Source organism: Trujillonella endophytica (assembly GCF_900110555.1).
GTDB lineage: Bacteria > Actinomycetota > Actinomycetes > Mycobacteriales > Geodermatophilaceae > Trujillonella > Trujillonella endophytica.
In genome coordinates this window covers 449,349-562,171 of record NZ_FOEE01000001.1, presented here as the reverse complement: position 1 = coordinate 562,171, position 112,823 = coordinate 449,349, and the positions used below count along the sequence as shown (strand labels likewise).

The following is a 112,823-nucleotide window of genomic DNA, read 5'->3' as shown; positions in this document are numbered from 1 at the left end:
CTCGGCGGGTTCTGGGTCGAGGCCCTCGACGAGACCGTGCTGCACCTGCTGCCGGCTCCCGTGGCGGAGGTCGCCGCCGGGCTCGCGTCCTCGCGCGTGGGGCGCCTCCTGCGGGGCTACCGCGGCATCCCGCCCACGGACCTGACCCGTCTCGCCGAGGTCGCCGTGGGCATCGGGGAGGCGGCCGCGGCGTGCGGCCCCGACCTGGCCGCGCTGGAGGTCAACCCGCTGTTCGTCCGCGGCGACCGGATCGAGGCGCTCGACGCGCTGACGACCTGGGGCGCGGCCGGCTGACGGTCCGGGCAGGCCTCATCGTCAAACAACGCCGGCTGGGGCATCTCCGAGCACGGCCAGGAGCTGGTGTTCGGCGCGAAGAACACCGCCGTGGTCGACCTGGCCCGCAGCGCCTACCACGTGGTCGCGCAGGGCCTGGGCTGCGCCGGCGTCGTGGTCACCCGCGTCGAGGAGATCGCCATCCCCTACTACGAGAACATCCCGCTCCGCAGGAGCAACCGCTGACCGAGCGCGAGACCATCGACAGCATGGGGCGGGACGCCGTCGTCTCCGGCGCCCGCCGGGGCCGGGCGCTCGCGCTCGCCCGGCACGCGGCTCCCGGGGGCTCCGGCCCGCATCGGACGTCGCGTCAGCGGCCTGCGCCCGCGCGGAGCAACCGGCCCGGCCGCGCGCCGGTGTCGGCGTCGTCGCGGCGCGTCGTCGTGCCGGCCACGAGCGTGGCGAGGTAGCCCGTCGAGCCCTGCAGCATCCGCGAGCTGCCACTGGGCAGGTCGCCGACCATGCGCGGCCAGTCCAGCTGCAGCCGGTCGTAGTCGATCACGTTGAGGTCGGCACGCCTGCCGACCTCGACGGTGCCGCGGTCGTCCAGCCCGTACAGCGCCGCCCCCGCGCCGGTGAGCTTGTGCACGGCCAACTCCAGCGGCAGGAGCGGTCCACGGGTGCGGTCGCGCGTCCAGAACGCGAGCTGGAACGTGGGTTGGGAGGCGTCGCACATGACCTTCATGTGGGCGCCGCCGTCGGCCAGGCTGCTCAGCACGACCGGCTTCTCCAGCAGGCCGTGCACGTGGTCCAGGTTCCCGTTGGCGTAGTTCAGCGCGAAGATCACGTTGAAGTTCCCGCCGTCGTCGGTGGCGGTGTAGTGGTCGTAGATGAACTCCTCGGGCGTCGTGCCCGCGGCGGCGGCCAGCATCCCCACGGTCCGGTCGGGACCGGGCTCGTAGTCCAGCGGCGAGGACAGGACGTAGGTCAGCGGGAGGCGGACCTGCATGCGCCGCAGCATCGGCCCGACGATCGGCTGGTCGGCGTACTCCCCCTCGACGTGCTCCTCGTCGAGGATCGCCCGCCGCCGCGCCGGCTCCCGCATGGCCGCGATGCGCTCCCGCACGGGCAGATGGGCGATCTCCCGGTACGACGGCTTCATCAGGAAGACGTGGTAGCCGTCGAGCAGGCTGATCAGTCCGGTGCCGCGGGTCGCGATCTGCGGCCGGAGCTCCAGCCCGGCCGACGCCGCCTTCTCACTCTCCGCGACCATCAGCCAGATGTCCTCGGGGTCGCTGCCCACCTCGGTGATCGAGTAGGTCACCGGCCGGCCGGCAGCGGTCGCGATGCGCTCGTAGAGCCGGTGCTCGGCCAGGCGCTCGTCCCGCCCGTCAGCCTCGGCGATGACCGCACCGATCGCTCCCTTGGGCACGATCTGGAACACGCCCCGACCGCTCTCCCCCAGCGCCTCGGCGAGCGCGATCAGCTCGACCTCCTCGGCGAACGTGCCGGGGATCTTGGCTCCGCTGCTGGAGATGTGCTCGACCAGGCGGCCGGTCGAGAAGCCGAGCGCCCCGGCGTCCATGGCCTGGCGCAGCAGGTCGGCCATCTGCCGGATGTCCTCGGCGGTCGCGGCCTGGTGCTCCAGCGCCCGCTCCCCCATGACGAACACCCGCAGCGGCGCGTGGGTGAGGTGGCTGGCCACGTCCATCGAGTACCGGCGCGCCGCGATCCGGTCGAGGTAGTCGGGAAAGCTGCGCCAGTCCCAGTCGAGGCCTTCGTCCAGCACGAGTCCCGGGATGTCCTCGACGCCCTCCATCACCTCGATGAGCTGCTGCCGGTGCTCCGGGACCACCGGAGCGAAGCCGACGCCGCAGTTGCCGGCGATCGCCGTGGTCACCCCGTGCGAGAAGCTCGGGTCGATCGTGTCGTCCCACAGGAACTGGCCGTCGTAGTGGGTGTGCAGATCGATGAAGCCGGGCGTCACGAGCGCGCCGTCGGCGTCGATCGACTCACGAGCGGGCGAGGTCACGCGGCCGATCTCGACGATCACGCCGTCCTGCACGGCGACGTCGGCTCGGTACGCGGCGGCGCCGGTCCCGTCGACGACGGTTCCGCCTCGGATCACGGTGTCGTACATGGTTGCCTCCAGCGCGCGGCGTCGCGTTTCCGGTCGACAGGACCATACAGATTCGCGTAGATGTCTGAACAGCCCTCGGGGCGGGCGCGCGGGTCGATCAGGGGGTGACGACGGCCCGGACGAAGTACTGCTCGACCGCCAGGGCCCGCTCGCTGAGCGACCGGGTGCGCCACGGGGACCCGAGCAGCGTCAGGGAGACGGCGATCATCCACCGGACCGTCTCGCGCACGTCCAGATCGGGGCGTAGCTGCCCGTCGGCCCGCCAGGCGTCCAGCAGCGGCCGCAGTCTCGCGAGGTAGGCGTCCACGACCCTCTCCGAGCCCAGCTCGAGCTCGGCCACGAGGCCATGGCTCCGCTCGGAGAACAGCGCGGCGTTCAGCGGGCTGGGCGCCACCGAACTGATGGACCGGACGATGATCTCCTGCAGGGACCGCGCCGCGTCCCGCGGATCCAGCAGCGACTCGACGACCTCCGCCGTGGCCGCATCGATACGGGACACGACCAGCTCGACGAGGAGCTCGTCACGGCTCGCGAAGTAGCGGTACAGCGTCGAGCGGTTGACCCCCGCCTCGTCGGCCACCTGCGCCATGGACACCCGGGCGGTGCCGCGCGCGACGATGCAGCGCTCGGCGGCCGCCATCAGCCGGCGGCGGGCCTCGTCGTCGTCGAGGAGCGCGCTGGCCGTGCCCCACCGCCGGGGCGGGGCACTCCTCTCCTCCTGCGTCACGACGGACGATGCTAGGCGAACGAGGTGCCTGCCGACGCGCGCCGGCCCCCGGATGCGACGAGCCGGAGAGGTTGTCTGCTCCGCCGGGCCGCTCGGCGCGTCGGGCCGTCAGGACGACGGCGCGGTGACGAATCGCAGGAAGCGCTCGGCGAGGATATCGGGGACCAGGTCGTCGACGGCGACGCCCGAGTTCAGTGCCGCGTGGTTGCTCTGGTCGAGGATCTCGTACAGCAGCAGCCAGGCCTCGATCCACCGCCGGCGCTGCGTCGGCTCGTCGGGGTCGAGCGCGAACGCCGGGATGGACCGGCCGAGCTCCCGGATCAGGTCCCCCATGAGCTGCTGGGCGCGCTCGGTGAACCCGTCGGGGTCCGACCGCGCCTGGGTGAACACCTGCAGCAGGAGCCGGTCGGCCCGGTCGGCGGCGAACAGCGCCTGGATCCACACGAGGACGGCGTCGCGGTCGGTGTGGTCGACCGACGTGATGGCCAGGTAGCGCGGCGTCGACTCCGCGGCGGCGACGCGGAACAGCTCCGCGGCGACGTCGGCGCGGTTGCGGAAGTGCCGGTAGAAGGTCATCCGGCTGACGCCGGCGGCCGCGGCGATGTCCTCCACGGACGTGGCCAGGTAGCCCCGCTCGCAGAAGGTGCCCATCGCCGCGGCCAGCAGGCGGTCCCGGCTGCCCGGGTTGCGCCGCATCGAGCCGGACGTGTCCGGGGCGCCGTCGCGCGACGGCGCCCCGGATGTCATGACTGCATCCTGCCCGGTCGGGTCAGCGGGCGCCCATGACCGTCGGCTGCGTGGCGCCGGGGCCCACGAAGTCGCCGGCGAAGCGGCCGGTGAACACGCCGTTGTCGAACGTCGGCACACCGTTGGCCAGGGTCAGCCGCATAGGGGCGGCGTCGCGGGTGTAGCGGTAGGTCCGGCCGCCCGTGCCGTCCGGCACGTCCCAGATCTTGACCTCCTTGCGGCGCTCGATCTCCTCGAGCGCGAACACGGCGATGTCGGCGGCGAAGCCCTCGCGGATCTCGCCGCGCTCGCGGAGGCTGAAGAAGTTCGCGAGCTTGCCGGTCAGCGCGTGGATGCCCTCCTCGATGGTGAGCATCCCCCGGTCGCGGACGTACTCCGTCAGCAGCCAGATGTTGTCGCCGGTGCCGCAGAACATCTTTCCGTGGGCGCCGCCGTCGGACAGGTTGCCGACGGTCTGCGGGTCGCGGACGAGCCGCATGAGCAGCTCCTCGTCGCGCTGCCACGAGCGCTTGTGCACCACGGACTCGGCGCCGTTCTTGAAGACCCAGTCGGCCAGCGCGTCCGAGGGGTGGGCGAAGCCGCCCTGCGCGATGTAGTCGGCCAGCGTGCAGTCGATGGGGCCCCAGCCGGTCTCGCTGTCGAGGAAGGTCAGCGCCGAGGGGTCGTGCAGCAGGGAGTGCGAGTACGTCTCGTCCCAGCCCTTGCGGGCGCGCTCCAGCCAGCCCTCGTCGAGGAGCATGGCGCTCTTCTCCTCCCACGTCCTGGCGTTGATGACCTCCTGCCAGACGGGGTTGCCGTTCTGCGCGAACACCAGCGAGCTGACGAAGTTGATGACCGACGTCGGCGACACGTGGTGGTAGCCGGTCCAGGCGTCGACGCCCTCGGCCTTGAACTGCTCGTGCAGCTCGAGGGACTTCTTGCCGACCTCGGCCTGGAAGGTCAGCGTGGGCACGCCGGCCCACTGCACCCGGACGCCGGTCTCCTTCGAGAGGCGGCCGAAGCGCTCCGCCTGCGCCGGGCCGGTCATGCGCATGAAGTGGTCGACGATGACCTGCAGGGTCGCGCCCTCGTGGCGGCCGATGACCTCCATGAGCGCCCGGTACTCGGCGTCGTCGGCCTGCTGGGACGGCAGCGGGCGCTCGTACTTGTCGTGGTCGAGCTGATTGGAGGCCAGGCCCATGGCCCCGGCCGACAGCGCGTCCTCCAGCACCTCGCACATGCGCTCGATCTCCGCCGGCGTGGCCGCGCGCTCCCAGGCCTCCTGGCCCATGACGTACAGGCGCAGCGGCTGGTGGCCGATGAAGGCGGCGAAGTTGACCGGCAGCTTGATGTGGCGGACGACGGAGTCCTTGTACTCGCTCCACGTCGACCAGTCCCACGGCACGAGGTTGCGCATCGGCGCCTCGGGGATGTCCTCGAAGAAGTTGAACATGTCGATGAGGCCCTGCTGCGCCTCCGGGCTCTGCGGCGCCGGCGCCATCGAGAACCCGCAGTTGCCGTTGATCGACGTCGTGATGCCGTAGGCGGGGAGCGGCTCCATGTTCGGCGACCACCAGACGCCGCCGTCCCAGTGGTTGTGCGTCTCGATCATGCCGGGGGTCACGTAGCAGCCGGAGGCGTCGACGACCCGCTCGCCCACCCCGGCCGCCAGATCCGGGCCCACCTCGGTGATGCGGCCCTCGGCCACCCGCACGTCCGCGGCGAAGGCCGGCGCGCCCGTCCCGTCGACGACCGTGCCGCCCTTGATGAGCAGTCGGATTTCCATGGACCATCCCCTCCGTCGTTGTGACATCGACGTCGAGGAAGCCGCGACGTCGTGTGACACGGTGTCACATCTGTGAGGGGGCCCACAAGGGGCGGCGAGCCTTCAGCGGAGCGCCCATCCGGCGCGCCCTATCCGGCGAGGTGCTCCTCGAACGACGCGCGGCCGTAGGCCGGCCCGGGCACGAGGTGGTGCCCGGCGCGGTAGCCGGCGAAGACCCTCCCCGGCAGCCGCACGGGTACGACCCGACGCCGCAGCGCCCGGGCCCCGGCCCACACCTGGGCCAGCTCGGGCAGCGGCCGGACGGCGGGACCGCCGATGTCCGGAACCCGGCCGGCCGGTGCGGACGACGCCAGGTCGACGAGGCGGTCGGCGACCTCCGCCGGCGCGATCGGCTGCACGGCGACCGACGGCGCGAGCAGGACCGGCAGCCGGCGCTGGGCGGCGAACAGTTGCTCGACCAGCGTGTGGAACTGCGTCGCGCGCAGGATCGTGTGGGGCACCTCGGACTCGGTGACGAGGCGCTCGATCTCCACCTTGTCGCGGTAGTAGCCGAGCGGGATGGCGTCGATCCCGACGATCGAGACGAGCACGAGGTGCCCGACCCCGGCCCGCCGCGCCGCGTCGAGCAGGGTGCGGGCGATGTCGGGGTCCTTACGGCGGAGCCCCGTGGCGAGGTGCACGACCGTGTCCACGCCGACCACTGCCTCGTCGACGCCCGCTCCGGTGAGCAGGTCGCCGGTCACCAGACCGGGCCCCGTGCGGCGGCTCAGCGCCCGCACGTCGAGGCCGCGCTCCCGGAGTCGATCGACCGTCGGCCTGCCCAGCGTGCCGGTCGCCCCGGTCACCAGAACTGTCGTCGTCACGGTCGGAGCCTGCCAGTGGCACCGCGCCGGCCCCCCGCCGCCTCGCGCTCCGAACCGGTTGCCGACGTCCGGCATGCCGGGCTCGTCGTGACAGGGGGCCGGAGCGGTCCGGCTGCCGGCGACCGGCAGGGACGACGCCCCGAATCGTCCGGCCCCGACCCTGGAACCGGGCGCCGTCGCGAGCCACGCTGGAGGTGCACCCGAGAGCACCCGCCACGACCCGACGGAGGACCGCCGTGCCCCTCACCCTCGCTCCCCCACGCCCCCGGACGCCGGCCCGCGACGCGGCCTCCGCCCCCCGGCCCCGACCGGCCCCGGCCCCCGCGGCCGAGGTCCTCGACCGGGTGGACGAGTGGGGCATGCAGTCGTTCCCGGCCAGCGACCCGCCGCCGACCTGGTGAGCCGCCCCCGGCCCCTCCCCGCGAACGAAGGAGCACCATGCCCGCGCTGACCGCGCCCGCGCCGACCGTCCCCGCCCCGAGCGCCGGGCCCGCGTGCGGCGCCTGCCCGCACCCCCTGGCCGCCCACGACGCCGTCGGCCTGCGCTACTGCCGCGCGACCGCGATCTCGGAGCTCGACCGGGGATGCGTCTGCCGGACCGCCTGAGCGCGACGGCCCCGACCGACTACGCCGGGACCGCCAGCGCGTCGGTCAGGAGGGCGACCAGCGCCTCGAGCTGCACGTCGGAGGACGACGCGATCTCCTCGTCCGAGCCGTCGAGCGCCCGGGCGGCGAGCCCCGCCTTGCTGTCGATCAGCTCGGCGATCCGGGCGTCGATCGTCTGCGCGGCGATGATCCGCCACGCGGTCACCGGCTCGGTCTGGCCGATGCGGTGGCTGCGGTCGATGGCCTGGGTCTGCTCCGCGTCGGTCCAGGACAGCTCCGCCAGCACGATGTTCGACGCGACCTGCAGGTTCAGTCCCACGCCGGCCGCGGTGAGCGAGCAGACGGCGACGGCGACCTCGGCGTCCTTCACGAAGGCGTCGATGTTCTTCTGCCGCGCCGACGACGTCTGGTCACCGCGGATGGAGGAGTAGCGGATGCCCAGCTTGTCGAACGTCTCCTCCGCGGCGTCCATGACGTCGACGTGCTTGGCGAAGAAGACGACCTTGCCGGCGCTACGGGCCAGCTGGGCCGCGTAGTCGGCGGCGAGGCCGGCCTTGGCCCGGCCGATCCGCCGCATCATGCTGAAGACGTTCTCGCCGGTCGACGTGGCGGCGTCCTTCAGCTCCGCCCGGGCCACCCGGCGCACCAGGTCCGGGTCGATGCCGTCGGCGTCGTCGACCGTCGAGCGCGCGGCGAGCGCGGTCTCGTACCGCTTCACCATCCGGCGGGCGAGATCCCGCTCGGCGGCGCGGATCGAGCGGCCGGCCGCGCCGTCGAGCTCGACGGGGAGGTCGGCGATGCGGCGCGCCGGGATGTCGGCGGCCACGTCGACCTTGCGCCGCCGGACGATGCCCAGGTCGATGACCGCCGTCCGGGCCGCGGCATAGAAACCCGGGTCGGCCGGCGTCAGGCCGGTGTCCTCCAGGGCCGCCATGAGCTCGCCGAGCGGCTTGGCGTCGTCCATCCAGCCGAGGAACTGCCAGATGGCGCGGAAGTCGTCGATGTCGTTGATCAGCGGGGTCCCGGTGAGCGCCATCAGCAGCGGGCGCGGGGTCCGGGACCGGATGCGCTCGGAGAGCTCCAGGACGTGCTGGGAGCGCTGCGAGGACTTGTTCTTGATGAAGTGGGCCTCGTCCACCACCATGCCGCGGAAGCCGAAGTCGCCGATCCACCCGACGTGCCGGTCGAGCACCTCGTAGTTGACGACGACGATGTCGGCGAAGCCGTCGATCGTCTCGCCGTTGCCGTGGATGACGGTGGCCGCGCGCTGCGGGGTCCACAGCTGCGCCTCGCGGGCCCAGTTGGTCTTGACGACGTTCGGCACGACCGCCAGCAGCGGATAGGCGCCGGCCGCCTCGGCAGCGAGCAGTGCCTGGGCCGTCTTGCCCAGACCCGGCTCGTCGGCGAGCAGGAACGTGCGGTGCCCGGCGGCGGCCGCGGCCACCAGTTGCGCCTGGTGCGGCATCAGCTCGGCGCCGCGCGGGGTGAAGCGGGTCGACGGCGCGGGGAGGGGCATGCACGCCGGCTCGCCGCTGCCGGCCCGCTCGAACGAGCTCAGCAGCGGGCCGAGCAGCTCCCAACCCGCCAGGCGCCCCGCCCGGGTGCTCCGCTGCGGGGCCGCGGCCGAGAAGTCGGGGGCCAGGAACGGGTTCGCCAGCTGCCGGGAGATGACCGACTGCGGCACCACCCGGTGCTCGTTGGCCGTCGTCGAGGACAGGAAGGGGGAGGTCGGCGGGGCGGGCTCCGGTTCGGGCTCGATGCCGGCCTGGCGCAGCATCTCCCGGCGCAGCGACCTGGCCGAGTCGGTGACGACGGCGTCCTCGGCGAGCAGCGCGAGCAGCCCGGCCTCCCGGACGGCGGTCGTGGCGAGGATCGTCGCGATCCCCTCGAGGCGCTTGAGCTGCTCGGTCCGGCGGGCGTCGCCGAGGGTCGCGTCCGCCTGCACCCGGGCCCGCTCCTCGCGCAGCAGCAGCGCCACCACCTGGAACGTCGTGCGCGTGGCCGGCGTGATCCGGCCCCGCTGGGCGGCCGCCTCGACCTCGCGCACGGCGCGGGCCAGCACCGAGATGACGTCCGCGCGGTCGCGTCGCTGGGCGCGCGGGGCGGGGCGGCGAGTGCCGCGCTGGCCTGGTCGAGCCAAGAAGTTCTCCTCTGAATGCCGGGCACGGTCCCCCGGCCGGACGCTGCGCACCGCCCGGCGATCGCCGGACGGCACCGGGAGCACCCGGGACGCCCCGGGCCGCGCTCCCCGCCGGTTCCACCGAGGCACTGCCTCGCGGACCGTCGATCCGTCTCCGGCGCCGAACCCGGGCCGCCGGTCGCGGCCGGCCCCGCCCCGGGCACCGGCGTCGCCGGCCCCGCGGTGTCCACCTGATGGACGGCGCCGAGCCCATCCTAGCCGCCGGGAGGTCATCCGGCCCGATCGCCGGACCCGCGCCGCGCTGGTTGACTCGACGGATGGTGTCCCCCCTGCCCGAGCCGGGTCCCGAGATCGATCCGGACCAGCCCGTGCCCGACGATCCGGCCGAACTGCTCCCCGACGCTCCGCAGCCGCTCCCGCCGCCCCCGATCGAGGCGACCCCCGACGACCCCGGCGGCGACCCGGGCGGGGTGCCCGAGCCCGCTTGACCGGAGCTGAGGCGTGGATCACGCTGCCGTGACACGGCGCACCCCCGTGCGGCGAAAGCGCACGTGGGCAAGCACACTCGTGGTGTTTGCAACCACACGAGTCCGGAGTCGCGTGCAGTGAGATTGACCCGTAGCTCCATCATCCTGGCCGTCGTCGGCGTGCTGCTCATCGTCGCCGCCGCCGTCGTCCGCTTCGTCGTCGTCCCGAGCGTGACCAAGCTCCCCGAGGACCTGGACGTCACCCTCCGCTTCGAGGGGACCTACAACGGCATCAACCCGGCGGCGCTCTCGGGCGGTGGCGGCGACCTGCTCGCGTCGGACGTGCCCATCCAGGCCACCCGCCAGGTGGAGGCCGAGGACGTCGACGGAGACACCGAGCTGGTCCGCCGCACCGACGTGCGCACCGTCGGCGACGGGGAGCCGGCCGTCACCGAGGTCGTCTTCAACGTCGACCGCGAGACCGCCGAGGCGGGCCCCGCACCGGACGGCGCCGAGGACGTCACCGACGCCGAGGGCCTGGTCTTCACGTTCCCGGTGGACCCCGAGCCCGAGAGCGGCGTCTACACCTACTGGGACCAGTACACGCTGCAGCACGAGGACGTGACCTACCTGGGCGAGGACACCCTGGGCGGCCGCGACGTCTACCTCTACGAGTCCGTCGCCGACGGCGAGCTGGCCGACCCGGACGCGCTCGGCCTGCCGGCGTCGCTGCCGAAGTCGCTGGCCGCGCTCGCGCCCGGGCTCGCGGAGTCGGTGGACCCAGAGCTGACTGCCAACCTGGACGCCATCGTCGCGGCGCTGCCCGAGGAGGTCCCGATCGCCTGGACCTCGCAGACCACCACGCGCGTCGCGGCCGACCAGGAGCTGGGCGCCACGATCGCCGGCGGCAGCACCCAGGTGATCACCGGGACGCTGGACTTCGGCGGCTACCCCGTCGTCGTGACGTTCGCGACGATCGAGGTCGACTCGACGGAGGATTCGATCGAGGAGCGGGGCGGGGACGTCGGTGACGACTCCAGCCTGCTGAACCTCATCGGCACGATCCTGCCGATCGTCGCCCTGGTGCTCGGCCTGCTGCTGCTGATCGCGGCGATCCTGCTGGCCGTACGCGCGGCCCGGCGGACCGGCGGCAGCCCGCGGGACCGCTCCGGCGCGGGCTCGACCGCGGCGGCCTGACCGCCGCGCCCCGCGAGGGCGCAACCGCACGACCGGCGGCCCCGGGGAAGCTTCCCCGGGGCCGCCGCCCGTTCCCACGACTCAGGCACGGACGGCGTCGAGCAGCTGCAGCAGGTCGTGGGCGGCCAGCTCGACCTCCTTGTGGCCCCATTCCGCCGCCCGGTAGTGGCAGGCGACGATGCCCATCCGGTGCACGCGGCGGAAGTCGCCGTAGACGAAGGCGTACCGCCCCTTGGTCTCCTCGCCCGCCCCGTCGGTCAGCGCGAGATGCCAGGCGCCGTACTCCGCCCACGTGTGCCGCGCGAGGTAGCGGTTCTCCTCCTCGGCGGAGGGCTGCACGCGCCCCCACTCGCTGCGCAGCACGTAGCGGCGCGCCTCGATCAGCTCCCGGGCGTGCGCGAGGCCGGCCGGGTTCACGACGTAGCTCGCCATCACCCCAGTGCAGCACCGGGCCGGCGCGGCGTCGATCCCCGGGCCGCTCAGCCGGCGGTCCGGGCCACCCGCTCCTCGGACCCCGGGGCCGCGTCGTCCGCCCGGCGGGACCGGCCGTCCAGCCAGGCCTCCCAGTCGGCGCGCTCCCCGCGGCCGGCCCGGGACGCACCGAGCACCACGACGGCCGCGACCAGCACGAGCAGCAGCACCAACCCGCCCGCGACGAGCTCCCAGCCCGTCAGGAGCGGCACGGTGAGGTCGCCGGGGACCGCCGAGACGTCTGTCATGGGGCGAGCGTGCCCGACGGCGGGGCCGTTCGAACCCCGCGGGCCGGCACCTCACCCGCCCGAGCGAGTCACGCTCTGCGACCACCCGGGAGGCGGCGCACCGGACGAGGCGACGCCTCTGCCCCGGCGGAGTGATCCCCGTACCGGAACGGGACGGACCGGCCCCTCGGCGCCGTAACTTCCGCGGTTCGAGGCCGAACTGTGGAGGAGATCCCGATGAGCGTCCAGCTCGACGATCCGGCGCGAGCCGTGCCGGCACCCGGCGAGGAGGTGCGCACGGAGCGGCTGCGGCCCAACGTCGCCGGCGACCTGCCGTCGGTGCTCGGCGCCGGGCCGATGTTCGGCCGGGCCGTGGCCGGCTACGACCGCTTCCAGGTCGACACCTACGTCCAGTGGGCCGAGGGCGAGCTGACCGCGGCCGAGCGCGAGCTCGACTCCCTCATGGCCCGGCACCTCAGCACCCGCGCCGCGCTCGACGAGGCCCGGCAGCTGCTGAGCCACTCCGCCGGGGGCGGCGAGCTGCTGTCGGCCTCGCGGCGGATCGGCGACCTGCTCGCCACCGCGGCCGACGAGGCGGAGGACATCCGGGCCGAGGCCCGCGCCGAGGCCGCCGCCGCGGCCGCCCGGTCGCAGCGACTGCTCGCGCGGGCGGACGAGACCGTCCTCGCCGCACAGACCGGCGCCACCCGACTGGTCGCCGATGCCACCGCGACGGCGACCGCGGTGACCGCGGAGGCCGACCGGATCCTCGTCGAGGCCGAGACGACGCTCAGCGGCGCGCACCGGGCGGCGGCCGACCTCCGGGAGGAGGCGCTCCGCGTCGAGCAGCGCGCCCTCGCCCGGGCCGGGGAGCTCCACGAGGCGGCCGTGGCGGACGCCGCCGCCGTTCTCCTCCGGGCGCGCGCCGAGGCGGTCGCCATGCTCGACACCGCGCGGGCGCAGCGGCGGCGGGCCGACGACGCGGCGGCCGCCGAGCGGGCGCACCTGGACCGGACGGCCGCCGAGCGCCGCGCCGCCCTGCTGGCGGAGCTGGACCGGCTCGACCAGCAGCGGGCCGCGCTCACCGCCGAGATCGGCCGGCTGGCCGAGGGGGCCCCGTCCACCCCCGCGCCGGCGCCGCATCCGCTGCGCCGCGTGCTGGGCGGGCTGCGGCACCGGTCGGGCGCCCTCCCCGTGGCCTGACCTGCGCGCTCTCCGGACGAGGTGCAGGATCCGCCAATCGGACGGCGTTGTTTCGTTGACTTCCGCGGTGCCCGCACGGGTCTCGGTTCCGTAACGTCACGGAAAGCAGCCAGGGCGTACCCCTCCGTCACACGGAGAGCGCCTCAGACATCCGCCCGAGGAGCTTCCCCGTGTCCACCTTCACGCGTTCCCACCTGAGCCTGATCACCGAGGGCTTCCCCGCCGACCACGGCGACCCGACCTCCGCCTGGACCTTCGCACCGGCCTACGACGGTTACGCCGCCGACTCCGCGCCGTCGGTCTTCGCCGCCGAGCTCCCCGCGGGAGCGTGGACGGACGCCGACGCCGACGCCGGCGAGGAGGCGTGGCGGCTGGACGCCCTGTGCGCCGAGACCGACCCCGAGGCCTTCTTCCCGGAGAAGGGCGGCTCGACCCGCGAGGCCAAGCGCGTGTGCACGGGCTGCACCGTGCGGGCCGAGTGCCTGGAGTTCGCCCTCGCCAGCGACGAGCGCTTCGGCATCTGGGGCGGCCTGTCCGAGCGCGAGCGGCGCCGCGTGCGGCTGCAGCGCCGCGACGTCCTCACCGCCTGACGGCCCCGCCGGGCGCGTCAGCGCTCGACGACGTTGCGCAACGCCTCCCCGGCGAGCAGCGCCGCGAGGTTCGCCTCGATCAGCGCGTCGGCCCCCACCGGCCGCCCGCCGGCCGCGTGCGGTGTGAGCAGCAGCCCCGGCGCCTCCCACAGCGCGGACTCCGGCGGCAGCGGTTCGGTCCCGGTGACGTCCAGCGCGGCCCCCGCGAGACGGCCCGCCGCGAGCGCGGCGACCAGCGCCTCCTCGTCCACCGTCGTCCCCCGGCCGACGTTCACCACGTAGGCGTGCGCGGGCAGCGCGGCCAGCCGGCCGGCGTCCAGCGCGTGCCGCGTCGCGTCGGTGGCCGGCAGCAGCATCACCAGGACGTCGGTGCGCGCCAGCTCGCCGTCGAGATCGGCCTCCGCGACCACGGGGAAGCCCGCCCGCTCCCCGGCGCTGCGGGCCACCCCCGCGACCGAGGCGCCCAGCGCGCCCAGCACCGGCGCCAGCGTCGACGCGATCGCGCCGAAGCCCCAGACGAGCACCCGCGCGCCCAGCAGCGTGGTCACCGGCCCCTCGGGGTGCAGCGGCTGCAGGCCGCCCAGCTCGCGGGCCCAGCGGTGCCCGGCCTGCGCCCGCGCGGCCGCCGGCAGCCGGCGCACCAGCGCGAGGACCAGCGCCAGCGCGTGCTCGGTCACGGTCGCGTCGTGCAGGCCCGCGCCCGACGTGACGACGACGCCGCCCGGGAAGCCCGCCGCGAGGACGGCGTCGGGACCGGCAGCCAGCGACTGCACCCACCGCAGCCGCGGCATCCGGCCGGCCACGGCCGACAGCTCCGGCGTCCCGCTCCCCCACACCACCAGCGCCTCGGCGTCGAGGTGCTCGTCGGGCACGGGCGCGGCGGCGGCGTAGGTCACCGCGGTCACGCCGCCGGGCAGCGCCGGGGCCAGCGGCAGCGAGTCGGGCAGCAGCAGCTTCACCGGGCCATCGTGCGCCAGGATGGCACCGGCCGCGGACACGAGGAGGGCCGGTGCGGGTCGGGGACATCCGGGTGGACGCGGTGAGCGACGGGACCTTCGTCGCGCGGCCGGGCTATTTCGGGGCGGGGCCGGGCGAGCGTCCCGAGCTCTTCGACCGGGACGGCGCCGCGTGGCTGCCGATCGGCTGCTTCGTCGTCCGCACCGCCGACCGCGTCGTCCTGGTCGACGCCGGGCTCGGCCCCGAGGCCCAGGAGCTGCCCGGCGGGATGCTGCTGGCCGGCGGTCAGCTGCCGACCGGACTGCGGGCGCTCGGCGTGGCGCCGGACGAGGTGACCGACGTCGTCTGCACCCACCTGCACGCCGACCACGTCGGCTGGTTGTTCGACCTCGACGGCGCCCCGGTCTTCGCGCAGGCGACCGTCTGGTTCGGCGAGGGCGACCGGCAGCACTTCGTCGAGGGGCCCGGGGAGATGGCAGCCCACGTCCGCGCAGGCTTCCGCGCGCCGGCCGGCTCGCCGCGGCTGCGGCCCCTCGCCGCCGACGCCACGGTGACCCCCGGCGTGACGGCCGTGCTGACGCCCGGGCACACCCCGGGCTCCCTGTGCGTCGCCGTGGCCTCGGGCGGCGACCGGCTCCTGCTGCTCGGTGACACCGTCACCTGCCCGGTGCAGCACGCCGAGCCGGGCTGGCGGTCCTTCTCCGACGTCGACCCCGCGCTCGCCGCCCGCACCCGGCAGCGGCTGTGGCGGGAGCTGGCCGACGGGCGCACGACCGGCGTCGGCGCCCACTTCCCGCTGCTCGCGCCCGGACGGGTGACCGGGACGCCGGCCCCGCGCTGGCAGCAGCTCCCCTGACCGCCCCCGGACGGAAGGACGCCGACCATGACCGCCGCGCTCCCCTTCGCGGACGACTTCGACGGCCCGGACCTCGATCCCGGCGTCTGGGTGCCGCACTACCTGCCGCAGTGGAGCTCCCGGGCCGCGTCGGCCGCGGCGTACGAGGTCAGCGGCTCCTGCCTGCGCCTGTACCTCCCCGAGGACCACCCCCTCTGGTGCCCCGACGACCATCCGCCGCTGCGGGTGTCGGGCGTCCAGTCCGGCGTCTTCTCCGGTCCGCCGGGCAGCACCGTGGGTCAGCAGCCGGTCCGGCCGGGCGCCGTCGTCCGCGAGGAGCAGCCGGCGCACTGGGGCTGGACGCCGCGGTACGGCCGCCTGGAGATGCGGGCGCGGGCGACGCTGACCCCGCGGTCGATGGCCGCGTGGTGGCTGGTGGGCCTGGAGGACCGGCCCGAGCGGTGCGCCGAGTTGTGCGTGATGGAGGTCTTCGGCGACGCCCTGGACCGGGCGCCGGGCGCGCCGAGCGCCGCGGTCGGCATGGGCACCCACCCGTTCCGCGACCCGCGGATGGTCGAGGACTTCGCCGCACCGCGTCTGGACCTCGACGTCGCCGAGTTCCACACGTACGCCGTCGACTGGCGGCCCGACCGCGCGGACCTGCTCGTGGACGGCGACGTCGTCCGCACCGTGCACCGGACGCCGGACTACCCGATGCAGACGATGCTCGCGGTCTTCGACTTCCCCGACCGGGCGGAGCCCGGCGAGCCCTACGCCGTGCCGGAGCTCGTCGTCGACCGGATCGGCGGCGAGCCCCTCGGCTGAGCTCCGGCGCTCAGTCGAACAGCGGCCGGACGTTCTCCGTCCACACGTCGGCGCCGACCCGCAGGATCAGCGCGGAGACGACGACGAGGAACGCGATCCGGATGAAGCGGCTGCCCCGGGCCGTTGCCGTCCGGGAGCCCAGATAGCCGCCGAGCACGTTGGCCGCCCCCATCAGCAGCCCGAGACCCCAGAGGACCGCCCCGGCCGGCACGAAGACCAGCAGCGCCCCCAGGTTGGTCGCGACGTTGACGATCTTGGCCTTGGCGCTGGCGTTGAGGAAGTCGTAGCCCAGCAGCGAGACCATCGCGAACACCAGGAACGACCCCGTGCCCGGCCCGAGGATGCCGTCGTAGAAGCCGATGGCCGCGCCGATCCCCACCGCGGTGCCGTGGTGACGGCGGCCGCTGTACCGCAGCGCCGTCTCCTCGCCCAGCGCCGGCCGCAGCAGCGTGAAGGCGCCGATGCCGATCAGCGCCACCACGATGACCGGCTTGAACACCGCGGCCGGCAGCAGGGCGGCCACCGACGCCCCGGCGGCGCTGCTGACCAGGGCGACCGCGGCCATGGGCAGCGCGGTGCGCAGATCGGGATGCACCCGGCGGGCGTAGGTGACCGCGCTGGTCGTGGTGCCGAAGACCGAGGAGAGCTTGTTGGTGGCCAGCGCCTCCACCGGGCTCAGGCCGGGCACCAGCAGGAGCGCCGGAAGCTGCAGCAGCCCACCCCCACCGACCACGGCGTCGATCCAGCCGGCGGCCAGCGCGGCCAGCAGCAGCAGGACCAATGTCGAGGTGGCGAGGTCGCCGGGGAGCAGCGCGGCGGGCAGCGCGTCCGTCATCCCCCGCCCCTCACACGACATGTCACGGCCCCGGCGCGGGGGTTTGGACGACCACGCCGGGGCCGGTGCCGGGGGGCTACCCCGCTCACCGCCGCCGAACACCCCGGCGCGCGTAACGTGGAGGTGTCGATCCTCCTCGCGCGCCGCCTCGACGTGGCGCCGGATCCGACGATCGAGCAACTCGCCGGTCCGGCGGAGTCAGGGCGTCCCCATGGCCCAGAGCACGTTCCCCTCGTCCTACGTCGTCCCGCAGGCCGCGACGCCGTCGACGACGCCCACCGAGGACGACGGCACCTGCGCCGCCTGTCCCCACCCGCTGTCCGCGCACGACAGGATCGGGCTGCGGTTCTGCTCCGCGACCACCGCCGGCACGAGCGACCGCGGCTGCGTCTGCCGGCTCTGAGGCGGGGGCGCGCCGCGCCTGCGGGGGCCCGGGGCGCCGAACGGGCTGGACGCGGGGCCTAGGCTGGTCGCGCACGGGCATGGACCGGGTCGTTCCGGTGTTGAGCCCGTGGAGGTCCGCGCACCGATGCGCGTCGATCTCCACGCATCGTGCACCCGACTTCCCCGCCGCTAAGGACCCTGCCTGCCCGTGAGTTCTCCCCAGTCCGACACCGCCCGTCGCCGGGACCGTTCCGATCGCGAGTCGCAGACCCGCGACTCCGCCCGCACCGCGGCGCGCGAGGAGCGGCTGGCCCAGCAGAGCTGGGTGGAGGGCGCGGCGCCCACGCTGCCGGTCCGCACCACCCGGCCCGAAGAGGTCGTCTTCCACCTCGGCCCCACCAACTCCGGCAAGACCTACGAGTCGCTGCAGGCCCTGGGCGCGAACGGCCGGGGCGTCTACGCCGCGCCGCTGCGCCAGCTGGCGCACGAGGCCTACGCGAAGCTCTCCGCGGCCCTCCCGGCGGGCATGGTCGGCCTCTCCACCGGTGAGGAGGAGATCGACCCGCTCGCGCCGATCGTCTGTTGCACGGTCGAGAAGGCACCGATGCGCGGCGACCTGCTCGTCCTCGACGAGTCGCACTGGGTCGCCGACCCCGACCGCGGCCACCACTGGGCCCGCCTGCTGCTCACCGGCGAGTACCGCGAGATGCACCTCATCTCCGCCGCCGAGGCCTACCTGCTGCTCAAGCCCCTGGTGTCCGACGCCGAGCACGTGACGGTCGTCAACCACAAGCGGCTGTCCCGCCTCGACGTGCTGCGCGCGCCCGTGCGTCCCGAGACGGTCCGCCCGCAGACGCTGGTCGTGGCCTTCTCCCGCAAGAACGTCTACGCCGTGGCCGCCGCCCTCAACGAGCACCGGCCGGGCCGGGTCGGCGTCCTCTACGGCGCGCTGCCGCCCGCCACCCGCCGCGAGGTCATCGAGCAGTTCACCGCCGGCGAGTTCGACGTCCTGGTCACCACCGACGTCATCGGCCACGGCATCAACGTGCCGGCCACCACGGTGCTGTTCGCCGAGACCACCAAGTTCGACGGCGAGCGGGTCCGCCCGCTGCGCTCGTGGGAGACCGCCCAGATCGCCGGGCGCGCCGGCCGCTACGGCCTCACCGGGCACGGGCAGGTGGGCGTGCTCACCGGCGTGACCGGGCTGCGCCCCGACCCGGCGCTGCTGGCCACTGGTGCCGCCGTCGCCCGCGGGGACGCGATGAGCGACCTGCCCAAGCGGGCCCCCCGGCTGCGGCCGGAGCTCGAGGACCTCGGCGCCTTCGAGGCCGTCGACCTGCCCGAGGCCCTCACCCGCTGGATGGCATGGGCGCGGGCGGCCACCCGCGACGAGGCGATGACCGCCGACGACGTCGGCACCATGGTGATGCGCGTGCAGGCGCTCCTCCCCCTGCTGCGCGGTCCCCTGGGTGCCGCAGGCGACCTGGACACGGTCTGGCGTCTGGTCCAGCTGGCGATCGACTACGACCCGCCGCGCCGCACCCGGTGGCTCACGCTGGCCCGCGCCGCCCTCGAGCACGCCGTCGGCCTGCCGGTGCTCCCGGAGACGGTGCTGCCCGACGTCCCCCGGGACGGTTCGGTCGAGGACTTCGAGCAGGCCGCCGCGGCCGCCCGCGACGCGCAGACGCTGCTGCGCCGCTTCCCCGGCGTCGCGGGGCTCACCAGCGACGACGCGGCGTGGGTCGAGGAGGAGTGCGCGGAGAGCATCTCGGTGCTGCTGCCGGGCGCGATCTCGACGGTCCGCACGGCCACGTGCACCGTCTGCGGCACCGCCGTCTCGCCCCGCTTCACCACCTGCCGCCCGTGCAGCGCCCCGGCCGGCCGCGGGGGGAACGACGCCGACCGCCGTCCCACCGCGGGGGGCCGCCGGACGGCCGGCCGCGCCACCGGCCGCGCGCCGGGCGGCCGCCAGGGCGGACCCCGAGGGCGCTCGCGCCGCGGATGACCGCTCGCGCCCCGGCTCCATAGGACGCCGGGGCGCGTCCCGGCACCGACCGGCGCCCGTGGCCGCCGCACACGACGAGGGCCGGCCCGACCGCGAGAGCGGTCGGACCGGCCCTCGTCGGTCGTCCGGGGAGGTGCGGATCAGTCGTAGTTCACGTGCACGTGATCGAAGTGGTTGGCCGTGGCGCTGCCGCGGTCGGCCATGGTCGACCAGGAGCCGCCCGGCGACTGCAGGATGCGCTGGCGGTAGATGAGGTACTCGACGCCGAGCTCGTCCCAGTGCGCGATGTGGTACTGGACGATGGCGTTCCCCAGCGACTGGTCGGACAGCACCATGTAGTCCAGGGCCTTGCCCGACGGGTGGCCGCCCGGATCCGCCGCGCTGGGCCGGGTGCCGCCCAGGGTGATCGAGCCGGCGCCGGCCACGTTGCTGACGACGGCGTTCGCGGCGGCCTGCACGCTGGAGGCGATCGGTCCGGCGCTGTTGCTGATCCGGGCCACGGCGCTGACCGCCGTTCCCCCGGAGGCCGGGGCGGGGGCCGCCGGCGACGAGGACCCGCCGGCGGGCCGTGCGGGCGGCGCGGCGGCGGCCTCCGCCTCGGCCCGGGCTACCGCCGCGGCGGCGGCGGCCTCGGCCTCTGCCTGGGCGGCGGCGGCTGCCGCGGCGGCGGCCTCGGCTGCGGCGCGCTGCTGGTCGAGGACGGCCTGGTCGGCGGCGGCCTGGACCTGCTGCGCCTCGACCGCGGCCGCGTCCCGGCTGCCCCGGCTGGCCGCCAGGTCCGAGAGGGCCTGCAGGTCGGGCTCGACGGCGGTCGGGGCGCTCTGCGCGCTCAGGCCCAGGGCCTGGGCGACGCTGACGGACTCGGCGACGTCGGCCTCGGCCTGCGCGGCCGGGTCGACGCCGATGACGAGGTTCACCAGCACGGCGCCGGCCGCGGCGACGCCGAGGTAGACGCCGGGCCGCCGGCGCAGGGCCGGTGCCCGCCGGCGGGGAGCGCGGCCGGGAGCCGCGGACGAGCGGCGGGACGCCCGCGTGGCGCCGGCGTCCGTCGAGGTCGGCGTCGCGACGGTGAGGGGTGCGGTCTCCGCGCCGGCGCCGGTGCCGGCGCGGTCGCGGGGCGAGGTGGTGGTGCGGTGCTGCATGGGTGGGGGTGCTCCAGGGATACGGGTGCAGCAGCGGCTGCAGAGCAGGGGCAGCGAGGAGCGGGCGGAGCCGGGCTCCCGGGGCACGCCGGGGGAAGCGGCGGGAAGCCGCGCGAGCGCAGGTGCTCGACGGAGGGTGCCCAGGAGCGGCGTCGGCTGCCGACGGCCGCGGTTCCTCAGCTGCGGGGGCGCGTCCGGATCGCGGAGGACCGGGTCCAGCGGGGTCGTGCGGGGGTGCACAAGCGCGCCATCCGGCGGCACTCCGTTTCTTCCGTGAGCCGCCTACCGAGTTAGCTGACGGGTTCGGGCGGGAAGCAGCCCTACACGCCCGGACGGATCTCCGGACGCCGATTCACCCCAGTACTGCGGTGGGTCCCCGGCTCGCCCCGGGGGGCGACTCGGCGGCGTCCACCCGGGCTCCCCGGACGGGGACGTGATGACCGGACGGACGCGGCCACGCTAACCGCGTTATCGAGTCGTGACAATCCGACCGGTGTCGTTCCGTCGCTTTCTGCGGCGCGTCCCGGTCCGGCGCCGGCGACCCGCGCGCCGCCGGCGGCGACCGGAAGGCGCGGCGACCTGCTCGTCCGCCGATGAGCGGCCCGGGGGCTCCCGACACGCGGCGCGCCTGGTCCGGACACCGTGCCGTTGATCACATGTGGTGCCCGCGCGACCCCGGGGGCCGCCCGCGGCGCCGCTCGTGCGGGTGACCGCGGACGGCTGCGGCGCCCGCCGCGCGGGGTCACAACGGGTGACAAGCGGGCCACTGCCGTCAACCGGCCGCGCGGCGGTCGGTAAGTTGCCGACCCAGCGGGCCGCAGCGCGCACGTCGGGTGGCGCGGTGAAGAGATGCTCCGCGAAGGAGAGGGTGAGTCGTGGCAGCCATTGACGCCGTGCTCGACGCAGCAGGGGTGAAGAACAGTCGCGTCCGCGACTTCGTCCGGCAGTGGGCAGAGCACACCGGCGCCGCCCGGGTCGAGGTGGTCAACGCCTCCGACGACGCCCGGCTGATCGCGGAGGCGGTGGAGGCCGGCGAGCTCTTGCCCGCGGGCGAGGGCCGCTACTACTCCCGTAGTCACCCGAAGGACACCGCGCGCTCCGAGGAGCGCACCGTCGTCGCGACGAACAACGAGTCCGACAAGGGTGTCTACAACAACTGGAAGCCGGCGTCGGAGATGCGTCCGATGCTGACCGAGCGCATGAAGGGCGCCTCGGCCGGCAAGACGATGTACGTCGTCCCGTACGTGATGGCGCCGCCCGGCTCCCCGCTGCAGCCCTACGCCACCGGCGTGGAGCTCACCGACACGCGCACCGTCGTGCTGCACATGATCCGCATGGCGCGGGTCGGCGTGGAGCACGTCAACGAGCTCGCCGACCCGGACTACTTCGTCCGCGGCGTGCACGTCACCGGCGACCTGGACAACCTGGGCCAGGGCACCCCCGACGACCAGCGCTACTTCGTCACCATCGCCGACGAGCGCACGATCCTGCACTACGGCTCCTCCTACGGCGGCAACGCGCTGCTGGGCAAGATCGCCCACGGCCTGCGCCAGGCGACCTACGACGGCTGGGCCTCGGGCAAGTTCCTCGCCGAGCAGTTCCTGCTCCTCGGCATCACCGACAAGCAGACCGGCCGCACGTACCACGTCTGCGGTGGCATGCCGAGCGCGTCGGGCAAGACGAACCTCGCCATGATCCTGTCCCCCGACGCCCTCGGTGACCGCTACCAGGTGCACTTCTACGGCGACGACATCGCCTGGCTGTGGGTGGACCCCGAGGACGGCCGCGTCTACGCGATCAACCCCGAGTTCGGTGCCTTCGGCGTCGCCAAGGACACCAACGAGGCCACCAACCCCACGGCGGTCGAGGCGATCGCCGAGGGCACCGGGACGATCTTCACCAACGTCGCCTACAACGAGCAGACGCAGGACGTCTGGTGGGAGGGCAGGACCAAGACCCCGCCCGCCGACGCCACCGGCTGGCGCGACTGGAAGGGCGAGCTGATCTCGGAGCGGTCCGAGGCGGAGAAGGACGCGCCCTGGGCCCACCCGAACAGCCGGTTCACCACGACGCTGGCCAACATCCCGAACATCGCGCCGGACTACACGAACCCGAAGGGCGTGCCGGTCGACGCGATCATCTTCGGCGGGCGCACCCGCGACCGCGAGCCGCTGATCCGCGCGATCACCGACCTCGCCGAGGGCGTCTACGACGGCCTCACCCTGGGCGCGGAGGCGACCTTCGCCGCCGAGGGCACCGAGGGCGTCCTGCGCTACGACCCGATGTCGATGCGGCCGTTCATGGCCTACTCCGAGGGCGCGTACGCCGCGCACTGGCTGAAGATCATCGGTGCCGCGAAGGACCAGCCGATCTTCGCCCACGTGAACTGGTTCCAGCGGGGCGAGGACGGCCGCTTCCTGTGGCCGGGGTACCGGGACAACCTCCGCCCGCTGCTGTGGCTCATGCAGCTGCGCAACGGAGAGGTCACCGGCCGGCAGACCCCCGTCGGCATCGTGCCGACCAAGGAGGAGCTGCAGCTCGAGGGCATGGACGATCTCCGCGCCGACGACCTGGAGACGATCCTGTCGATCGACACCCACCGCTGGCGGCAGGAGATGGGCCACCGCGAGGAGCACCTGAAGCTCTTCCCGGGCATGCCCGAGGAGATCTGGGAGGCGCACCGCCGCGTCGCCGCCGGCCTGGAGGCCGAGCAGGGGAAGTGACCCCTCCGCACTGAACGACCCGGGACCCCCGCAGCCATCCGGCTGCGGGGGTCCCGCCGTTCCGGGCGCCCTCAGCCCGCGTCGGCCCAGGAGCGGACGACGGCCACGTCGAGCGGGAAGTCGACGCCGAACGTGCCGAACAGCAACCGGCCGGCGACGCCCGCGGACCGGTGCACCTCCTCGACCACGGCCCCGGCCAGCTCCTCCGGGGTGTCGACCACGACCTCGTCGTGCAGGAAGAACACCAGGTGCGGCCGCTGCTCCAGCGGTCCCTCCCCCAGCCGCCACAACCGGTTGCGCAGGTCCGCCAGCCAGCACAGCGCCCACTCCGCACCCGTGCCCTGGACGACGAAGTTGCGGGTGAACCGGCCCCACGCGCGACGGTCGCGGTCCCGGTCCGCCCGCGGGCCCGTCTCCTCCGGCGCCTCGCCGAGGTCGAGCGGGCGCTGGGCCCACGCGCCGGTCGGCGGCGGCGACCCGCGGCCCAGCAGGGTGGACACCACCTCCCCCCGCTCCCCCGCCCGCGCCGCCTCCTCGACGAGGCTGATGGCGCGCGGATAGCGGCGGGCCAGCCGCGGCAGCATCCGGCCGCTCTCCCCGCGGGTGCCGCCGTACATGGCGCCGAGGATGCCGAGCTTGGCCTCGGCCCGGGTCGCGACCGCGCCGCCGGCGACCATCCCCTCGTACAGGTCGGCGGCGCGGGCGGCCTCGGCCATCGCCGTGTCCCCGCTCATGCCGGCCAGCACCCGGGGTTCCAGCTGGGCGACGTCGGCCACCACCAGCCGCCGGCCCTCGTCGGCCACGGCCGCCGGGCGCACCAGCGTGGGCACCGAGAGCGCGCCGCCGCCGGAGGAGGCCCAGCGGCCGGTGACGACGCCACCCGGCAGGAAGGTGGGGCGGAAGCGCCCGTCGCGGGCCCAGGTGTCCAGCCAGGCCCAGCCGTTGGCCGACAGCAGCCGCGCCAGCCGCTTGTACTCCAGCAGCGGGGGGACGGCGGGGTGGTCTATCCGCTCCAGCGTCCACGAGCGGGTGTCGGCCACCGCCAGCCCCGCGGCCTGCAGCGCGCGCAGCACCTCGGCCGGCGAGTCCGGATTGAGGTCGGGCGCGGCCAGCTCGGCCCGCACCTCCCCCGCGAGCCGCTCCAGCTCCCGCGGCCGCAGCCCCGGCGCCGGCCGTGGGCCCAGCAGTTCGGTGAGCAGCCGCTCGTGGACGTCGGCCCGCCACGGCAGCCCGGTCGCGGTCATCTCGGCGGCGGCCAGGGCGCCGGAGGACTCGGCGGCCAGGAGCAGCGCCAGCCGGCCCCGCTGCGGCGAGGCCGCCACCGCGGCGCGCTGCCGGTCCTCCTCCGCGCCCGGGTCGAGGGCGTCGGCGGGGTCGGTCAGCGGGAACAGGGCCGCGTCGCCCGGCTCGGCCGGCGCCAGCGCGTCCCAGCCCGGGGTGTCGGGACCGGTCAGCAACGCCCGGTCGAGGAACGGCGACCGGCGCAGGACGGCGTGGCCCAGCCGCAGGTCGGTGCAGCGCTCGACCCGCACCCCGGACGCCAGCAGCGCCGGGTACCAGCGGGTGGTGTCGTCCCACACCCAGCGGACGCCGGCGCGCTCGCGCTCCGCGACGTAGCCGGCGAGCTCGCCCGGCCCGAGCCGGGCGACCCCGGCAGGAGCGCCGTCGTCGGTCCGGTCCCGGGCCTCGACGTGCCCGCCCTCCAGCCGCCGGAGCAGGACGCGGTGCACGGTCGCAGTCTCGCCGACCCCACCGACACCGGCGGCGACGGCCCGTCCACCCCTGGTGCGCGGGCCGGACACGATCCGGCTAAATGCTGCGCCGGACGGCCTGACCCCGAGGCGCGCGGGGGTAGCGTCGACGGCGAACCCGAAGGGGGCTCCCATCACGAATCACCGTGGACTCTGCGCCGACGCCCAGCTGGGGTGCCCCTGCCGGGGCGACTCCGCCAGGCACCAGGAGCGCGCCCAGCAGATCGCCGACGCCCGCGCCCGCGAGGGCGAGCCCGCCGAGTGCCCCGAGTGCTCCGGCCCGACCACCCCGCTGGCGCTCGCCACCTGGGGCAACTGCCGGGTCTGCCGCACCGCCCACACGCGCCTGACGCACCCGCTCCGCTGGTGACGAGCACCTCCCCGGCGATGTCTGTGGGGCCCGGGCATCGACCTGCGGCGCTCCATCGCCTACAGTGGGTGTCGGTCGCTGTTGTACCTCTGCTTCGTTCTCGGACGTCCGCAGTCGTCTCTGCCTGACGTTCCACTCGGTCCTGCGGGTCGGTGCGGCGACCCCGGCCCGGTGCCATACCGGTCCGGACACCTCCCAGCACGGAATGAGAACAGCATGGCCACCGGCACAGTGAAGTGGTTCAACGCGGAGAAGGGCTTCGGCTTCATCGCCCAGGACGGCGGCGGCGCCGACGTCTTCTGCCACTACTCCGCCATCAGCGGCAGCGGCTACAAGTCCCTCGACGAGGGCCAGCAGGTCGAGTTCGACGTCACGCAGGGCCAGAAGGGCCCGCAGGCGGAGAACGTTCGCGCCGTCTGATCTCAGACGTACGGAAGGGCCACGGCGCACTGCGCCGTGGCCCTTCTCGCGTTCCCGGCCCCGGCGTCCGCGCGTGCGGACCCCTGCCCGGTGCGCGCGCAGGCACCTGGGGTTCCTCGCAGGCGCCCCGTGCCCTGCGTCTCCCCGTACGCAGAGCACCGGGGCCCGGACCCTCGGGTCCGGCGACCCCCGCAGGAAGCCGGGTCTCAGCCCCGCAGCAGCGACCGCACGCCGGCGAGGCCGCGGGAAGCGCCGTCGGCCACGAGGCGGACCGCGCAGACACCCAGCCGGGTGCCCAGGTGCAGCAGGTCGCCCCACTCGGCGGGGCGGGGAGCGACGGGCGACGCCGCGGCGACCGGGCCCTCGATGGGCGGCGCGGCCGGGACCTCGACGGGCGGCGCGGCCGGGACCGGGGTCGCGACCTCGACCGGAACATCCTCGACCCGCGTCTCGACCGGCGGTTCCGTCGGGATCTCCAGGGGCGACAGGAGCAGGTCGATCGCCGACCGCCGTCGCGGCGCGCGCAGCGACTCGAACGAGGGAATCGGCGGCGCGACCGGCCCGCCGTCCTCGGTCGGGCCGGACTCCCGCTCCACCACGTGGCTCCCCTCGTCGTCCCCCGCGGGACGGCTCGATGTCGGTGGTCGACCCTAACCCCGGCCCCGGGGCGCCCGTTCCCGGCCCCTAGGGTCGGTGCGTGGAGGTCTGGTTCAACCCCTCGTGCTCCAAGTGCCGCATCGCCCGGTCGCAGCTGGACGAGGCCGGCGTCGACTACACGCTGCGGCGCTACCTCGACGAGCCGCCGACCGAGGCCGAGCTGCGGGCCGCCCTCGCCGCGCTCGGGCTGCAGCCGTGGGACATCACGCGGATGTCCGAGCCACTGGCCAAGGAGCTGGGCCTGAAGGACGCGCCGCGCGACGCCGACGCCTGGATCCGGGTGCTCGCCGAGAACCCCCGGCTGATCCAGCGCCCGATCGTGCTGGGCGACGACGGCCGCGCCTGGGTGGCCCGCGACGACCGGACCCGCACCGAGGTCGTGGCCGCCGCCCGCAGCTGACCGGTCCCTCCCGCGAGGCCGAGATCGGCGATCTCGGCGGTATCAGCGGCGGGCAGCGTCGAGATCGCCGATCTCGACGCGGGCCGACCCCTCGCCGGCCCCTCCCCCACCCCTCCTCGGCTCAGGCGAAGCGGGGGTCGGGGGGCAGCCGCGGGTTGAGCAGGTGCGCGACCAGCGCCGTCCAGCCGGTCTGGTGCGTGGCGCCCAGGCCCTCGCCGGTGTCGCCGTCGAAGAACTCGCTGAACGTCGGGTGTTCCTGCCACAGCGGCGACTCGCTCGCCTCGATCCGCTTGCCGTCGGCCGGGCGCTTGCCGTCGACGGGCCGGAACAGCCCGGTCAGGCTGGAGTCGATCAGGTCGGCGGCCTCCACCAGCGTGCAGTGGTTGCCCGAGCGGGTCGGGATCTCGATGGTGAACGAGTCGCCGTAGAAGCGGCCCAGGGTCCGCAGCTTGTCGGCCAGCAGCACGTTGACCGGGAACCAGACCGGGCCGCGCCAGTTGGAGTTGCCACCGAACAGCTTGGTCCGCGACTCCCCCGGCTCGTACTCGATGGAGACGTCGCGGCCGCCGACCTGCGCGACGACCTGACCGGTGGCCTTGGACAGCGAGCGGATGCCGTACGGGGAGAGGAACTCCTCGGTGTCGAACATCCGGCGCAGGATGCGCTCGAGCCGGTCGCGGTCGACCAGCGACAGGATCATCTTGCGGCCCTCGGGCGCGGACCGGCTGCGCAGCGGCCCGACCAGCTCGGGACGGCGGCGCTGCAGCCAGCGGAGCTGGTTGGCGACGTCGGGACACTCGGACTGGATCCACCCCGGCACCTCGGTGGCGCCCAGGATCGGCAGCAGGCCGACCATCGAGCGCACCCGCAGCGGCTCGGCGGTGCCGTCCGGGGAGACGAGGACGTCGTAGAAGAAGCCGTCCTCCTCGTTCCACAGCGACTCCTCGTGCGAGCCGAAGTTGTTCATCGCCTGCGCGATGGACAGGAAGTGCTCGAGGAACTTCGTCGCGGTCGAGTCCCACGCCTGGTCGAACCGGGAGAGCTCGAGGGCGATCTTGAACATCTGCTGGCAGTAGAACGCCATCCAGCTGGTGGCGTCGGACTGCTCGAGCCGGTAGCCCGGCGGCAGCGGCGCGGACCGGTCGAACAGCGCGATGTTGTCCATGCCGAGGAAGCCGCCCTCGAACAGGCCCGACCCGGTGGAGTCCTTGCGGTTGACCCACCAGGAGAAGTTCAGCAGCAGCTTGGTGAACACCCGGATGAGGAACTGCCGGTCCCGGTAGCCGTCGATCCGGTAGACGTGCCAGGCGGCCCAGGCGTGCACCGGCGGGTTGACGTCACCGAAGGCCCACTCGTAGGCCGGCAGCTGCCCGTTGGGGTGCATGGCCCACTCGCGGCACATGAGGACCAGCTGCTCCTTGGCGAAGTCCGGGTCCACGTGCGCGAGGGGGATGCAGTGGAAGGCGGTGTCCCACGCGGCGAACCACGGGTACTCCCACTCGTCGGGCATCGAGATGACGTCGGCCAGCGCCAGGTGCCGCCAGCCGGAGTTCCGCCGGCCCCGCTTGCGCCGCGACTCCGGCGCCGGGGACTCCGGGTCGCCGTCCAGCCACTGGGAGACGTCGAAGCGGTACAGCTGCTTGGTCCACAGCAGCCCGGCGTAGGCGCGGCGGGCGACGTGCCGGTCCTCCTCGGCGAGGCCGGGGTGGATGACGGTGCCGTAGAACTCGTCCGCCTCGGCCCGCCGGGTGGCCAGGACGGCGTCGAACTCCTCGCCGAACACCGCGTCGTCGGGGTCGGCCTGCCGCAGCCGCAGCCGCACGGTGACCGTCTCCCCCGGCGCGACGGCCTCCCACCGGTACCAGAACGCGGCCTTGGTGCCGGTGTCGGCCGGGTTGACCGCGCTCCGGTCGCCCTCGACGACCCGGCGGCCGATGCCGTCCTTGGGGTACTTCGTGGTGTTGCGTTCCGCACCGAACAGGGTGACGGCGTTGGTCTCGTTGTCGCAGTGCAGGACCGTCGGCGACCCCTCCGCGGCGAGCACGTAACGGCCCAGGTAGCCGTGCTCGGCCTCGACGGCCTCCAACCCGGACACCGTCAGGGTGGGCGCCAACAGCTGGCGGATCACGCCCTGGCGCTTGTCCCCGCCCCAGGACCAGGTGTTGCGGAACCACACCTGCGGCAGCAGGTGCAGCGGCGCGGACTCGGGCCCGTGGTTGGTGGCGGTGACGACGATGCAGACGTCCTCCGGCCCCGACTTGGCGTAGCTGACCTGCACGTCGAAGAAGCGGTCCTGGTCCAGCACGCCGGTGTCGGCGAGCTCGAACTCGCGCTCGAGCCGGCTGCGGCGGGCGTTCTCCTCGCGCAACTGCTCGTAGGGGTACTCGGCCTGCGGGTAGCGGTAGAGCCACTGCATCCAGGAGTGGGTGGGGGTGCCGTCGACGGCCCACCAGTGCTCCTTGGCGTCCTCGCCGTGGTTGCCCTCCTCGTTGGTGAGGCCGAACAGCCGCTCCTTGAGGATCGGGTCCCTGCCGTTCCACATCGCGACGGAGAAGTTGAGGAAGCCGAAGCGGTCGCAGATGCCGCCCAGCCCGTCCTCGCCCCAGCGGTAGGCGCGGGCGTGCGCGTGGTCGAAGGGGAACGAGGCCCAGGCGTCGCCGTCCTCGGAGTAGTCCTCGCGGACCGTTCCCCACTGCCGGCCGGCGAGGTACGGACCCCAGGTGCGCCAGGGCGCCGTCATGCTGCCCGATTCCGCGAGGCGGGCGTGTTCGGCGGTGCGCGGTGCTGCGGACTCCGGCGCGGGAGCGTCCGGAGGACCGGGCACGGCGAGGCGCGGGTCGTCGGGGACGCCCGGTGCTGCTGCGACGGTCACCGACCAACAGTGACACGGCGACGTTGCCTCTCGGTGACGAGTGGGGTGCAGCGCGTGTCACATGTGATCCAGGGGACCAACGTCACTGACGGGTCGGTGCCGTCACGCCGCGGACGGCGGCGTCGGGTCGAAGCGGGCCACCTCCGCCAGCGCCTCGCCCAGGTAGGTCACGGCCTCCTCGGCCCTGCGCGCGCCGGCCTCGGCGGTGGCCGCGCGGGCGTCGCCGATCACGCCCGCGGGGCCGAAGTCGTCCGACGACCAGCCGAAGCTCACCGAGCCGCCGAACCGCACGTGCCGGTAGGCGGCCAGGTGCTCGGGCACCCACCGGTCGGCCCGGGTCATGTCCACCAGGTCGGGGCGCAGGTGCAGCATCAGCGCCGTCTCCTCGAAGCCGCCGTGCACGCCCATGCCGAGCTCGTCCGCGGGGCTCGTTCCGCCCTGGTCGGCCGGCAGGCGGGGGTGGAGGGTGAAGGTGCGCAGCCCGGTCTCCAGCCGGATGTCGCGGGCGGCCACCTGGAGCAGCGCCGAGTTGCCGCCGTGCCCGTTGAGGAAGGCCAGCCGCCGGGCCGGGGTGCGCGCGACGCTGCGGCCGAGGTCGGCCAGCACCGCGGTGAGGGTGGCCGCCGACAGCCAGAAGGTGCCCGACGACCAGGCGTGCTCGTTGGACTTCGTGTACGCCAGCGGCGGCAGCAGCCACAGGTCGAGCTCGTCGCCGAACCGCTCGACCGCCCGCTCCGCCATGGCCTGCGCGATCAGCAGGTCGGTCGCCACCGGCAGGTGCGGCCCGTGCTGCTCGATCGCGCCGGTGGGCAGGACGAGCACGCTGTCGGGGCCGAGGGCCGCGTCGATCGCGGGGGCGGAGAGCTCGGTGAGCAGGCGGACGGGCATGCCCCGGACGGTAGGGACGGCGCGTTGCCGGGGGATGTCGGGCGACGACCGCCGCGTCACCTGGCCGGAACACCGCGCTGCGAGGGTCTCCCCCGTGCTGATCGTGCGCGACGCCCTGACGGTGTGGACGGGGACCGGGGAGGAAGCGGCCGCCGCCGACGTGGTGTGCGGGGACGACGGCCGGATCGCCGCCGTGGGGCCGGCCGCCGAGCCCGGCGAGGTGCTCGACGCCTCCGGCTGCGTCGTCACCCCGGGCCTGGTCAACGCCCACCACCACCTGCTGCAGACCGCCTTCCGGACCCTTCCGGGCACCCGCGGCGTGCCGATGGCGCAGTGGCTGCCGACCATGGCCACCGCCTACGGCGCGGTCGGGGTGGACGACGAACTGGCCGCCGTCGCCGCGTCCGCGGGGCTGGCCGAGGCGCTGCTGTGCGGCGTGACCACCGTGGCCGACCACCACCTGACCTGGCCGCGCGACGCTCCGGACGACGGGGTGGGCATCGCGAGGGCGGTGGCCGGCGCGGCCCGCGAGCTCGGCGCGCGGCTGGCCTTCGTGCGCGGCAGCGCCGGTGACGACCCGCAGGCGGCGGCCGCCTCCGCCGACGCGATCGCCGCCGCGCTGGTGCCGCCCGGCGGGGTGACCGCGGACGGCGGGCTGCAGGTCGCGGTCGGGCCGGCGGGGGTGCACAGCGACCGGCCGGAGACGTTCGCGCTGCTCGCCGAGGTGGCCGCCCGCCGCGGGCTTCGGCGGCGCACCCAGGCCAACGAGCAGGTCGACGTCGACATCGCGGCGCAGCGCTACGGGCGCCGCCCGCTGGACCTGCTCGACGAGTGGGGCTGGCTGGCGCCGGACGTGACGCTCGCGCACCTGTGCGGCGTCACGCCGGGCGAGGTCGCGCGGCTGGCCGCCGCCGGGGTCACCGCCACCCACGCCCCCGGCTGCGACCTGCCGATGGGGTGGGGCGTGGCGCCGATGGCCGCGCTGTCCGACGCCGGCCTGCCGGTGGGGCTGGGCACCAGCGGCGGCGGGTCCAACGACGCCGGCCACCTGCTCGCCGACGCCCGGCTCGCCCTGCAGGTCGCGCCGCTGGCGGGCCGGCCGGTCGCGGCGCGGGAGGTGCTGACGTGGGCGACCCGGGGCTCGGCCGACGGGCTGGGGCGTCCCGACCTCGGGCGGCTGTCGGTCGGGGCGCGGGCGGACCTCGTCTGCTGGGACGTCACCGGCGTGGCCGACGCGGGGGTGGCGGATCCGGTGGCGGGGCTGCTGTGGGCCTCGCCCGGCCGGCGCCCGCGGCACGTCGTCGTCGGCGGGCGGGTCGTCGTCCGGGACGGTGAGCTGGTCGCCGTCCCCGCCGCGGAGGTGTCCGCCCGGCTGCGCGGCCTCCTGACCGCCCGGGAACGTGCGCGTCACCGCGCCGCAACCTGAGCCGGTCAGGGTCGGGGGCGTGATCCATCTCCTCGTGCGCGACGCCGTCCTGCTGACCATGGACCCCGACCGTCCCGATCCGTTCCGGGGCTGGTTCTCGGTGGACGACGACGGCCGGATCGCCGCGGTGGAGGCCGGGGACCCGCCGCCGTCCGTGCTGGCCGGCCTGCCCGCGGACCGGGTGCTCGACGCCGCGGGGAAGCTGGTCGGCCCCGGCTTCGTCTCCTCGCACAGCCACCTGTTCACCTCGGCCTCGCGGGGGCTGGGCATGGACCAGTCGCTGTACGGCTGGATCGAGGCGATGACCCGGTACACCGACGCGGGCGACGCCGACGACGTCTACTGGTTCACCCGGCACGGCGCCCAGGACTTCCTGCGCAACGGGATCACCAGCGCCTACGACTTCACCTCCGCCGGCCTGCCGTTCACCGCCGGCGCCGCCCGGTACGAGGCCGCGCTGCCCGAGACCGCGTTCACCCACGCGCAGCTGCGCGCCAAGGCCGACGCCGGGCTGCGGCACGTGCACAGCGTGATGCTGGGCCAGGGCGACGTCTCCGCCGCCGACGCGCTGGCCCAGCTCGACGAGGTGGTCGACGCGGCCGGCGACGTCGACCCCGCGCTGCACCTCGGGCTCGCGGTGAGCGGCACGGTGCAGTGGGCGGAGAGCCGGGACGCCGCGACGCTCGAGGTCTCGGCCATGCGCCGGCACGGGCTGCTCAACCAGCCGCACTTCCTGGAGACGCCGCACGACGTGGAGGCCCAGCAGTCCCGCTTCGCCTGGTACGCCGACGCGGGGGCGCTGGGCCCGGACCTGGTGTTCGGCCACTTCATCCAGACCACCGACGAGATCATCGCCGCCGCGGCGGCCGCCGGCTGCGGGATGAGCTGGCAGCCGATGAGCAACGGCCGCCTGGCCTCGGGGGTGGCGCGCATCCCGCGGATCCGCGAGCTGGGGATGCGGGTCGGCATCGGGTTGGACGACCAGTCGTGCACGGACGTCAGCGACCCGTTCGGCAACATGCGGACGGCGCTGGCGCTGGTCCGGGCCACCACCCACGACCCGGGCGCCCTGCCGGTCCGCGACGTGCTCGACCTGCACACGCGGGGGTCGGCGGAGGTGCTGGGCGTCGACGACCGGGTGGGCACGCTCCGGGTCGGCCGCTTCGCCGACTTCCTCGTCGTCGACCCGCGCGATCCCGACACCGGACCCGTCTGGGACGCCTACGGCACCTACGTGCTGGCCTGCTCGCTGCGCAACCTGCACCAGGTGTGGGTGGGCGGCCGGCTGGTGGCCGACGGCACCCGGCTGACCGATCCGGACGCCGCGACGGTCGTCGACGAGGTGCACGACCGCCTGGAGAAGCTGGCCGCGCAGGTGGACGCCCCGCGCTGAGCGACCGGCCGCCGGCCGTGATCATCGGCGGGTGGCTGGGCGACACGCCGAGAGGGGCAGCCGGCTGCCGATGATCAACACCGGGAGGGGCCACCACACGCGACCGCGCCGGCGGCCCCCCAGGGAGGTCGCCGGCGCGGCCGGTGGTGGATCGGCTACCGGGTCAGGCGTCCGCCCCGATCGAGGGGTCGATGAACTCGTTGGTCACGACGTCCTCGGGGGTGAGGCCCTCCGCCACCGGGGTGCCCTGCTCGGCGAAGATCGGCGTCGTCTGCTCGATGAGCCGCTGCATCCGCTCCATGTCGAAGTCGCCGTGGGTCTCGTTGGCCCCGTTGCCGGAGATGCCGAGCTCGGCCATGGTCTCCGCCGAGTAGTCGGCGACGCCCTCGCTGTACTGCCAGCCGGTGTCGTACTCCTCCACCAGCTCGACGATCAGCTCGTTCGCACCGCTCGGGTCGGCCAGGTAGTCGACGTCGGCCTGCTGCATCACCGGCACCAGCTCGGTGAGGCAGCCCGTCAGCGGCTCCAGCTGGTCGGCGCGCACCGACAGCGACGAGGCGTAGACCTCGAAGCCTGCGTCGTGGACGAGCTGGTACTCGACCGGCTTGCCCCAGGCGTCCACCTCGTTCTCGTAGATGTAGGGCTCGGCGCTGGCGTAGCCCTGCTGGGCGTCCGCGCCGCCGGAGGAGACGAACGCCGCGGGGGTGCCGTCGTAGCTGCCGTCGAGCTGGTCCTCGCGGAGGATGCCGGCCCCCACGAGGTAGTCCATGTAGGCCGACCCCTCGAAGTAGCGCACCGTGGCGTCGGTGGCGGCGAGGTCGGCGATCTCGTCGACGTCCGGGTAGGTCTCCGGGTCCCACATGATCATCTGCGGCGACTTCTCGAGCTGGGCGAGCACGCCGACCGTCGCCTCCGAGGCCGACAGCTGGATGGCCTCGTCGGTGTCGACGTAGCCGAGCGTGATGTCGTCGTCGGTGTACATCTGCGCGCTCACCGCCTGGAAGCCGATCGCCGGCCCACCGGCGCGGACCTCGACCATGACGCCGGTGCTGTCCCCGGCGGTGTCGACGAGAGTGGCGCGCACCGACTTGGCCCCGGAGTCGATGGAGACGTCGTCGCCCAGCAGCTGGTAGACGCCGCCGTGCTCGGCCTCGGGGTTCCAGTCGGTCTGGATGACGACGGTCTCGGGGCACCCGGCGGCGGCCAGGTCGATGCTGCCGATCTCGCCGGTGGGTCCGGACGACTCCGAGGAGCTGTCGTCGTCGTCACCGCAGGCGGAGAGCACGAGGGCGAGGCTCGCGGCAGCGGCGAGACCGATGGAGGTACGGGTCCTGCGCACGGGACTCCTTCAGGGGTGGGGTGGAACGGCGTCCCCGGAACCGGGGCGCCGTACAGGCGGGGACCTCCGGGCGGAGGCCTGCGGGGGGGGGGGGGGTAGCGGGCAGGGAGGTCCGTGCTCAGGCGCCGTCGCGGCTGGTGTCGTACCAGCGGCCGACGGCGAGCTTTCCCAGCCAGCCGAAGACGAGGAAGGTCGCGAAGCCGAGCAGGGCGGCGACGATGATCGTGGCGAACAGCTCCGGGCCCTGGATCCGGGAGCGGAAGTTGTCCAGCACGATGCCCAGGCCGGGCTCGCCCTGGCGGAAGAAGACGTCACCGACGATGGCGCCGACCACCGACAGCCCCGCCGAGATGCGGAACCCGGCGAAGATCGCCGGCATCGCGGCCGGGAACTGCAGCTTCATCAGCCGGGTGAGCCGGCCGGCGCCGTGCAGGTCGAACAGCTCGTGCTGGCCCCGGTCCACCGACTGCAGGCCGAACAGCGTGTTCGACACGATCGGGAACAGCGCGATGAGCACGCACACGATCACCCGGGCCGGGAAGTCGTAGCCGAACCAGAAGCCGATGAGCGGCACCAGCGCGAGGATCGGGATGCACTGCAGGGCCACCGCGTAGGGGAACAGCGACCGCTCGGCCACCTTCGCCTGGCTCATCGCCACCGCCCACGCCATCCCGATGACGATCGCGAAGGCGAGCCCGGTGAACGTCACCTCGATGGTGTTCCAGAGCGCGTCGCCGATCTTCTCCATGGCCTGCTCGTCGAGGAACCCCTCGGTGATGACCTCCTGCGGCGGCGGCATGAGGAACCGGCGGCCCGGCTCGAGGACGAGGTAGGTGATCGCGTACCAGGCGCCGATCAGGACGCCGAAGACGGCCAGCGGCGCGGCGATGTTCAGCAGCCGGCTCCCCCGGCGCCGGCGCCGGACCAGCGGCGCGGTGCCCGCGGCGATCAGCTCGCCCTCGGCCTGGACGGTGGGCTCGACGCCCTGCTCGGTCGCCGTCACGGTGTTCCCCTCGATGCTGGACGGGCGGACGCGGGACGGCGCGCTCATGAGTGGCCCTCCCGCAGGGCGTGCGAGACCTCGCCGGCCAGCGCCGCGAACTCGGGGGTGAACCGCAGCTCCGGCGTGCGGTCGGTGCCGAAGGGGACGTCGAAGGAGCCCACGATGTGCCCGGGCCGGCCGCTCATCACCAGCACGCGGGTCGACATGTAGACCGCCTCGCTGACCGAGTGCGTGATGAACAGCGCCCCGAACCGCTTGGTCCGGAACATGCTCAGCAGCTCGTCGTTCAGCCGCTCGCGGGTGATCTCGTCGAGGGCGCCGAAGGGCTCGTCGAACAGGAACAGGTCCGGGTCGAGGGTCAGCGACCGCGCCAGGGAGGCGCGCATCCGCATGCCGCCGGACAGCTCCCGGGGCAGCTTCTTCTCGTGCCCCGTGAGCCCGACGAGGTCGATGGCGTCCCGCGTCGCCTGGTTGAGCGACGACCTGCCCATGCCGTGCAGCTCGCCGAGGAGCTGCACGTTCTTGAGCACCGACCGCCAGGGCAGCAGCGTCGCGTCCTGGAAGACGTAGCCGATCCGCTGCGCGTCCACCTGCACGTCGCCCGACGTCGCCGGGGAGAGGTCGGACGCGATCCGCAGCAGCGTGGACTTGCCGCAGCCGGACGGGCCGACCACGGTCACGAACTCGCCGCGGCGGATGTCCAGGTCGACGCCCTCGAGCGCGACGGTGCCGTCGGGGAACGTCTTGGCGACGTCCCGGAAGTGCAGCACCCGGGTGTCGCTCGACGGGATGGACCCGGCGGTGTCGGGCCTGCTCCTGGCAGGTGCGCTCACGGGCGGCTCCGGAGGTCGGGGACCGGTCGGGACCGGTCCGGCGTGCGGGTGCTCCCACCCTCCGTGCTGCCTGTTTCGTCGGTGTGTTCCATCGGTGAACGCCGCTCGCGGCACGTCACGAGATGGCCACACCCGCGCCGACGACGACGGCCGGGCCGGTCGCCCCGACCGAGCGGTGCACGCGCGTCGTGGCCGGCACCCGCTCGCCCGAGATCGCGACGCGGGCCGTCCCGGCCCCGGCCACGGCGGCGTCCAGGCTCTCCGCGGCGATCGCGACGAACTCCGCGACCGCCCCCTCGGCGACCTCCGGCACCGGCAGTCCCATGCACCGGCGGGCGCCCGCGCTGACGGCCAGCCACGCCTCCCGGGTGGACAGGTGCCCCGCGGTGACCAGCAGCGACGCGGCCTCGCAGGCGTCCGCGCGGCCCATCGGGTTGAACGGGTCGCGGAGGTTGTCCCCGCCGGCGCCGACCGTCGCGCCGGCGTCGAGCAGCGCCCGGACGGCGGTCAGCCCGCGCGGCGGCGCCACCACGTGGTCGCGGCCCTGGAGGAAGAGGTTGGTCTGCGGCAGCGCGACGACGCCGATGCCCGCCGCGGCCACCGCGCGCGCCGTGGACCGGGCCACCTCCAGCGGATGGACGCCCAGGCTCACGCAGTGGCTCGCGGTCACACCGCGGTCGAAGCCGGTGGCGGCGACCCGGCGGGCCAGGTCGAGCAGGCCCTGCGCGGTGGGGTCCAGGGTCTCGTCGGTGTGCAGGTCCAGCGGCAGCCCGGCGCGGACGGCGGCCCCGAACGACAGCGCCTGCCCGGCGTCCCGGTCGGCCCACAGGTGCGGCGCCCCGCCGACGACGTCCGCGCCCAGGTCGATCGCCTCCGCGAGCAGCCGCGGCCCCGCCTCGGCCTCCTCGGCCGTGAACGGCGCCGACACCAGCGCCACCACCTGCACGCGCACCAGCCCGGCCAGCGCGTCGCGGACCTGCAGCAGCGCCCGCAGGTGCCGGGTGCCGGCGTGCACCCCGACGTCGGCGTGCGTGCGGATCGCCGTCGTCCCGTTGGCCAGGTACTCGTGCGCGGCGCGGGTCGCCCGGTCGACCAGGTCGTCGTGGGTGAAGTCGGCGGCGATGGCGCGGATCGCCGTGATCGCGCCGGCCAGGTCCCCGGTGCGGTTGGGCACCCGGTGGCTGGTGAGGGCCTTGTCCAGGTGGGCGTGCGGCTCGGCCGGCGCCGGCAGCAGGAGCGAGCCGGTCAGGTCGAGGACGTCCTCGCCGGGCACCGGCGGCAACGACGGCGCGACCGCCGCCACCCGCGGGCCCTCGATCCGGACGTCGACCCGGCGGCCGTGGAGGTCGGTGGCGCCCTGCAGCAGGAGCGTCACAGGTCGAGCACCAGCCGCGGCCCGGCGGCGCGGGAGACGCAGACCATCATGACCGCGCCGTCGGCCTGCTCGGCCGGCGTGAGCACCGAGTCGCGGTGCTCCACCTCCCCCTCCAGGACCGGGGTCTCGCAGGTGCCGCAGGTTCCGGCCCGGCAGGAGGACAGGACGACGGCGCCGCCCGCGGTCACCGCCTCCAGCACCGTCTGCCCGGGCTCGACGGTGACGGTGCTGCCGGTCAGCGCCAGCTCCACCTCGAAGGGCCCGGGCCACACCGGGTCGCCGAACTCCTTGGCCTCGAAGCGCTCGGCGTGCAGCGCCGGAGCGGGCCAGCCGGCCATCGCGGCGGTGACGGCGTCGATCAGCCGGGCCGGGCCGCAGACGTAGACGGCGGTGTCGGTCCGCGGCGGGCCGAGCAGCGCGGCCACGTCCAGCCGCGCCCCCTCGTCGGCGGCGTGCAGCCGCACCCGGTCGGGGTGCGCGACGGCCAGCTCCGCGGCGAACGCCATGGTGGCCCGGGAACGGCCGGCGAAGTCGAGCGTCCAGTCGGCCCCGGCCGCGGCCGCCTCGGCGACCATGGCCCGCAGCGGGGTGATGCCGATGCCGCCGGCGACGAACCGGTAGCGGGTGCCGGGGGTGACCTCGAAGGCGAAGTGGTTGCGCGGCCCGCGGACCCGCAGCGTCGCGCCGACGGCGACGTCGTCGTGCAGCGCCAGCGACCCGCCGCCGCCCTTCTCCTCCCGGAGGACGGCGATCCGCCACCGCGACCGGTCGGCCCGGTCGCCGCACAGCGAGTACTGCCGCTCGAGGCGCTCTCCCGGGGCACCCGGTCGCAGCACGACGTCGATGTGCGAGCCCGGTGTCCACGCGGGCAGGTCGCGGCCGTTGTGGGACACCAGGTCGAGGGCGACGACGCCGTCGGCCAGGTCGGTGCGGGCGTCGACGACCAGGTCCCGCTCGACGTCGGAGAAGAAGCTCACGGAACCGATCCGAACAGAGCCGCGTGCCGATCGTGTCCCAGAGAGGTCACACGGAGGTGACACGGGCGGAACCGCGGGCGGTTCTCCTGAGGGGGTGACCGTCTCGCTCGCGCATGACCCGGCCCCCCTGCCCGCCGCCGCCCTCGCCGCCCTGGAGGCCGAGCTCGTCGCCCTGCTGGGCGGCCGCAACGTGACCAGCGACCTGCGCGCCCGCGAGCGGGCCTCGGTGGACGGCGCGCGGATGAGCCCGATCATCACCGAGCTGCTCCCGCTGGGCGTCGCGGACCTGGTCGCCTGGCCGACGACGGCCGAGGACATCGGGCGGGTGGTCGCGGCGGCGGTCCGGCACGGCGTCCCGGTCACCCCCCGCGGCAAGGGCACCGGGAACTACGGCCAGGCGATCCCCATGGCCGGCGGGCTGGTGCTCGACACCTCCCGAGCGCGGGCCGTCGTCGAGGTCGGGGACGGCTGGATCACCGCGGAGGCCGGCGCGCCGATGGTGGCCCTGGAGCGCGCCGCGGCCGAGACGGGCCAGCAGCTGTGGATGTACCCCTCGACGGCCCAGTCCTCGCTCGGCGGCTTCCTCGGCGGCGGCTCCGGCGGCACCGGGACGATCGCCCACGGCTCCAACGACATGGGCTTCGTGCTCGCCCTCGACGTCGTCCACGCGACCGGCTCCCCCGACCTCGTGCACGTCGAGGGGGACGACGCGCAGCGCTTCGTGCACAACTACGGCACGGCCGGGGTGATCGCCCGGGCCACCGTGGCGCTGGAGCCGCTGCAGGAGTGGCGCGGGGTGTACGCGAGCTTCCCCGACTTCCCCGGCGCCCTGTCGGTGCTGCGCGAGCTGGGCCGGCTCGACCCGCTCCCCCGGCTGGTCTCCGCCGACACCCCGGAGGTCACCGCCGCCCTGCCCCCGGACCCGGCCTTCCCCGCCGGGCGGGCCGGCCTGCGGATGATCGCCGACGAGCGCACCGTCGCGGCGGCGACCGCGCTGATCGAAGGAGCCGGCGGGCGGGTCGAGGACGTCCGGACCGGCCCGCAGGTCGTGCTCTCGCTGAGCATGCTCAGCTACAACCACCCCATCGAATGGCTGCAGAAGTCCCAGCCGGGCGTGTGGTTCCACGTCGAGGTCTCCGGCGACGCCCTGGTCGAGCGGATCGACGAGGTGCACGCCGTCTACGAGGGCGGCCTGCTGCACATCGAGGCCGGGCACACGGTGCCGATCGGGATGCTCGCCGGGATCTACCGCAGCCCCGAGCAGGTGCTCGACGGGATCGCCGCGCTGAACGCCCTCGGCGTGGGCGTGCACAACCCGCACCAGTGGAACGTCGACTTCGAGCTCGGCCGCACGATCGCCACGGCCCGCGACACCGACCCGCAGGGCCTGCTCAACCCGGGCAAGCTCAACCCCGACTACGACGGCCCCACCAAGGGCGCGATCCGGTGACGGAGGTCCTGCCCGGCGCCGAGGTGCACGCCGACGGCGCTCCCCCGGCCGACCCGTTCGCGCTCGCCCGCGCCTGGCTGCCGCCCGACGAGGACCCCGAGCGCCCCCGGGTGACGCTGTCGACGATCGGCGAGGACGGCTATCCCGACGCCCGCACCGTGCTGCTCAGCGCGTTCGACGAGTCCGGGTTCGCCTTCCACACCGCCCGCGACAGCCGGAAGGTGGCCGAGCTGGCCGCGCTCCCGCGGGCGGGCATCGTCGTCCTGTGGCCCGACTTCGGCCGCCAGCTGCTGGTCCGCGGCGACGTCGTCCGCGACGACGACGGCCCGGCCGCCGCTGCGTGGGCCGCCCGCTCGGACTACCTGCGGCGGCTGGCCCGGCTGAACACCGGTGAGCTCGCCGCGCTGCCGCTGGCCGAGCGGGTGTCCCGGTGGGCCGCCTGGACCGAGGACCCGGCGGCCGGGCCGGCCGGCTCGTGGGTCGGGTTCCGGCTGCGCCCGCGCGAGATGACCTTCTGGGCCGCCTCGGCCCGGACCGCCAGCCGCCGGCTCCAGTACGTGCGCACCGGCGGCGGATGGCGGTGCCGGCCGCTGCCCGGCTGACCTACCTCGCGTAGTTGGCGCGGATCCGCTCCTGCACGAAGTCCCCGGCGGTGATCGGGGGGTAGGTGCCGCCGGGGCTCTCGATGACGACGTCGGCGTTGGCCTGCGCGAAGAAGGCGATGCTGTACCGCGGTCCGAGGTCGTCGCCGGGGCCCGGCGCCTTCACCCGGTGGAAGTTCGACGGGAGGACGCCGTCGCTCCACCGGGTCAGCATGTCGCCGATGTTGCAGGTGATCGCGTCGCCGGCGGGGTCGACCGGCGTCCAGGCCTGCCCCTCGGCCTCGGCGCCGGGCAGCACCTGCAGGCCGCCCTGGCCGGGCCGCTGGAACAGCAGGGTGAGGCAGTCGAAGTCGGTGTGCGCGCCGGCCCGCCACAGGTCGGTCCGGGCCGCGGCCTCCGGCGAGACGGGGAAGTAGTGCAGCAGCCGCAGCGCGCTCCGGTAGTCCGGCGCGGCCGGGTCGTGCGCCCGGGCGAAGAAGTCCGGGTCGAAGCCCAGCTCGACCGCGAAGCAGGAGAGCACGTCCAGAGCGACCTGCCGGCAGCGCGCCTCGAAGCCGAGCATGGTCGCGCGGAAGCCGGCCAGCTCCTCGTCGGTCGGCCAGCGCCCGGCCATGTGCGGGAGGGTGACCTGGAAGGACTCCTTCTCGTCGGGGGTGCCGATCGAGGGGCGCACCTGTGACTTGGACTCCCAGCCGGCGTTGAGCGCCCGGTCCAGCGGGCGCCGGGCCTTGACCTCGGCCGGCAGGGCGAAGAAGGCCTGCGCCGCGGCGAAGGCGACGTCGATCTCCTCGGCGGTGATCCCGTGGTCGACGACCTGGAAGAAGCCGATGTCGGTGGCCGCCGCCCACAGCTGCGCGGCGATCTCGGCGCGGCGGCCGGGGAGGCCGGCGAGGCTGATCCGGCGCACCTCGCGGTCGCTGGTCTCGGTGCCGAGGGCTCCCATGCGGGCCTCGCGCTCGAGCTCGGTGAGTCGGCTGCTCATGGGTCCTCCGGAACGGCGGGGCGGTCGGGGACAAGGCAACCAGCGGGCTGTTTCGCCGGCGTGACGGCGGAGGAACGGGCGGCCGCACCGGGCGGGTCCCGGTGCGGCCGCCCCGCGTCAGCGGCCGGGCAGCGCCCGCGCGACCTGCTCGGCGATCGCCTGCTCCCCCAGCGCGTTCGGGTGCACGATCACCGGGTTGGTGCCGACCAGCACAGGCTCGACCCACCGGACGCCGATCGGCCGGCAGGCGTCGCGCCCCTCGGAGACGCGGGACATGTCGACGTAGGTCGCACCGGTCCGACGGGCGGCGCGCTCGATGGCGCCGTTGAGGGTGGCCTGCAGGTTCCGCAGGTAGGGGACGTCGCCGCGGGCCACCGGCATGAGCGGGAAGCAGCCGCCCGCGGCCGGAAGGATCCAGGGGTAGCCCACGATCACGACGCGGGCGTGCGGCGCGGCCGCCCGGACGTCGCGCAACGCCTGCACCAGGGCCGGGTAGGTGGTGCCCTCGACGGTGTCGGTGAACGAGGAGCCGTACTGGTCCGCGCAGGGGCTGCCCAGCCCGAGGCTGGCGGTCCCGGCGACCCCGCACGCGAGGATCGCGCCGATGAACACGCTGCTGTCGTTGCCGCCGATCGTCATGGTGACCAGGTCGGTCCCCGCGTCGAGCGCGTCCAGCTGCGGGGCCACGCCCGGGTACTGCGCCGTCCGGAAGTGGGTGGTCTCGGCGGCACCGCAGGTCACGTCGGTGAGCCGGGCCCCCAGGCGCGCGGCCAGGACGTGCGGGTAGTTCCGCGTGGAGCGCAAACACAGCGGCGACGCGGTCGGGTCCAGCGGCAGGACACCGGAGGCCGCGCTGTAGGAGTCGCCGAGGGCGACGTACTCCAGCGGCTCGGGCGGCTGCGGGGTCGCCGAGGCGGGGACGGCGAGGCCGAGGACGACGGCGATCGCGGCGAGGGCGGGGACGACGAGACGACGCACGGGCGCTTGCTCCAGGGGCCGGGGGCAGGTCGCCCCGTACAACGGCCGGCCGACCCGGAGGTGACGGCCGCTCCCCCGCCGTCCCGCGCGCCGCCGGGGGGTCAGAGCCGGGCCACCGCCGGCCACTCCCGGGCGATCGCCTCCACGTGGCGGGTGTCGGTGCCGCAGCAACCGCCCGCCACCGCGAGCCGCGGCAGCAGCAGGGACAGCTCGCCGTACCGGCGGCCCAGGTCCGCCGGATCGCCGTCGTCGAGGGTCTCGGCCTCGTCGAGTTCGGCGTGACTGCGGGTCGAGGCGTTGGCCCGGATCCCCCGGATCCGCCCGGTCCACGCGGCGCCGGGTTCCAGGGCGCCGGCGAAGTGGGACGGGTGGGCGCAGTTGACCATCAGGTGGGCCGCCGCGCCGTCGGTGGCGTCGTCGAGCGCGGTCACCGCCTCGCCGAGGGCCCGGCCGCTGGGCAGCCGGCCGTCGGTCTCGACCGTGAAGGAGACGACGGCGGGCACGCCGGCGGCGACGGCGGCCCGGACGATCCCGACCGCCTCCTCGACGTAGGTGATCGTCAGCGCGGTCACGAGGTCGACGCCGGCGTCGGCGAAGGTGTCGATCTGCGGCGCGTGGTAGGCCTGCGCCCGCTCGGCGGTCAGCATCGTGTCCGGGGCGTAGGCGTCGGCCTGCGGGCCGATGTTGCCGCTCAGCAGCGCCGGCAGGTCCCGGCCGGCCTCCCGGTCGCGCAGCCCGGCGAGCAGCGCGACGGCGAGCCGGTTCACCCGGTCCAGGCCGGCCGCGTCGTACCCGAGGCGCTCCCCCCATCCCGAGCTCGCCCGCCACGTCGGCGTCTCCAGGACGAACCCGGTGTCGTGCTCGCGGGCGATGGCGAGGTAGCCCTCGTAGTAGTCGCGCAGCCGGGCGGTGCCGTCGGCGGTCTCCAGGAGGGGGAAGGCGGCGAACTCGGGCAGGTCGACGCCCTGCAGGAAGATCAGGTCGGTCTCGAGGCCGCCGTCGGTGAGGAAGGGCCTGTCGTCGAGGAGCGGGAGCCGGGGTGCGGAGGTCATGCCGCCGAGCCTGGCCGCGCCCGGGGTCCGGTCTCATCGCCCGAACCGGCCATCCGGGGGGTGGTGAGGGCCCGCTCCCCGGGTCTACGGTCGCCCGCGTGGACGGCCGTCCGCTCCGGCAGCAGATCGGGTTCTGCCCGACGCCGCTGGGGCGCGTCGCCTACGCGGAGGTCGGCTCCGGGCCGCCCCTGGTGCTCCCGCCGCCCTGGATCGGGCATGTCGAGCGGGAGTGGGCGTTCCCCGAGGTCCGCGCCTTCGTCGGCGCCCTGGCCCGCGACCACCGCGTCGTCCGCTACGACCGGCCCGGCACGGGTCTGTCCGACCGCCTCCCGGCGGGGGCACCGCCGCCCTCGCTCGACGACGACGTCGAGGTGGTCGGCGCCCTCCTGGACTCCCTGCAGATCCCCGCCGCGGCGGTGCTCGGCTTCTCCACCGGCGGGTGCGTCGCGGTGGCGCTCGCCGCGCGCCGCCCCGGGGTCGTGACCCGGCTGGTGCTCGTCGGCGCCTTCGCCGACGGTTCCGCCATCGCCCCGCCCGGCCTCGGCGAGGCGCTGGTGGCCACGGTCCGGGCGCACTGGGGCGCCGGCTCCCGGGCGCTGGCCGACGTGTGGGTCCCGGGGACGAACCGCGCGACCCGGCAGGCGTTCGCCGACCTGCAGCGCGCCTCGGCCGATGCGCAGGACGCCGCCCGCGCGCTCGAGGCCGTCTACGCCACCGACGTCCGGCAGGAGGCGCCGCGGGTCCGGGCGCCGACGCTCGTCCTGCACCGCCGCGGCGACCGGGCCATCCCGGTGCAGCTCGGCCGGGAACTGGCGGCGCTGATCCCCGGCGCGCGGCTGACGCTGCTGCCCGGGGAGCTGCACCCGCCCTGGCTGGGCGACCGGGACGCCGTCGTCCGCGAGGTCCGGGCGTTCCTCGCGGACGACCCGGCCGACCCCGCCGACCACCCCGTTGACCCGGCCGACCCCGCCGACCACCCCGACGGCCCCCCGGCGGCCCCGCCTCCCCGCGAGCGCCCCGGCGCCGGCACCCTCAGCGAGCGGGAGCGCGAGGTGCTCCGGCTGGTCGCCGCCGGGCTGACCGACGAGCGGATCGCGGCGACGCTGGTGCTCTCGCCGCACACCGTGCACCGGCACGTCTCCAACATCCGGATCAAGCTCGACGCCCCCTCGCGGGCCGCGGCCGCCGCCGCCGCGGCCCGCTCCGGCCTGATCTGACCGCGCGGATGGCCCGTCCGGGCCGGAGACCGGCGGCATGGCCCGTTCCGGGGAAGCGAGTCCTGCCGCGGCACCGGTGGGCTGTGCCCATGACGATCCTGCGCAGCACGTACGCCGCCTTCACCGCCGCCGTCTACGACCCGTTCCTCGCCCTGGGCGAGCGCCGCGGCATGGCCGCCCACCGACGGGCCCTGCTCGCCGGCGCCACCGGGTCGGTCCTCGAGATCGGCGCCGGGACCGGCCTGAACCTCGAGGCCCATCCGCCGGGACAGCACCCGCTGGTGCTCACCGAGCCCGATCCGGCCATGGCCCGCCGCCTGGAACGGACGGCGGCGCGGCAGCGCCCGGACGCGGTGGTCGTGCGCGCCGGCGCCGAGGACCTGCCCTTCGCCGACGGCACGTTCGACGTGGTGGTGTCCACCCTCGTGCTGTGCACGGTCCCCGACCCCGACGCGGCCGTCGCCGAGCTCCGGCGGGTGCTGCGGCCCGAGGGGCGGCTGCTGTACCTGGAGCACGTCCGCTCCGCCGACCCCCGGCTGGCGCGCCGACAGGACCGGCTCGCCCCGGCCTGGCGCCGGTTCGCCGCCGGGTGCGTCTGCAACCGGCCCACCCTGGAGCTGCTGGCCGGCGCCTTCACGCTGGCGCCGCCGGCCCGCGCGACCTGGGCGGGCATGCCGTCGATCGTGCATCCGCTCGCCATCGGCACCGCCGTACCGCGCTCGGCCGGCGCCGGCCGCGCGCGCGAGGTCGCCGCGGTCAGCGGGCGCCCAGCCCCGCCCAGTACTCGTTGAGCGCGCGGTTGGTGCGGACGAACCAGATGAACGGCCCGACCAGGATCAGCGCACCGGGGAAGAACCACAGGCCGGTCAGCACGGTGACCGGTGGCTGGCGGCCGCTGCGCTCGTAGAGCTGGCCGACCTCGTGGCTGAGCAGGAACGGGTTGACGAGGCCGAAGATGATCGCGATCACCACGGCGAAGACCCCACCGAGGCCCTCTCCGCTGTGCCGCTTCATCTCCTCGTGCACCAGGTAGTAGTAGACGAAGGCCCAGATCCCGAGGGTCACGAAGAACAGCAGGATCATCATGCCGGTCGACCGGATGCGCCCCACCGGCCCGGCCGGGCGGGCGAACTGGTCGGCCACGGGCGGGGCCGGCATCGGCTGCCCGTAGCCGGGAGGGGGCGGCGGGGCCGGGGCCGCGCCGGACCACGGCGGGCTCGCCGCTGCGGGGGGCGGGGTTCCGCGGGGTGCCGGGTTCTCGGACGTGGTCATGGCGCGCCTCCTGAGGTCGCCGTCGGCGCGGATCGGCGGCGCGCCCGACGCTAGCGGCCCGGCACCGCCCGCGGGCGGGTACGAGGGCCCTGCCCCGGGGTAGGGGTCGGCCATGGATGCGATCGCAGTGGGCAAGGCAGGTCTGCAGGGCTGGCGCGCGAAGGTGGCCGACGGTGTGGCCGCGCCCGTGGCCCGCCGCGCGGGTCTGGACGACGAGAAGATCCGCGCGGCGATCGGGGCGCTGTTCTTCGTGCTGTCGGTGGTCTACGTCGTCCAGACCGTGCGCCAGGTCGCGGCGCGCAGCTGATCAGCGCTTGCGCGTACCCGAGAGCGCGCCGTTGACGCTGGTGTGCAGCCGCTCCACCACCGGGTCCAGGGGGGCCGGGCGGGCCCCGGCCGGCAATGGCTCGACGGGCAGGACCACCCACAGCAGCGGGTAGATCAGCAGGCCCGCGCCGGTGAGGGCGAGGGCGAGGAAGCCGACCCGCCACAGGACGACGTCCACCCCGGTGGCGTCGGCCAGCCCGCGGCAGACGCCGCCGAGCATCGTGTCGGTGCGGCCGCGCCGCAGGGTCGGGCGGGGAGCGGGGGGAGGCACTGGCGAGGTCATGCCACGAGCCTGGCCGCCGGCAGGCCCCCTGCCCATCGGGGAACCCCCTGAGCCGACCCGGGTTCCGCGCTGCGGGGGAACCCGGGTCGGGGACACTTCCGGGGTGGCTCCCCGACGCTGTCCCTGCGGCACCGGCCTGACCTACGCCGAGTGCTGCGGCCGGCTGCACGAGGGGGGCGGGGCGGCCACCGCCGAGCAGCTGATGCGCTCGCGGTACAGCGCCTTCGCCGTCGGCGACGCCGCCCACCTCCTCGCGACCTGGCACCCCGACACGCGACCCGGGTCGCTCGACCTCGACCCGGCCGTGCGCTGGACGGGCCTGGAGGTGCTGGCCACCACCGGCGGGGCGATGCTCGCCACCGAGGGCACCGTCGAGTTCCGCGCCTCCTACGTGGACGGTGGCGGCCGGCGCGGCGCCCAGCACGAGGACAGCCGGTTCGTCCGCGTCGGCGGCCGCTGGCTCTACCTCGACGGGGTCGCGCTGCCCTGACCCCGCTCGGCCTACGGGCGGACCTCGTAGATCAGGTTGAACGGGGTCTGGGCCGCCCGCCGGAAGCGGGTGAAGCCGGCCTCCGCGGTCACCTGCCGGATGGCGGCCTCCCCGGCCTGCGCGCCGAGGGCGTGCCCGCCGGCCTGGGAGAGGGCGTTGGGCACGCACAGGAACAGCGAGCCGGCGTAGTAGAGCCGGCCGACCGGCGTGAAGGTGTCGGCGACGTCGTCGGGCGCGTAGGGCTCGACGAGCAGCCACGTGCCGTCCGGTGCCAGCGACTCCCGCACCCGCCGGGCGGCACCCACCGGGTCGCCCATGTCGTGCAGCGCGTCGAAGGTGGTCACCAGGTCGTACCCGGAGCCGGGGAAGCCGTCCGCGGGGGCGACCTCGAACGAGATCCGGTCGGCGACCCCGGCGTCGGCGGCCTGCTTGCGCGCCCGCTCGATGGACTCGGCGTGGTAGTCCGAGGCGGAGACGGTCGACCGCGGGAACGCGCGCGCCATGAGGACCGAGGTGGTGCCCAGCCCGCAGCCGACGTCGGCCACCCGCCCGCCGGCGGTGAGCTTCGCCTCGACGTCCTCCAGCGCCGGGATCCAGGTCTGGACGAGCTCGGTGACGTAGCCGGCCCGGTAGAAGGCGTCGGTCCCCACGAAGACGTCGTCGCCGTGCTCGTGCCAGCCGATGCCCTCGCCCGTGCGGAACGCCTCGGTGAGCCGCGGCTCGTCGCGCAGGTACCCCAGCACGACGAGGAACGCCGCCGGCAGGTTCGGGCCGTCCGGGTCGGCCAGGCAGAACGCCTGCTCCTCGGTCAGGAAGAAGCGGCCCGTCGCCCCGTCGTAGGTCGCGTAGCCGCCGGCGGCCTGCCCGCGCAGCCACTCGGTGAGGTACCGCGGGGCACACCCGGTGCGGCTCGCGAACTCCTCCGGCGTGGCCGGCCCCTCGGCGAGCGCCCGGTACAGGCCCAGCCGGTGGCCGACCACCACCCCGCCGGCCGCGCCCACCGCGCCGGCGTCGAGCACGAACTGCCCCAGGAACGCGCCGATCTTCTCGTGGTCCATGTCGCTCTCCTCTGTGCGTCCGCCCGGTCCGTCGCCGGGACGACGCAGACCCTCGGCCCGCCCGCTGTCACGGCACTCGCACCCGCTGGCAGCGCGCTCACGGCTTCCGCCGGCCCCGCGACGGCGGCAGGCTGTCCGCCGGAGGTGGCGCATGGCGGAGGGGCGGGTGTCGCAGCGGCGGGTGCCGACGGCGGTCGGCGTCGAGGTCCTGGGTCCGCTGCGCCTGGCCGTGGACGGGGTTCCCGTCGACGTCCGGGGGGCCAAGCGGCGGGCGGCGCTGGGGCTGCTCGCGCTGGCGGAGGGCCGCACGGTCGCCGTCGACGCGCTCGTCGACGCGCTGTGGCCCGACGACGTGCCCGACTCGGGCCGGCAGGCGCTGCACAGCGTCGTCTCCCGGCTGCGCTCCGACCTCGGCCCGGCCGCCGTCCGGCTGGAGACGGGCCCCGCCGGGTACCGGCTCGCCCTGGCACCGGACGAGCTGGACCTGACCCGCGCCCGCCGGCTGCTGACGACGGCGCGCGGGCTCGCCGGCCGCGACCCGGCGGCCGCCGCCGCCCTGCTGCGGGAGGCGTGCGACCTGTGGCACGGGCCGGTGCTCCCGGACCTGACCGTCGTGCCCCCCATCGCCACCGCGGCGCAGGCGTGCGCGTCGCTGCGCCGGGAGGTCGTCGACGCCCTGGTGTCGGCGGCGGTCGCGGCCGGTGCCGCGGAGGAGGTCGGCGGCCTCGCCGAGGCCGCGGTGGCCGAGGACCCGCTGCGCGAACCGGCGGTCCTGGGCCTCGTGCGGGCACTGGCGGCGACCGGCCGGGCACCGGCGGCCCTCCGGGTGGCGCGGGAGTTCCGGGCCCGCCTGGCCGAGGAGACCGGCCTGGACCCGACGCCCGCGCTGGCCGAGCTGGAGCGCGCCGTCGCGAGCGGGGGCGCCGGCCCGGCACCCACCCGGCCCGCCGCGATCCCTGCCTTCCCGTTCCCCGCCACCTCGCTGCTCGGGCGGGCGCCGGAGGTGGCGGCGCTGCACGGGCTGCTGGCCGCCGAGCGGCTGGTCACGGTCGTCGGGCCCGGCGGGGTGGGCAAGACGCGCCTGGCGCTGGAGGTGGCTCGGCCGGTCGCGGACGCGACGGTGCTGCTACTGGCGCCGGTGACCGACGCCGCGGCCGTGCCGCACGCGCTCGCCGGGGCCCTCGGGCTGACCGCCGTCCGCGGCGACGTCCTGGCGACCTGCCTGGCGGTGCTCGGCGACCGGAACGGGCTGCTCGTCGTCGACAACTGCGAGCACCTGCTCGGCGCCGCGCGCGACCTGGTCGCCGCGGTGCTGGCCGGCTGCCCGCGGCTGGCGGTGCTCGCGACCAGCCGGGAGCGGCTGGGGCTGGCCGCCGAGCACGCCCACCGGCTGGCCCCGCTCGATCTCCCCGCTCCCGGCCAGGACCCTGCCGCGGCCGCCTCCGTCGCCCTGTTCGCCGATCGGGCGCGCCGGGTGCGGCCCGTTCCGCCGGAGCAGTGGGACACGGTCGCCGACGTCGTCCGGCGGCTCGACGGCATGCCGCTGGCCATCGAGCTGGCGGCCGGCCGGCTGTCCAGCCTGTCCCTGCCCGACCTGCGCGACCGCCTCGACCGCGCGCTCGACCTCCTCGGCGGCGGCGCCGGCCCCAGCGGCGACGCGCGCCACCGGACCCTGCGGGCGACCGTCGCGTGGTCCTACGAGCTCCTGGGACCCGACGAGCAGCGCCTGTTCCGCCACCTCTCGGTGTTCGCCGACGGCGTCGACCTCCCGACCGCGGAGCGGCTGGCGGCGGACCTGGGGCTGTCGGGCGATCCGGGCAGCCTCCTGGCCCACCTGGTCGATGCCTCGGTCCTGGACGCCGACCTGGGCGACGGCACCCGCTACCGGATGCTCGAGACGCTGCGCGCCTTCGGCCGCGACCGGCTGGCCGCCGCCGGTGAGGCCGCCGACGCCGACGAGCGCCTGCTCCGGTGGGCCGGACGGCTCGCGGCGGAGGCCGGCACCGCGCTGGGCTCGGCGGACGAGCCCGCGGCCGACCGCGTCCTGCGCCGGGAGGTCGCCAACCTGCGGGCGGCCTGGCACCTGGCCCGCGGGAGCGGCCGGCTCGACGCCACCGTCGCGCTGATCACCCCGCTGTACGACGCGATCGCCTACCGCGACCTGCTGGAGCTGCGTACCTGGGCCGAGGACCTCGCCGAGGACCCCGCGCTGGGCCGGTCCCCCCGGGCGGTGCTCGTCCTCGCCGCGGCCGCGGAGGCGGCCTACCACCGCGGGGACCGGGCGACGGCGCGGCGGCGCGCAGAGGCCGGGCTGGCGACTCCCGACGTCGACGAGGCCGGCCACTGGCTCTGCCGGTGCGTGCTGTCGGTCGTGGCGCTGGCGGCCGGCGCCCACGGCGAGGCGACCGGGCACGCCCTGGCCGCGGACCGGACGGCGCCCCGCGGGCGGGAGTGCCTCGGGCTGGCGGCGCTCGCGACCGCCTACGGCGGGGACCTCGACGCCGCGCGCGCCTGGAACGACCGCGGTGCCGCCGACGCGGTCGCCCCGACGATGCGCTCGTGGGCCGCCTACGTCGCCGGCGAGATCGACGTCCTGGCCGGGGACGGCGCAGCGGCCGAGGCGCAGTACCTGCGCGCCGTCGACCTCGCCCGCGCCTCGGGCGCCACCTTCCTCGTCGGGGTCGCGACCGTCGGGCTGCTCACCGTGCGGGCCTCCTCCGGCCGGGTTCCCGAGGCGCTGACCGGCTACCGGGAGGTCGTCGACTACTTCGCCCGCACCGGGAACTGGACGCACCAGTGGGCGACGCTGCGCGACCTGGCGCGGCTGCTGCGGAGGCTGGGGGACGAGGTCGCGGCGGGGGCGATCGAGGCCGCCGCCGACGCCGCTCCCGACGCCCCCGCCGACGGCCGGCCCCACGCCACCGGTCCGCGGCCCGAGGTCCCGCCCGGCCGCGCCGCCGTCCTGGACCTGGCGCGGCGGGCGATCGACGAGGCCCTCACCCGGCGGTGAGGGCCGCGCCGGCGCCGGCCGGAGCCGGTGCCTGCAGCCGCCGCCGCGGGCGCTCGACGAAGGTCTCCTCGGCGACCCAGTCGGCGTAGACGTCGGGCCCCATGGCGTCGATCAGGCCCGCGGTCTGCGTCGCCTGCGCGCGCAGGGCGGCCACCTTGCGCGCGGTGTACCGCTCGTCCAGCGCCAGGTCGACGGCCAGCCGGTCCTCGGGCACGACGACGGGGAAGCCGGGCAGGTAGACGCCGAGCTCCGCGTCCAGCGCGCTCCACCGCCGGACCCGCCGGGCCGGGAACGCTGCCTGCAGCAGCCGCGTGCCGGCCGGGGCGGCCCGCTCGACGGCGGCGGCCGTCCAGCGGCCGACGGCGCGGTGGTCGGGGTGCCCGGTGAGCCCGTCCGGGCCGAAGGTCAGCACGGTGTCCGGGCGGACCGCCTCCAGCGCGGCGCACAGGGTGGCCACCGCCTCCTCCGCCGGCACCGCGTCGCAGCCGCCGTCGGCGTACCCCAGCCAGGCGTGCTCGACGACCCCGAGGACCTCCAGGCTGCGGTCCAGCTCGCGGGTGCGCTCCGCGGCGAGCGCGTCGGGCGGCCACGCGACCGGGTCCGCCGTCCCCTGCTCGCCGCGGGTGGCCGTCACGCACACCACCCGCGACCCGGCGTCGCGCGCGGCGGCCATGAGGCCCGCGGACAGGTACGCCTCGTCGTCGGGATGGGCCCACACCCCCAGCAGGGTGCCGAGCGCGCGGACGTCGGTCAGGGAGGTGGTCACGGTCGGCTCCTGGCGTGCGGTCGGGCGCCGTCGGACGGACAGCGGCTCGTGCCGAGGATCGGTCCGGGGGCTCGCAGCGGGCTCGCACGCCGCTGGCACTCCGCCCGGCGGCGGGCCTCATGGGCGGCCGGCCGACCTCAGCCGCCGGCGCCCTCGAGGATCCGGTGCGGATCGGTGGCGGCCGACAGCGCGGCCAGCCGCGCGCGCACGGCGGGGGCGTGGTCGCGGGCCAGCACGTCGGGGGATGCCGCCCGGTCGTGGGCCGGTGCCCGCCCCCCGGTGGCCTGCCCCAGCGCCCCGGCGAGCTCGTCGGCGCACACCCGGGTGGCGGCGCGCTCCTCGGGCCGGCCGCCCCCGATCACCCGCACGGCCAGGGCGGCGTCCCGGGGGCCGACGGCGCTGGGCACGGCGGGCGCCCAGCCGACCGCCCCGCCGAGCAGCCGCACCTCCACCCACCGGGGCAGGCCCCCGCCGAGCGCTCGCAGGGCCGCGTCGGCGCCGGCGGCGGGCAGCCGGTCCAGCAGCAGCGAGGACTCCCGCCCCGACGGGCGGCCGACCGCGGCGGGCCGCAGGTCACCCCGGCCCCGCACCCCGACGGCCGAGGCCCGGGGGCGCACGGCGTCGCGCAGCGGGGCGATCACCCCCGCGCCGTCCTCGGGCTCACCGGTCCAGACCACCGACACCGCGACGGTCGGCTCGCCGGCCCGCGGCCGGGCCAGCACCAGCGTCGTCCCCACGTGCGGCGGCAGCGCCGGCGCCCACTCCCGCCACGCCCGCAGGACCGCAGCGGCCTCGCCGCCCGGGTAGCGCAGCAGCGCGGTGCCCAGCGGCGCCCCGGGCAGCAGGTCCAGCTCGACGGCGGTGACGACGCCGAGGCCGGACCCCCCGCCCCGGATGCCCCAGAAGAGCTCGGCGTCCTCGGTAGGGGTCGCCCGCCGCAGCACCCCGTCGCCGGTGACGACCTCCACGGCGCGGACGTGGTCCGAGGCCAGCCCGTAGGTGCGGGCCACCGGGCCGACGCCGCCCCCGGTCACCGAGTCCACCACCCGCTCGGCGGCCGAGGCGCCCGTGACCGCGACCAGCCCCGCGCCGGCGGCGGCGTCGAGCACCTGCGTCCAGACCGCGCCCGCCCCGATCCGCGCCCAGCCGGCCGGGGACACCGTCGTCCCGGCGAGGGCGGTCGTGTCGACGACGACGGCCCGCGGCAGCGGCGCCGTGCCCTCGCGGACCGCGATCCCGTGCCGGCCCGCCAGGCGCAGCACGGCGACGACGTCGGCGGCCGTCGCGGCCCGGACGACGGACCCGTCGACGAGCGCCGCGCCGGGGGACAGCCGCGAGCGCAGCCGCGCGGCGAGGTCGGGCGGCAGGGCGGGCCGGTCTGCCGGCGGCACGGCGGTGGGCACGGCGGGGGGCACGGGTGACACGGACACTCCTGGGTGGTGCGGGCGGGTCGGATGCACCCTCGACTCACCCGCTTGGCTGGTCCTTGCCGGTCGCTTGCGCGCCGGGTGACGGCCGATGTCGCCCCCCGGCCCTAGGCTGCGCGCCGATGAGCGGCACGACGTTCCGGGTCCTGGGGCCCGTCGAGATCCGGCGGGACGACCGCCTCCTCCCCGGGCAGACCGCCCGGCACCGGGCGACCCTGGCGGCGTTGCTGGTGGACGTCGGCCGCACGGTGCCCGTCGACGTGCTGGCCGACCGCGTGTGGAGCGGGGAGCCCCCCGCGTCGGCGTCGGGCACGCTGCAGGCCCTGATCTCCCGGCTGCGCCGCGAGCTCGAGCCCGAGACGCCGCCCGGCGGCTGGCACCTTCTGCTCACCCGGGACCCGGGCTACGTGCTCGCCGCCGATCCCGAGGACGTCGACGCGGTCCGGTTCGTGCGCTCCCTGCGGACCGCCCGCGACCTGGTCGCCCGGCACGACGTCGAGGGCGCGCGGGCCGCGGTCGCCGAGGGGCTGTCGCTGTGGCGCGGGCCGGCCTACGCCGACGTCTCCGCGGCCTTCGCCGTCGAGGAGTCCGAGCGGCTGGAGGAGCTGCGGCTGGACGCCCGGGAGCTGGCCGCGGAGCTGGACCTGCGGCTGGGCCGGCACGCCGAGATCGTCGACGACCTGCGCGAGCTGGTCCGGGCCAAGCCGCTGCGGGAGGGGCTGCGGGCCTCGCTGATGCTGGCGCTGTACCGCTCGGGTCGGCAGGCCGAGGCCCTGGAGACCTACGCCGAGGGCCGCGCGCTGCTCGCCGACGAGCTGGGCGTGGACCCCGGCCCCCCGCTGAAGGACCTGCACGGGCGGATCCTGCGCCAGGACGCCGGCCTGGCCGCGCCGGTCCGCGAGCCGACCGCGCCGCCGGCTCCTGCCCCGGTCCCCACCCCGGTCCGGCCCGCCCCGCCGGCGGCGCTGCCCGTCGCGCCGCTGCCCGTACCGCTGACGAGCTTCGTCGGCCGCGCGGCGGAGCTGGACGCGGTGACCGCGGCCCTCGCGGGCGGGCGGCTCGTGACGCTCGTCGGGCCCGGGGGCAGCGGCAAGACCCGGCTCGCGCTGGAGGCGGCGCGGCGGCGGCCCGCGGACGCGCCGCCCGCGGCGCTCGCCGAGCTGGCCGGCGTCGAGGACCCCGAACTGGTCGCCGCCGAGGTCGCCACCGTGCTCGGCGTCAGCCTGACCGCCGGAGATCCGGTGGGCGCGGTCGCCACCGCCGTGCAGGGGCGGCGGCTGCTGCTCGTGCTGGACAACTGCGAGCACGTCGTCGAGGCGGCCGCCGAGCTCTGCGCGGCGCTGCTGGCCCGCTGCGCCGACCTGCAGGTGCTCGCCACCTCCCGCGAGCCGCTCGGCGTGCCCGGGGAGGCGGTGCTCGCCTGCGGGCCGATGCCCACTGGCGCGCCCGGCAGCGACGCGGAGCAGCTGTTCCTCGACCGCGCCCGGCTGGCCGCGCCGCACCTGGCCGGCCCCTCGGACGACGAGCTGGAGCAGGTGCGGGAGCTGTGCGCGGCCCTGGACGGCCTGCCGCTCGCCGTCGAACTCGCCGCCGCGTGCCTGACGACGATGCCGCTGGCCGAGGTCGCCGCCCGCGTCGACGACCGCTTCGCGCTGCTGTCCGACGGCCGGCGCACCGCCGCCCCGCACCAGCGCACCCTCGCTGCCACCGTGCAGTGGAGCGTGGACATGCTCGCCCCGGCCGAGCTGGCGGTGTTCCGCGCGGTGTCGGTGCTGCCCGGCACGTTCGGCCCCGACGCCGTCGCCGCGGTGGCCGCGCCCGAGGTGGACGGCGCCACCCTGCCCCTGCTCCGGGTGCTGGTGGCCAAGTCCCTCGTCGAGCTCGACCACGGCACGGGCCGCTACCGGATGCTGGAGACGCTCCGGCAGTACGGGGAGCAGGGGCTGGCGCCGGAGGAGGAGCAACGGTTCCGCGGCCGGCACGCGAGCTTCGTACTCGCGCTGACCGAGGAGCTCGAGCCCACCCTCCGGCGTGCCGAGTGGACGGCGAGCGCCCGCCGGCTGGACGCCGAGCAGCCCGGCCTGCGCGCCGCGCTGTCCCACGCCCTGGCCACCGGGCAGGGCGAGGTGGCGCTGCGCATCGGCTCGGCGGTCGCCTGGTGGTGGTACCGGCGCGGGCACGTGCAGGAGGGCCGCCGCTGGCTGGCCTCCGCGCTGGCGGCCACCCCCGACGCGCCGCCGGCCGTGCGCAGCGGGGCGCTGCTGGGCGACGCCCTGCTGGCCTACCTCTCCGGCGACGTCGCCTCGATCTGGGCGCGCACCAACGAGATCGTCTCCTCCGCCGGCGACGAGGACGACGGGGTGCTCCCGCTGGCCCTCGTGCTGCGCGCGTTCGTCGGCGCGCTGATGGGCCAGGCCGATCCCGACGGGGACACCGGCCGCGACATCGCGCGGGGCGTGGAGCTGGCCCGGGCCTCGGGCATCGAGTGGGTGCAGGCCGAGATCGCCATGACCCTGGGCCAGTTCGCCCGGGTGGCCGGCGACGCCGAGGGCGCGCTGGAGCACCTCGCGCGGGCGGCGGACCTGGCGATCGGCCTCGGCCACTCCTGGGCGCACTCCTCGGTGCTGTGGATCCGGACCAAGGTGCTGATCGACCTGGGCCGCGCCCCCGAGGCGCTGGGAACGCTGCGGGAGATGGTCGAGCTCACCCACCGGGAGGGCGACGCCACCGGCACGCTGGCCGGGCTGCTCACCGCGGTCGGGGCGGTCACCGTCGCGGGCCGCCCGCGGGAGGCCGCCCTGCTCCTCGGCGCGGTGCAGGCCGGCACCCGCCTCGTCGGCTACGACCCGCTGCGGATGGACCCGGTCGACGGCCGGCGCTACGTCGCGGCCGCCGAGGCGGCGCTGCCCGCCGAGGAGTACGCCGCCGCCCTCGCCGAGGGGGCGCTGCTCGACCTCGGCGGCGCGGTCGCGCTGGTGGGGCGGCTGACCGTCGGCTGACGCATCCGCGCGTGGCGGCCCGCGCGTGCGGGAACCTGTCCGACATGGCGGAGTCCTCGGGCGGCGCTCCCCCGCCGCCTCCCCCCTCCCGGGCCCGCGAGGTGAGCGGGCCGCACCGGCTGAGCGCCCGGGAGTGGCGACGGGTGCTGCGCCGGACCGCCCGGCACGTGCTGGGCGACCGGCTGCAGGTGCTCAGCGCCGGCATCTCCTTCTTCGCGATCCTGTCCATCGCGCCCGTGCTGGTCACGGCGCTGTCGGTGTACGGCGCCCTCAACACCCCGGAGCAGGCCCTCGCGCAGCTGTCGGACCTGGCCCGGACGCTGCCCGACGACCTGGAGCCGATCGTCGAGGACCAGCTGACGACGATCACCACCGCCTCCGGGGAGGTGCTCACCTGGCAGGGCATCAGCGGCCTGCTCGTCGCGCTGTGGACGGCGACGACCGCGGCCACCTTCCTGGTCGACGCCCTGACGCTGGCCTACTCCGAGACCGAGACCCGCGGTCTGCTGCGCCGCAGCGGCATCGGCCTGGCCCTGGTGGTCGGGATCGCGCTGCTCGTCGGTGCCGTCATCGCGGCCGGCGGGCTCGCCTCCCGGGCGGTGGACGGCGCTCCGGACGCGGTGCGGACGGCGTGGCGGCTCCTGGTCTGGCCGGGCCTGGCGGCGGTCATGGCGTGCGGGCTCGCCGTCCTCTACCGCTACGCCCCCGACCGGCACGACGCCCGCTGGCGGTGGATCACGCCGGGCGCCGGGCTCGCCACCCTGCTCTGGCTGGCCTCGTCGATGATCCTGTTCGCCTACGTGCAGAGCCTGGGCAACTACGAGGCGACGTACGGATCCCTGGCCGGGGTGGCGATCAGCATGTTCTGGCTGTGGCTCAGCGTCTTCCTGGTCATCGTCGGCGCGGCCGTGAACGCCGAGGCGGAGCGGGAGACCCTCCGCGACACCACGGTGGGCCCGGAGCGGCCGATGGGCGAGCGCGGCGCCGTCGTCGCCGACAGCACGCCGCCGTAGCCGAGGGGCCACGACGGGACACGGCACGGCCGGGTTGCCGCTCTCCGCGGTTACCACCCGGTAGGAACGGGCACGCCACCTCGTCGACGGGGCCATCCGCCGGCACCCGGCCACCGCCGCACCCGCGGCTGCAGCGCAGCCGCACCCACGACAGGAGACGGGCACCGCATGCTGTACCGGGCCTATGAACTGCACCGACGCGCGGCCACGCCGCTCCGGACGGCCTCGGCGCTCACCGCCCGGGCCCTGGCCGCGCTGCCACCGGCCGTCGGGGACCGGCGACCGGTCCGGCGGGTCGGTGCCGCCTGCGACCTGCTGGCGCACGCCGGAGCCACCCACGCGCGGCCCGACTGGGGCATCGACACGGTCGTGACGGGCGGGCGCGAGGTGCGGGTGGAGCGCCGGGCCGCGCTCGAGACCCCCTTCGCGACCCTCCAGCACTTCGCCCGCCCGGAGGCGACCGGCCAGCCGCGCGTGCTGCTCGTGGGGCCGATGTCGGGCCACTTCACCACGCTGCTGCGCCCCACCGTCCGCACGCTGCTGGCCGACCACGACGTCTACGCCCTCGACTGGGCGAACGCCCGCGACGTCCCCGTCGAGCACGGGCCGTTCGGGCTGGACGAGTACGTCGACCACGTGCTCGCAGCCCTGCGCCACCTGGGGCCCGACACGCACGTCGTGGCGGTCTGCCAGCCGGCCGTGGCCGTCCTGGCCGCGGTCGCCGTCCTCGCCGCCGACGACGACCCCGCCCAGCCCGCCACGCTGACCCTGATGGCCGGCCCCGTCGACACCCGGGTGAACCCCGGACCGGTCAACGAGCTCGCCGCCAAGCGCCCCCTGTCGTTCTTCGAGCGCTGGGTCGTCGACACGGTGCCGGCACCGCTGGCCGGCGCCGGCCGGCGCGTCTACCCCGGCGTCACCCAGCTGACCGCCTTCATGTCGCTGGACCCGAAGCGCCACCTGCGCGCCCACCGGGCGATGTACCGCGCGCTCGTCGACGGCGACACGGCCGCCGCCGCCCGGACGCGGGCGTTCTACGACGAGTACGGCGCGGTCATGGACGTGCCGGCGGAGTTCTACCTGGAGACGCTCGAGCGCGTCTTCATGGACCAGCACCTGGCGACCGGCCGCTACACCTGGCGCGGCCGGCCCGTCGACCCCGCCGCCATCACCCGGACGGCGCTGCTCACCGTCGAGGGCGCTCAGGACGAGATGTGCCCGCCCGGCCAGACGCAGGCGGCGCACGACCTCTGCGGCGGGATCCCGGCCGAGCACCGGCGCCACCACCTCCAGGAGGGTGTCGGGCACTACGGCGTGTTCAGCGGCTCTCGCTGGGAGACCGGCATCTATCCGGTGCTGCGCTCCTTCGTCGCCGACCACCGACCAGCCGGCGCCCGCGCCGGCTGACGCACCCGGCCCCCGGACCGCGGGCCGGCGCCGCCGCGACCGTCGTACCCCGCTGCCAGGATGGGCGCCGTGCTGTTCGCCGAGGTCGTCGCCGCCTCCGCCGAGGTCGCGGCCACCCGTTCCCGCACCGCCAAGACGGCGGCGCTCGCGCGGGTGCTGCGCGCGGCCGACCCCGGCGAGGTGACGGCGGTGGCGGCCTGGCTGGCCGGTGAGCCGCGGCAGGGGCGGCTCGGCCTGGGCTGGCGCACACTCACCCGGGCCGCGCACGCGCCGGCGCCCGGGCCGGGGCTCTCCGTCGGCGCGGTCGACGAGGCGCTGACCGAGCTGGCCGCGACCGCCGGGCCGGGGTCGGTGGCCCGCCGGGACGCGGTCCTCGCCGGCCTCCTGGGCGCGGCGACCGCCGAGGAGCAGCGCTTCCTGATCCGCCTGCTCGCCGGCGAGCTGCGGCAGGGGGCGCTGGAGGGCGTGCTGGCCGACGCCGTGGCGGCCGCCGCCGAGGTGCCGCCCGCCGCGGTGCGGCGGGCCGCGATGCTCGCCGGGAGCGTGCCGGCCACGGCGGCCACGGCCCTGGCCGGCGGGCTCGCCGCGCTGGAGGCCGAGAGGCTGCGGGTCGGCCGGCCGGTGCGGCCCATGCTCGCGGCCCCGGGCTCCTCGCTGGACGCGGCGCTGGCCGACCTCGGCAGCGGGGTGACGGTCGAGTACAAGCTCGACGGCGCGCGGATCCAGGTGCACCGCGACGGCGACGAGGTGCGGGTGTGGACCCGGACCCTGCGCGAGGTCACCGACGGCGTGCCCGAGCTGGTCGAGCTGATCCGGGCACTGCCGTGCCGCACCGCCGTGCTGGACGGGGAGACCCTCGCCCTGGACGACGACGGCCGGCCGCGGGCCTTCCAGGACACGATGAGCCGCTTCGGCAGCGACGGGGCGGGCGAGGACACCGCCGCCGTGCTGCTCTCGCCGTTCCTGTTCGACGTGCTGCACCTGGACGGGCGCGACCTGCTCGACGAGCCTCTGACGGTCCGGCTCGACGCGCTGGCGGGGCTCCTGTCCGGCGAGGAGCACGCACCGCTGCGCATGCCGGGCGTCCGCTCGCCCACCCCGGAGCAGGCCGCCGCCGCGCTCGACGCGGCGCTCGCGGCCGGGCACGAGGGCGTCGTGGTCAAGGCGCTGGACGCGCCCTACGCGGCCGGGCGGCGCGGCCGGTCCTGGCAGAAGGTCAAGCCGGTGCACACCCTGGACCTGGTGGTGGTCGGCGCCGAGTGGGGCTACGGCCGGCGGACGGGCTCCCTGTCGAACATCCACCTGGCCGCCCGCGACCCGGCCGGCGGCGAGCCGGTGATGGTGGGCAAGACGTTCAAGGGCATGACCGACGAGCTGCTCGCCTGGCAGACCGCGACCTTCCCCGCGTACGCGGCGGACCGGCCCGACTGGGGGGTGCGGCTGCGGCCGGAGCTGGTGGTCGAGGTCGCCGTCGACGGCGTGCAGCGCAGCACCCGCTACCGCGGCGGCGTCGCGCTGCGGTTCGCCCGGGTGCTGCGCTACCGGCCGGACAAGACGGCCGCCGAGGCCGACACCCTCGACGCGATCCGGGCGCTGCTGCCCGGCGGATGACGGCCGAGGGCCCCGGCTCAGCGGGGCAGCGGGCTCCGGTCGCCGGCCGGCCGCCGGTGTCGCGCCCGGCTCCGGCGCCGGACGACCCGGCGCGGATGCTCCTCCGACTCCCGCTCCCAGCGCGCGGTCGACGCCCGGGCCAGGGCGATCACGACCGCCGTGGCGGCCAGGAAGCCCATGCCGGCCAGGCCCACCCATTCCATGACGCCCACCCCCGGTCCGGTTGCGGCGCCCGGGCGTCGTCGGCAACCGGAAGGGCAACGGTCCCCTCCCCCGCGCCGGCGCGGCAGGGGCTGCGGGCCGGGTGACCGAACCGTTACCGGACACGCCGGGCGGGCGGCGCCCCGGGGCGATCGGCCCTACAGCAGCTCGGCCAGCAGCGCCGCCGCCCGCGCGGCGCCGTCGGTCTCCACCGGCCGGTAGCGGACGTCGCGGCCGAGCTCGCCGACCAGCGCGGCGGCCAGGGCGTCGGGATCGGCCGCCTCCTCGTAGGGCAGGCACCGCCCGGCCCCGTACTGCTCCAGCCGCCGGCGCACGTGCAGGTTCTGCTCGAAGTGCCGGCGCAGCGGCACGTACACGAACGGCTTGTTCAGCGCGGTGAGCTCCATGCAGGTGGTCAGCCCGCCCTGGACGACGGCGACGTCGCAGGCGGCCAGGTACCGGTGCAGCTCGGGCAGGTAGCCGACCGTCCGCACGCCGGGGAGCTCCGGCAGGGACCGGGGGTCGATCCGCGGCCCCGTGACGACGGCGACGCGCAGCTCCGGCAGCAGCCGCCGGGCGAGCGGCACGGCGTCCAGTACCCGCCGCAGCAGCGATCCGCCGACCCCCGAGCCCCCGACGGTCACCAGGCACAGCGGCTGGCCGGGTGCGGCACCGAGCTCGGCGCGCAGCTCCTCCGTCCCGCCCAGCCGGGCGGGGTCGAAGCCGGTGACGTAGCCGGCGAAGTCGAACTCGGCCGCCGTCCAGTCGCGGATCCGCGGCAGCCCCGGGCCGAACTCCGCGTCCACGACGTCCGCGGGGTTGCCGACGAACACCGACCGGTCCCGCACCCACCGGTGGCGCTCGCGCTGCTCGAGCATCTCGGCGTTGAGGTCGGCGGTCAGGGCCGCCTCCCGGGCGCCGCCCTCGGGCATCGGCAGCCAGCCCACGAAGTCGGTCAGCCAGGCGAACCGGAAGCGCTTGAGCTCCGGGTTGTCGTGCAGGAAGTGGTCGACGTCCCAGGCCTCGTCGGCGACGACCAGGTCGTAGTGCTCCTCGCGCACGAGGTCGGCGAACACCATGAAGTTGGACACGAGGATCTCGTCCATCCGGCGGATCGCCGAGAAGGCGTGCAGGTCGTGCTCGCCGGCCTCGGCCTCGACGTGCCCGGACTCGTTCGCCAGCTGCGCCGACGCCGGGTGCACCCGCTCGCCGGCGTCGGCCAGCACGCTCGTCACCGGGTGCTGGGCCAGCCAGTCGATCGCCAGCCCGGGATGCCGGTCCCGCAGCTCCGCGGCGATGGCGACGTCACGGCGGGCGTGCCCCAGCCCGATCGGCGAGGACAGGTACAGCGCCCGGGGACCGCGGTGGGCGGCCCGGGTCCACGTCGTCCGCCGCGGGGGCGGCGGCGCCACCCGGGCGACGAACTCGTCGAGCAGCAGGTTGACCCGGACCGGGTCGCGGGCGTGCGGGCCGTGCCCGCTGCCCTCGAGCAGCACCAGCGAGCCGCCGGTGAGCTCGGCCAGCCGCTCCCCCACCCGCCAGGTGCGGATCCGGTCCTGCACGCCGTGGACGACGGTGACCGGGCAGCGGAGGAGCCGGCAGAGCGGCTCCAGCGGCTGGACCTCGGTGCCGTCGCAGCCCAGCCGCGCCGCCGTCGTGTCCACCAGCGTCTCGGGGGCGACGTCCCTCGCCCAGGCGATGCCGTCCTCGATCTGCTTGGTGGAGTGCGGCTCGGGGAACATCCGCGCGAAGAAGAACGCGAGGAAGTCGTCGTAGCCGCCCTCGGTCCACGCGTACCGGTTGTAGGCCGCCCAGCCCTCCCGGGTGTCGAGCCGGGTGTCCCAGACGTACCGCTCCCGTTCGGGGTCGGGAACGCCGAGCGCGCACGCCGGCCCGATGGCGAACACGCCCAGCGCCCGCTCCGGGGAGCGCGCGGCCACGTGCACCGCCCAGGTCGCCCCGCAGGAGAGGCCGACGAGCACGGCGGCGCCGGTGCCGGTCGCGTCGAGCACGGCGATCGCGTCCGCGGCGTACTCGGCGTCGGTGTAGGCCGCCGCCCCGACCGGGCGGCCCGAGCGCCCGCTGCCCCTGCCGTCGAAGGTGACCACGCGGTGGTGCCGGGCGAGGTGGCCGATCTGCGCCCGCCAGTGCCGCGACGGGATGATCGACCAGGTCGGCAGGAGCAGCACCGTCGTCCGGTGGTCGGACCCGTACACCTCGTAGGCCAGGGCCACGCCGTCCCGCTCGACGACGCCGTCCACGTCCGGGAGCACCGCGCGACCGCCGGGGTCGTGTGCCACCGGCCCACTCTGCTCCCCCGGGGTCCCCGGGGGAGCGTCGGCGAGCGTCGTCACGGCCGGATCTCGAAGACGTTGTTGAACGGCGTCGAGGCGGCGATGCCGAAGCGGGGGAAGCCCGCGGTGGTGGCGACGTCGCGGATCCGGGCCGGACCGGCCTGCGTGCCGAGGGCCGCGCCGACCTCCTGCGACAGCGAGGCGGGCGTGCACAGCAGCGTCGAGAAGCCGTAGTACGCGCGGCCGACCGGGTTGAGGTTGTCGGCGATCGCGTCTCCGGCCATCGGCTCGACGACCAGCCAGGTGCCGTCGTCGGCGATCGCGGCCCGCACGTGCCGGGCGGCGCCGATCGGGTCGCCCATGTCGTGCAGGCAGTCGAACATCGTGACCAGGTCGAACCCGGACCCGGAGAACGTGGCCGCCGGCGCCACCTCGAAGGAGACCCGGTCGTCGACGCCGGCCTCGGCCGCGCGGGCGCGGGCGGTCTCGATGGAGCCGGCGTGGTAGTCCGAGCCGACGAAGGTCGAGCGCGGGAAGGCCTGGGCCATGAGGATCGTCGAGGCGCCGTGGCCGCAGCCGACGTCGGCCACGCGCGCGCCGCGCTCGAGCTTGGCGACCACCCCGTCGAGGGCCGGCAGCCACTCGCCGATCAGGTGGGCGTTGTACATGGTGCGGAAGAACCGCTCGCAGCCGACGTGCACGTCGCTGTTGTGGGTGTGCCAGCCGCGGCCGTCGCCGCTGCGGGCGGCCTCGACGACCTCGTGCGCGTCGCGGGTGGTGCCGTGGGCGATCTGGAAGAAGCCGGGCAGGTAGGCCGGGCTGGTCGGGTCGGTCAGCGCCGCGGCCTGCTCGGCGGGCAGCGTGTAGCGGCCCGTGGCCGGGTCGAGCTCGACGATGGCGCCGGCGGCCTGGGCAGCCAGCCACTCGCGGGCGTAGTGCTCGCTGGTGCCGGTGCGCTCGGCGAGCTCGGCCGGGGTGGTAGGGGTGCCGTCGGCGAGGGCCCGGTAGTAGCCCAGCTGGTCGCCCATGACGACCAGCGCGGTGTTCAGGGTGGCGCCGACCTCCTCGACGGCGCGGAACACGAACGCCATCAGCTTGTCGGGGTCGATCGGTCGCGGGGTGGCCTGCTGCGGGGCGGTGGGGGCCGAGGCGGTGGTGGTCACGGAGTTCTCCTGGAGGCGGTTCGCGCGGTGGACCGGACGGCCGTCCGGACGTCGACGACGCTCGTCCCCCGCACCGCGCCGCCGCATCAGGGCACCCCCCTGGTTCCTCCCTAGACTCGGCGGATGCTGGTCGGCCGCGACCGCGAGCGCGCCCTGCTGCACGGCCTCGTCGCCGGCGCGCGGGTGGGCCAGGGCGCCGCGCTCGTGCTGGTCGGGGAGGCCGGCATCGGCAAGTCCGTGCTGCTGGCGGACGCCGACGAGGTCGCGTCGGCGTCCGGCATGCAGGTGCTCCGCGCGACCGGGACGGCGTCGGAGACCGGGATCGGCTTCGGCGCGCTGTCGCAGGTGCTGCGGCCGGTGCTGGGCCACCTGGACCGGATCCCGGCGCCGCAGGCCGCCGCGCTGGCGGCGGCGCTGGCGCTGCGGCCCGGCCCCGCCGGCGACCGCTTCGCGGTGGGGGCGGCCACGCTGAGCCTGCTCAGCCGGGCGGCCGAGGACGCCCCGCTGGCGGCGATCGTGGACGACGCCCACCTGCTGGACCAGCCCTCGGCGCAGGCGCTGGCGTTCGCGGCGCGGCGGCTGTCGGCCGACCCGGTGGTGCTGCTGGCCGCCGTCCGCGACGGGGAGCCGTGCGCCCTCACCGAGGCCGGCCTCCCGGTCCTGGCCGTGGCCGGCGTGCCGCTGGAGGCCGTGCCGCCCCTGCTGGGCGCGGCCGGCTCCCGGCTGGCCGGCGACGTGGTCGCGCGGCTGCACGCGGCCACCGGCGGCAATCCGCTGGCGCTGGCCGAGCTCGGCGCGGGCGGCCTGGGTCTGGAGGCGCTGCTCCCCGCGGCGCCGGTGCCTGTGCCGGCGTCGCTGGCCCGCGCGTTCGCGCTGCGGGCCGACCGCCTGTCCGGGCCGGCACGCACCGCGCTGCTGGTCGCCGCGACCGCCGGCGGCGACCTGGCCCCCGTCGACCGCGCCTGCCGGGCGCTCGGCACCTCGGCGGCCGCCCTGGAGGAGGCGGAGGCGGCCGGGCTGCTCACCATGTCCGGTGGTGGCCCCGCCTTCCGCCACGGTCTGGTCCGCTCCGCCGTCTACACCGAGGCCACCCCCGGGCAGCGGCGCGCGGTGCACCGGGCGCTGGCCGCCGCGCTGGCCGGCCGCGACGGGGACGGCGACGGGGACGGGGATGGGAACGGGGATGGGAACGGCAGCGACGGGAACGGCGGGGACGCGGCCGCCGACCGGCGGGCCTGGCACCTGGCCGAGGCGGCCCTCGGCCCGGACGAGCAGGCCGCCGCCGCCCTGGCCGCCGCGGCGGCACGCGCCCGGGAGCGCAGCGCCTACGCGGTCGCGGCGGACGCCGCCGAGCGGGCCGCCCGGCTCAGCCCCGACCCGGCCGACCGGGCCGAGCGGCTGGTCGTCGCGGCGGAGTCGGCCGAGCAGGCGGGCACCGCCGGCTCGGCGGCCGCCCTGCTCGCCGCGGTCGACGGGCTGCCGCTGAGCCCGGCGCTGCGCATCCGGATCGCGGCGCTGCGCGGCACCGTGGCCACGCGGACCGGAGCGGTCGAGGAGGCCCGCGACGTCCTCCTGGCCGCCGGCGACGAGGCCACCGCGACCGACCCCGACGCGGCGGTCCTGCTGCTGGCCGACGCCGTCCTCGCCTGCTTCCTGCTCGGCGACACGGCGACGCTGGCCGCGGCCGCCGCCCGGCTGGACCGGCTGCTCGGCACCGTCGGCCCGACCGCCGAGTGGGTGGCCACGATGGCCACCGGCGTGGCCGGCGTCCTGACCGGGCGGGGCGGTGCCGACCGCATCCGGCGGGCGCTCCTGGCGGCGACTCCCGACGGGGCACTGCCCCGCGACCCCCGGCTCGCCCCGCTGCTGGTGCTGGGCCCGCTGTTCCTGCGCGAGCGGGCGACGGGGCGGGACGTCGTGCCCGCCGTCGTCGAGGAGCTGCGCCGCCGGACCGACATCGGGCGGCTGCCGCTGCTGCTCTTCCTCGTGGCGCGCGACTGCGCCACCACCGATGCGTGGGCCGAGGCCGAGGTCGCCTACGCCGAGGGCATCGCCCTGGCGCGGGAGGCCGGCCAGGTCGCCGACCTGGCGATCTGCCTGGCCGGCCTGGCCTGGCTGGAGGCCCGGCAGGGCCGCGACGCCGCCTGCCGGGCGCACGCCGAGGAGGCGCGGTCGATCTGCACGCAGCGGCACCTGGGCGTGTTCACCGCGTGGTCGCTGTGGGCGCTGGGCGAGCTCGAACTGGGGGCGGGCCGGACCGCTGCCGCCGTCGACGCACTCGAGCGCCTGAGGGCGCTGCTGGTCGAGCAGGGCGTCGACGACGTCGACCTCTCCCCCGTTCCCGAGCTGGTGGAGGCCCTGGTCGGGGCCGGCCGGCCGGAGGCGGCGGCCGCGCTCGTGCCCGACCACTCCGCCCGCGCCGCCCGCAAGGGACAGCCGTGGGCGATGGCCCGGGCGGCCCGGGCGGCCGGGCTCGTCGCCGACGACGCCGACCTCGACGGCCGCTTCGGCGAGGCCCTGGCCCTGCACGCGCGGACGCCGGACGTCTTCGAGACCGCCCGGACCCAGCTGGCGTTCGGCGCGCGGCTGCGCCGGGCGCGGCGCCGGGCCGACGCCCGCGGACCGCTGGGCGACGCCCTGGCGGCCTTCGAGTCGCTGGGCGCCGGCCCCTGGGCGGACCGGGCCGCGGCCGAGCTGCGCGCGACCGGTGCGACGGCCGCCCGCCGCGCCGCCAGCCCCCTGCAGGCCCTCACCCCGCAGGAGCAGCAGATCGCCCGACTGCTCGCCTCCGGGCGGACGACGAAGCAGGCGGCGGCGGCGCTGTTCCTCAGCCCCAAGACCGTCGAGTACCACCTGCGGCACGTCTACCTGAAGCTGGGCGTCGGCTCCCGGGCCGAGCTGGCCGAGCGGCTCGGCGGGTCCGGCTGACCCTCACCCCCGGCCGGCGGCGCTCAGGATCGGGCCGATGTGCTCGGGCGAGAAGAACTCCTCCGGGGAGAGCGTGCCCGCGGTCATGCTCACGAAGTCGTCCATCGCCGCCTGGTCGCGCGAGACCGCGGCCAGCAGCTGCGCGACCTCCGGCGCGGGCGGCTCCAGGGTGGCCAGGCCCGTGGTGAACCCGTACATCGGCAGCGACCGGGTGTCGCGTTCGAACTGGTACCGGCCGAGCGCGTCGGCGAGCGATGCCTCGCCCCGCAGGCCCTGGTCCACGGCCGCCGCGCACAGTTCGGCGTCGCGGAGTGCGTCGCTGATCCCCTGGGCCGTGATCGGGTCCTTCACGTAGCCGGCGTCGCCCACCAGGGCCCAGCCGGGGCCCCCGGTCGCGCGGAAGGTGTTGGGCACGGCCGCGCCGCTGAACCGGTCCACCCGCGTGGCGGCGCGGACCCGCTCGGCGAACGCGGGCGCGAGCTCGAACGAGTCGAGGTAGTGGCGCTCGAGGTCGGCCTTGACCGCCGCCGCCTCGGCGTACGGCCAGCCGACGACGACCAGGGTGAGCCCGTCGCTCGTGGGGAGGGAGGCCCACCCCCGGCCGGGCCGCGCCACCGTGCCGAACGCGTCGACGGGCAGCCCGGTCCAGTAGGTGTAGGCCGACCACATCAGCCGGGGCCGGTCCATGTACTCCTCCGCGCCGACCGCCCTCGCCACGCGGGAGGACCGGCCGTCGGCGCCGATCACGACCCGCGCCCGCTCCCGCACCGGGCGACCGCCGGGGCCGTGGCCGACGATGCCGGCGACCGCGCCGTCGTCGTCGCGGAGGACGTCCTCGACCGTGACGCGCTCCCGCAGCTCCGCCCCCGCCGCGACCGCCGCCTCGACCAGGACCCGGTCCAGGTGGGTGCGGCGCGGCGCGTAGGCGGTCGACCCACCCTCGCAGGGCCGCGGCGTGCCGGCGATGGTGAACGCGCCGAAGTCGAACGTGTACCTGTCGATGGGCGGGCAGCCGCTCGCGGTGACGGCGTCCAGCAGGCCCCACCGCCGCAGCGCCGCGACGCCGGGGGCGTGGATCATCAGGGTGGACACGGTGTCGCTGGGGAACGTGGCCCGGTCCACCAGCAGCACCCGGTGCCCCGAGCGGGCCAGCAGCATCGCCGTCGGGGAGCCCGCGCACCGGGCGCCCACCACGATCGCGTCGTATCCGTCGTCCATGTCGACCTCCTCGGCAGCGGTGGGGACGACCGCGGCCCTCGACACGGACCGCGTGCACCGCAGTGGCCGTCCCGTCATGCTCCCGGCCCCCGGTACGGCGCCCCCAGGGCCGTTGTCCCCCATGCCGCCGTCCCCGGGCCCCACGGCGCGCGGGAGGGGCTCCCCGGCGGCGCCGCGGATGTGCTGTGCTCGCGGCGACCGCCCGCCGCGGGAGGAGCGCCGACATGGCCGTCCAGCTGAACCACACGATCGTCGCCGCCCGGGACGAGCAGGCCTCCGCCGCGTTCCTGGCCGAGGTGCTGGGCCGGCCGGCGCCCACCACCTACGGCCCGTTCGCGGTGGTGGAGCTCGACAACGGGGTGTCCCTCGACTTCATCGGGTCGGAGACCGTCCATCCCCAGCACTACGCGTTCCTCGTCACCGAGCAGGAGTTCGACGAGATCCTGGCCCGCATCCGCGCGGCGGGGCTGCCCTTCTGGGCCGATCCCGCCCGCCGCCGACCCGGGGAGATCAACACGAACGACGGCGGCCGCGGCGTCTACTGGCCCGACCCCGACGGCCACTTCCTCGAGATCATCACCCGCCCGTACGGCGGATGACGCCAGGCGGCGGGCCCCCGTCGAGACGCGCGGTGTGGTGGCGGCGCTCCCGGGTACCGGCACCGGGGACGGGGATCGCACCGACGACGAGGAGCACGACATGGAGCTGGGTGGACTCGGGGACAAGGCGAAGAAGGCCCTGGACAGCGAGAAGGGCGAGAAGCTGAGCGACTCGGCCCTGGAGCGCGGCGAGGAGTTCGCCGACGACAAGACCGGCGGGAAGTACGACAAGCACACCGACACGGCCGGCGACAAGGCCGACGAGTTCCTCGGGCAGCGGGACTCCGGCGGCGCCTGACCGGCCCCCGGCGGGTGGGTTCCTCCGCGCACCCACCCGCCGGCCCGGGCTGTGCCCGCTCGCCGGCTCCGCCGCCGCACGCTTCGGCGACGGCGATGACCACCCCGAGGGGATCGGGCTGACGGGTACCGGCCGGCGGCCGGGCGTGCGGCTGCCCGCCCGCTGACCCGCGCCTGCCCTCCGCGGGCCCGGCGGCGCGTGCGAGCATCGGCCCTCGTGCGACGGCCCCGGAGACGCGCTTCCGGGGCCGAGCTCCCGGAGCGCAACGGTGCCCGCACCGTCATGCCCCGCGAGGTGCGCGTCCTGGCGGTCGTGGCCTTCGTGGTCGCGCTCGGCTTCGGCATCGTCGCGCCCGCCATCCCCCTGTTCGCCCGCGACTTCGGCGTCGGCACCACCGCGGTCGGCCTGGCGGTGAGCGCGTTCGCGTTCTTCCGGTTCGTCTCCGCCTTCTCCGGCGGCTCGCTGGTCGAGCGCTTCGGCGAGCGGGCCGTGCTGGCCACCGGGCTGGTCGTCGTCGCCGTCACCACCGGCCTGGCCGGGCTGGCCGGGTCGTTCCCGGTCTTCCTCGCGTTGCGCGCGACGGGCGGGATCGGCAGCGCGATGTTCACCGTCGCCTCGCTGGCGTTGCTGCTGCGGGTCTCCCCGCCCACGCATCGGGGGCGCGCCGCCGCCACCTACCAGGGCGGGTTCATCCTCGGCGGTATCGCCGGGCCGGCGGCCGGCGGGCTGCTGACCCAGCTCTCGCCGCGGCTCCCGTTCCTCCTGTACGCCGTGGCGCTCCTGGCCGCCGGAGCCGTGGCCCTGGTGCTGCTGCGGACGCCCGCGGGGGTGCCCGGCGCGGGGGTGGCGGGGGCGGCCCCGGACCTCGAGCGGGGGCCCGTGCGCCTCCGCAGGGCGCTGCGCTCGCGGGTGTACATCGCGGCGCTCGTCGCCAACCTGGGGGTCGGCTGGGTGCTGTTCGGCGTCCGCAACTCGCTGGTGCCGCTGTACGTGACCGAGGAGCTGGGCCGGGGCGCGGCGTGGGCCGGCGCCGGGTTCCTCGCCGGGTCGGCCGCGCAGGCGCTGGGGCTGCTGCGCTCGGGCCGGCTGGCCGACACGTGGGGACGGCGGCCCTCCCTCGTGCTCGGCGCGGCCCTGGGCACGGCGTCGATGGCGCTGCTCGTGCTGCCGCCGGTGACCTGGGTGTTCCTGCTGTCGATGGCCGGCTACGGGCTGGCCGCGTCGCTGCTGGCGAGCGTGCCGGCGGCGCTGGTGGGTGACGTCAGCCCGGCGCGCGGCGGACGCGTCGTGGCGGTCTTCCAGATGTCGGCGGACCTGGGCGCGGTGGTCGGACCGCTCGCGGCGGGCTGGCTGACCGACGCGTTCTCCTACCAGGTGGCGTTCGGGGTGAGCACCGCCGTCGTCGCGGCGGGCCTGGTGACCGCGCTGGCCCTTCCCCGCCGCTGAGCGGAGGATGGAGGGGCGCCCGGGAGGGCCCGTCGTGAACCTGTCGACGGAGGGACCGCAATGGTGCGGCGTCTCGTGTTGTGGGCTGTGCCCGTGATCGCGCGGGTGATCGGGCCGTTGGCGCGCCGGTGGCTGCCCGTCCAGGACCCCTACGACGACAGCCGGTGAGCGTCCGCCGGCATCGCCGGCCGGTGCTCCGGGCCGGGGCGTCGATCAGGGGCGCCACTCCTGGCGGTAGTCGGGGTGGTCGGCATAGGGCAGCGCGAGCAGTGCCAGCGTGAGGGCCGCGAGCTGGTGCGCGTCGGCCGGCGGCACCGGGAAGTCGGCCATCCCGGTCTGCCGCGATCCCACGAACGCCACCTCGGGGCGCAGGTCGCGACAGGCCAGCACCAGCCGCCAGCGGGCCGCGCAGTCCGCGAGCACCGCCTGCGGATCGTGCCGGGCGACGTGCTCGCGCACCCCGGCCGGCACCCGCTCCCCGAGTCCGCCCGCCGGCCACCGGTCGCCCGCCTGCGCCGCGACCCGCTTGTCCTCGGCGATTCGGGCCAGCAGGAACTCGTCCAGGCGCGGTTGCATGTCCGGCTCCAGCCCCGAGCCCGTCTCCATCGCGCTCATGGCGACCTCCTCCTGGATCGGCCCGAGTCTCGCGTGCTCAGCCGGCACCGACGACCCCCTCGGGTGCGGTGTCCGCATCGACCGTCCCGGTTGGGCCGGGTTCGGGAGCGGGAGGCTCCGTCGGCTCCGTCGGGGCCGGCTCCGACGCCGTGGGCTCGGCGGGGGTGGGCTGGGAGGGGGCGGGCTCGGACGGCGTGCCGGAGGGAGCGGACGTCCCCGGATCCGCCGGCGTCGTCCCGGGATCGGAGGGCGTGCTGCCCGGATCGATGGGCGTGGTCGCCGGGTCCGACGGCGTCGCGCCCGGGACGCCGGGCCCGGTCGGGGCGGTCGTGCCCGGGGCGGTCGTGCCCGGCCCGCCGGACGGGGCCTCGGCGGACCCCGCCGCCGGTGAACCGGTCCCGACGACGACCTGCTGCCCGGCCGGGCCGGCCGGCGCGTCGGACGCCTCCGGCAACGCCTCCTCGGCCGGCGCGACGGCGACGGTGACGCGCACCTCGTCCCCCTCGTCCAGGCGGGTGCCGACCGGGCTCACGGCGAGGACCGTGCCGGCGGGGTGCTCGGCCGTCACCTCGTCCACGCGGACGACGTCGAGGCCGAGGGACCCCAGCTCGCCGGCGACGTCCTCGTACTCGCGGCCCACGTGGTCGGCCGCGGCCAGCAGCACTCCCTGGTCCGCGGCTGCGGACGGCCCCTGGGCCACCGTGTCCTCGTCCCCGCCGCCTCCGCCGCCGCCTCCGCCGAGCACGAACGCCAGCGACCCGGCCACCAGCAGCAGGGCGAGCAGCGGCAGCAGCACCGACAGCGCGCGCCGCCCCTGCTGCGTCCCGGGTGCACGGAGCGCGCTCGCGCCGGCGAGGACGCGGACCGGTCGGGTGTAGGCCGCGGTGCCGCCGGGCGCCTGCCCGTGGTCGAGCGTCTCCTGGACGGCGTCGAGGAACGCGCCCCCGTCGGGGACCCGGTCCTGCGGGTCCTTGACCAGCGCCGAGTCGATGAGGTCCCGGACCTCGTGGGGCAGGTCGGCCGGCAGCGGCTCCGGGTCCTCGACCACGTGCTTGAGCGCCACCGTCACCGGGTTGTCGCCGGCGAAGGCCGCGTGCCCCGTCAGGGACTCGTAGCCGACCAGCCCGAGCGCGTACACGTCGCTGGCGGGCGTGGCCGGCTCCCCCTTCGCCTGCTCCGGCGACATGTACTGGGCGGTGCCGATCACCTGCCCGGTCCGGGTCAGGTGCACGCTGTCGGTGGACCGGGCGATGCCGAAGTCGGTCAGCTTCACCGCGCCGTCGGCCCGCACCAGGATGTTCGCCGGCTTCACGTCCCGGTGGACGACGCCGTGCCGGTGCGCCTCGGCGAGGCCGGCGGCGGTCTGCCGCAGCACCGACAGCGCGGCCTGCGGCTCCATCGGCCCGTCCGCGGAGAGCCGGGCCGACAGCGGCGCCCCGTCGACCAGTTCCATGACCAGGTAGGCCAGGTGCTCGCCGGCCTCGTCGGGCGACGCCTCGCCGTAGTCCAGGACGGCGGCGATGTTCGGGTGGCTGAGCGACGCGGCGTTGCGCGCCTCGGCCCGGAACCGCTGGATGAAGGTGGGGTCGTCGGCGAACTCGCTGCGCAGCACCTTCACCGCGACCGCCCGCTGCAGGACGACGTCCCGTCCGCGCCAGACCTCTCCCATTCCCCCCGTGGCGATCCGCTCCTCGAGTGCGTACCGGCCCCCCAGGAGCCGGCGTTCCCCCTCGCCGGTCGACACGCTGATCACCCTCGCCCTCGATGCGCGGGCTGCTCCCGCTCCCCGCTGAGTCCCCCGTTCGGGTGAACGCCACACCCCGATCCCGGATCGGCGCGTCGCGGCGCGGGCCGGGGGCGGGGGCCGGGGGTCCTCAGCCGGAGGCCGGGGGGCCTCAGCCGGAGGCCGCGGGTACCTGCCGGCTCACCTTCCGCCACAGCCAGCCCGACGGGACCCGCCGCCCGCTGACGAGGTACTCCGGGATGGCGTCGTCCAGCAGCGTCGCCTCCAGCGCGCGGCGCACCGCGGGCCGCCCGGCGAGCAGGAGCTCGTCCCCGGGCCGCAGGACGACGTCGTCGCCGGGTGCGAGCAGGTGCTCCTCGCCCTGGCGCACCACCAGGGGCACCGCGGCCAGCCGGCGGTCCCGGTCCACCGGGCTGCGCAGCAGGTCGCCGAGCCGCAGCCGGCCCTCGGCCAGCCAGCTGGTCAGCGACGGCGCCTCGGTGTCGTCCAGCCGCACCTTCCACAGCGGGTCCAGGTGCCGCCCGCACTGCTCGACCAGCCGGTCGGTGACCGCGGCGGCCCAGGCGTCGTCCCGGTCCAGCAGCCCGCGCAGGAACCGCCACAGCAGGGGGGTCGACAGCTGCGCGTACGCCTCGTGTGCGACGACGGCCGTGGGCACCAGCAGCGCGTCGACCTCCAGCGCCGCGAACAGGGCGGCGCTGGTCGGGGCGTTCTGCCGGGCCGCGACGAAGACGCCGGGCGCCACCCTCCGCGCCTCGGCCACCAACGACATGTTGGTGATGTCGTCGTCGCTGCCGGCGACGAAGCCGACGGCGCCCACGAGCCCCGCCGCGGCGAGGACGTCGGGGTCGGAGGCGTCCCCGACGACCGTCGGCCCCTCCTCCCCCGGGGCGGGCCGCCGGTCGATCGTCACGACCTCCAGGCCCTCGGCCCGCAGGTCGGTGGCGAAGTGCCGGCCGAAGGTGCCGTAGCCGGCGACCACCCAGCGGCCGGGCGCGGGCGCCGGCCGCCGCTCCGGGAGCTCGGCGCCGGGCCCGGTCTCCAGCCAGGTGGTCAGCTGGTAGGACGACGGCGCGCGCAGGGCCAGCCGCAGCCGGTCGCCGAAGCGGTCGAAGGGGTTGATCACCGTGGGCGAGCCGAAGGCGCGCATCCGCTCGGCGACCACGCCCGACGTCGTCCGGGCGACGACCGGCAGCTCCGGGCGCAGCAGCGCGGCGCTGATCACCACGGCCAGGTTCGCCTGGTCGTCGCTGGTGAGCGCGACGACGCCCTCGCACCACGGGTGGTCCAGCCCGGCGACGACGAGGTCGTGCAGGTCCCGGGCGTCGCCGACCAGGCCCGGCACGTCGGCGTGCGAGGTGTTGAGCTCCAGCGCGTCGATGCGGGTCGCGTCGAGGTCGACGACGGTGAACCGGCGCCCCAGCGCGTCGAAGGAGTCCCCGAGCATCTCGCCGGTCTGCCCGTAGCCGGCCATCAGCAGGAAGGGCTCCCGCAGCCGCGCCACCTTCCGGGTGACGTGCCCGGTGATCAGCGCCCGCCGGAACGCGCGGTCCTGCAGCAGGGTCAGGACCGAGCCGATCGCGTACGCCCACCCGACGACGGTCAGGTAGATCGCGCCGGTGACCCACATCCGCTGCGCGTAGGTGAACTCGTTCGGCAGCTCCCCGAAGCCGATCGTCGTCGCGGTGTAGCTCATGAAGTAGAACGCGTCGAAGACGCTCATCCGCGCCGGCCGGCCCGCGGCGTCCTGACCCGGGACGAGGCTCAGGCCGACGACGCTGATCGTGAACACCAGGATCAGCGTGATCAGCGGCGCCCGGAGCCGGCGCAGGACGACGAACACCGCGCCCGACTCCTGCGACCGCGTGACCACCCGCTGCCGCCGCCGCATCCGCCGCGGCGCCGGGGCGGCCGGCCCCTGGCCCGAGCCGGCGAACAGCCGCCAGAAGGCCCGCAGCACCCCGCTCACGCCGGCCGCCGTCAGCGTCGCTGGAACGACACGGTCTCGACGACGAGCAGCACCAGCGAGACCACGTTGGCCAGCAGCGCGCCGCCCGAGAGCGAGACGACGCTCGCGGTGGCCTCCGCGTCGAGCCCCGCGCTGCTGACCTGCTCGGCGTAGACGTAGACGACCGTCGCGGTGATCAGCTGCAGGTCGGCGACGAGGCTGGTGGCCAGGTGGACGGCGCCGATCTGCGTGCGGTCGCCGAACTTCAGGACCGTGGCGATGAGGTTGACCACCACCGCGGCGTACAGCTCCCACGGGTTGTGCAGCGCGGGGTCGTCGATGTCGCCGATGAAGAACCCGAAGTTCAGCGTGGCGGCGAGCAGCACGAAGAACCCGAAGACCACCTTCTCGAGGTTCATCCGCCTCCCGCCCTGACTCCCACCCTGACCTGGCCCGACGGTGGCCGACGCTAGCGCCGACGCCGGTCTCCCGCCGGTCGACGGCCGCGGCGTCCTCCGGGTGGGGGACGGCGGGGCCCTGGTGTGGGCGACCGGGCAGGGCCACGCTGCGCCCCATGACCACCGAGGCCACCTGGCTGGAGTCCATGCCCGCCGTCTACGACCGGCACCTGGGCGCCGCCCTGTTCGAGCCCTTCGCCCGGGAACTGGCCGGCCGCGCGGCGGCCCTGCGCCCCGCGCGCGTGCTGGAGGTGGCGGCCGGCACGGGGATCGGGACCCGCCGGCTGCGGGCCGCGCTGCCCGACGCGGCGATCCTGGCCACCGACCTCAACCCGGCCATGGTCGCCGCCGGGGCCGAGCGCGTCCCGGACGTCGAGTGGCGCGCCGCCGATGCCCTGGACCTCGGCGTCCCCGACGGCTCGGTGGACCTCGTGGCGTGCTCGTTCGGCGTCATGTTCGTCCCCGACAAGCCCGGCGCCTTCGCCGAGGTCGCCCGCGTCCTCGCCCCCGGCGGGACGCTGCTGTTCACCGCCTGGGACGACGTGGCGCGGTCGACGTTCCCGGCCGCGCTGGTGACCGCCCTGGCCGAGGTGCTGCCCGAGCAGACGCCGCAGTTCATCGAGCGCGTGCCCCACGGCTACGCCGACCCCGCGACCATCGCCGTCGACGTCGCCGCGGGCTCCCTCGCCGTCCAGGACCTGACCACCCTGACCCTGACCGGCGAGGCGCCGTCGGCCCGGTCGCTGGCCGAGGGCTTCTGCCTCGGCACCCCGCTGCGCTTCGCCCTCGAGCTGCACGGCCCCCTGGGCGAGCTGACCGACGCGATCGCCGACCGGATGACCGCGCTGCTCGGCGAGGGCCCCGTCCGCGGGGACCTGACGGCGCACGTCGTCACGGCCTCGCGCCCGGCCTGATCCCCGGCCCGACCCCCGGCCCGAGCCCGCCGCCGGATCCTCCGGCGGCCGCCGATGGCAGGAAAACGATGCAGCACGGCAGACGCGACACTGGGCGGGCGGCCGGCGGGTCGGCATGCTCGTGGCGTGGAGACCACCCGGCCGCCTGCCCTCGACCACCACGAGCGCCTCGCCGCGCTCGCCGCCGAGCAGGGTGCCGTCGCCGCGCTGGCCGCCGGCGCCCCGGCCGACCTCCCGGTGCCGGCGTGCGGGGACTGGACGGTCGGCGTGCTCGTGCGGCACCTCGCCGCCGTCCACCGGTGGGCCGCGCAGGCGACCCGCACCGACCCCGCCGGCGAGCTGCCCGACATGCGGCCGGCGTGGCGGGCCACCACCGCCGGGGACTATCCGGCCGCCGCCGCGGAGCTGCGCGACGCCCTCGCCGACCCGGCGCGGCCCTGCGTCACGCTGACCGGCCCCGGCACCGCGGGCTGGTGGACCCGCCGGCAGCTGCACGAGACGCTCGTGCACCGCCTCGACCTCGCCGCGGCCCTGGGCCGGGAGGCGCCCGTCGACCCCGGGATCGCCGCCGACTGCGTCGCCGAGGTCCTGGACACCATGCAGCCGCGGCAGGTCGCCCTCGGCCGGATGCCGCCGCCGGTCGCCGGGCTGCGGCTCACGGCGCCGTCGGGCAGCTGGGTGCTCGGCCCGGCGCCGGTCGCGGAGGTCACCGGCGACGAGGCCGCCCTCGCCCTGCTGCTGTGGCGCCGGCTGGGCCTGGACGACGGCGTCGGCGACGGGCGCCTCACCGTGACCGGCGACCGCGCCGCGGCGGCGGCCCTCCTCGCCGAGGCGGTGGTCCCGTGAGCGGCTACCCGCTGCGCTCGGTCGTCGCCGTCGCCCTGCCCGGGGTGTCGCCGTTCGAGCTGAGCGTGCTGTGCGAGGTGTTCGGCATCGACCGCACCGGCGACGGCGTGCCGGCGTTCGACTTCGCCGTCGTCACCGAGCACCCCGGGCGCGTGCCGACGTCGATGGGGTTCGGGCTCGACGTCGCCGACGGGCTGGACCGCGCGGCCCGGGCCGACCTGGTCGCCGTCCCCGCGCGGCCCCTGGGGCAGCCGGCGCCCGCGGCCGTCGTCGCGCTGCTGCGGGAGACCGTCGCGCGCGGCGCCCGGGTGCTGTCGATCTGCAGCGCCGCGTTCGTGCTCGCCGAGGCCGGGCTGCTCGACGGCCGCCCCTGCACCACGCACTGGATGAACACCGCCGAGCTCGCGCGGCGCTACCCGCGGGCGCGGGTCGACCCCGACGTCCTCTACGTCGACGACGGCGCGGTGGTCACCAGCGCCGGCACCGCCGCCGGCATCGACGCCTGCCTGCACCTGGTGCGGCAGGCCCACGGGGCGACCGTCGCCGCGCGGATCGCCCGGCGGATGGTCGTGCCGCCGCACCGTGACGGCGGCCAGGCCCAGTACGTCGCCACCCCGCTCCCCCGCGCGGCCGACGACGACGTGGCCGCCCTGCAGGAGTGGGCGCTGGAACACCTGGCCGAGGACCTCTCCGTGGAGCGGCTGGCGCGCCGGGCGCTGGTCTCCCCCCGGACGCTGGCCCGCCGCTTCGCCGAGACCTGCGGAACGACCCCCGCGGCCTGGGTGGCCCGCATGCGGCTGCAGCGGGCGCAGGAGCTGCTGGAGACGACCGCCCTGCCGGTCGACGCGATCGCCGCCGAGGTCGGCTGGGGCACCGGGGCGGTGCTGCGCTCCCACTTCACCAAGCTCGGGACGACGCCGCTGGCCTACCGGCGCACGTTCGCCGGCCCGCCGGTGGTACGGCAGTCGGCATGAACGAGCCGCCCGGCGACACGCTGTTCGTCGACCCCCTGTTCGACGAGGCGTGGGCGGCGCTGGGCGGCGGTCCGCACGCGCCGGTGACCGTGCAGGGGTCCACCGGGCTGGCCGGGCCGCTGGCCGCCGAGGAGCTGGCGCTGGCCGCCGTCGCCGCGCAACTGCTGGCCGCGCGGGAGTGGCGCGGCGCGGGATCCATCGACGACAGGGCCCCGGTGGAGCTGGACGCCCGGCACGTCGGGCTCGCGGTCCGCAGCGAGCGGTTCGTGCGCCGTGGCGACCGCCCGGTCGGGCCCGGGTTCGCGCCGATGTCGCGGTTCTGGCGCACCGCCGACGGGTGGGTGCGGTTGCACGCCAACTACCCGCACCACCGCGCCGCCGTCCTGTCCGTGCTCGGGGAGGACGACCCGGACGCGACGGCGGCCGCCCTGGCCGCCGTCGAGCTGGAGGAGGCGGTGGTCGCGGCAGGCGGCGCGGCGGCCGCCGTCCGCACCGAGGCGGAGTGGGCCGGCTCGCCGCCGGGCCGGGCGGTCGCCGGCCTCCCGCTGCTCGGGCTGGACCGGATCGGGGAGGCACCGGCGCGCGACGCCGCCCGCCCGCGGGTGCTCGCCCTCACCCGGGTGATCGCCGGTCCGGTCGCCGCCCGCACGCTGGCCGCCCACGGCGCCGACGTGCTGCGGCTGGAGAGCCCGCGGCTGCCCGAGGACCCCGGCACGCTCGCCGACACCGGCTCCGGGCAGCGCACCGCGGTGCTCGACCTGGCCACGCACAGCGGGCGGGCGACGGCCGAGGAGCTGCTGGCCGCCGCCGACGTCGTCCTCCTGGGGTACCGGCCCGGCGCCCTGGAGGCGCTCGGCCTGGACCCGGCGGAGCTCGCGGTCCGGCATCCGCACCTGGTGGTCGTCCGGCTGTCGGCGTGGGGCACCGACGGCCCGTGGGGACGGCGGCGCGGCTTCGACTCCCTCGTGCAGGCCGCGACCGGGATCGCGACCGCGTGCGGCGGCCCCGGGGCGCCCGGCGCGCTGCCCGCCCAGGTGCTCGACCACGCCACCGGCCACCTCGCCGCGGCCGCCGCCCTGCGCGCGCTCGCCCGCCGGCGCGCCGAGGGCGGCACCTGGTCGGCCGAGCTGGCGCTTGCCCGCACCGCGGCGCGGCTGCTCGCCGCCGGGCGCCGTCCCGACCGGCCGGGGGACGAGCCGGATCCCGCGCCCTACCTCGTGGACCTGCCCGCGGACGGCGGCCCGCTCACCGTCGTCGGCCCGCCGGGATGCCCGCCGTGGACGCACGCCGCCCTGCCCGCCGAGCCGGCCTGGCTCGCCGGCCCCTGAGCGACCGCGGCGGCACGTCGAGCCGGTCGGCCGCCCGGAGAGCCGCGCCGTGGCCCGGCTGCCCGGTCGCTCGCGCGGCTCACCCCCCGAGGCGGTAGGCCGCGATGCGCTCGCCGACGGCCTCCAGCAGTTCCGCCGCCCGGCGCATGCTGCGCGCCGGATCGGGTTCGAGGTCGCGCAGCTCGTGGACGGCGGAGAGCCCCGCGGCCGCGGGATCGCGCAGGTCGCAGCGCCCGGCCACCGCGACCACCTCGGCTCCTGCCGCGCGGGCGGCCGCCGCGACGCCCACCGGCCCCTTGCCGCGCAGGCTCTGCGCGTCCAGCCGCCCCTCGCCGACGACCACCAGGTCGGCGCCGCGCACCGCGTCGGCGAAACCGGTCAGCTCCAGCAGGAAGGCCGCGCCCGGCACGATCCGCGCGCCCAGCAGCGCCGCCGCGCCGAAGCCCAGCCCGCCGGCCGCGCCCGCCCCCGGCAGGTCGCGCAGGTCGCTGCCGGTGGTGGCCGCGACGACGTCGGCCCAGCGGGTCAGCGCGCGGTCCAGCAGCGCCACGGTCCCCGGGCCGGCGCCCTTCTGCGGCCCGTAGACCGCGGCCGCGCCGGCCGGTCCGGTGAGCGGGTTGTCCACGTCGCAGGCCACGAGCAGCTCGACCCCGGGAAGCCGCGGGTCGAGCCCGGCGAGGTCGAGGCGGTCGAGGTCCGCCAGCCCCGCCCCGCCGGGGCCCAGCGGCGTCCCCCCGGCGGCCAGCAGCCGGGCGCCCAGCGCGCCGACCGCCCCCGCACCGCCGTCGGTGGTGGCGCTGCCGCCGATGCCGAGCACGATCCGGCGCGCGCCGGCGTCCAGGGCGGCGGCCACCAGGCGGCCCACGCCCGCGGTCGAGGCGGCGCGGGCGGTTCCGTCGTCCGGCCGCCCCGGCAGCAGGCCGAGCCCGGCCGCGGCCGCCATCTCCACGACGGCGGTCCCCCCGCGGACGGCGAACACCGCCGCCACCGGCCTCCCCAGCGGCCCGGGCACGCGCGCGGGAACCGGCGCGAAGCCCGACCGCAGCACGAGGTCGACTGTGCCCTCGCCGCCGTCGGCCACCGGGTGCTCGACCACCTCGACCTCGGGCGCGCCCCGGCGCAGCCCGCGGGCCAGGGCGGCGGCGGCCTCGGCGGCGGTCAGCGACCCCTTGAACGAGTCCGGGGCGACGACCACCCGCACGCGTGCCATGCCCCCAGCCTGCACCCCGCCGAGCAGGCAGGATGGACCCGTGGACCTGGGACTGCACGGCCGGCGCGCGATCGTGACCGGCGCGAGCCGCGGCATCGGGCTGGCCGTCGCCGAGGCGCTGGCCGCCGAGGGCGCCTCCGTGGCGCTGGTCGCGCGCGACGCCGCCGGGCTGGCCGCGGCCGCCGACCGGGTGGCCCGGCACGGCGGACCGGTGCTGCCGCTGTCGGCCGACACCACCGACGATCCCGCCGTCCACGGCATGGTCGACCGCGTGGTCGGCGAGTGGGGCGGGGTCGACGTGCTGGTCAACTGCGCCGCCCGGCCGGCGTCGGCGGGCGCGACGCCGCCGCTGGCCGCCCTGACCGACGACGACGTCCGCGCGGAGCTCGAGACCAAGGTGCTCGGCTACCTGCGCTGCGCCCGGGCGGTGGCGCCGCACATGACCGCGGGCGGATGGGGCCGGATCGTCAACGTCAGCGGCCTCAACGCGCTGCGCACCGGCTCCCTCGTCGGCTCGGTGCGCAACGTCGCCGTCGCCGCCATGACGGCGAACCTGGCCGACGAGCTCGGCCCGGCCGGGATCACGGTCACCTGCGTGCACCCGGGGATGACGGTCACCGAGCGGACGGCGGCCATGGTCGCCGACCGCGCGGCCCGCGACGGCGTCGACGAGGCCGAGGCGGCCCGGCGGATGGCCGCGGGCACGAGCATCGGCCGGCTGGTCACGGCGGCGGAGGTGGCCGACCTCGTGGCCTTCCTCGCCTCGCCGCGCAGCGCCGGCATCACCGGGGAGTCGATCGCCGTCGGCGGCGGCACCCGCGGCGTCATCCACTACTGACCCCCTCGACCGCCGGCCCGGGCGAGCGGTCGGGTTCAATTCCCATCAAGTCGATCGAGGAGCTGAGGATGCCACGGGCCGGGACACCGCTGCGGAAGCTGGGCTTCCTGACCATCGGGTCGTTCGACCCGGCCGACCCCGCCGCCGGGCACGAGACCACGCTGCGGGTCGTCGAGCTCGGCGAGCAGCTCGGCCTCGACAGCGCCTGGTTCCGCCACCGGCACCTGCAGTACGGGATCTCCTCGCCGGTCGCCGTCCTGGCCGCGGCCACGCAGCGCACGCGCCGGATCGAGCTCGGCACCGCGGTGACCCCGCTGGGCTGGGAGAACCCGCTGCGGCTGGCCGAGGACTGGGCGACCGTCGACATCCTCTCCGGCGGGCGGCTGAACCCCGGGATGAGCGTCGGCCCGCCGATGCACTGGGACGACGTGAAGGCCGCGCTCTACCCCGACACGGCCGACGTCGAGGACTTCTCCTACGAGCGCGTGCTGCGCCTGCTCCGGCTGATCGCCGGCGACCCGGCCAGCACGTTCTCCGGCCGCGAGGGCGTGGTCGAGGAGTTCTCCGACCGGGTGCAGCCGCACTCGCCGGGCCTGCGGGCGCGCGCGTGGTACGGCGGGGCGGGTCTGCGGTCGGCGGAGTGGGCGGGCGAGAACGCGATGAACCTGCTGACCAGCAGCGTGGTGCGGTCGGAGGAGATCGACGGCGTGGACCCCGCGGACTTCGCCGGCATCCAGGCCGCGCACCTGCGGGCCTTCCGCGCCGAGCACCCCGACGGGGCCGCCGCCCGGGCCTCCCAGGGCCTGGTCGTCGTCCCCACCGACTCCGCGACCCCCGAGCAGCGGGCCCGGTACGAGGCCTACGTGGCGGCGCGCACCCCGCGGACGACGGCGCCGCAGGGTCCGGCGCGGATGCTCTTCGCCCGCGACCTGATCGGCCCCTCGGAGGCCATCGCCGAGCAGCTCTACGCCCATGCCGGCTTCCGCGAGGTCGACGAGGTGGTGTTCGCGCTGCCGTTCGGCTTCGCCGATGCCGACTACGTGCAGCTCCTCACCGACATCGCCACCCGGCTCGGCCCGGCCCTGGGCTGGCGGCCCGCCGGGTGAGATCCCGCGCGCCCCGGCCCCCCGCCCATGCGCCGGCCACCCCGCGGGCCACCCCGCCGGCGAGTTCCGGACGGTGCCGGCGCGATCACCCCGGCACCGTCCCGAAGGCGCCGGCACGGTCGCCGTCGGCTTCTTGCGGAGATCGTGCGGAACGGCTGCGGGGATCGTGCGGCGCGGCCGGCAGAGTCCTCCCTGTCGCCGGGTCACGGGGGGAACGGCGACGCGAGCACGGGGGAACGGGCCCCGCTCACCGCCTCGGGGGAGGGCAGGTGGGCGGGGCTCGGCCCGTTTCCCGGCCCGGTCGCGCGCGGACCCGTCGACGGCGATCGCCGGGACGGCGCATCATGCCCCGCCACCTCCGCCGCGGCCTGGCCGCAGACGCCGGACGGCTGCGGGAGCTCGCCGAGCGGGGTCGGTGCTCAGAGGCTGACCGCGACCGTCGCCGCGAGCTCCCGGACCGCCTCGAGATCGGCCGGTCCGGAAGCCCCGGTGAGGCTCAGCGGCGCGGCGACCTGCTTCCAGCGGAGCGCGCCGGTGACCTTCGCGATGCTGGTCAGCGCGCCCGCGGTGTCGTCGTTGCCGTGCACGTAGACGCCGAACGGCAGGCCGACCGTGGCGTCCAGGCACGGGTAGTAGACGGTGTCGAAGAAATGCTTGAGCGCCCCCGACATGTAGCCGATGTTCGCGGGCGTGCCGAGCAGGACGCCGTCCGCGGCGAGCAGGTCCGCCGCGCCCGCCGAGAGCGCCGGACGCACGGTCGCCTCGACGTCGTCGACCATCGCGACGCCCTCCCGCACCGCCTCCAGCACGGCCTGCAGCGCGGGCGAGGGGGTGTGGTGGACGACGAGGAGGCGGGGCACGCCGTCATCCTGCCCGGCCGGCGATCGCCACGGCCGCCTCGGCGACCAGCTCGTCGAGCACCCGGCGGACGACGACGCGCTCGGCGACGTCCGGGCGCAGCAGCGCCTCGACCCGGCGCCCGGCGCGCACCCCGGCCAGCGGCAGCAGCCGCACCCCGGGGTGCGTGCCACCGGTGTGCCGCGGCAGCAGCGAGACGCCGTGCCCGGCGGCGACCAGCGCCTCCACCACCGAGAAGTCGTTGATCCGGGAGGTGATCCGCGGCGGCACCCCGGCCGCGGCGGCGACGGCGTCGAGCACCGTGGCCACCGGGAACCCCTGGCGGACGGCGATCCACTCCTCGTCCACCAGGTCGCCCGGCCGCACCGAGTCCCGGCCGGCCAGCGGGTGGTCGACCGGGACGGCGACGTCCAGCGGCTCGCGCAACAGCGGGACGACGGTCAGCCGCGCCCCCGCGCCGGGCCAGCCCGCCCCGCCGTCCGGCCGGTGCGCGACCACGACGTCGACCCGGTCGGTCAGGCCGGGGAACTCGTCCTGCGCGACGTCCTCGTCGGAGCACTCCAGGTCGATCCCGCCCAGCGCCCGCACCCGGGTCAGCAGGCCCGGGAACAGCAGCTGCGCGCCGCTCTGGAACGCCGACACCCGCACCGTGCCCTCCGGCCGGTCGAGGAACACCGCGCACGCCGCCCGGGCCCGCTCGAGCGCGACCGCGACGTCGACCGCCGCGTCGGCCAGCGCCTCCCCCGCCGCGGTCAACCGCAGCCCCCTGCCGACCCGTTCGGTGAGCGGCACGCCGGCGTCGCGGGTCAGCGCGGCCAGCTGCTGCGAGACCGCCGACGGCGTGAGGTGCAGCACCGCCGCGGCCGCACTGACGCCGCCCTGCGTCCGCACCGCCCGCAACGTGTCCAGGGCGCGGATGTCCATGTAGCGACGCTACAACGTCGCATGAGCTCTTTTCGCTGGTGCTGCACGGTGTCCGCCCGCACCCTCGACGGCGTGCCCACCCGTGACCGCCTGCTCGCCCTGCTCGTCGCCGCGGTGTGGGGGCTGAACTTCCCGGCCATCCACCTCTCGCTGGAGCACTTCCCGCCCTTCTTCCTCGTCGCGCTGCGGTTCGCCCTGATCGCCGTGCCGACCCTGCTGCTCGTGCCGCGCCCCGAGGTGCCGCTGCGCTGGCTGCTGGGCTACGGGTTCGGCTTCGGCGTCCTGCAGTTCGTGTTCCTCTACGCGGCCATGGACGCCGGCATGCCTACCGGGCTCGCCTCACTGGTGCTGCAGTCGTCGGCGCCGTTCACGGTGGTCCTGGCCGGGCTGCTGCTGCACGAGCGGCTCGGCGCCCGGCAGCTGGCGGGCACCGCGGTCGCCGTCGCCGGGCTGGGCGGGATCGCAGTGCACCGCGCCGGGCTGGACGGCGGCGCGGCGCTGCTGCCCGTCGTCCTGACGCTGTGCGGCGGGCTGGGCTGGGCGCTGGGGAACCTGTCCAGCCGGCAGGCCCGCGCCCCCCGGCCCTTCCGGTTGACCCTGTGGATGACCGTCGTCCCGCCGCTGCCCATGCTCGCCGCCTCGCTGCTGGTCGAGGGCCCCGCCCGCATCGGCGCCTCGCTGACGGGCCTGGGCGACCGCGAGGGGCTGCTGGCGCTGGGCGGGCTCGCGTTCACCGTCGTCGTCGCCACCCTGGGCGGATCGGGCATCTGGACGACGCTGATGAGCCGGCACCCCTCGGGGGTCGTGGCGCCGTTCTCGATGCTGGTGCCCGTGGTCGGCACGTCGTCGGCGTGGCTGCTGTTCGGCGAGGCGACCCCGCCGGTCGAGCTGGCCTGCGGCGCCCTCGTCGTCGCCGGCGTGCTGCTCGGTTCCCGCCCGCCCCGGCCGGCCGGCCCGCCCCGGGACGCCGCTTCGCAGAACCCGGACGACACCGCGCTCGCGCGCACGGCAGGATCGTCGGTGTGACCGACTCCGACACCGGCCAGACGCAGCGCCCCACGCCGCCCGCGGCGATCTCCTTCGCCCGGGGCGCCCCCTCGACCGACATCGTCGACGTCGACGGCCTCAAGCAGGCCGCGGTCGCCGCCTTCGAGAACGACCCCGCCGGCGTCACCGGCTACGGAACGGCGATCGGCTACGTGCCGCTGCGCCGGTGGATCGCCGAGAAGCACGGCGTCCCCGAGGACCACGTGCTGGTCACCAACGGCTCGATGCAGGCCGACGCGTTCCTCTTCGACGAGTACGTGCGCCCCGGCACGGCCGTGATCACCGAGCGCCCCACCTACGACCGCACGCTGCTCGGCCTGCGCGAGCGCGGCGGCGAGGTGCACCTGGTGACGCTCCAGGAGGACGGCATCGACGTCGACGAGGTCGAGGCCCTGCTGGCCGGCGGCCTGCGCCCGGCGCTGGCGCACGTGATCCCGAACTTCCAGAACCCGGCCGGCTACACGCTGTCCCTCGCCAAGCGGGAGCGCCTGCTGGCCCTGGCGCACGAGTACGACTTCCTGCTCTTCGAGGACGACCCGTACGTCGACGTGCGGTTCACCGGCGAGCCGCTGCCGCGGATGCTGGAGCTCGACGGCGGCGCCGACAGCCGGCAGGTCGTCTACGCCTGCTCGTTCTCCAAGACCGTCTGCCCCGGTATCCGCGTCGGCTACCTGGTGGGGCCCCCGGCGGTCATCGACCGGATCCGCGTGCGGGCCACCAACACCTACATCGCGCCGAACATGGTCGCGCAGGGCACCGTCTACCAGTACGTCACCGGCGACCGGTTCCCGGCGGCGCTGGAGCGGGTCAAGACGGCGCTGGCCGAGCGCGTCGGCGTCCTGGACGAGTCGCTGCGCCGGCACCTGCCGCAGGCCACGTTCCGCCGTCCCGAGGGCGGCTACTTCCTGTGGGTGAGCCTGCCCGAGGACGAGGGCCACGACGTCGCCGCGATCGTCCGGGAGGCGACCGCGCGCGGGGTGACGATCGTGCCGGGCACCGACTTCCTGCTCGAGGGCGGCCACAACGCCTTCCGGCTCGCCTACTCCGGGGTGACCGCCGACGTGGTCGACGAGGGCGTCCGCCGGCTGGCCGAGGCCGTGGCGGCGGCCCGGGGCTGAGGAAGGACCCCACCGCGGGCCCTGCGGCGAGCCGGGGAGCGGGCCGGGCGACACGCCCGGCCCGCTCCAGGGCCCTTCGGCCCTGAGCAGGCTCTTCCCCCGGACGGATTGTCACGCTCCGGTCACGGACCTAGCGTGGCCCGGGTCCGGACGGCTCCCCGCCACCTCACTGGTGGCAGCCGGACCGGATGCCGCCCCGCCGGCCCGCGCGCCGCCGGCGGGAGGACCCGACCGACACCGACGTCGCTCGAGTGCGCCCCCGTCGCGCGCACGCGGTCCCTGCCCGTCCCGGGGCGGCCGTGCACGAGAGGACCGCCCCGCCGCCCATGGCGAGCTCGCCCGTCCCCACCCGCCGCCGGCTCCCCGGCACCCGCACCCTCCTCGTCCTGGCCGCCGCCGGCGGCCTGGCCCTCGGGCCCCTCCCGGCGACCGCGGCCCCCGGCGATCCCGGGCCCACGACCTCGCAGGAGGCCGCCGAGCTGCTCGCCGCGCGGGGCCACGAGCTCGAGGTGGTCACCGAGCGGTTCAACGAGGCCCGCGAGCTGCTGGCGCAGGCCCAGGCGGACGCCTCCGCCGCGGCCGCGGCAGTGGAGGCGGCGGAGGCCTCCCTCGCCGCCGCGCAGGAGCGCGTCGCGACCGTCGCCCGGAGCGCGTGGACCGGGGACCGGCTGAGCTCCCTGCAGTCGATGCTCGCCAGCTCCTCCCCCGACGACCTGCTCGACCGGGTGAGCACGCTGCAGTCCATCGCCGAGCACGGCAACGGCCTGCTCGGTGACGCCACCCGGGCCGACGCCGACGCCGCGGCGGCACGGTCCGCGGCGGACGGGGCCGCCGACGAGGCCCGGGACCTGCTCGACCAGGTGGCCGGGCAGCAGGCGGCGCTCGACGAGCAGGTCGCCCGCTTCCAGGCCGACTACGACCGGCTGATGGCCGAGGAGGAGGCGGCCCGCCTCGCCGCCGAGAGAGCGGCCGCCGAGCGGGCCGCCGCGGAGCAGGCAGCCGCCGAACGGGCCGCCGCGGAGCAGGCCGCCGCTGAACGGGCCGCCGCCGAACGGGCCGCCGCGGAGCAGGCCGCCGCCGGGCAGGCCGCCGGCCCCCCGCCGGCGCCCGCGCCCGCCCCGCAGGCACCCCGGCCGGCCGCTCCCCCGCCGCCCCGCCCGGTCCAGGCCGCGGCGCCGGCCCCCGTCGCCGCGCCGGCGAGCGGACCGGCGGCCCAGGTCGCCGTCGACACCGCGATGGCCCAGCTGGGCGACCCGTACGTGTGGGCGGCCGCCGGGCCGAACGCCTTCGACTGCTCCGGCCTGGTGCAGTACGCCTACGCCGCCGCGGGCGTCGCCGTGCCGCACTCCAGCCGCATGCAGTCGACGATGGGCGTGCCCGTCGCGCGGTCGCAGCTGCAGCCCGGCGACCTGGTGTTCTTCTACAGCCCGGTCAGCCACGTCGGCATCTACATCGGCAACGGGCAGATGGTGCACGCCTCCACCTACGGCCAGCCCGTCAAGGTCGCCCCGGTCGACTCGATGCCGGGCTACAACAGCGCCCGCCGCATCGCCTGAACCGATCAGCGGCCGCCGCGCAGCTGCCCGTACCACCGGGCCAGGTCGGGCAGCTGGTGGGCGGCGTTGAGCCCGCTGGGGTTGGGCACCACCCAGGTCTCGGCCCCGCCGAGCGGCTCGGGCTGGCGGCCGAGCGCGGCGCGGCGGCGGCCGGTCGCCTGCCGCCAGGCCGTCACGCCGAGCACGGCGACCACCCGCGGCCGGTACGCGACGACCAGGTCGGCCAGCGCCGCCAGCCCGGCCCGCAGCTCGTCGGGAGCGAGCTCGGCGGCGGTGCGGGTGGGCCGGTCGACGATGTTGGTCGACCCCAGCCCGTGGCGCAGCAGCTCCCGGTCCTCGTCCGGGGCCAGCCGCCGCGGCGTCAGCCCGGCCAGGTGCAGCGCCGGCCAGAACCGGTTGCCCGGCCGCGCGAAGTGGTGCCCGACGGCGGCCGAGGTCAGCGACGGGTTGATCCCGCAGAAGAGGACGTCGAGCCCGGGAGCGATCACATCGGGCAGCGGCTTGCCCGCCGGAACGCCTCCCACGGCGACAGTCTGCCGAGTCGTTCCCGGCCCCGCCGTCGACGCCGAAGCAGCCACCTGGCACCGTTCTCCGCGGGTGCGCCCCGCGCGAGCGGGGTAGGTACCCGGTGCAGGGACGGACGAGAGCAGGAGCGCAGATGCCGCAGGGCACGGTCACGTGGTTCAACGCCGAGAAGGGGTTCGGTTTCATCGCCCCGGACGACGGTGGGGACGACGTCTTCGTCCACTTCTCCGCCATCGAGGACGACGGCGGGTTCCGCAGCCTCGACGAGGGCGCGACGGTGGAGTTCGAGGCCAGTCAGGGCCAGCGCGGGTTGCAGGCCGACCGCGTGCGCCAGGTGGGCGGCGGCGGGGGCCGGCCCGGGGGCGAGCGGGCCGAGCGGGGTGAGCGCCGGGACGACCGTCGCGACGACCGCCGGGATCGGGACGACCGCGGTGCCGGGCGCGCCTCCGGTGGCCGGTCGCAGGGCACCGTCGCGCGGTTCAACGCCGAGAAGGGCTTCGGGTTCATCCAGCCCGACGACGGCGGCGAGGACGTGTTCGTCCACTTCTCCGCGATCGACTCCGACGGCTACCGCGAGCTCGAGGAGGGCCAGCGCGTCGAGTTCGACGCCGTCCGCGGCCAGCGCGGCATGCAGGCCGAGGGCGTCCGCGTCGTCGGTGGCGGCGGGGGCGGCCGCGGCGGACGGCCGGAGCGCGGTGGGCGTACGGAGCGCAGCCGGTTCGAGCCCGGCGGCGGCCGCGGCGGGCGGGCGCAGGGCACCGTCGCGCGCTTCGACGCGGACAAGGGCTTCGGGTTCATCCAGCCCGACGACGGCGGCGAGGACGTGTTCGTTCACTTCTCCGCGATCGACTCCGACGGCTACCGCGAGCTCGAGGAGGGCCAGCGCGTCGAGTTCGACGCCGTCCGCGGCCAGCGCGGCATGCAGGCCGAGGGCGTGCGCGTCGTCGGTGGCGGCGGGGGCGGCCGCGGCGGGCGCCCCGAGCGTGGCGGCTCCGACCGGCCCGCCCGCGGCCGCGACGAGCGGCCGGCCCGGCGTCCCTCCGGCGGCGGCGGTGGCGGTGGTCGCGGGCAGGGCACCGTGAACTGGTTCAACGCCGAGAAGGGGTTCGGGTTCATCACCCCCGACGACGGCGGCGACGACGTCTTCGTGCACTTCTCCGCCATCCCCGACCGCGGTGGCTACCGCGAGCTCCAGGAGGGTCAGCGGGTCGCGTTCGAGGCCAGCCGCGGTCAGCGCGGGATGCAGGCCGACTCGGTCGACCCGCTCTGACCCCTCGGGGAGAGCTCGACGGCGTGCCCGCTCCCCCGCTCGTGACGCTGCACCTGTGGGGCGTGTCCGGGCGGGGGATCGGTCGCGCGATCGCGCACATGGCCACCGACCGCCCCCGGCTGCGCCGAATTCCGGGGCTGCGGTTCGCCAAGCTGCTGGGCACCGGCAGCGGGCGCACCTTCACGGTGCGCGACGCCGATCCCCGGCGCTGGGGGCTGCTCGCCGTCTGGGACGACGACGTGGCGGCCGACGCCGGCGACCGCGGGCGGCCGGTGGCCGGCTGGCGCGCGTTCGCCGACGAGGAGTGGTCGGCGCGGCTGCGGCCGCTGACCTCGCGCGGCCTGTGGTCGCGACGCGAGCCCTTCGGCCGCCCCCGCCCGGCCCGCTGGGCGGGCCCGGTCGCCGCGGTCACCCGCGCCCGGCTGGTGCCCCGCCGGGCCGCGCGCTTCTGGGCGGCGGTGCCTCCGGTCTCGGCGGACCTGCACCGCTCCCCCGGGCTGCGGATGGCGCTGGGCATCGGGGAGGCCCCGCTCGGGCTGCAGGGCACGTTCAGCGTGTGGGAGTCCGCGGCCGCGCTGAACTCCTTCGCCTACGACCGGGCCCCGCACGCCGCGGTCGTCGAGCGCACCGCCCGAGAGGGCTGGTACGCCGAGGAGCTGTTCGCGCGCCTCGCCGTCCTGTCCACGGTCGGCACGCTCGGCGGCGCCGACCCTCTGGCCTGACCCCGGCGGGAGCCCCGCCGGGGCTCGGCCTCAGTCCGCGAAGGTGAGCACCTCGGCGACCGGGCGCCGGTTGGTCGACGGCGTCCGGTCGCTGCTCGGGTAGCCCAGCCGCAGCAGCATCTGCGGGTGCCCGACCAGCGACAGCCGGCCCCGCAGCTGGGTGCGGGTGGCCGGCCAGTCCAGCGCCTGGGTCAGCGGCGACGCGGCCAGCCCGGCCACGGTCGCCCGCAGCAGCACCTGCCCGAGCGCCCGCCCCGCGGTCAGCCAGGCGATCTCGTCGTCGTTGTCGGTGCCCACCAGCACGACCGTCGGCCGCTCGACCGCCGGCGGGGGCGCGTCGGGGTCGTCGGGGTTGTGAAAAGGCGACCGGTCCGCCGGCCGGGTGCCGACGGCGAAGTCGCGGATCAGCCAGTTCGACGGGCGGGTCGCCGGGTCCTCGGCCGGCACCGAGACGACCGGGATGCCGTCCGTCGCCGCCGGGTCGGTGCGCAGCCACCGCTGCAGCTCCTCCACGTACTCCGGCTCGCTCTGCTCGAGCTCCTCAGCCCGGGCCACCAGGAACGCGGTCGCGACCTCCTCGTCGGCCTCGGTGATCGGCTTGAGCCACACCGAGAACGTGCCCGCGGCGCGCTGCAGGTCGTCGACCACCTCGGCGGGCACGGCCTGGGCCCGGAACGGCGCGCGCTCGGTGTGCCGGCTGGCGATCGCGGCGCCGAGCGCGCGGTCGGCCTCGGACACCTCCCGCGGGCCGGTCACGGTCAGGGTGGCCAGGAGCTCCGGGGACGCCGGGTCCGGCTGCAGCTCCACCGCCACGTCCACGCCCTCGGCCCGCAGCGCGACGACCGCGAACTCCACCGCGACCCCGCAGCTGATCACCCGCTGCCGGCCCGTGCGGTCCAGCGTGTGCAGCGCCCGCGCGGCGTCGGTCCGCACGTCGAGGCGATCCCCGGTCACGGAGAACGACCAGGGCTGCGTGTTGTGGATGGACGGCGCGCGCGTCGCGGCCTCCACCACCCGGCTCCACTGCTCCCGGTCCACGGGCCACCCCCTGTCCGCCCCTCGCGGGGGCTCCTACGTGCTCCGGTCCTGCCTACCCCATCGCGGGCCGGGGAGCCGCATCGGCTCAGGGGCCGAAGTAGAGCCGGATCGCGGTGCCGTCCGGCCCGGAGCGCACCGCGGCGTCGTCGGCCAGGCTCCACGCCAGCCACATCCCGTGCGGGCCGTCACCGGGGTCGGGCGGCACGTACCCCCGCGTCTCGTCGGGCAGCCCCGGACCGGAGTCGGAGACCTCGACGACGAAGACGTCGCCCTCCATCCACGTGGTCAGCTCCGCGTACGGGGCCACGGTCAGCGAGTTGAGGAGGAGTTCGTGGGTGGCCAGGACGACGTCGCCGACGCGAGCGCGCCGGTCGTCCGGCACGAGCGCGCACGTCTGGCGGCGGGCCGACCACGGGGAGGTCACCACGAGCACCTCCGCGCCGGCCGGCCGCGGCGCCCACGCGGGCTGCACCGATCGGAGGAAGACCCCCGGCTCCTCGTACTCCGCCGCCGGCACCGGCGTGCCCTCGCCCCAGGTGAGCGGGTGCGTGCGGGCCACGGCGTCCAGCACGTCGGCGGGCAGCCGCCGCCGGTCGTGCAGGCAGAGGCTGTAGTACGGCATGTCGTCGTAGCAGCGGTTGGCGACCGATTCGAAGCGGCTCCACTCGCGGCCGTCCTCGGCGGCCAGCCACACCGGCTCGGCGGCCAGCCGCCAGTGCGGCGTCGTCGCCCGCAGGCCGCGCAGGTCACGGTCGTAGGCCTGCAGCGTCCGGGCGCCGCCCTGGTACCAGGTCTCCGCGGCGGCGAAGAGCGCGAGCCGGCCGAGGTCCGGTCCCAGGTGCGCGGCCAGGAGGCTGCGCACCCGCTCCCCGGCGACGACCAGCACCGGTTCGTCCCGCGAGAAACCCTCGAGCACGAACGGCACCACCCGGTGGACGAGTTCGTGGTCGGTGCCGTACACGAAGCCCTCGTGCGCGAACCGGGTCCCGTCCCAGGCGCCCGTGGGGCGCACCCGGCTCACGCCGTCACCCGCGCGACGGTCCCGGCCCGGCCGAGGCGGTCGCCGGGGCGCGGGGCCGTCAGGGGATCCCGCCGCGACGTGGCCTTCACCACACCGACGCTACCCCCGTCGAGGCCGTCACCCGCTCACAGCCCGTGTGCGGCCAGTACGTCGGGCAGGGCCGCCGCCGGGACGCCGCGTCCGTCGTCGGGCCGCGGCCAGTGCACCGCGACCTCGTCGATGCCCGCGTCGGCCAGGCGCCCGAGCGTGTCCCGGTAGCGCTCCCGGCTCTCGTAGGGCCACGCCAGCTCGAGCCCCACCAGCACGATCCGGCGCAGCGCCGAGGGCGCGCGCCCCTCCTCGGCCAGGACGTCGCCCAGCCGGCCGCTCTGCTCGGCCACCGCGGAGAACCACTCCTCCGGCGCGACGTCGGCGCCGAAGGGGCCGTAGGTGACCCAGGACGCGCCGTGCCGGGCGGCCAGGCGCAGGGCCCGCGGACCCGCCGCCGCCACCGTCAGCGGCAATCGCGGCCGCTGCGCGCAGCCGGGGATCGTGGCGGCCTCGACCGCCGAGTACTCGGTGCCCCGCGCCGTCGTCACCGGGTCGGTGAGCAGCCGGTCCAGCAGCGACAGCCACTCGGCGAACCGGTCGGCGCGCCCCGCCCGGCTCCGCGGCGGCTCCCCCAGCACCCGGGCGTCGGGCCCCTCGGTGCCCACCCCCACCCCCACCTCGAGCCGGCCGCCGGAGAGCTGGTCCAGCGTCATCAGCTCCTTGGCGAACGGCACGGGGTGGCGGAAGTTCGGCGAGGCGACCAGCGTGCCCAGCCGCACCCGCTCGGTGACGACGGCCGCCGCGGCCAGCAGCGGCACGGCGCCGTACCACGGTGCGTCCGCCAGCAGCGGCCAGCGCAGGTGGTCATAGGTCCAGGCGGTGCGCACGCCCGCCGCCTCCACGGCCCGGACGTCGTCCAGGAACGTGGACACCGGATGCCGGTCGGGGAGCACGACGGCCGAGAGGTCGAGGGTCACCGCGCCAGTATCGAGCGCGCCACCGACAGGAGACCGGACTCACCCGGCGACATCGCTTGGCGCCCCAATGGTTGGCCTACAGTGGAGCTGTGACCCCCATTCCGGACCCCGACCTGCCGGCGGGCGACCCCCTGGCCCTCGAGCGACAGGTCTGCTTCGCGCTGTCGGTCGCGGCCCGGACCGTCGTCTCGGTCTACCGGCCGTGGCTGGAGCCCATGGGGCTCACCCATCCGCAGTACCTCGTGATGCTCGCGTTGTGGCAGCACGGCCCGCTCGCGCTCAAGGACCTCAGCCGGCTCCTCCAGCTGGACCCCGGCACCCTGTCCCCCCTGGTCAAGCGCCTGGAGGCGGCCGGCTACGTCCGCCGCGACCGCGACGCCCGCGACGAGCGCAGCCTCGCCATCGCCCTGACCGACACGGGCCGGGCGCTGCGCGAGCGGGCCGAGCGCATCCCCGCCGGCATCGTCGAGCACCTGGGCCTGCCGGTCGAGGAGCTCCTGGCGCTGCAGCAGGCGCTGACCCGGGTCAACGCCGCCGCCCAGGCGGCGCTCGCCGCTCCCCCGCCCGTCGACCGCGCCCAGGAGGTGCCGGCATGACCCGCCCGGTGGTCGAGACCCCCGTCCTGACCGAACCGCTCGTCCGGCCGAACCCGCTGCGCTGGGTGCTCTACGCGTTCGGCGCGGGGCTCCCCGCCCGGCACCGGAGCTGGGTCCTGCACGACGTCACCACCCGCACCTGGGGCCTGCGCCACGTCGCCCGCACGCTGGTCCAGCTGTCGGTGCCCATCGCGCTGGTCGTCGTGCTCGTCCCCGGCCCGCTGTGGCTGCGCTGCATGACCGCGCTCATCGGCCTGATCCTGGGCACGTTCTTCGCGGTCGCCTACATGTCCGAGACGGTGGAGAACCGGGTCCGCAAGGCCGGCTACCCGATCGGCAGCGCCCAGGCCGGACGCGACCGCATCTCGGCCGGCCGGGAGGCGCTCGCCTCCCAGCGCCGCCGCGCGGCCGCCGCCAGGCGGGCGGAGCGGTACCGGGCGCGCCAGGGTCGCTGAGGGACGGCGTCCCGGCCCGTCAGCGGGCGTCCTCCGGCGCGTCCGCCGGCCGCTTCCCCTCGCGGGCGCCGCGCAGGGCGTCGAGGCGTCCGAGCGGGATCGACGCGATCATCCGGGCCATGTCGGTGCCGAGGGCCTCCCCCGACCCGACACCCGATCCCCCGGTCAGGGCGCCGAGCATCGGGGCCATCGCCGCCGCGGCCTCGGGGTCGGCCATGAGCTCCCCGAGGGTCGTCTCGGCGGTGACCGGCAGCCGGACGTCGTCGCCCTCGACCCGGACGGTCGCGGTGGCGCGCAGGTCCCGGCTGGAGACGCCGGCGGACACCTCGTAGCCGGCGGGCTCCAGGACCCAGCGCTGCGCCTTCGGATGCCAGTAGGCGAGGTCGGCGCGGCGCAGCAACGCCGTCGCCTGCCGGCTCTCCCCCGGCGCCAGCGTCACCCCGGCGAAGCCGGCGAGCTGGCGCACGGGGCGCTGCACCGCCGAGCCGGGCACGCCCACGTAGAACTGCACGACCTCGCGGCCGGCCCGGTCGCCGGTGTTGGTCACCGTGATCGTGGCCGTGATGCCCTCGTCAGCGGCGGTCAGCGCGAGGCCGGAGACGTCGAAGGTCGTGTAGGAGAGGCCGTGGCCGAAGGGGAAGGTCACGTCGATGCCCCGGGCGTCGTACCAGCGGTGCCCGACGTGCAGGCCCTCGCCGTAGCGGTGCCGGGAGAACTCGCCCGGGAAGTCGAGATAGGCCGGCACGTCCTGCAGGCGCTGCGGCACGGTCTCGGCGAGCTTCCCCGAGGGGTTCACCGCGCCCACCAGGACGTCCGCGAGCGCCGCTCCCCCGGCCTGTCCCAGCAGCGCGCCGTCCAGGATCGCGGGGACCAGGTCCACGACCGGCGCGAGCCGCACCACCCCGCCGGAGGAGAGCACCAGCACCGTCCGCGGCTGCACCGCGGCGACCGCGCGGACGAGGTCGAGCTGGTCGGCGGGCAGCTCGATGGACTCGCGGTCGAAGCCCTCGGACTCCTGCCGCGCGGCGAGCCCGACGAACAGGACGGCGACCTGCGCGGCGCGGGCCACCTCGACGGCCTCGGCGCGGAGGGCGTCGGCGTCCCCGGTCCCGTCGGTGCTGAACCCGCGGGCGGCCCGCACGTCCCCCAGGCGGCTCCGGAGCTCCTCCAGCGGGACGTCGACGCGGGTGGGGGTGACGTGCGAGCTGCCCCCGCCCTGGTAGCGCGGCAGCTCCGCGAACTCGCCGATGACGGCGACGGACGAGGCGGGCGCCAGCGGCAGGACGCCGCCGTCGTTCTTGAGGAGCACCACGCAGCCGGCCGCGACCCGGCGGGCCAGCTCGTGATGGCCGTCGACGTCGAACGCGGCGTCCGGACGGCGGGAGGCGGCCACCCGCGCCGCGAGCTCCGCCACCCGCCGGGCGGCCCGCCGCAGCGCCGCGGGATCCAGCCGGCCCTCGGCGACCGCGGCCAGCAGACCGGCGTCGCCGTCCGGGTCCGGTCCGGGCATCTGCAGGTCCAGGCCCGCCGCGACGGCCGCGACCCGGTCGGCCACCGCACCCCAGTCGCTGACCACCGCACCCTCGAAGCCCCACTCCCCGCGCAGGACCTCGGTGAGCAGCCACGGGTCCTCGGAGGCGGGAACGCCGTTGACCTTGTTGTAGGCGCTCATCACGGTCCACGGCCGCGCGTCCTCGACGACCCGCTGGAAGGCCCGCAGGTACACCTCGCGCAGCGGCCGCTCGTCCACGTCGGAGCTGGCGCGCATCCGGTCGTGCTCGGCCTCGTTGCCGGCGAAGTGCTTCAGCGCGGTGCCCACGCCCTCGCTCTGCACGCCCCGGACCCAGGCGGCGGCCAGCGTCCCGGTCAGCACCGGGTCCTCGGAGAGGTACTCGAAGTTCCGGCCGCCGCGGGGGTCGCGCTTGAGGTTCACGCCCGGTCCGAGCAGCACGCCGACCCCCAGCGCCTGCGCCTCCCGCCCGAGCGCCGCACCCACCTCGGCGGCCAGCCCCGGGTCCCAGGACTGCGCCAGCCCCACCGCGGGCGGGAAGCACGTCGCCGGCTCGCTCGCGCCCAGCCCCAGGTGGTCCGGGGACCCGACCTGCTTGCGGATGCCGTGCGGCCCGTCGGTCAGCCAGAAGGGGGCGATGCCCTCGCCCTCGACCGTCCAGAACGAGGCGCCGCTGGTGAGGGCGGCGTCCTGCAGGCTCGGCTCCGGGCCGGCGTCGGAAGTCATGCCGTGTTCCTCTCACGATCGGGGGATCGGCGGAAGAGCTCGGTCCGGTCCCGCCGTGCGCGTCCGGCGGCGCCGCCGGCGCGGCGCCGCGACCCCATACTGCGGTGTGCCGCCTCGCCCCTGCCGCGCCGCTCGTGTCCGGACGACCCCGTGAGGGTCGCGCTGTTCGCCACCTGCCTGGTCGACACCCTGGTGCCGCAGGTGGCCCGGGCGACGGCGACCCTGCTGCAGCGGCTCGGGCACGACGTCGTCGTCCCGGCCGGGCAGTCGTGCTGCGGGCAGATGCACGTCAACACGGGCTACCGGCGCGAGGCGGTGCCGATCGTCGCCAACCACGTCCGGGCCTTCGCCGGCGCGGACGTCGTCGTGGCGCCGTCCGGCTCGTGCGTCGCCTCGATCCGCCACCAGCAGGCGGCGGTGGCGCGGCGGGCCGGTGAGCACGGGCTCGCCGAGGAGGCGCAAGCGCTGGCGGCGCGGACGTACGAGCTGTCGCAGTTCCTGGTCGACGTCCTCGGCGTGACCGACGTCGGCGCCTCCTATCCGCACCGGGTCACCTACCACCCGACCTGCCACTCGCTGCGGCTGCTGCGGGTCGGCGACCGGCCGCTGCAGCTGCTGCGGGCGGTGCGCGGGCTGGAGCTCGTGGAGCTGCCGCGGGCCGAGTCGTGCTGCGGGTTCGGCGGCACCTTCGCGGTGAAGAACGCCGACACCTCGACCGCGATGCTGACCGACAAGATGGCCGACGTGCTCGCCACCCGCGCGGAGGTCTGCACCGCCGGCGACGCCTCGTGCCTGCTGCACATCGGCGGCGGGCTGTCCCGGCTCCGGTCGGGCACCCGCACCGTGCACCTGGCCGAGATCCTCGCCTCGACCGACGCCCCACCCGGGCAATTCCGCGCTTCTGCACCGGGCAGAAGCGCGGAATTGCACGGAGGGGGAGCGCGATGACCGCCGTCCACCTCGGGATGCCGAAGGCGCAGCGACCCACCCTCCCCACCGCCCCGGCGGGCGTGGGCAACCTGCGCGGCGACCGGCCGTTCCCCGCCGCCGCCCGCGACGCGCTGCGCGACGGCCAGCTGCGGGCCAACCTCGGCGCCGCCACGACGACGATCCGCGGCAAGCGCGCCGGCGTCGTCGCCGAGGTCCCCGACTGGGCGCAGCTGCGCGAGGCCGGCCGGGCGATCAAGGCCGCCACCATGGCCCGCCTCGACGAGCACCTGGAGGAGCTGGAGCGGCAGGTGACCGCCCGCGGCGGCACCGTGCACTGGGCCCGCGACGCCACCGAGGCCAACGCGATCGTCACCGCGCTGGTGCGCGCGACCGGCGCCGACGAGGTGGTCAAGGTGAAGTCGATGGCCACCCAGGAGATCGGCCTCAACGAGGCCCTGGAGGCCGCCGGGATCACCGCCCTGGAGACCGACCTCGCCGAGCTGATCGTGCAGCTGGGCGAGGACCGGCCGAGCCACATCCTCGTGCCCGCGATCCACAGGAACCGCGCCGAGATCCGCGAGATCTTCGCCCGCACGATCCCCGGCGTGGACCCGGGCCTCACCGACGACCCGCGCCGGCTGGCGATGGCCGCCCGCACCCACCTGCGCGAGCGGTTCCTCCGCGCCCGGGTGGCCGTGAGCGGCGCCAACTTCGCCGTCGCCGAGACCGGCACCCTGGCCGTCGTCGAGAGCGAGGGCAACGGCCGGATGTGCCTCACGCTGCCGCAGACGCTGATCACCGTGATGGGCATCGAGAAGCTGGTGCCGACCTGGCGCGACCTCGAGGTGTTCCTGCAGCTGCTCCCCCGCTCCTCCACCGGCGAGCGGATGAACCCCTACACCTCGCTGTGGGCCGGGGTCACGCCCGGCGACGGCCCGCAGGAGTTCCACCTGGTGCTGCTGGACAACGGGCGGACGGCGGTGCTCGCGGACGAGGTCGGGCGGGAGGCGCTGCACTGCATCCGCTGCTCGGCCTGCCTCAACGTCTGCCCGGTCTACGAGCGCGCCGGTGGCCACGCCTACGGCTCGGTCTATCCCGGCCCGATCGGCGCCGTCCTGAGCCCCCAGCTGACCGGCATGTCGGGCGACGAGAACGACCCCAACGCCTCGCTGCCGTACGCGTCGACCCTGTGCGGGGCCTGCTACGACGTCTGCCCCGTCGCCATCGACATCCCCTCGATGCTCGTGCACCTGCGCGGCGAGCACGTCGAGGCGCAGCAGCGCACCACACCCGAGGCCGCCGCCTTCCGGGCGCTGGCCCGAGTGATGTCGCACCCGCGGCTGTGGCGGCTCGCCCAGCGCGCCGCCGGGCTCGGCCGCTTCCTCGCCCGCGGCCGGCCCACCCTCCCCGCGGCCCTGCCCCCGCCCGCGAGCGCCTGGACCCGCGCCCGGGACCTGCCCACCCCGCCGCGGGAGACCTTCACGCAGGCCTGGGCGCGGGAGCACGGGGCGTGACCGCCCGCGACGAGGTGCTGGCGAGGATCCGCACCGCCCTCGGCCCCGAGCGCCGACCTCCGGCCCCGGTCGCCCGCGACTACCGCACCACCGACGACCGCCCGCTGCCGGAACTGCTCGACGTCCTCACCGACCGGCTCACCGACTACCGCGCCACCGTCCTCCGCTGCGCGCCCGACGCGATCGGGGCCACCGTCACGGCCGCGCTCGACACTGCCCTCGGGGCCGGTTGGGTGCCCGGCGACGTCGTCGTCGCCCCCGGGGTGCCGGAGGGCTGGCGGCCGGCGGGCTGCACCGAGGACGACGGCCGGCCCGCCGTCGAGCTTCCCGCGTTCGCCGCCAGCCTCACGGGCGTGACCCTCGCGATCGCCGAGACCGGCACCCTCGTGCTCGACGCCTCCCCCGTGTGCGGGCGGCGGGCGCTGTCGCTGCTCCCCGACCTGCTCGTCTGCGTGGTGACCGCGGACCAGGTCGTCGGGAGCGTCCCCGAGGGCCTGGCGCGCCTCGATCCGCTCCGCCCGCTCACGCTGATCAGCGGTCCCTCGGCCACCAGCGACATCGAACTGCAGCGGGTCGAGGGCGTGCACGGGCCGCGCACCCTCGTCGTCGTCCTCGCCGGCGACTAGCTTCCCCGCGGTGAGCGCAGCGACGGCCGGCCCGGGCGCCTTCGCCGTCCGGCTGCGCCGGTTGCGCGAGGACGCCGCCCTGACCCAGGAGGAGCTGGCCGAGCGGGCCGGCCTGACGGCGAAGGCGATCGGCGCGCTGGAGCGCGGGGAGCGCCGCCGCCCGTACCCGCACACCGTCCGGGCGCTCGCCGACGCCCTCGGCCTGGACGGCGCCGGACGGGAGGGGCTGTCCGCGGCCGCCCGGCCGACCGGGGAGGCTCCCCCGAACCCGGTCCTGCCCGTGCCACCGGTGCCGCTGGTCGGCCGGGAGACCGAGTTCGCCGAGGTGGCCGCTCTGCTGCGCGACGGGACGACGCGGCTGCTCACCCTCACCGGCCCCGGCGGGGTGGGCAAGACCAGCCTGGCGCTCGAGGTGGCGCGGGCGCTGGGCGAGGACTTCCCGGACGGCGTGGTGTGGGTGGACCTGGCCCCGGTTCGCGACGCCGGCCTCGTGCTCGCCACCCTCGCCCGCGCGGTCGGCGGGCAGCAGCCGCCGGGGGCGACCCCGGCGGCGCTGGCCACCGTGCTGGGCGGTCGCCGGCTGCTGGTGGTGCTGGACAACCTCGAGCACCTGCTCGGCGCCGCGAGCGACGTCGCGGACCTGCTGGCCCGCTGCCCGGGCCTGGTCGTGCTCGCCACGAGCCGGGCACCGCTGCGGCTGCGCGCCGAGCGGGAGCGGCCGCTGGGTCCGCTGCCCCTGCCGGCCGGGCCCGAGGTCGCGGCGGTCGCCGCGTCGCCGGCCGCCCGGGTCTTCCTCGACCGGGCCGGCGCCGCCGGGGGGTCGGTCCCGCTCACCGCCGCCACGGCCGCCGACGTCGAGGCGATCTGCCGCCGGCTCGACGGCCTGCCGCTCGCCCTCGAACTGGCCGCCGCGCACGCCCGCTACCTCGCGCCGGGCCCGCTGCTGGCCCGGCTCGACACCGCGCTGGGCACGCCCGGTCCGCGGGACCTGCCCGAGCGCCAGCGCACGGTGCGGGCGACCCTCGACTGGAGCCACGACCTGCTGACCGCCGGCGAGCAGGTGCTGCTGCGCCGGCTGGCCGTGTTCCGCGGAAGCTTCTCGCTGGACGTGGCGCAGGAGGTCGCGGGCGGCGACGGCGACGTCGTCCCGGCGCTGGCGGGACTGGTGGAGCAGTCGCTGGTCGTGCCGCTGCCCGGGCCGGGCCCGAGGTACCGCCTGCTGGAGCCGGTCCGGCAGTACGCCGCGGCCCGGCTGGCGGAGGCGGGCGAGGCCGGTCCGGTGGCCGACCGTGCCGCCGACGCCGTCCGCGCGCTGGCCGGCGGCGCGCGGACGGGGCTCCTCGGCCCCGACCAGCCCGCCTGGCTGGACCTCCTCGAGCGCGAGCACGGCAACCTCGCCGCCGCGCTCGCCCGGCTGGTCGGGACCGGGCGGGCCGGGGCCGCCGCCGAGCTCGGCGCCGACACCTGGCTGTACTGGGCGCTGCGGGGCAACGCCGTCGAGGGCCTGGGCTGGCTGGAGCCGGCCGCCGCCGCGGCCGGCGAGCTCGACGCCGCCGCACGCGCCGCCCTGCACCTGGCCCTGGCCGGGCTGCGCTACGCCGGCGGCGACGTGCCGGGCACCGCGCGGGAGGCCGCCGCGGCCGCCGACGCCGCCGAGGGCGCCGGCGCCTCGGCCGAGGACCGGCACGCCCAGGCCCTCGTGCTGGGCGCCATGGCCGCCGTGTTCGCCGGCGAGCTGGACCGGGCGGCGACGCTGCTGGACCGGGTCGCGCCGCTCGCCCGCCGGATCGGGCACGAGTGGACCGGCGCCCACACCTCCACCGCCCGCGCCCAGCTGCTGTTCCGCTCGGGCGACGTGGCCGCCGCCGCGCGGGAGCTCGACGGGGCCGAGGCGGCGGCGCGGGCGCTCGGCGCGCCGTTCACGATCGCCCTCGTCCTCAACATGCAGGGCAGCCTCGCCCTGGCGACCGGGGAGGTCGACGTCGCCCTGGACCGGCTGACCGAGGCGGCCGAGCTGGCCGCCGCGGTCGGCACCGCCTGGACCCTCGCCTACACGCTGCCGTCGCTGGCGGTGTGCGCCGCGCAGCGCGGCCGGCACGGGCTGGCCGCCGAGCTGTTCGCCGCGGGGTCGGCCACCGCCGAGGCGGGGTCGCTCGCCGTCTCCTTCCCGCCCGACCTGGCGGCGGCCCGGGAGTGGCTCCCGGTCGTGCGGAACGCGCTGGGCGAGGAGGCGTTCGCGGCGGCCTGGGGCCGGGGCCGGGCCCTGCGCCCGGCCGACGTCCCCGGCCTCGCCGCCGGCATCGGGAGCCCGGATCAGCCGCGGACGCGACGGACGTAGCGGCGGTAGCGCCACGCGAACACGGTCCGGGCCAGCACCCGCACCGGGGGCGGCAGGACGCCGAGCATCGCCGTCCGCTCGGCGGGGCTGCACTCCTCGAGCACCATCCCGAACAGGATCGGCAGCTGCGAGCGCTCCATGTGGGCCATGCCGTGCCGGCCGACGGCCTCCCACTCCGCCCGGGACAGGCGGCGGGCGGCCAGCGGCAGGATCTCGGCCTCCTCCTCGTCCAGGTGCTCGAGCAGCGCCGCGACGAGGAGCTCCAGGCCCGCGGCGACCTCCTCGGTCACGGCCGGGCGCGCCTCGGCCTCCCAGCGGTCCAGCGCGGTGCGGAGGGCGTCGAGGTGGCCGTGCACCTGCTCGTGCTGGGCCTCCATCCGGGCGACGAGGGCGGCGCCGGGGGCGCTGCGCTCGAGGAGCACCGGCCACAGGACGTCGTCCTCCCCGGTGTGGTGCAGGTGCAGGCCTTCCAGGCAGAGGCGCAGGTGCGCGGCCAGGACGGCGGCGCGGGCGGTGTCCCCGGCGGGCACGGCGCGGACCAGTCGGGGCGCCAGGCCGAGCTCGCGACGGAAGGCCCGGTGCACCACGACCATGTCGGACACGTCGATGAGGGCGGTGGTGGAGGTCGTCGATGTCATGCACCGAGCCTCGCGGTGGGCGGGGGCACACCCCACCCACAGCGCCCCCACACCACCCCCACGGTCGGAGTCGCTCGAGTGCGGGGAACCGCACGCGAGCGACTCCGTTCAGCCGACGAGCTCGATGCCGGCGGCGTGCCGGCGGGCCAGCCGCTGGTACTCCTCGCCGTTGTTGGTCACCCAGAACGCGGTGCTCTCGGTCAGCGGGCCGCGCACCTTCGCGGGGCTGCCCAGGGCCACGACCTCGTCGGGGATCTCCGCGCCGGGCGGCACCAGGCTGCCGGCGCCGACGAGGGTGCGGCTGCCGATGCGGGCGCCGTCCTGGACGGTGGCGCCGTTGCCGATCAGCGAGCCCGCGCCCACCTGCGCGCCGTGCACCACGCAGCCGTGCGCCACGCTGGCCCCGGGCCCGATGATCGTGGGCTCGCCGCCGTGGATCACCGAGCCGTCCTGCACGTTGGCGCCCTCGCGCACGAGGATCTGGCCGAAGTCGGCGCGCAGCACCGCGCCGTACCAGATCGACGCGCCGGCCTCGACGACGACGTCGCCGATCAGCGTGGCGGTGGGGGCGACGAAGGCGTCGGGATGGACCTGGGGCGAACGGCCCTCGAACGAGTACAGCGGCATACCGACATCCCTACCGTAGGGATGTCCCGGCGACCAGCGCCCGCGCCCGTCGCGCTGCTCAGCCGTGCCAGGCGTGCGCCCCGGACGGCGCCGGCTCCCCGTCCCGGGCCGCGCGGTCGCGGGCGTCATCCCGGCGGTCGCGCCGCAGGTCCAGGACCGCGAGCACGAGCGCGGCGAGGGTGGTGACCAGCGCGACGGCCAGCCCGGCTGCCGCCGCGACCGCGTAGTCGCCGCCGGCCGAGGAGAGGACGACGTAGAAGAGGCCAGGCAGCGCGGCGGTGCCGATCGAGGCGCCGAACCGCTGCGCCGTCTGCAGGCCGCCGCCGGCCGCACCGGCCATCTGCACCGGGACGTTGCGCAGCGTCATGGTGATGTTGGGCGAGATGACGAAGCCGCCGCCGATGCCGCCGAGCAGGAGCGCCGGCGCGACCGCCCAGCCGGCCGCCTGCGGGGGAACCAGCAGCAGCACGACGGCGGCCGCGGCGATCCCGATCGCCACCCCGACGAGGCCGATCACCGTCAGCGCCCGCCCGTACCGCTCCACGAGCCGCCCGGCGACCACCGCGGTGCACGCCGACCCCAGCGCGTACGGCGTCACGGACAGGCCCGACTGCAGCGGCGTGTAGTCCAGGCCGGTCTGGAAGAACAGCGCCAGGACCAGCCAGATCCCGCTGAAGCCGAGGAAGTAGACGGTCCCCAGGGCCGCGCCGGCGGCGTAGCCGCGGGTCCGGGTGACCAGGCGGGGGTCGAAGACGGGCTGGCCGCCGCGGCGGACGACGCGCTGCTCCCACCGCGCGAAGGCCACCATCAGCGCCAGCCCCACGGGGAAGAGCCACCACAGCTCCCCCAGGCCGCCGGACTCCGCCTGGACCAGCGGGAACAGCAGAGCCAGCGCGCCGAGACCGAGCAGGGCGACTCCGACGCCGTCGATGTGCCCGGACCTCCCGGAGCCGCCCCGGGGCAGCAGCCGCAGCGCCAGCACGAAGGCGAGGACGCCGATCGGCACGTTGACGTAGAAGATCCAGCGCCAGCCGTCGGCGTCCCCGGCCAGCGCCAGGATGACCCCGCCGACCACCGGCCCGGTCGCCGTCGACACCCCGATGGTGGCGCCGAACATGCCGAAGGCGCGGCCGCGCTCGGCGCCGCGGAACAGCTGCTGGATCAGCGCCGAGTTCTGCGGGGCCAGGCAGCCGGCCGCCAGGCCCTGCACCAGCCGGGCGGCGACCAGGAGGCCCACCGAGGGGGCGGCGCCGGCCGCGGCGCTGCTCAGCACGAAGCCGGCCAGGCCGACGAGGAACAGCCGGCGGCGGCCGAACGCGTCCCCCAGCCGGCCGGCGGGCACGAGCATCAGCCCGAAGGTGAGCGCGTACCCGGAGACGACCCACTGGATGGTCGCGGGGGTGGCGTCCAGGCCCTCGGTCATCGACGGCAGCGCCACCGACACGATGCTGACGTCGAGCAGGGTCATGAAGCCGGCGACGAGCGTCACCGACAGCGCCCGCCAGCGGCGCGGATCGGGCTCGTACCCCTCGTCCTGTGCGGTGGTCCGGGGTTCGGGGGCGGAGCGGGTCACGACGCCCGATCCTCCGCCCGATCCCGCGGACGCGCTGGCCGGTGCGCCCGGGCGGTCATCGGCCGGTGATCGGGTCGGGGTAGGTGGCCCGGACCGCCGCCATGTCCAGCTCGCGCACCGTCGCGATCAGCAGGTCGACGGAGTCGCCCGGCAGCCAGCCGGGCTCGGCGAACACCAGCACGCCGTCCCGGAAGACCATGAGCGTCGGCGCGGTGCGCACGCCGACGTCGGCGGCGAGCTGCGCCTCGGCCTCCGTGTCGACGGCGGCGAACAGGACGTCGGGGTGGCGCGCGGCCGCGCTGTCGACGACCGCGGCGAAGGCCCGGCTGGAGCCCGACGCGGCGGCGCGGAAGTCGACCAGCACGATGCCCTCGGCGCCCACGGTCGCCGCGAAGTCCTCCCGGCGGAGGGCGCGAGTGCCCATGCGGCGAGTGTGCTCCGCCGGCGGCCGGGCGGTGAAGGCTCAGCGGGCTGGCGGCTCGGCGGGGTGGTGGCTCGGCGCGGTGGTGGCTCGGCCCGTGGTGGCTCAGCGCGGTGCTGGCTCGGCCCGTGACGGCTCAGCCCGTGAACGCGTGCAGCTCCCGCAGCCGCGAGGCGGGGACGGTCTTCAGCCGGGCGACCGCGCGCGCCAGCGGCACGAGGTCGATGTCGGTGCCGCGCAGGGCGACCATCTGCCCGCGGTGCCCCTCGTGGGCGGCGATGGCGGCGTGCAGGCCGAAGCGGGTGGCCAGGACACGGTCGAACGACGTCGGCGTCCCGCCCCGCTGGACGTGCCCGAGGACCGTCGCCCGCACCTCCTTGCCGGTGCGGCGCTCCAGCTCCTCCCCCAGCTGCTGGGCGACGCCGGTGAAGCGCCGGTGACCGAACTCGTCGACGCCGCCCTCGCGGAACGCCATCTGCCCCGGCAGCGGGTGCGCGCCCTCGGCGACCACGCCGATGACGTGCGAGTCGCCCCGGGCGAACCGCTCGGTGACCAGCCGGACGACGTCGTCCACGTCGAACGGCTCCTCCGGCACCAGCGTGAGGTGGGCGCCCGCGGCCAGCCCCGCGTGCAGCGCGATCCATCCGGCGTGGCGCCCCATCACCTCGACCAGCAGCACCCGCTGGTGGGACTCCGCCGTCGTGTGCAGCCGGTCGATGAGGTCGGTGGCGATGCTGACCGCGGTGTCGAAGCCGAAGGTGAGGTCGGTGCCGTCGATGTCGTTGTCGATGGTCTTGGGGACGCCGACCACGGGGACGCCGGCCTCCGACAGCAGGTGCGCCGCGGTGAGCGTGCCCTCGCCGCCGATGGGGACGAGCACGTCGACCCCATGCCGGTCGAGGGTGCGGCGCATCGTGTCCAGTCCGGCGTCCAGCTTCTCGGGGGCGACGCGGGCCGAGCCCAGCGTCGTCCCGCCGCGGGTGAGCAGGCCGTCGACGGCCGCGACGTCCAGCGGGGTGCTGCGGTCCTCGAGGAGGCCGCGCCAGCCGTCGCGGAACCCGATGACCTCGCTGCCGTACTGGGTCGCGGCGGTGCGCACGACCGAGCGGATGACGGCGTTCAGGCCCGGGCAGTCGCCGCCGCCGGTCAGGACTCCGATGCGCATCCTGTCGACGGTACGGACCGACGTCGCGCCCGCATGTCGCCCCGGCGACGGTCTCGTGACGTCCTCAGGCGCGGCCGCGCAGCGCCCGGTAGGTGCGCACGAGCTCGGTCGTCGAGGCGTCGGAGTCCAGCTCCGGAGGGGCCTCGGCGGTGAGCGCGGGGGCCAGCTGGCGGGCCATGACCTTGCCCAGCTCCACGCCCCACTGGTCGAAGGAGTCGATCTGCCAGATGACACCCTCCACCAGGACGGTGTGCTCGTAGAAGGCGACGAGCTGGCCGAGGGTCGAGGGCGTCAGCTGCGGGGCGAGGATCGTCGTGCTCGGGCGGTTGCCGGGCATGACCTTGTGCGGCACGAGCTCCGGCGGCGTTCCGTCGGCGGCGACCTCCTCGGCCGTCCGGCCGAAGGCGAGCACCGCGGACTGGGCGAACATGTTGGCCATCAGCAGGTCGTGCATGTCGCCGTCGCCCTGGTCCCCGCCGCCGAGCTCGTGGTTGGGACGGCCGAAGCCGATGAAGTCGGCGGGCACGAGCGTCGTCCCCTGGTGCAGCAACTGGTGGAACGCGTGCTGGCCGTTGGTGCCGGGCTCGCCCCAGTAGACCTCGCCGGTCGCCGTCGTCACGGGCGCGCCGTCCTCGCGGACCGACTTCCCGTTGCTCTCCATCGTGAGCTGCTGGAGGTAGGCGGGCAGGCGGGACAGGTACTGGCTGTAGGGCAGGACGGCGTGGGTCTGGGCGCCGAAGAAGTCCGTGTACCAGACGTTGAGCAGACCCTGGAGGACCGGCAGGTTCTCCGCCAGGGGTGCGGTGCGGAGGTGCTCGTCGACCGCGGCGAACCCGTCGAGCATCTCCCGGTAGGCGCCGGGGCCGATCGCGACCATGAGCGACAGGCCGATGGCCGAGGTGAACGAGTAGCGGCCGCCGACCCAGTCCCAGAAGCCGAACATGTTCTCGGGGTCGATGCCGAACTCGCGGACGGCGTCGGTGTTGGTGGAGACGGCGACGAAGTGCTTGGCGACGGCGCCCTCGTCGGTCCCCTCGCCCAGCCCGCGCAGCAGCCAGTCTCGGGCGACCGTGGCGTTGGTGAGCGTCTCGAGCGTCGTGAAGGTCTTGGACGCGACGACGAACAGCGTCTCGGCCGGGTCGAGGTCGCGGGTGGCCTCGGCGAAGTCGGTGGGGTCGATGTTCGAGACGAACCGCGCGGTGATCTCCCGGTCGGAGGAGGCGCGCAGCGCCGTGTAGGCCATCGCCGGGCCGAGGTCGGAGCCGCCGATGCCGATGTTGACGACGGCGCGGATCGGCCGGCCGGTGTGCCCGCGCCACTCCCCCGACCGGACCCGGTCCGCGAAGTCGGCCATCCGGTCCAGCACCGCATGCACGTCGCGGGTCACGTCCTGGCCGTCGACGACGAGGTCGGTGGTCGCGGGGGCGCGCAGGGCCACGTGGAGGACGGCGCGGTCCTCGGTGACGTTGACGTGGTCGCCGCGGAACATCGCGTCGATCCGCTCGCGCAGGCCGGCCCGCTCGGCGAGGGCCAGCAGCAGCCGCAGGGTCTCGTCGGTGACCCGGTGCTTGGAGTGGTCGACGACGAGGTCGGCGACCTGGCGGGTCAGGCGGCAGCCGCGGTCGGGGTCCTCGGCGAAGAGCTCGCGCAGGGTGCGGTCGCGCAGCGCGGTGTGGTGCTCGGCGAGGGCCTGCCACTCCGGCGTCGCGGTGATGTCGATGGCCGTTCCGGTGCTGGCCGTCGTGTCCATGTGTCACTCCCGGTCGGTGCTGGTCAGGGGCCCGCGCCCTGCACCGCACACCCTGCCCGAACCGCGGGCGATCCGAACCCCGGGAGCGCGGGAGCCGGTGACGACCCGGTCACCGGCTCCCGCGCCGGCGGGTCAACCCGCCGTCCCCGCCCCGACCTCTGCGGTCGCCGTCGCGGCTGCAGGGGTGCAGCACGCGGTGGCGGCCTGTGCGGTGGCGGCCTGGGGGGCGGCGGACTGGGCGGTGGCCGCCTGAGTGGTGACCGCCTGGGTGGCGGGCACCTCCTGGCCGCAGCACGTGCCGGACTCGCCCTCCGCCGGCGGGCGGCCGAAGGTCTCGCTGTCGGCGAGCACCGTGTAGACCTCCCAGCGCTCGCCGCCCGGTCCGGTCACCCACGCCTTGTCCTGGGTGGCGTAGCAGCAGGTGGTGCCCATCTCCGGGTCGGCGAGCAGGCCCGCGCCGGTCAGCCGGTCGATCTCGGCGTGCACCTGGTCGCTGGACTCGAGCTCGATCCCGAGGTGGTTGAGGGCGCCCCCGCGGCCGGGGTTCTCCAGGAGGACGAGCTTGAGCGGGGGCTCGGCGACGGCGAAGTTGGCGTAGCCGGGGCGGCGCTTGGCCGGCTCGACGCCGAGCAGACGGGTGTAGAAGCCGACCGCCTGCTCGAGGTCGTCGACGTCGAGGGCGAGCTGGATGCGGGACACGGGGACCTCCGGGTTGTGAGACGTATGTCGAAGAGGTGCGTGGCCCATGGTGCGCACCTCTTTGACATACGTCAAGGAGGTAGCGCAGACTGGATGCATGCCGAAGGCGCTGCCCCTGCTCGACACCACCGCGCCGGTCTGCTGCGCGCCCGTCGCGTCCGCGACGATGACCGAGGACGCGGCGGTCGAGGTGGCGCTGCGCCTCAAGGCGCTGGCCGATCCCGCGCGGCTGCGACTGATGTCGCTACTCCTGACGCGGGACGAGGTCTGCACCTGCGACCTCGCTCCGATCGTCGGGCTGAGCGAGGCCACGGTCAGCCACCACCTGGGGCAGCTGCGCAAGGCGGGCCTGGTCGAGGGCGAGCGCCGCGGGATGAACGTCTGGTACCGCGCGCGCCGCGAGTCGCTCGGCGCGCTGGTGCGGGTGCTCGACCCCGACTGCTGCTGAGCGCTCACCCCGCGCCGGACGCGGGACGCGGGGGCAGCTCCCCGATCGGCCACGCCGGATCGGGCGCCTGGGGGCAGGTCCACACCGCGACGCCGCCGGGGCCGCTGTCGACCGCGAGCGGATGCGGGTCCTCCTGCACCGTGATCCGCCACCCTCGCGGGAGGTCCGTGGTGGCCTCGACGTCCCGGACGACGCGCGCCACGACGGGCCGCCAGAACTCCTCGACGGCCGGCAGCCGCGCGCCACGCCGCCATGACCGCCCGGTCGCGGTCGAGCACCCGACCCGGACCGTGGCGCCTGTCGAAGGCGACCCACCCGTCGAGCTCCTCGAACAGCTCCTCGGGGTTCCGGAGATCGGAGCCCGGGCCCGCCACCCGTACCCGCCGGTCGCCGTACTCGACCCAGAGCGCGCCCCAGCCCACGGTCAGCCCCCACGGGTCGTCCACCCCGCGGTCCTCGCGGATGCGCCGCGCCGCGTCGGCCAGCGCGTCCCGCCAGCGCTGCTGCTCGGCGTCGTCCGGCCACCGCTCCACGACGGCACGCCCCTCTCTCAGTGCCCGGCGCCGGGTGTCCGGCGCCGGGCGTCCTGCGCTGGGCGTCCGGCGTTACACCGAGACCGGCAGCGACCGACAGCGACCGACAGTGACGGCCCTGACGCACGATCCGTCGACGAACCAACAGGTCGACATGGGGATGTGTCGCCACGGGGACCTGCCGACACGGGGACCCGCCGACATGTCGTCTCGTCGGCACGGCGACATGCCCTCCCGGCGCCCGGATGCGCGGCGCCGACGTCAGAACGGCGGCGAGTCGGGGTCGGGCGGGGCGTCGGGGTCGCACGGCTCCGGTCTCCGCCACCCCTTGATCAGCTCCCGGACGCCCAGCCGCCGGGGCGGGGGTATCGGTCGGCCTCCACCTCCGTCGCGGCCGTCGCCACCGCTGCCGCCGCCACCCGGTTCGCCGGAGCCGTCGGGTCCGTCGGGTTCGCCCGGCCCGTCCGGTCCGCCGCATCCCCCGAGTTCACCGGCGTCGGGTTCGGGGTCGGCCGGCTCTGGTGGTGGTCGCATGCCCGGGGGGCGGGTGGTGCGGGTGATCCCGGTCGGGGTGGTCAACGTGAGCACACCGTCGGGGCTCATCTGGAAGTGCCAGCCGCGGGCGAAGGTCTTGAGCCGGTGGTGGCTGCGGCACAGGCAGCACAGATTGGTGCAGTCGGTCGGTCCGTCGCAGGCGTGCGGGACCACGTGGTCCAGGTCGGACCAGCCGACCCGCTGCCCGCAGTTGGGGAACCGGCAGGTGCGGTCGCGGGTGCGCACGAACCGGTCCTGCGCCGCACTCGGGGTGTACCGGTCCACCGCGGCCGGCCGCGCCAGCACCGCGCACCCGCAGCCACCCGGCTCGTCGGTTCCGGTTCCGGTTCCCGTGCTGCCGCTGTTGTCACCGCTGTTGCCAGAGCCACCGGTGCCGCCGCTGCTGCCAGAGTCGCCAGAGCCGCCAGAGCCGCCAGAGCCGCCAGGGCCGCCGGTGCCGCTGGCGTCGGGGCGATCGGGGTGTTGCGGGCAGCCGCGGCGGGCCAGCCGGCGCAACTCCTCCAGCGTGGCGGTGGCCAGCAGCGCCCCCTCCTCGTCGGTCACCCCGACCGTCACCGATCCGCCCTCGGGCGGCCGCACCCCGAGCGCGTCCAACCGGCGGAGCAACTCGCGCACGTGGCCGGCGGTGATCGCCGACCCGTTCACCTCCCCCGCCTGCGTCGACGTGCCGGCCAGCGCCGACAACGCCGCCCACACGTGCAAGTGCGCGGTCACCGCCGGCCGGGAGGAATCCCACGGACGCAGCACCAGGTCCACGTACGCCCGGGTGCGCAGCTGCCCGATCGGCCGATCGTCCCCGTCGGCCTTCAGCATCCGCGCCAGCTCATCGACCATCGCGTGCACCGCGGCCGCCTCCTCGGCCGGTAGCTCCACCGCCACCGTCGCCATCCCCTCCCGCGGCGAGGAATAGACCCGCACATCCGCGGACTTCGCCGCCTGCTCGCGGCGGGCGTCGGTCCCGTCGGCGTCCAGCCGGGCGAGCGCAGCGGCCGCCTTCTCCCGCAACCGGCGCAACGACAACTCGGTCGCCTCCTGCAGCAGCTCGCCCTCCACCTGCCGCGCCACCTCCGGCGACGCCTGCTCACACACCTCCGCCAGCACCTTCGCCCGCGGCTCGTCCAGCACCCCCACCGCCAGCGCCCCCCACGTACCCGGCAACCGGGTCCGGTAGGTGAACGCCCGGCCGATCAACGCCGCCGCCGCGCCCCGCCCGCAGTTGAGCACCACCGACAACTCCGCCGGCAGAAACTCCGACACCCCCTCCGGCCGCGCCGCCGCCCCCCACGACCCGCGGCCACCCCGCACCCCCGGCGGCGGGTCATCGGCCTCCGGCGACAGATCCGCCAGCCCCAGCACCAACTCCGCCTTGTACGCGGCCAGCTGCGCCTCCTGCGCCACCACCCGCCCCAACTCCGCCGCCAGCTGCTCCCGCGACAACAGCTCCACCGGCAACCGCGGCAGGAACGCCGGCTCCGCCACCGCCCAGTCCACCAGCACGCCCTCCGCGAGCGACACCGAACCGGCGATCCGTGACATGACCCGAACATACGTTCGAGGTACGACAGTTCTGGGCCATCCCGCGGTACGACCGTCAGCATTCCTCGGAACCAGAACCAGAACCAGAACCGGGACCGGGACCGGGACCGGGACCGGGACGGAGACGGAGACGGAGACGGAGACGGCGATCGGGCCGCCCCGGAACCGGGACCGGAACGGCGTCCGGACCCGGGCCCAG

The 112,823-nt window shown here is 76.3% G+C and carries 103 protein-coding genes and 1 riboswitch (1 of these 104 only partly in view); of the genes, 50 read left to right on the top strand and 53 right to left on the bottom strand.

Translation table 11 applies throughout. From position 1 onward, the window contains the following. Together BMY88_RS02675 and BMY88_RS23675 are read left to right on the top strand one after the other, a co-directional pair. Positions 1-294, top strand: partial view of an acetate--CoA ligase family protein gene (locus BMY88_RS02675; protein WP_139220380.1) — the 3' portion only. The gene continues 1,800 nt to the left of window position 1, outside the view; 294 of the gene's 2,094 nt are visible here — the last part of the coding sequence; its start codon lies beyond the left edge, outside the window; its stop codon occupies positions 292-294. A gap of 66 nt (positions 295-360) precedes the next feature. Beyond that, the gene (locus BMY88_RS23675) at positions 361-519 is read left to right on the top strand and encodes a thiamine pyrophosphate-dependent enzyme (protein ID WP_170860922.1); all 159 of its coding nucleotides are present in this window, start codon (positions 361-363) and stop codon (positions 517-519) included. Positions 520-643: 124 nt separating this feature from the next. Here BMY88_RS23675 and BMY88_RS02670 read toward each other — a convergent pair whose 3' ends face one another. The 5 genes from BMY88_RS02670 to BMY88_RS02650 all read right to left on the bottom strand — a co-directional run bounded on the left by BMY88_RS02670 (position 644) and on the right by BMY88_RS02650 (position 6,515). Then, on the bottom strand, positions 644-2,413 hold the full coding sequence (locus tag BMY88_RS02670; RefSeq protein WP_091939761.1) for an N-acyl-D-amino-acid deacylase family protein: 1,770 nt from the start codon (positions 2,411-2,413) through the stop codon (positions 644-646). A gap of 97 nt (positions 2,414-2,510) precedes the next feature. Then, complete coding sequence (locus BMY88_RS02665) at positions 2,511-3,140, bottom strand: TetR/AcrR family transcriptional regulator (protein WP_091939759.1); 630 nt, start codon at positions 3,138-3,140, stop codon at positions 2,511-2,513. A gap of 108 nt (positions 3,141-3,248) precedes the next feature. Continuing rightward, positions 3,249-3,887 (bottom strand): TetR/AcrR family transcriptional regulator, encoded by a 639-nt coding sequence (locus BMY88_RS02660; protein WP_170860921.1) that lies wholly within the window; start codon positions 3,885-3,887, stop codon positions 3,249-3,251. Between the two features lie 22 nt (positions 3,888-3,909). Continuing rightward, positions 3,910-5,652, bottom strand: coding sequence for an N-acyl-D-amino-acid deacylase family protein (locus BMY88_RS02655; protein WP_091939757.1), 1,743 nt, complete (start codon positions 5,650-5,652; stop codon positions 3,910-3,912). Positions 5,653-5,780: 128 nt separating this feature from the next. Continuing rightward, a complete protein-coding gene (locus BMY88_RS02650) occupies positions 5,781-6,515 on the bottom strand; it encodes an SDR family oxidoreductase (protein ID WP_211435437.1) in 735 nt (244 codons plus the stop codon). A 236-nt stretch (positions 6,516-6,751) separates the two neighbouring features. On the opposite strand from BMY88_RS02650, the gene BMY88_RS23670 reads away from it, so the two are divergent. Together BMY88_RS23670 and BMY88_RS23665 are read left to right on the top strand one after the other, a co-directional pair. Continuing rightward, complete coding sequence (locus BMY88_RS23670; RefSeq protein WP_170860920.1) at positions 6,752-6,916, top strand: hypothetical protein; 165 nt, start codon at positions 6,752-6,754, stop codon at positions 6,914-6,916. Positions 6,917-6,953: 37 nt separating this feature from the next. Beyond that, complete coding sequence (locus tag BMY88_RS23665; RefSeq protein ID WP_170860891.1) at positions 6,954-7,121, top strand: RGCVC family protein; 168 nt, start codon at positions 6,954-6,956, stop codon at positions 7,119-7,121. Between the two features lie 19 nt (positions 7,122-7,140). On the opposite strand, the gene BMY88_RS02645 is transcribed toward BMY88_RS23665, so the two are convergent. Then, complete coding sequence (locus BMY88_RS02645) at positions 7,141-9,261, bottom strand: DEAD/DEAH box helicase (RefSeq protein ID WP_091939752.1); 2,121 nt, start codon at positions 9,259-9,261, stop codon at positions 7,141-7,143. Between the two features lie 317 nt (positions 9,262-9,578). On the opposite strand from BMY88_RS02645, the gene BMY88_RS23660 reads away from it, so the two are divergent. Together BMY88_RS23660 and BMY88_RS02640 are read left to right on the top strand one after the other, a co-directional pair. Continuing rightward, a complete protein-coding gene (locus BMY88_RS23660; RefSeq protein ID WP_170860919.1) occupies positions 9,579-9,749 on the top strand; it encodes a hypothetical protein in 171 nt (56 codons plus the stop codon). A 123-nt stretch (positions 9,750-9,872) separates the two neighbouring features. Next, positions 9,873-10,925, top strand: a complete 1,053-nt coding sequence (locus BMY88_RS02640; RefSeq protein ID WP_170860918.1) for a porin PorA family protein — start codon at positions 9,873-9,875, stop codon at positions 10,923-10,925. Positions 10,926-11,006: 81 nt separating this feature from the next. On the opposite strand, the gene BMY88_RS02635 is transcribed toward BMY88_RS02640, so the two are convergent. Beyond that, positions 11,007-11,357 carry a hypothetical protein gene (locus BMY88_RS02635; protein WP_091940041.1) on the bottom strand — a complete coding sequence of 117 codons (351 nt, stop codon included), beginning with the start codon at positions 11,355-11,357 and terminating at the stop codon, positions 11,007-11,009. A 47-nt stretch (positions 11,358-11,404) separates the two neighbouring features. Further along, complete coding sequence (locus BMY88_RS02630) at positions 11,405-11,644, bottom strand: hypothetical protein (RefSeq protein ID WP_091939748.1); 240 nt, start codon at positions 11,642-11,644, stop codon at positions 11,405-11,407. A gap of 216 nt (positions 11,645-11,860) precedes the next feature. Here BMY88_RS02630 and BMY88_RS02625 point away from each other — a divergent pair, with 216 nt between their 5' ends. Continuing rightward, a complete protein-coding gene (locus BMY88_RS02625) occupies positions 11,861-12,826 on the top strand; it encodes a hypothetical protein (RefSeq protein ID WP_091939746.1) in 966 nt (321 codons plus the stop codon). 170 nt (positions 12,827-12,996) lie between these two features. Continuing rightward, positions 12,997-13,416, top strand: a complete 420-nt coding sequence (locus BMY88_RS24820; protein ID WP_280138681.1) for a WhiB family transcriptional regulator — start codon at positions 12,997-12,999, stop codon at positions 13,414-13,416. Between the two features lie 17 nt (positions 13,417-13,433). On the opposite strand, the gene BMY88_RS02615 is transcribed toward BMY88_RS24820, so the two are convergent. After that, positions 13,434-14,375, bottom strand: a complete 942-nt coding sequence (locus BMY88_RS02615) for an NAD(P)-dependent oxidoreductase (RefSeq protein WP_091940037.1) — start codon at positions 14,373-14,375, stop codon at positions 13,434-13,436. 50 nt (positions 14,376-14,425) lie between these two features. On the opposite strand from BMY88_RS02615, the gene BMY88_RS02610 reads away from it, so the two are divergent. Continuing rightward, complete coding sequence (locus tag BMY88_RS02610; protein ID WP_091939744.1) at positions 14,426-15,229, top strand: MBL fold metallo-hydrolase; 804 nt, start codon at positions 14,426-14,428, stop codon at positions 15,227-15,229. Between the two features lie 27 nt (positions 15,230-15,256). After that, positions 15,257-16,033, top strand: a complete 777-nt coding sequence (locus BMY88_RS02605) for a glycoside hydrolase family 16 protein (RefSeq protein ID WP_091939742.1) — start codon at positions 15,257-15,259, stop codon at positions 16,031-16,033. Positions 16,034-16,043: 10 nt separating this feature from the next. Here the strand turns inward: BMY88_RS02605 and BMY88_RS02600 are convergent, their stop codons facing one another. After that, positions 16,044-16,868 carry a sulfite exporter TauE/SafE family protein gene (locus BMY88_RS02600; RefSeq protein WP_091939740.1) on the bottom strand — a complete coding sequence of 275 codons (825 nt, stop codon included), beginning with the start codon at positions 16,866-16,868 and terminating at the stop codon, positions 16,044-16,046. Between the two features lie 211 nt (positions 16,869-17,079). Between BMY88_RS02600 and BMY88_RS02595 the strand changes: the two genes are divergently transcribed. Together BMY88_RS02595 and BMY88_RS02590 are read left to right on the top strand one after the other, a co-directional pair. Then, positions 17,080-17,271, top strand: a complete 192-nt coding sequence (locus BMY88_RS02595; RefSeq protein WP_091939738.1) for an RGCVC family protein — start codon at positions 17,080-17,082, stop codon at positions 17,269-17,271. 189 nt (positions 17,272-17,460) lie between these two features. Further along, positions 17,461-19,257 carry a helicase-related protein gene (locus BMY88_RS02590; RefSeq protein ID WP_091939736.1) on the top strand — a complete coding sequence of 599 codons (1,797 nt, stop codon included), beginning with the start codon at positions 17,461-17,463 and terminating at the stop codon, positions 19,255-19,257. A gap of 140 nt (positions 19,258-19,397) precedes the next feature. On the opposite strand, the gene BMY88_RS02585 is transcribed toward BMY88_RS02590, so the two are convergent. Then, positions 19,398-20,399 (bottom strand): VldE C-terminal domain-containing protein, encoded by a 1,002-nt coding sequence (locus BMY88_RS02585; RefSeq protein WP_244524417.1) that lies wholly within the window; start codon positions 20,397-20,399, stop codon positions 19,398-19,400. A 264-nt stretch (positions 20,400-20,663) separates the two neighbouring features. Further along, a riboswitch (cyclic di-AMP (ydaO/yuaA leader) is annotated at positions 20,664-20,813 on the bottom strand. Between the two features lie 461 nt (positions 20,814-21,274). Here BMY88_RS02585 and BMY88_RS02580 point away from each other — a divergent pair. Next, on the top strand, positions 21,275-23,122 hold the full coding sequence (locus BMY88_RS02580; RefSeq protein WP_091939734.1) for a phosphoenolpyruvate carboxykinase (GTP): 1,848 nt from the start codon (positions 21,275-21,277) through the stop codon (positions 23,120-23,122). A 71-nt stretch (positions 23,123-23,193) separates the two neighbouring features. Here BMY88_RS02580 and BMY88_RS02575 read toward each other — a convergent pair whose 3' ends face one another. Next, complete coding sequence (locus BMY88_RS02575; protein ID WP_170860917.1) at positions 23,194-24,852, bottom strand: bifunctional 3'-5' exonuclease/DNA polymerase; 1,659 nt, start codon at positions 24,850-24,852, stop codon at positions 23,194-23,196. A 607-nt stretch (positions 24,853-25,459) separates the two neighbouring features. Between BMY88_RS02575 and BMY88_RS02565 the strand changes: the two genes are divergently transcribed. Next, entirely contained in the window at positions 25,460-25,663 is a 204-nt protein-coding gene (locus tag BMY88_RS02565) for a cold-shock protein (protein ID WP_029432994.1), read from the top strand. 206 nt (positions 25,664-25,869) lie between these two features. Here BMY88_RS02565 and BMY88_RS02560 read toward each other — a convergent pair whose 3' ends face one another. Continuing rightward, positions 25,870-26,262, bottom strand: a complete 393-nt coding sequence (locus tag BMY88_RS02560; protein WP_091939728.1) for a hypothetical protein — start codon at positions 26,260-26,262, stop codon at positions 25,870-25,872. A gap of 98 nt (positions 26,263-26,360) precedes the next feature. Between BMY88_RS02560 and BMY88_RS02555 the strand changes: the two genes are divergently transcribed. Beyond that, positions 26,361-26,720, top strand: a complete 360-nt coding sequence (locus BMY88_RS02555) for an ArsC/Spx/MgsR family protein (RefSeq protein WP_091939726.1) — start codon at positions 26,361-26,363, stop codon at positions 26,718-26,720. Between the two features lie 121 nt (positions 26,721-26,841). Here BMY88_RS02555 and BMY88_RS02550 read toward each other — a convergent pair whose 3' ends face one another. Then, complete coding sequence (locus BMY88_RS02550; protein WP_211435436.1) at positions 26,842-29,460, bottom strand: MGH1-like glycoside hydrolase domain-containing protein; 2,619 nt, start codon at positions 29,458-29,460, stop codon at positions 26,842-26,844. A 234-nt stretch (positions 29,461-29,694) separates the two neighbouring features. Continuing rightward, on the bottom strand, positions 29,695-30,480 hold the full coding sequence (locus BMY88_RS02545) for a creatininase family protein (RefSeq protein ID WP_091940033.1): 786 nt from the start codon (positions 30,478-30,480) through the stop codon (positions 29,695-29,697). A 94-nt stretch (positions 30,481-30,574) separates the two neighbouring features. Between BMY88_RS02545 and BMY88_RS02540 the strand changes: the two genes are divergently transcribed. After that, complete coding sequence (locus BMY88_RS02540) at positions 30,575-31,906, top strand: amidohydrolase family protein (RefSeq protein WP_170860916.1); 1,332 nt, start codon at positions 30,575-30,577, stop codon at positions 31,904-31,906. Between the two features lie 19 nt (positions 31,907-31,925). Further along, complete coding sequence (locus BMY88_RS02535; protein WP_091939721.1) at positions 31,926-33,299, top strand: amidohydrolase family protein; 1,374 nt, start codon at positions 31,926-31,928, stop codon at positions 33,297-33,299. A 163-nt stretch (positions 33,300-33,462) separates the two neighbouring features. On the opposite strand, the gene BMY88_RS02530 is transcribed toward BMY88_RS02535, so the two are convergent. The 5 genes from BMY88_RS02530 to BMY88_RS02510 all read right to left on the bottom strand — a co-directional run bounded on the left by BMY88_RS02530 (position 33,463) and on the right by BMY88_RS02510 (position 38,826). Beyond that, positions 33,463-34,638 (bottom strand): nitrate ABC transporter substrate-binding protein, encoded by a 1,176-nt coding sequence (locus BMY88_RS02530; protein WP_091939719.1) that lies wholly within the window; start codon positions 34,636-34,638, stop codon positions 33,463-33,465. 118 nt (positions 34,639-34,756) lie between these two features. Next, positions 34,757-35,689 carry an ABC transporter permease gene (locus BMY88_RS02525; RefSeq protein ID WP_091939718.1) on the bottom strand — a complete coding sequence of 311 codons (933 nt, stop codon included), beginning with the start codon at positions 35,687-35,689 and terminating at the stop codon, positions 34,757-34,759. After that, positions 35,686-36,474 (bottom strand): ABC transporter ATP-binding protein, encoded by a 789-nt coding sequence (locus BMY88_RS02520; protein WP_211435435.1) that lies wholly within the window; start codon positions 36,472-36,474, stop codon positions 35,686-35,688. The genes BMY88_RS02525 and BMY88_RS02520 overlap by 4 nt, the downstream gene beginning before the upstream one ends. Before the next feature lie 115 nt (positions 36,475-36,589). Next, a complete protein-coding gene (locus tag BMY88_RS02515) occupies positions 36,590-37,849 on the bottom strand; it encodes an amidohydrolase family protein (RefSeq protein WP_211435434.1) in 1,260 nt (419 codons plus the stop codon). Then, positions 37,846-38,826, bottom strand: coding sequence for a PDR/VanB family oxidoreductase (locus BMY88_RS02510; RefSeq protein WP_091939716.1), 981 nt, complete (start codon positions 38,824-38,826; stop codon positions 37,846-37,848). Before BMY88_RS02510 ends, BMY88_RS02515 begins: the two co-directional genes overlap by 4 nt. 94 nt (positions 38,827-38,920) lie before the next feature. Between BMY88_RS02510 and BMY88_RS02505 the strand changes: the two genes are divergently transcribed. Both BMY88_RS02505 and BMY88_RS02500 read left to right on the top strand, forming a co-directional pair. Then, a complete protein-coding gene (locus BMY88_RS02505) occupies positions 38,921-40,276 on the top strand; it encodes an FAD-binding oxidoreductase (RefSeq protein ID WP_091939714.1) in 1,356 nt (451 codons plus the stop codon). Then, a complete protein-coding gene (locus BMY88_RS02500) occupies positions 40,273-40,878 on the top strand; it encodes a pyridoxamine 5'-phosphate oxidase family protein (protein ID WP_091939713.1) in 606 nt (201 codons plus the stop codon). Before BMY88_RS02505 ends, BMY88_RS02500 begins: the two co-directional genes overlap by 4 nt. 1 nt (position 40,879) lies before the next feature. Here BMY88_RS02500 and BMY88_RS02495 read toward each other — a convergent pair whose 3' ends face one another. The 3 genes from BMY88_RS02495 to BMY88_RS02485 form a co-directional block, all read right to left on the bottom strand. Beyond that, positions 40,880-41,860, bottom strand: coding sequence for an isopenicillin N synthase family dioxygenase (locus tag BMY88_RS02495; RefSeq protein ID WP_091939711.1), 981 nt, complete (start codon positions 41,858-41,860; stop codon positions 40,880-40,882). Positions 41,861-41,977: 117 nt separating this feature from the next. Then, positions 41,978-42,838 carry an SGNH/GDSL hydrolase family protein gene (locus BMY88_RS02490; protein ID WP_170860915.1) on the bottom strand — a complete coding sequence of 287 codons (861 nt, stop codon included), beginning with the start codon at positions 42,836-42,838 and terminating at the stop codon, positions 41,978-41,980. Positions 42,839-42,939: 101 nt separating this feature from the next. Beyond that, positions 42,940-43,890, bottom strand: a complete 951-nt coding sequence (locus BMY88_RS02485) for a homocysteine S-methyltransferase family protein (protein WP_091939709.1) — start codon at positions 43,888-43,890, stop codon at positions 42,940-42,942. A gap of 98 nt (positions 43,891-43,988) precedes the next feature. Here BMY88_RS02485 and BMY88_RS02480 point away from each other — a divergent pair, with 98 nt between their 5' ends. After that, entirely contained in the window at positions 43,989-45,107 is a 1,119-nt protein-coding gene (locus BMY88_RS02480; RefSeq protein ID WP_211435433.1) for an alpha/beta fold hydrolase, read from the top strand. Between the two features lie 89 nt (positions 45,108-45,196). Then, complete coding sequence (locus BMY88_RS02475; protein WP_091939707.1) at positions 45,197-45,898, top strand: class I SAM-dependent methyltransferase; 702 nt, start codon at positions 45,197-45,199, stop codon at positions 45,896-45,898. Here the strand turns inward: BMY88_RS02475 and BMY88_RS24580 are convergent. Then, positions 45,864-46,379, bottom strand: coding sequence for a DUF4234 domain-containing protein (locus BMY88_RS24580; RefSeq protein ID WP_280138679.1), 516 nt, complete (start codon positions 46,377-46,379; stop codon positions 45,864-45,866). The two genes, BMY88_RS02475 and BMY88_RS24580, sit on opposite strands and share 35 nt — an antisense overlap. A gap of 112 nt (positions 46,380-46,491) precedes the next feature. Here BMY88_RS24580 and BMY88_RS02465 point away from each other — a divergent pair, with 112 nt between their 5' ends. Next, entirely contained in the window at positions 46,492-46,686 is a 195-nt protein-coding gene (locus BMY88_RS02465; protein ID WP_091939705.1) for a hypothetical protein, read from the top strand. Here the strand turns inward: BMY88_RS02465 and BMY88_RS02460 are convergent, their stop codons facing one another. Beyond that, positions 46,687-46,989 carry a PspC domain-containing protein gene (locus tag BMY88_RS02460; RefSeq protein WP_091939703.1) on the bottom strand — a complete coding sequence of 101 codons (303 nt, stop codon included), beginning with the start codon at positions 46,987-46,989 and terminating at the stop codon, positions 46,687-46,689. A gap of 103 nt (positions 46,990-47,092) precedes the next feature. Between BMY88_RS02460 and BMY88_RS02455 the strand changes: the two genes are divergently transcribed. After that, the gene (locus BMY88_RS02455) at positions 47,093-47,479 is read left to right on the top strand and encodes a YchJ family protein (RefSeq protein WP_244524416.1); all 387 of its coding nucleotides are present in this window, start codon (positions 47,093-47,095) and stop codon (positions 47,477-47,479) included. A gap of 11 nt (positions 47,480-47,490) precedes the next feature. Here the strand turns inward: BMY88_RS02455 and BMY88_RS02450 are convergent, their stop codons facing one another. Further along, the gene (locus BMY88_RS02450; RefSeq protein WP_091939699.1) at positions 47,491-48,537 is read right to left on the bottom strand and encodes a class I SAM-dependent methyltransferase; all 1,047 of its coding nucleotides are present in this window, start codon (positions 48,535-48,537) and stop codon (positions 47,491-47,493) included. Positions 48,538-48,688: 151 nt separating this feature from the next. On the opposite strand from BMY88_RS02450, the gene BMY88_RS02445 reads away from it, so the two are divergent. Further along, a complete protein-coding gene (locus tag BMY88_RS02445; protein ID WP_211435432.1) occupies positions 48,689-51,547 on the top strand; it encodes an AfsR/SARP family transcriptional regulator in 2,859 nt (952 codons plus the stop codon). On the opposite strand, the gene BMY88_RS02440 is transcribed toward BMY88_RS02445, so the two are convergent. Beyond that, positions 51,534-52,313 (bottom strand): PIG-L family deacetylase, encoded by a 780-nt coding sequence (locus BMY88_RS02440; RefSeq protein ID WP_211435431.1) that lies wholly within the window; start codon positions 52,311-52,313, stop codon positions 51,534-51,536. The genes BMY88_RS02445 and BMY88_RS02440 overlap by 14 nt on opposite strands. 137 nt (positions 52,314-52,450) lie before the next feature. Next, positions 52,451-53,737 carry an FAD-binding protein gene (locus BMY88_RS02435; protein WP_139220379.1) on the bottom strand — a complete coding sequence of 429 codons (1,287 nt, stop codon included), beginning with the start codon at positions 53,735-53,737 and terminating at the stop codon, positions 52,451-52,453. 125 nt (positions 53,738-53,862) lie between these two features. Between BMY88_RS02435 and BMY88_RS02430 the strand changes: the two genes are divergently transcribed. From BMY88_RS02430 to BMY88_RS02415, 4 genes are all read left to right on the top strand, one after another. Beyond that, positions 53,863-56,739 carry an AfsR/SARP family transcriptional regulator gene (locus tag BMY88_RS02430; RefSeq protein WP_091939692.1) on the top strand — a complete coding sequence of 959 codons (2,877 nt, stop codon included), beginning with the start codon at positions 53,863-53,865 and terminating at the stop codon, positions 56,737-56,739. A gap of 44 nt (positions 56,740-56,783) precedes the next feature. Continuing rightward, the gene (locus tag BMY88_RS02425) at positions 56,784-57,752 is read left to right on the top strand and encodes a YihY/virulence factor BrkB family protein (protein WP_091940019.1); all 969 of its coding nucleotides are present in this window, start codon (positions 56,784-56,786) and stop codon (positions 57,750-57,752) included. 168 nt (positions 57,753-57,920) lie between these two features. Beyond that, on the top strand, positions 57,921-59,159 hold the full coding sequence (gene phaZ / locus BMY88_RS02420; protein WP_091939690.1) for a polyhydroxyalkanoate depolymerase: 1,239 nt from the start codon (positions 57,921-57,923) through the stop codon (positions 59,157-59,159). A gap of 69 nt (positions 59,160-59,228) precedes the next feature. Continuing rightward, positions 59,229-60,770, top strand: coding sequence for an ATP-dependent DNA ligase (locus BMY88_RS02415; RefSeq protein WP_091939688.1), 1,542 nt, complete (start codon positions 59,229-59,231; stop codon positions 60,768-60,770). Positions 60,771-60,787: 17 nt separating this feature from the next. On the opposite strand, the gene BMY88_RS02410 is transcribed toward BMY88_RS02415, so the two are convergent. The 3 genes from BMY88_RS02410 to BMY88_RS02400 form a co-directional block, all read right to left on the bottom strand. Then, positions 60,788-60,982: a hypothetical protein gene (locus tag BMY88_RS02410; protein WP_091939686.1), complete on the bottom strand. Its 195-nt coding sequence runs from the start codon at positions 60,980-60,982 to the stop codon at positions 60,788-60,790. 147 nt (positions 60,983-61,129) lie between these two features. Continuing rightward, a complete protein-coding gene (locus tag BMY88_RS02405; RefSeq protein ID WP_211435430.1) occupies positions 61,130-63,271 on the bottom strand; it encodes an alpha/beta fold hydrolase in 2,142 nt (713 codons plus the stop codon). A gap of 50 nt (positions 63,272-63,321) precedes the next feature. Next, positions 63,322-64,428 carry a class I SAM-dependent methyltransferase gene (locus tag BMY88_RS02400; protein WP_244524415.1) on the bottom strand — a complete coding sequence of 369 codons (1,107 nt, stop codon included), beginning with the start codon at positions 64,426-64,428 and terminating at the stop codon, positions 63,322-63,324. Between the two features lie 123 nt (positions 64,429-64,551). Here BMY88_RS02400 and BMY88_RS02395 point away from each other — a divergent pair, with 123 nt between their 5' ends. Then, positions 64,552-67,356, top strand: coding sequence for a helix-turn-helix transcriptional regulator (locus tag BMY88_RS02395; protein WP_091939681.1), 2,805 nt, complete (start codon positions 64,552-64,554; stop codon positions 67,354-67,356). A gap of 3 nt (positions 67,357-67,359) precedes the next feature. Here the strand turns inward: BMY88_RS02395 and BMY88_RS02390 are convergent, their stop codons facing one another. Continuing rightward, on the bottom strand, positions 67,360-68,574 hold the full coding sequence (locus BMY88_RS02390; RefSeq protein WP_091939679.1) for an NAD(P)/FAD-dependent oxidoreductase: 1,215 nt from the start codon (positions 68,572-68,574) through the stop codon (positions 67,360-67,362). A gap of 224 nt (positions 68,575-68,798) precedes the next feature. Here BMY88_RS02390 and BMY88_RS02385 point away from each other — a divergent pair, with 224 nt between their 5' ends. The 3 genes from BMY88_RS02385 to BMY88_RS02375 all read left to right on the top strand — a co-directional run bounded on the left by BMY88_RS02385 (position 68,799) and on the right by BMY88_RS02375 (position 70,917). Continuing rightward, positions 68,799-69,173, top strand: coding sequence for a VOC family protein (locus BMY88_RS02385; RefSeq protein WP_091939677.1), 375 nt, complete (start codon positions 68,799-68,801; stop codon positions 69,171-69,173). Positions 69,174-69,273: 100 nt separating this feature from the next. Beyond that, positions 69,274-69,471, top strand: a complete 198-nt coding sequence (locus tag BMY88_RS02380) for an antitoxin (RefSeq protein WP_091940015.1) — start codon at positions 69,274-69,276, stop codon at positions 69,469-69,471. Between the two features lie 282 nt (positions 69,472-69,753). Next, positions 69,754-70,917: an MFS transporter gene (locus tag BMY88_RS02375; protein WP_091939675.1), complete on the top strand. Its 1,164-nt coding sequence runs from the start codon at positions 69,754-69,756 to the stop codon at positions 70,915-70,917. Positions 70,918-71,130: 213 nt separating this feature from the next. Here BMY88_RS02375 and BMY88_RS02370 read toward each other — a convergent pair whose 3' ends face one another. From BMY88_RS02370 to BMY88_RS02355, 4 genes are all read right to left on the bottom strand, one after another. After that, a complete protein-coding gene (locus tag BMY88_RS02370) occupies positions 71,131-71,532 on the bottom strand; it encodes a DUF6221 family protein (RefSeq protein ID WP_244524414.1) in 402 nt (133 codons plus the stop codon). Between the two features lie 37 nt (positions 71,533-71,569). Then, positions 71,570-73,276 (bottom strand): protein kinase domain-containing protein, encoded by a 1,707-nt coding sequence (locus BMY88_RS02365; RefSeq protein ID WP_244524413.1) that lies wholly within the window; start codon positions 73,274-73,276, stop codon positions 71,570-71,572. A gap of 151 nt (positions 73,277-73,427) precedes the next feature. After that, positions 73,428-75,245 (bottom strand): potassium channel family protein, encoded by a 1,818-nt coding sequence (locus tag BMY88_RS02360; RefSeq protein WP_244524412.1) that lies wholly within the window; start codon positions 75,243-75,245, stop codon positions 73,428-73,430. A gap of 11 nt (positions 75,246-75,256) precedes the next feature. Beyond that, positions 75,257-75,643: a DUF6394 family protein gene (locus tag BMY88_RS02355; protein WP_091939673.1), complete on the bottom strand. Its 387-nt coding sequence runs from the start codon at positions 75,641-75,643 to the stop codon at positions 75,257-75,259. Positions 75,644-75,798: 155 nt separating this feature from the next. On the opposite strand from BMY88_RS02355, the gene BMY88_RS02350 reads away from it, so the two are divergent. The 4 genes from BMY88_RS02350 (at position 75,799) to BMY88_RS02335 (ending at position 79,744) form a co-directional block, all read left to right on the top strand. Further along, positions 75,799-76,596, top strand: coding sequence for a class I SAM-dependent methyltransferase (locus tag BMY88_RS02350; RefSeq protein WP_211435429.1), 798 nt, complete (start codon positions 75,799-75,801; stop codon positions 76,594-76,596). 126 nt (positions 76,597-76,722) lie between these two features. Next, positions 76,723-77,442, top strand: coding sequence for a maleylpyruvate isomerase family mycothiol-dependent enzyme (locus BMY88_RS02345; protein WP_170860914.1), 720 nt, complete (start codon positions 76,723-76,725; stop codon positions 77,440-77,442). After that, positions 77,439-78,416, top strand: a complete 978-nt coding sequence (locus BMY88_RS02340; RefSeq protein ID WP_211435428.1) for a GlxA family transcriptional regulator — start codon at positions 77,439-77,441, stop codon at positions 78,414-78,416. Before BMY88_RS02345 ends, BMY88_RS02340 begins: the two co-directional genes overlap by 4 nt. Continuing rightward, positions 78,413-79,744 carry a CoA transferase gene (locus BMY88_RS02335; protein ID WP_091939669.1) on the top strand — a complete coding sequence of 444 codons (1,332 nt, stop codon included), beginning with the start codon at positions 78,413-78,415 and terminating at the stop codon, positions 79,742-79,744. Before BMY88_RS02340 ends, BMY88_RS02335 begins: the two co-directional genes overlap by 4 nt. A gap of 79 nt (positions 79,745-79,823) precedes the next feature. On the opposite strand, the gene BMY88_RS02330 is transcribed toward BMY88_RS02335, so the two are convergent. After that, entirely contained in the window at positions 79,824-80,954 is a 1,131-nt protein-coding gene (locus BMY88_RS02330; protein WP_091939667.1) for a glycerate kinase, read from the bottom strand. Between the two features lie 40 nt (positions 80,955-80,994). Between BMY88_RS02330 and BMY88_RS02325 the strand changes: the two genes are divergently transcribed. Together BMY88_RS02325 and BMY88_RS02320 are read left to right on the top strand one after the other, a co-directional pair. Beyond that, entirely contained in the window at positions 80,995-81,792 is a 798-nt protein-coding gene (locus BMY88_RS02325) for an SDR family NAD(P)-dependent oxidoreductase (RefSeq protein ID WP_091939666.1), read from the top strand. A 68-nt stretch (positions 81,793-81,860) separates the two neighbouring features. Then, complete coding sequence (locus tag BMY88_RS02320) at positions 81,861-82,898, top strand: LLM class flavin-dependent oxidoreductase (protein WP_091939665.1); 1,038 nt, start codon at positions 81,861-81,863, stop codon at positions 82,896-82,898. Between the two features lie 419 nt (positions 82,899-83,317). On the opposite strand, the gene BMY88_RS02315 is transcribed toward BMY88_RS02320, so the two are convergent. Together BMY88_RS02315 and BMY88_RS02310 are read right to left on the bottom strand one after the other, a co-directional pair. Continuing rightward, on the bottom strand, positions 83,318-83,758 hold the full coding sequence (locus tag BMY88_RS02315) for an NAD(P)H-dependent oxidoreductase (protein WP_091939664.1): 441 nt from the start codon (positions 83,756-83,758) through the stop codon (positions 83,318-83,320). 4 nt (positions 83,759-83,762) lie between these two features. Next, on the bottom strand, positions 83,763-84,680 hold the full coding sequence (locus tag BMY88_RS02310) for a LysR family transcriptional regulator (protein ID WP_091939663.1): 918 nt from the start codon (positions 84,678-84,680) through the stop codon (positions 83,763-83,765). Positions 84,681-84,701: 21 nt separating this feature from the next. Here BMY88_RS02310 and BMY88_RS02305 point away from each other — a divergent pair, with 21 nt between their 5' ends. The 3 genes from BMY88_RS02305 (at position 84,702) to BMY88_RS02295 (ending at position 88,401) form a co-directional block, all read left to right on the top strand. Then, positions 84,702-85,706: an EamA family transporter gene (locus tag BMY88_RS02305; RefSeq protein WP_244524411.1), complete on the top strand. Its 1,005-nt coding sequence runs from the start codon at positions 84,702-84,704 to the stop codon at positions 85,704-85,706. Beyond that, positions 85,703-86,845: an aminotransferase-like domain-containing protein gene (locus BMY88_RS02300; RefSeq protein WP_091939662.1), complete on the top strand. Its 1,143-nt coding sequence runs from the start codon at positions 85,703-85,705 to the stop codon at positions 86,843-86,845. Before BMY88_RS02305 ends, BMY88_RS02300 begins: the two co-directional genes overlap by 4 nt. Before the next feature lie 326 nt (positions 86,846-87,171). Next, a complete protein-coding gene (locus BMY88_RS02295; protein ID WP_091939661.1) occupies positions 87,172-88,401 on the top strand; it encodes a C40 family peptidase in 1,230 nt (409 codons plus the stop codon). A 5-nt stretch (positions 88,402-88,406) separates the two neighbouring features. Here the strand turns inward: BMY88_RS02295 and mug are convergent, their stop codons facing one another. After that, positions 88,407-88,925 (bottom strand): G/U mismatch-specific DNA glycosylase, encoded by a 519-nt coding sequence (gene mug / locus BMY88_RS02290; protein WP_211435427.1) that lies wholly within the window; start codon positions 88,923-88,925, stop codon positions 88,407-88,409. Between the two features lie 134 nt (positions 88,926-89,059). On the opposite strand from mug, the gene BMY88_RS24815 reads away from it, so the two are divergent. Next, a complete protein-coding gene (locus BMY88_RS24815; protein WP_091939660.1) occupies positions 89,060-90,196 on the top strand; it encodes a cold-shock protein in 1,137 nt (378 codons plus the stop codon). A 23-nt stretch (positions 90,197-90,219) separates the two neighbouring features. Further along, on the top strand, positions 90,220-90,918 hold the full coding sequence (locus BMY88_RS02280; protein WP_170860913.1) for a monooxygenase: 699 nt from the start codon (positions 90,220-90,222) through the stop codon (positions 90,916-90,918). A 30-nt stretch (positions 90,919-90,948) separates the two neighbouring features. On the opposite strand, the gene BMY88_RS02275 is transcribed toward BMY88_RS02280, so the two are convergent. The 3 genes from BMY88_RS02275 to BMY88_RS02265 form a co-directional block, all read right to left on the bottom strand. Continuing rightward, a complete protein-coding gene (locus tag BMY88_RS02275) occupies positions 90,949-91,956 on the bottom strand; it encodes an Acg family FMN-binding oxidoreductase (protein WP_091939655.1) in 1,008 nt (335 codons plus the stop codon). Positions 91,957-92,041: 85 nt separating this feature from the next. Next, positions 92,042-92,977, bottom strand: coding sequence for an anti-sigma factor RsbA family regulatory protein (locus BMY88_RS02270; protein WP_091939653.1), 936 nt, complete (start codon positions 92,975-92,977; stop codon positions 92,042-92,044). 125 nt (positions 92,978-93,102) lie between these two features. Next, positions 93,103-93,984 (bottom strand): LLM class flavin-dependent oxidoreductase, encoded by an 882-nt coding sequence (locus BMY88_RS02265; protein ID WP_091939650.1) that lies wholly within the window; start codon positions 93,982-93,984, stop codon positions 93,103-93,105. 89 nt (positions 93,985-94,073) lie between these two features. Here BMY88_RS02265 and BMY88_RS02260 point away from each other — a divergent pair, with 89 nt between their 5' ends. Next, positions 94,074-94,580: a MarR family winged helix-turn-helix transcriptional regulator gene (locus BMY88_RS02260; RefSeq protein WP_211435426.1), complete on the top strand. Its 507-nt coding sequence runs from the start codon at positions 94,074-94,076 to the stop codon at positions 94,578-94,580. Next, on the top strand, positions 94,577-95,035 hold the full coding sequence (locus BMY88_RS02255) for a DUF5313 family protein (protein ID WP_091939647.1): 459 nt from the start codon (positions 94,577-94,579) through the stop codon (positions 95,033-95,035). Before BMY88_RS02260 ends, BMY88_RS02255 begins: the two co-directional genes overlap by 4 nt. A gap of 19 nt (positions 95,036-95,054) precedes the next feature. On the opposite strand, the gene BMY88_RS02250 is transcribed toward BMY88_RS02255, so the two are convergent. Continuing rightward, complete coding sequence (locus tag BMY88_RS02250) at positions 95,055-97,271, bottom strand: glycoside hydrolase family 3 C-terminal domain-containing protein (RefSeq protein WP_091939645.1); 2,217 nt, start codon at positions 97,269-97,271, stop codon at positions 95,055-95,057. Between the two features lie 150 nt (positions 97,272-97,421). On the opposite strand from BMY88_RS02250, the gene BMY88_RS02245 reads away from it, so the two are divergent. From BMY88_RS02245 to BMY88_RS02230, 4 genes are read left to right on the top strand one after another with little or no spacing between them, the layout of a single operon-like run. Beyond that, entirely contained in the window at positions 97,422-98,219 is a 798-nt protein-coding gene (locus BMY88_RS02245; RefSeq protein ID WP_091939643.1) for a (Fe-S)-binding protein, read from the top strand. Further along, entirely contained in the window at positions 98,216-99,715 is a 1,500-nt protein-coding gene (locus BMY88_RS02240) for a LutB/LldF family L-lactate oxidation iron-sulfur protein (protein ID WP_091939640.1), read from the top strand. The genes BMY88_RS02245 and BMY88_RS02240 overlap by 4 nt, the downstream gene beginning before the upstream one ends. Continuing rightward, positions 99,712-100,341, top strand: coding sequence for a LutC/YkgG family protein (locus tag BMY88_RS02235; protein ID WP_091939638.1), 630 nt, complete (start codon positions 99,712-99,714; stop codon positions 100,339-100,341). The genes BMY88_RS02240 and BMY88_RS02235 overlap by 4 nt, the downstream gene beginning before the upstream one ends. A 10-nt stretch (positions 100,342-100,351) precedes the next feature. Continuing rightward, positions 100,352-102,679 (top strand): ATP-binding protein, encoded by a 2,328-nt coding sequence (locus BMY88_RS02230; protein WP_091939636.1) that lies wholly within the window; start codon positions 100,352-100,354, stop codon positions 102,677-102,679. On the opposite strand, the gene BMY88_RS02225 is transcribed toward BMY88_RS02230, so the two are convergent. The 7 genes from BMY88_RS02225 to BMY88_RS02195 all read right to left on the bottom strand — a co-directional run bounded on the left by BMY88_RS02225 (position 102,655) and on the right by BMY88_RS02195 (position 109,552). Then, a complete protein-coding gene (locus BMY88_RS02225) occupies positions 102,655-103,317 on the bottom strand; it encodes a hemerythrin domain-containing protein (RefSeq protein ID WP_091939634.1) in 663 nt (220 codons plus the stop codon). The genes BMY88_RS02230 and BMY88_RS02225 overlap by 25 nt on opposite strands. A 108-nt stretch (positions 103,318-103,425) precedes the next feature. Next, positions 103,426-103,944 carry a gamma carbonic anhydrase family protein gene (locus tag BMY88_RS02220; RefSeq protein WP_091939632.1) on the bottom strand — a complete coding sequence of 173 codons (519 nt, stop codon included), beginning with the start codon at positions 103,942-103,944 and terminating at the stop codon, positions 103,426-103,428. 58 nt (positions 103,945-104,002) lie between these two features. Next, the gene (locus BMY88_RS02215) at positions 104,003-105,517 is read right to left on the bottom strand and encodes an MFS transporter (RefSeq protein ID WP_244524410.1); all 1,515 of its coding nucleotides are present in this window, start codon (positions 105,515-105,517) and stop codon (positions 104,003-104,005) included. 55 nt (positions 105,518-105,572) lie between these two features. Continuing rightward, entirely contained in the window at positions 105,573-105,941 is a 369-nt protein-coding gene (locus BMY88_RS02210; RefSeq protein WP_091939630.1) for a thioredoxin family protein, read from the bottom strand. Between the two features lie 133 nt (positions 105,942-106,074). Beyond that, the gene (locus tag BMY88_RS02205) at positions 106,075-107,103 is read right to left on the bottom strand and encodes an ATP-dependent 6-phosphofructokinase (protein ID WP_091939628.1); all 1,029 of its coding nucleotides are present in this window, start codon (positions 107,101-107,103) and stop codon (positions 106,075-106,077) included. Positions 107,104-107,167: 64 nt separating this feature from the next. Further along, entirely contained in the window at positions 107,168-108,853 is a 1,686-nt protein-coding gene (gene pgi, locus BMY88_RS02200) for a glucose-6-phosphate isomerase (protein WP_170860912.1), read from the bottom strand. Between the two features lie 132 nt (positions 108,854-108,985). Continuing rightward, positions 108,986-109,552 (bottom strand): ArsI/CadI family heavy metal resistance metalloenzyme, encoded by a 567-nt coding sequence (locus tag BMY88_RS02195; protein ID WP_091939626.1) that lies wholly within the window; start codon positions 109,550-109,552, stop codon positions 108,986-108,988. A 97-nt stretch (positions 109,553-109,649) separates the two neighbouring features. On the opposite strand from BMY88_RS02195, the gene BMY88_RS02190 reads away from it, so the two are divergent. Then, positions 109,650-110,000, top strand: a complete 351-nt coding sequence (locus BMY88_RS02190; RefSeq protein WP_091939624.1) for an Rv2640c family ArsR-like transcriptional regulator — start codon at positions 109,650-109,652, stop codon at positions 109,998-110,000. A gap of 4 nt (positions 110,001-110,004) precedes the next feature. Here the strand turns inward: BMY88_RS02190 and BMY88_RS02185 are convergent, their stop codons facing one another. Both BMY88_RS02185 and BMY88_RS02180 read right to left on the bottom strand, forming a co-directional pair. Next, complete coding sequence (locus BMY88_RS02185; RefSeq protein WP_091939622.1) at positions 110,005-110,202, bottom strand: hypothetical protein; 198 nt, start codon at positions 110,200-110,202, stop codon at positions 110,005-110,007. Positions 110,203-110,794: 592 nt separating this feature from the next. Further along, the gene (locus tag BMY88_RS02180; RefSeq protein WP_244524409.1) at positions 110,795-112,624 is read right to left on the bottom strand and encodes an HNH endonuclease signature motif containing protein; all 1,830 of its coding nucleotides are present in this window, start codon (positions 112,622-112,624) and stop codon (positions 110,795-110,797) included. Positions 112,625-112,823: the final 199 nt, after the last annotated feature.

What these genes read in the sequence shown, in the direction of transcription:
- BMY88_RS02670 (WP_091939761.1), bottom strand. Translation starts at nt 2,413, where the DNA reads ATGTACGACACCGTGATCCGAGGCGGAACCGTCGTCGACGGGACCGGC.
- BMY88_RS02660 (WP_170860921.1), bottom strand. Translation starts at nt 3,887, where the DNA reads ATGACATCCGGGGCGCCGTCGCGCGACGGCGCCCCGGACACGTCCGGC.
- BMY88_RS02655 (WP_091939757.1), bottom strand. Translation starts at nt 5,652, where the DNA reads ATGGAAATCCGACTGCTCATCAAGGGCGGCACGGTCGTCGACGGGACG.
- BMY88_RS23665 (WP_170860891.1), top strand. Translation starts at nt 6,954, where the DNA reads ATGCCCGCGCTGACCGCGCCCGCGCCGACCGTCCCCGCCCCGAGCGCC.
- BMY88_RS23660 (WP_170860919.1), top strand. Translation starts at nt 9,579, where the DNA reads ATGGTGTCCCCCCTGCCCGAGCCGGGTCCCGAGATCGATCCGGACCAG.
- BMY88_RS02635 (WP_091940041.1), bottom strand. Translation starts at nt 11,357, where the DNA reads ATGGCGAGCTACGTCGTGAACCCGGCCGGCCTCGCGCACGCCCGGGAG.
- BMY88_RS02630 (WP_091939748.1), bottom strand. Translation starts at nt 11,644, where the DNA reads ATGACAGACGTCTCGGCGGTCCCCGGCGACCTCACCGTGCCGCTCCTG.
- BMY88_RS02625 (WP_091939746.1), top strand. Translation starts at nt 11,861, where the DNA reads ATGAGCGTCCAGCTCGACGATCCGGCGCGAGCCGTGCCGGCACCCGGC.
- BMY88_RS02605 (WP_091939742.1), top strand. Translation starts at nt 15,257, where the DNA reads ATGACCGCCGCGCTCCCCTTCGCGGACGACTTCGACGGCCCGGACCTC.
- BMY88_RS02600 (WP_091939740.1), bottom strand. Translation starts at nt 16,868, where the DNA reads ATGACGGACGCGCTGCCCGCCGCGCTGCTCCCCGGCGACCTCGCCACC.
- BMY88_RS02595 (WP_091939738.1), top strand. Translation starts at nt 17,080, where the DNA reads ATGGCCCAGAGCACGTTCCCCTCGTCCTACGTCGTCCCGCAGGCCGCG.
- BMY88_RS02585 (WP_244524417.1), bottom strand. Translation starts at nt 20,399, where the DNA reads ATGCAGCACCGCACCACCACCTCGCCCCGCGACCGCGCCGGCACCGGC.
- BMY88_RS02565 (WP_029432994.1), top strand. Translation starts at nt 25,460, where the DNA reads ATGGCCACCGGCACAGTGAAGTGGTTCAACGCGGAGAAGGGCTTCGGC.
- BMY88_RS02550 (WP_211435436.1), bottom strand. Translation starts at nt 29,460, where the DNA reads ATGACGGCGCCCTGGCGCACCTGGGGTCCGTACCTCGCCGGCCGGCAG.
- BMY88_RS02545 (WP_091940033.1), bottom strand. Translation starts at nt 30,480, where the DNA reads ATGCCCGTCCGCCTGCTCACCGAGCTCTCCGCCCCCGCGATCGACGCG.
- BMY88_RS02525 (WP_091939718.1), bottom strand. Translation starts at nt 35,689, where the DNA reads ATGAGCGCGCCGTCCCGCGTCCGCCCGTCCAGCATCGAGGGGAACACC.
- BMY88_RS02495 (WP_091939711.1), bottom strand. Translation starts at nt 41,860, where the DNA reads ATGAGCAGCCGACTCACCGAGCTCGAGCGCGAGGCCCGCATGGGAGCC.
- BMY88_RS02485 (WP_091939709.1), bottom strand. Translation starts at nt 43,890, where the DNA reads ATGACCTCCGCACCCCGGCTCCCGCTCCTCGACGACAGGCCCTTCCTC.
- BMY88_RS02475 (WP_091939707.1), top strand. Translation starts at nt 45,197, where the DNA reads ATGACGATCCTGCGCAGCACGTACGCCGCCTTCACCGCCGCCGTCTAC.
- BMY88_RS24580 (WP_280138679.1), bottom strand. Translation starts at nt 46,379, where the DNA reads ATGACCACGTCCGAGAACCCGGCACCCCGCGGAACCCCGCCCCCCGCA.
- BMY88_RS02465 (WP_091939705.1), top strand. Translation starts at nt 46,492, where the DNA reads ATGGATGCGATCGCAGTGGGCAAGGCAGGTCTGCAGGGCTGGCGCGCG.
- BMY88_RS02460 (WP_091939703.1), bottom strand. Translation starts at nt 46,989, where the DNA reads ATGACCTCGCCAGTGCCTCCCCCCGCTCCCCGCCCGACCCTGCGGCGC.
- BMY88_RS02450 (WP_091939699.1), bottom strand. Translation starts at nt 48,537, where the DNA reads ATGGACCACGAGAAGATCGGCGCGTTCCTGGGGCAGTTCGTGCTCGAC.
- BMY88_RS02445 (WP_211435432.1), top strand. Translation starts at nt 48,689, where the DNA reads ATGGCGGAGGGGCGGGTGTCGCAGCGGCGGGTGCCGACGGCGGTCGGC.
- BMY88_RS02430 (WP_091939692.1), top strand. Translation starts at nt 53,863, where the DNA reads ATGAGCGGCACGACGTTCCGGGTCCTGGGGCCCGTCGAGATCCGGCGG.
- BMY88_RS02425 (WP_091940019.1), top strand. Translation starts at nt 56,784, where the DNA reads ATGGCGGAGTCCTCGGGCGGCGCTCCCCCGCCGCCTCCCCCCTCCCGG.
- phaZ (WP_091939690.1), top strand. Translation starts at nt 57,921, where the DNA reads ATGCTGTACCGGGCCTATGAACTGCACCGACGCGCGGCCACGCCGCTC.
- BMY88_RS02395 (WP_091939681.1), top strand. Translation starts at nt 64,552, where the DNA reads ATGCTGGTCGGCCGCGACCGCGAGCGCGCCCTGCTGCACGGCCTCGTC.
- BMY88_RS02390 (WP_091939679.1), bottom strand. Translation starts at nt 68,574, where the DNA reads ATGGACGACGGATACGACGCGATCGTGGTGGGCGCCCGGTGCGCGGGC.
- BMY88_RS02385 (WP_091939677.1), top strand. Translation starts at nt 68,799, where the DNA reads ATGGCCGTCCAGCTGAACCACACGATCGTCGCCGCCCGGGACGAGCAG.
- BMY88_RS02380 (WP_091940015.1), top strand. Translation starts at nt 69,274, where the DNA reads ATGGAGCTGGGTGGACTCGGGGACAAGGCGAAGAAGGCCCTGGACAGC.
- BMY88_RS02375 (WP_091939675.1), top strand. Translation starts at nt 69,754, where the DNA reads ATGCCCCGCGAGGTGCGCGTCCTGGCGGTCGTGGCCTTCGTGGTCGCG.
- BMY88_RS02370 (WP_244524414.1), bottom strand. Translation starts at nt 71,532, where the DNA reads ATGAGCGCGATGGAGACGGGCTCGGGGCTGGAGCCGGACATGCAACCG.
- BMY88_RS02355 (WP_091939673.1), bottom strand. Translation starts at nt 75,643, where the DNA reads ATGAACCTCGAGAAGGTGGTCTTCGGGTTCTTCGTGCTGCTCGCCGCC.
- BMY88_RS02350 (WP_211435429.1), top strand. Translation starts at nt 75,799, where the DNA reads ATGACCACCGAGGCCACCTGGCTGGAGTCCATGCCCGCCGTCTACGAC.
- BMY88_RS02335 (WP_091939669.1), top strand. Translation starts at nt 78,413, where the DNA reads ATGAACGAGCCGCCCGGCGACACGCTGTTCGTCGACCCCCTGTTCGAC.
- BMY88_RS02330 (WP_091939667.1), bottom strand. Translation starts at nt 80,954, where the DNA reads ATGGCACGCGTGCGGGTGGTCGTCGCCCCGGACTCGTTCAAGGGGTCG.
- BMY88_RS02320 (WP_091939665.1), top strand. Translation starts at nt 81,861, where the DNA reads ATGCCACGGGCCGGGACACCGCTGCGGAAGCTGGGCTTCCTGACCATC.
- BMY88_RS02310 (WP_091939663.1), bottom strand. Translation starts at nt 84,680, where the DNA reads ATGGACATCCGCGCCCTGGACACGTTGCGGGCGGTGCGGACGCAGGGC.
- BMY88_RS02305 (WP_244524411.1), top strand. Translation starts at nt 84,702, where the DNA reads ATGAGCTCTTTTCGCTGGTGCTGCACGGTGTCCGCCCGCACCCTCGAC.
- BMY88_RS02295 (WP_091939661.1), top strand. Translation starts at nt 87,172, where the DNA reads ATGGCGAGCTCGCCCGTCCCCACCCGCCGCCGGCTCCCCGGCACCCGC.
- BMY88_RS24815 (WP_091939660.1), top strand. Translation starts at nt 89,060, where the DNA reads ATGCCGCAGGGCACGGTCACGTGGTTCAACGCCGAGAAGGGGTTCGGT.
- BMY88_RS02255 (WP_091939647.1), top strand. Translation starts at nt 94,577, where the DNA reads ATGACCCGCCCGGTGGTCGAGACCCCCGTCCTGACCGAACCGCTCGTC.
- BMY88_RS02250 (WP_091939645.1), bottom strand. Translation starts at nt 97,271, where the DNA reads ATGACTTCCGACGCCGGCCCGGAGCCGAGCCTGCAGGACGCCGCCCTC.
- BMY88_RS02240 (WP_091939640.1), top strand. Translation starts at nt 98,216, where the DNA reads ATGACCGCCGTCCACCTCGGGATGCCGAAGGCGCAGCGACCCACCCTC.
- BMY88_RS02225 (WP_091939634.1), bottom strand. Translation starts at nt 103,317, where the DNA reads ATGACATCGACGACCTCCACCACCGCCCTCATCGACGTGTCCGACATG.
- BMY88_RS02220 (WP_091939632.1), bottom strand. Translation starts at nt 103,944, where the DNA reads ATGCCGCTGTACTCGTTCGAGGGCCGTTCGCCCCAGGTCCATCCCGAC.
- BMY88_RS02210 (WP_091939630.1), bottom strand. Translation starts at nt 105,941, where the DNA reads ATGGGCACTCGCGCCCTCCGCCGGGAGGACTTCGCGGCGACCGTGGGC.
- BMY88_RS02205 (WP_091939628.1), bottom strand. Translation starts at nt 107,103, where the DNA reads ATGCGCATCGGAGTCCTGACCGGCGGCGGCGACTGCCCGGGCCTGAAC.
- pgi (WP_170860912.1), bottom strand. Translation starts at nt 108,853, where the DNA reads ATGGACACGACGGCCAGCACCGGAACGGCCATCGACATCACCGCGACG.
- BMY88_RS02190 (WP_091939624.1), top strand. Translation starts at nt 109,650, where the DNA reads ATGCCGAAGGCGCTGCCCCTGCTCGACACCACCGCGCCGGTCTGCTGC.
- BMY88_RS02180 (WP_244524409.1), bottom strand. Translation starts at nt 112,624, where the DNA reads ATGTCACGGATCGCCGGTTCGGTGTCGCTCGCGGAGGGCGTGCTGGTG.